This window comes from Bradyrhizobium sp. SZCCHNR1015, assembly GCF_032489875.1.
GTDB lineage: Bacteria > Pseudomonadota > Alphaproteobacteria > Rhizobiales > Xanthobacteraceae > Bradyrhizobium.
Map to the genome: position 1 here is coordinate 398725 of NZ_JAUEYW010000002.1, position 114516 is coordinate 513240.

Consider the following 114516-nt stretch of genomic DNA (forward strand, 5'->3'; position numbering starts at 1 on the left):
CGATCGGCCCCGTCGACATCATTGTCGAGAGCGGCCGCATCGTCAGCATCAAGAAGGTCGTCGGCTACGGCTATGCCGGCAACGCCGGCGAGCCGGCCGATCACGAGATCGACTGCCGCGGCAAATGGGTGACGCCGGGCTTCGTCGACTGCCACGCCCATGCCGGCGTCGCCTATCATTCCGCCAACGGCTGGGTGCCGCCGGTCGACTACGTCTACAAGCTCTGGCTGGCGCACGGTGTCACCACGGTGCGCGAGATGGGCTCGATGAACGGCCTGTCCTGGATGCTCGACCAGAAGCAGCGCGCGGAGAACAACGGCATCGCCTCGCCGCGGCTGCTGGCCTATGCGTACTTTCCGGCCGTCAACGACATGGTCAAGACGATCTATACGCCGGAGCAGGGGCGGAGCTGGCTGCGTGCCGTCAAGGAGCGCGGCGCCGACGGCATCAAGTTCTTCGGCGCGCCGCCTGCGATCATGGAAGCTGCGCTCGACGAGTGCAAAAAGATCGGCCTTCGCACCGGCTGCCACCACGCCCAGATGGCGGTGTCGCGCATGAACGCGCTGACCACGGCCAAATGGGGCCTCACCAGCGCCGAGCACTACTACGGCCTGCCGGAGGCGCTGTTCGAGGATCGCGTCATCCAGAACTTCCCGCTCGACTACAACTACACCGACGAATATTTCCGCTTCTCTGTCTCGGGCCAGATGTTCCGGCAGGGCGCCGAGCCCGGCTCGGCCAAGTGGAACGAGGTGCTGGAGCAGTTCCTGGAGATCGGCTTCACCTTCGTGCCGACGTTCACGATCTACGACGCCAACCGCGACCTGATGCGGGCGCGCCAGGCGTATTGGCACAAGGAGTATACCTGGAAGTCGATGTGGGACTACTTCACTCCGCAGCGCGGCGGCCACGGCTCGTACTGGTATCGCTGGTCGACCCAGAACGAGATCGAGTGGAAGGAGAACTACCGGCTCTGGATGGCGTTCATCAACGAGTACAAGAACCGCGGCGGCCGCGTCTGCACCGGCTCGGACTCCGGCTTCATCTACCAGATCTTCGGATTCGGCTATGTCCGCGAGCTCGAGCTGCTGCAGGAGGCCGGCTTCCATCCGCTGGAGGTGATCCGTTCGGCGACCTCGCAGGGCGCCGCGCTGTGCGGCCTCAAGGACGAGATCGGCACCATCGACATCGGCATGCGCGCCGACATGCTGGTGCACGACCACAATCCGCTGACCGACTTCAAGCTGCTCTACGGCACCGGTGCGATGCGCTTCAACGATGCGACCAACGCGGTCGAGTGGCATCGCGGCCTCAAATTCACGATCAAGGACGGCATTATCTACGACACCGAAGAGTTGCTCGCCGACGTCCGCGATCTGGTGAAGGCGAGCTGGGAAAGCGACGTGCCGGAGAAGTACGCCACCAAGGACGCCGCGGCGCCATGAGCGCCTCTAGCATCGACTTCTTCGTCCTGACCGGCTTCCTCGGCTCCGGCAAGACGTCGCTGCTGCGCGACGTGCTCACCGCGGAGACGGCGTCGGATACGGCCGTGATCGTCAACGAGGCCGGCGAGGTCGGGCTCGACGGCGTGCTGCTGCGCGAGAGCGGCGACGACGTGCCGATGGCGATGCTGTCGAACGGCTGCGTGTGCTGTCAGGTCGGCAGCGATCTCGCCTTCACCATCGATCGCCTGATCATGGCGCCGCGCCCGGACAGCCTGCCGCCGCTGCGCCGGATCATCCTGGAGACCTCGGGCCTGTCAATGCCCGGCCCGGTGCTGCGCCAGCTCGCGACGCTCGCCGAGCACCGTATGCGCGTCGCCGTCGTCGCGACCTACGATCTCACACGCGGGCTCGGCGTCGCGACATTCGAGGAAGCTGCCGCGCAATGGGCGGCGGCGCATCGCATCGTCGCGACCAAGGCCGATCTCGCGCTTGACGCGCTTGTCGGAGCGCAGGTTGCGATCGCGCAGCTCAATCCCGTGGCCGAGGCGATTGCCAGCGCAAATCGCGTGGCCATCGTGACGGCCGCATTCGCGCCGCTGGCAACATCGCTGCCGCTGCGCGAGGTCGCGCCCGATCTGTCCGCCGCGCATCCGCGTCTCGCGCTCTGCCTCGTCCGCCCGCCGGCTGAGATTGCCTATGCCGACCTCGCCGGCTGGCTCGACAATGTCGCGGGCCGGCTCGGCGAGCGGCTGCTGCGCATCAAGGGCCTCGTGAAGGTTCACGAGGCGCCGCGGCCGCTGCTGGTGGAAAGCGTCGGGACGGTGTTCTCGCCGCCGCGGCAATTGACGGCCGAGAAACCGCCGGCGCCGTTCATCGTCGTGATCGCGCGCGACATCGTCCGAGTTGAGCTCGAACAGGTCGAGCCAATAGGCATGTTCAGCTTCTCTTGGCGCGAGCCGGAGAGCAATGCCGCGCCGCGCGGCATCCGCGCGGAGTGGGTGACATAACGGTTCGAACACGCGCGGCGAGATATTGACTCTCATGGTGAGGAGCGCCGCGCGCGGCGCTTCTCCAACCATGAGGCCTCGACCGTCGCGTGCTCAGCTTCCCCCGATCGTGCTCAAACTGCGCGACGGATAGCGCAAGGCGACATCGAACGGGTTGAGCTTGCCGGCCAGCGCCTTCGCCTCGCCTTGCAGGATCTTCACGACATGCGGCAGCCGGTCGGCGTTCAGCCGCTCCGCCAGCGTGCCAACACTGAGCGCCGCGACGGCGCGGCCCTGCGCGTCGAGCACGGGCACCCCGACGCCGGCCATGCCGGGAATGAGACCGGTGCTGGTGTTGACCCATCCTTGGGCGCGGGCCTGTGCCAGCGCGCTGCGCAGCGAGGCCTCGTCCAGGAAACCGCGATCGAGCAGGCGCGGGATGTTGAAGCGGATCACCGCCTCCTGCTCGTCCTCGGGCAGGTTGGCGAGAATCGCGAGGCTGCCCTGGCCCAGCCCGAGCGGCACCCTGCCGCCGATGTCGCCGGTGAAGGAGCGGATCGGAAACGGTCCTTCGACGCGGTCGAGGCAGACCGCGTCAAAGCCGTTGCGCACCAGCAGGAAGATCGTGTCGCTCAAGGTTGCCGACAGCCGCAGCAGCGCCGGCCGCGCCGCCTCGCGTAGGCCGCTGGCCTGGCCCGCGCGTGCGGCGAGCACGTAGAAGTCGAGCGCCAGGCGATAGCGCTTGCCGGCCGCCTGTTCGGCGAAACCTTCGGCGGCGAGATCCTGCAGCATGCGATGCGCGGTCGGCTGGCTGCAGCCCGCGGCCTCCGCGATGTCCTTCAGCCGCAACCCGTCGGGGTCGCCCTCGGCGAGGATGCGCAGCAGCTTGAGGGCCCGGCGAAGGCTGGAGGACGAATCGCTGTCGGCTGTCGTCATCTGCAGAGCTGAATGTTGGAGGAAAATCTGTCGTATAGATTTCATATATTAGAATTCCAGAAAGATAAATTCAGGATATCGGAATTCACGATTGACCGTCTGCATGGCCCGCCGGCATGAAAGATTCCCAGGGCGGCAATCCCTGCTGATGGCGAAGGGAGCTTCCCGCGCGAGGACGCATGGGTTTCCTGACGCTGGATGGTCTCACCAGGCGCTACGGCGATGTCGCTGCGGTCAGCGATGTCAGCCTCAGCGTCGCCAAGGGCGAGTTCATCGCGCTGCTCGGCCCCTCCGGCTGCGGCAAGACGACGACGCTCCAGATGATCGCCGGCCTGGTCGAGCCGACCTCGGGCCGCATCACGCTCGACGGTCGCGACATCACCCATGAGAAGCCCGACCGCCGCGGCCTCGGCATCGTGTTCCAGAGCTACGCGCTGTTTCCGCACATGACGGTGGCGCAGAACGTCTCTTTCGGATTGGAGATGCGCAAGGTCGCCAGGGCCGAGCGCGACGTGCGCGTGAGCCAGGTGCTGGCGCTGGTGCAGCTCGCATCGCTCGCCGACCGCTATCCGCGCCAGCTCTCCGGCGGCCAGCGTCAGCGCGTCGCGGTGGCGCGCGCGCTCGTCATCGATCCGCCGGTGCTGCTGCTCGACGAGCCCTTGTCGAACCTCGACGCCAAGCTGCGCGAGGAGATGCAGTTCGAGCTGCGCGGCATCCAGCAGCGCGTCGGCACCACCACCATCATGGTGACCCATGACCAGGGCGAGGCGCTGTCGATGAGCGATCGCGTCGTGGTCATGGAGCAGGGCCGCATCATGCAGGTCGATGCGCCCTATCGATTGTACGAACATCCTGCGACACCCTTCATCTCCTCGTTCGTCGGCAAGATGAACCGGCTGTCCGGCATCTGGCGCAATGGCGGCGTCGAGATCGGCGGGCGCGTGCTGCCGTGCGAGGCCGCAGGCCTCGCGGACGGCGCAGCCGCCGTGCTGGCGATCCGGCCGGAGAAGATCAATCTCACCGCGCCTGGCGCCGGCGTGCTCGATGGCCGCATCCAGGCGCGCTTCTTCCTTGGCAGCGCCTGGTTCTTCACCGTGGAGACGCTCGCCGGAGTGATCGGCGTCTCCCTGCCCAATGCGGGCGAGGAGCCGGCGCGCGAGGGCGATCAGGTCGGCCTCGCCTGGAGCCGCGCCGGTGCGCGCGCGGCGAAGCCGGACGGAGCGCCACCGGCATGAGCACGCGCGCCCATGTGACACCATGGCTGCTGACGGCGCCGGGCGCGCTGCTGTTCACCGCATTGGTGGTCGTGCCGCTGGCGCTCACACTGGCGCTATCGTTCCACGTCTATGACGCCGCGACCGGCGTCAAGGACGAGACCACGTTGGCGCACTACCTCGCCATCCTCTCCGACAGCTACTTCATCACCATCTTCTGGCGCACCCTGCGGCTCGCCGCACTCACGACCTTGATCTGCGCATTGATCGGCGCGCCCGAGGCCTACATCCTGGCGCGCATGCGCGAGCCCTGGCGCTCGGTGTTTCTGCTTGCGATCATCGGCCCGCTGCTGGTCTCGGTCGTGGTGCGCGCCTTCGGCTGGAGCATGCTGCTCGGTCCCACCGGCCTGGTGAACGAGGCGTTCCGCGCGCTCGGGCTCGGCACCGTGAGGATCCTCTACACCGAGACCGCGATCGTCATCGCGCTGGTGCATGTGATGCTGCCGTTCATGGTCATCCCGGTCTGGACCTCGCTGCAGAAGCTCGATCCGATGGTCGAGGCCGCGGCCTGGACGCTCGGTGCCTCGCGCTTTACGGCGCTGCGCCGCGTGGTGCTGCCGCAGGTGACGATGGGGTTGCTATCCGGCAGCCTGGTCGTGTTCGGCCTCTCCGCGTCCGCCTTCGCGATCCCCGCGCTGCTCGGCGGCCGCCGGCTGAAGATGGCGGCGACGCTGGTCTATGACGAATACATGCACGAGCTGAACTGGCCGCTGGGCGCGGCCATCGCCATCCTGGTGCTGGCCATCAACCTCGTCATCATGCTGGCCTATCAGCAGGTCGTCGAGGCGCGCGCCCGGCGGGCGTTGGGGTGAGCGGCATGCGCCACAATGGTCCGATCGCGCTGATCTTCCACGCCTGCGTCGTCGGCTTCGTGCTGGCGCCGCTGATCGTGATTGGCCTCGTCGCGTTCACGCCGGCCAACACCTTGACCCTGCCGACGACGCAGGTCTCGCTGCGCTGGTTCGCGGCCGTGTTCGCGCATCCGGATTTCGTCGCCTCCTTCCTCAACAGCCTGTGGGTGGCGGCGACAGCCGCGACGATCGCGGTCGTGCTCGCGGTCGCCGCCGGCCTCGCGCTCGACCGCTACGACTTCCGCGGCCGCGCAGCGCTGAACGCGCTGTTCCTGTCGCCGCTGATGATCCCGCATCTCGTCCTCGGCGTCGCGCTGCTCCGGCTGTTCGCGCTGCTCGGCGCCACCGGCAGCCTCGTCTGGCTGACGGCGGGCCACATCGTCGTCGTCACGCCCTATGTGCTGCGCCTCGTGCTGGCGGCGCTGTCCGGCCTCGACCGCAGCGCAGAGCAGGCGGCGGTCACGCTCGGCGCCTCCGGCTGGATCGTGTTCCGCCGCATCACCGTGCCGATGATCCTGCCTGGCATCACCGGCGGCTGGCTGCTTGCCTTCATCAACTCCTTCGACGAGCTCACGATGTCGATCTTCATCACCTCGCCCGCCACCGTCACCCTGCCGGTGCGCATGTACATGTACGCGACCGAATCGATCGATCCGATGATGGCCGCGGTGTCGGCGCTGATGATCGCGGTGACGGCGGCGGCGATGCTGCTGCTCGACCGCATCTTCGGTCTCGACAAGATCCTCGTCGGACAGGGCTGACACCATGCCGCTGCTGCATCGCCTCGTCCGCAACGACAGCGCCGTCATCTCCTTCACGATCGATGGCGTGCCCTGCGACGGCCGCGCCGGCGACACCGTGCTGACGGCGGTACTCTGTCATGTCGAACGGCTGCGCCACAGCGAGTTTTCCGCCGCGCCGCGGGCCGGCTTCTGCCAGATGGGCGCCTGCCAGGATTGCTGGGTGCAGCTCGCGAGCGGCGAGCGGCTGCGCGCCTGCACGACGGAACTCGCCGCGGGCATGCACATCGTCACGCAGCGGGGACGCAGCCATGGCTGAGCGCGCGCCGCCCCTGATCGTCGGCGCCGGCCCGGCCGGCATCCGCGCCGCGACGACATTGGTCGCCGCCGGCCTGCGGCCGGTCGTGATCGACGAAGGCCACGCCTGCGGCGGCCAGATCTATCGCCAGCCGCTCTGTCCTGATGGTCGGGATGCCACCGCGCGCTACGGCTCGGAGGCGGCGAAGGCCGTGCGACTGCATCGCGATTTCGCGGCGCTCGGCCCTGCGATCGACTACCGGCCGAATGCGCTGCTATGGAATCTGCGCGACGGCGCGGCCGACATTCTCCGCGACGGCATCAGCCATCGCATCAGTTATGATGGACTGATCCTCGCGACCGGCGCCGCCGATCGCGTGCTGCCGATCCCCGGCTGGACCTTGCCCGGCGTGTTCACGCTCGGCGGCGCGCAGATCGCGCTGAAGGCGCAGGGCTGCGCGATCGGCCGGCGCGTGGTGTTCGCCGGCTCCGGCCCGCTGCTCTATCTGGTGGCGTGGCAGTACATGAAGGCCGGTGTCGACGTCGCCGCCGTGCTCGACGTGGCGCCGTTGTCGGCGAAGCTCAATCTGCTGCGCGCGCTGCCGCTGGCCCCCGGCATCGTGCTGCGTGGGGTGCGCATGGCCGCGGAATTGACGCTGCGCGGCACGCGCGTGCGGTTCGGCGTGTCCCGGGTGCGGATCGAGGGCGAGGGCAGGGTGGCCCGCATCGCCTATCACGCCGGCGGGCGGGAGCACGCGATCGCCTGCGACGGCGTCGGCTACGGCCTCAATCTGCGCTCGGAAACCCAGGCGGCCGATCTCGCCGGCTGCGCCTTCCGCTTCGATGCGCGCGACCGCGCGCATCTGCCGGTGCGCGACGCCAGTGGCCGCAGCAGCGTCGCGGGCGTGTACCTTGCCGGCGACGGCGCCCGCATCGCCGGCGCTGATGCCGCCGAGGCCGCCGGCGAGCGCGCTGCGCTCGCATTGCTGGAGGATCGCGGCCTGCCGCATGATGCCGCGCGGGCTGCCGCGCTCGAGCGCAGGCTTGCGACGATCGATCGCCTGCGCGACGGGCTGGAGGCCGCGTTTCCTTATCCGTCGCATTGGGTGGGCGATATCGCCGATGACACGCTGCTGTGCCGCTGCGAGGAGATCGATGCCGGCGAGGCGCGGCGCGCGATCAGCGATTTCTCGCTGACCGAGATCAATCGCCTGAAGGCGGTGACGCGCATCGGCATGGGCCGCTGCCAGGGCCGCATGTGCGGCGCGGCCGCCGCGGAGCTGTTGGCTGCGCAGACGCGCCGCGACATCGGCGCTGTCGGCCGGCTGCGCGCGCAGGCGCCGATCAAGCCGATCCCGCTGGCTGCCGGCCTGTCCGCCGACGAGAGGCAGCATGACGCGGCGCATTGACAGCGATGTCGCGATCATCGGCGGCGGGCTGGTCGGCAGCGCTGCCGCGCTCGCCTTGCGCGGCATGGGCCTCTCCGTCACGCTGCTCGACAAGGGTTTTTGTGGCGCGCAGGCGAGCGGCGTGAACTACGGCGGCGTGCGCCGGCAGGGACGCCCGTCCGAGCAACTGCCGCTGTCGCAGCGATCCCACGCGATCTGGCCGCGGCTCGAGGCGCTGATCGGCATCGACGGCGAGTTCGTGCGCTCCGGCCATCTCAAGCTCGCGCGGAGCGCTGAGGACTTGGCGAGCCTGGAACGCTACGCCGCCGATGTCGCCCCGTTCGGACTCGGTCTCGAGCTGGTTGGTCACAACCAGTTGCGCGAGCGCTTCGGCATCAGCGGCGACGTCGTCGGCGGCTCGTTCTGTCCCGGCGACGGCCACGCCAATCCGCGGCTGGTCGCCACCGCCTTCGCCGCAGCGGCGCGTCGCGCCGGTGCCGAGGTGCTGGAGACCACGGAGGTCACGGGCGCCACCCGGACGTTCGAGGGGTTTGCGCTGGAAGCCGGCGACGTCGCCATCAAGGCGCGCACCGTCGTCAACAGCGCCGGCGCATGGGCCGACGGCTTTGCCGCCGCATTCGGCGAGCCGGTGCCGCTGGAGCGCACCTATCCCTCGATGATCGTGACCGAGCCGCTCGATCCGTTTCTCGGCGTCAACATCGGCATCGAGGGCGGCGGCATCTACGCGCGGCAGGTTGCCCGCGGCAACGTCGTCGTCGGCGGCGAGCGCGCTGCGCCGCTCGCCGACCCCGATTTTTCGCGTCCCCGCAGCGACGGCGTGCTCGCCATCATGCAACGGGCGAGCGGGCTGTTCGGTCCACTGCGCCACGCCCAGGCGATCCGGTTCTGGAGCGGCACCGAGGCAACGATGCCCGACCGCAATCCGGTGATCGGGCCGAGCGCGACGACGCCGGGCCTGATCCACGCCTTCGGCTTCTCCGGCGCCGGTTTCCAGATCGCGCCGGGTGTCGGCGAGGTCCTGGCCGAGCTGGTGCGCGACGGCGAGACCTCGACGCCGATCGGCGCCTTCGCGATCACACGTTTCCCACCCGCATCGCAGCCGGGCGATGCATCTCAAGCAGCAATGACGACAGGATCGAAGGAGACCTCGCCATGATTGATGCTCGCGCCGCGCTCGGCCCAGCCCTCGCGCTGATGCTCGCCACATCAGCCGCGCATGCTGAAACCAAGACGCTCTATGTCGGTATGAACGGCGGCAATTTCGAGCGCACCTATACGCAGGCCGTGTTTCCGGACTTCGAGAAGGCGAATGACGTCAAGATCGTCGTCGTGCCCGGCACCTCCTCGGAGATTCTCGCCAAGGCGATTGCGGCCAAGGACAAGCCGCAGATGCACGTGATGTTTCTCGACGACGGCGTGATGATCCGCGCCGCCGGTCTCGGCCTGTGCGAGAAGCTGAAGCCGAGCGATGGCCTGGCGCAGCTCGAGCCGTTCGCACGGCTCAAGGACGACATCGCCGCCGGCATCGACATCGGCATGACGGGCTTAGCCTACAACAAGAAGCTGTTCGACGAGAAGGGCTGGGCGGCGCCGAGCTCGTGGCTCGATCTCGCCGATCCGAAATTCAAGGACAAGGTCGTGTTCCAGTCGGCCTCGGTCTCGACCTTCGGCCTGCACGCCTTCCTGATGTTCAACCGCATCAACGGCGGCAGCGAGGCCAATGTCGAGCCGGGTTTCAAGGCGTTTGCGGAGTCGATCGGCAAGAACGTGCTCGAATACATCCCGAACTCGGCCAAGATCTCCGAGATGGTGCAGACCGGCGAGGCCGCGATCTTCCCGCTGACGCCGACGGCGGTATCGACCTTGAAGGAGAAGGGCATCGCGGTCGAGTATGCGCAGCCGAAGGAGGGCTCGGTCGTGCTGATGGTCGCCGAATGCGTCATCGCCAACAACTCCGAAGCCGAGCTGGCACAGAAGCTGGCGGCTTATTTGTTGTCACCGGAGGCACAGTCCAAGGCGCTGGCGGCCGGCAACATCGTTCCATCCAACACGACCGCGAAGGCGACCACCCCGGCAGCCGAGCAGAAGCTCGCGACGTTTCATACCTACATGAAGAGCGCGATCACGCTCGACTGGGACGTCATCAACGCCAAGCGCCCCGAATGGAACACGCGCTGGAACAGGATGATCGAGCGGTAAGGCGCGTTGAAGCGTAGTAGTAACGCTTGGCACGCGGTGCTCGTGAATGTGCCCTCTCCCCTTGTGGGAGAGGGCATTTTGGACGGTGCTCCAATCACGGTTGGGTGAGGGGTATTTGTCCACGAGCATCGTTCGTTGAGAGAACCCCTCACCCAAACGCGTATGCGGATAGGCCGCCGATGCCCTCTCCCACAAGGGGAGAGGGCACTTCATTGGGCAGCGTAGCCCTGACTGATCTGATCGGGCCGTAGGGTGGGCACGGCGCGATCGCTAGCCAGCAACAAACGCGGCGCTGGGACGCGCCTTTGCCCACCCTACACTTCCGTTATCTTAACTACCCGCCGGATAGCTCGCTGCATACGCCTCCGTCAGCGCCTCATCCAGCCGCCGCCCAGAGCTGAAACCTGACAGCGTTGCGGGACGGGTGACGCCCTCTAGCAATCGGCCATCGGGCTCCGGCGAGCCGATCAGGGTGTGGACCGGAATGCGCTCGGCATAGATCGGCAGCGCATAATCCTCCTCGTCATCGATGACACCCGCGGCGCGGATCTTCGCCGATGCCTTCTCGATCTCCATGGTGACGACCGCTGTCGCCTTGAGCTCCTGCTCGGTGGTCTGGCGCAGGCTCGCCGTACGGCCGGGAAACAGGCGGTCGACCATCATCACCAGCGCGCGCTCCTTCTCCGCCTGATCCTCGATCAGCCGGGCATGGCCGAACGCCATCACCGAGCGGTAGTCGGCGGAATGGTGGAAGGCGCTGCGCGCCAGCACCAGCGCGTCGAGATGGGTGACGGTGAGACAGGCCGGCTGTCCCTCGGATTGGTTGCGCAGCATCCGGCTCGCGCTCGAGCCATGCCAATACAGCGTCGTTCCCTCGCGCCAGAACAGCGTCGGCGTGCAATAGGGCTGGCCGTCGATGACATAGGATACGTGGCACAGCGTTGCGGAATCGAGCACGGCATGGACCGTCGCATGATCGTAGTGGGCGCGCTGATGCCGCCGCTTGACCCGGTTGGTGTCGTCGACGGGATAGCTCGGCATCTGTTGCTCGGACATCGTCAGTCTCCTGTTTCCGCCGCAGTCATGCCATGGCAAAGTGGTTGCCGGGAGTTCCACTTCGATGCGAAAGCGACCAACCACTTCGCGACGCCGCGACGACGTGCTGGCGCTGCCGATCCGGCTCGACCGCAGCATCCGCAGCCAGTCGCAGCAGGTGCATGGCGCGTTGCGGACCGGCATCGTCGACGGGCTGCTCGCGCCCGGCCTGCGTCTGCCGTCGACGCGCGGGCTCGCCGAGCAGCTCGGCGTCCGCCGCAACGCGATCGTCGCGGCCTATGAGGCGCTGCTGTCGGATGGCCTGGTCGAGGCGCGCCACGGCGCCGGCACCTATGTGGCGGCACGGCTGCCCGCGCCGCAGGTCGCCGCACCGGTCGCCGAGCTGGACATCCGCATTCCGCCGCGCCGGCCGTTCGCGCTCGGCTGCACGCTGGTCGATCCCGTCCTGTTGCGGCGGCTCGCCGCGGCCAGCCGGCGCCGCATCGCCAACGCCGCGCCCGATGAGCTCGGCTATGGCGATCCGCGCGGCAGCCTGCATCTGCGCACCGAGGTCGCGCACTATCTTGCGGCCAATCGCGGCGTCCGCTGCGACCCAAGCTGCATCCTGATCGTGAGCGGCACCCAGCACGGCCTGCGGCTGTGCATCGACGCGCTGCTTGCGCCCGGCGATCCCGTCTGGTTCGAGGACCCCGGCTACGTCGCTTCTCGCTATACGTTGAGCACGACCGGCGCGAAGCTGGTCCCGGTGCCGGTCGATGATGAAGGCATTATCGTGAGCTCGGGGGAGGCGGCGTACATGGCGGCCAAGGCTGCCTACGTGACGCCATCGCATCAGTTTCCGACCGGCGTTGCGATGAGCATGGCGCGGCGCATCGCGCTGCTCGACTGGGCGCGCAGGGCGGACGCCTACATCTTCGAGGACGACTACGACAGCGAGTACCGCTTTGCAGGTCCGCCGCTGACGGCGTTGGCCGGCATCGGCGGCGAGCGCGTGATCTATCTCGGCACCTTCGGCAAGACGCTGTTCGCGGGACTGCGGCTCGGCTATCTCGTGGTGCCGCCGGCGCTGGTCGCGCGGGTGGTCGCGGCGCGCGCGGCGCAGGACCGGTTTCCCCCGGCCTTCATGCAGGACGCGCTGGCCGACCTGATGGCCGACGGCGTGCTCGCGGCCCACATGCGGCGGATGCGCCCGCGCTACCGCCAGGCGCGCGATGTCGTCGCCGAAGCGCTGGCCAGACACGGCAAAGGCAGTCTGCAACTGGCCGCGCCCTCGCAAGGATTGCATCTGCTGGCGACCTTGCCGCCCGCAGCACCGAAGGGCACGGCAAGACTGATCCGCGACCGCGCCGGCATCGAGTGCCGGCTGTTGTCGGATGCGCGGATCGTCCAGCGCGGGCCTGACGGTTTCATCCTGGGCTATTCGGGCTTTGCGGCGAAGGATCTCGCCGACGCCGCCAGGCGGCTCGGGCGCGCTGCACAGGATCTCCTGGGCGCGGTTGCGCGCCCGCGCTGAGCGTCGCTTGTCGATGTTACGGGTGTGGCCGAGCCGGCACGTCGGGCAAATCAGCCCCGCTCTGAACGTCTGCGCGCCTGTGCAGAGGCCGCCGCCAGCGGTTGCGCGCAACAAGCCGTCGTAATTTTGTTCAATCCGTTCAACGGCCTCTCGATGCCTGATCGCGCGTTCGCATTTTCCGCTTTCGTTTTTTCGAAAATCATGCTTTGGTTGCGCATCCCGCCTCACCGCAGAGGGGCGTTGCGCGCGATCGTCACGACACGCGAGGCGGGGATGCGATGGCCGCGATCAAGCCGCAACGTGTCTTTGGATGCGTGGACGAACGGCGAGGCTGCGGACGTGAAGTCGCAGGGTCCTGACACCCCGACGCTGGTGTCAACCTGGCGTAATGCTAAGCGCATTGCGCCAGGGATGGTGGCCAACAAGCCCGGCGCACCAGGGAGACTGCGTATAAGCGTGAAGACCGTCGCGCAGGGAATGCCGGAGTGTACGGCTTTGCCTGTGGTACCTGCCGCCTGCATTTTTTTCGCAGGCGGGCCATGGGTGGGGCCTTCACCCGGCATTCCCTGCGCCCTTTGCACTTCGAAGGGGCGAGATGGATCGTAAGCCTCGGGCATCATCTGCCGCGAGAACGCGCCCTCATGTTAACGCGCCCTCATGTTCATGGCTGTTCGAGATGCGGATTGGAGCAGATGCGCGTCAGGCGACGCGGATGCGCGCGGTCGCCGCAATCGCGACGCGCTCATTCATACGGATTGTGCTCGGCGTTCGTCATCGTCTGGCGCACCCGGCGCAAGGTGATGGGCGTGCCGTCGGAGACGAACACCAGCTCATAGGCGCGGCCGCTGTCGTCCTTGGCGGAGCAGGTCACGCTGGTGACCTTGAGCATCGCGAAATTGCCGACCTGACGGCACACGCCGGCCGAGCTCTTCGTGGCCGGCACCGGAATGCCATCGACCTTCGGACGATGCTTGGAGTTCAGCAGCATGCGGTCGATCGGCAATTCGTAGACGTTCTGAATAGACCTGCGGCCATTGACGCCGGAGAACGCGATGATGTGATTCTCGTCAGCGGGATCGTCGAGCGCGACGGTGAAATGAGCGCGTCCCTTCTCGCTGTGAAAGAACGCCACCGTCTTGCACGAATATTCGCGGCCATCGACCTTCGCGGTGCGGCAGGTGCCGGACATCAGCGCATAGAGATCGATGTCGGGCCGGTCCTCCGGCGCGCCCGCCACCGGCATCGGCTGCTGAGCCAGACATGGCGTCCCCAGGGAGAGCGCGAGCGCAAGGACGGCGAGGCGAGGAAAATGCAGGGGCATCCGCGGGGAGAGCCTGGAGGAATCGGGACGGCGCGAGAGGTCAAGCGATGTGTCAGCTTTGCGGCAAAAAGAGGTCGGAAGCAGCGCTGTGCACCTCCGATCGCACCCGTGCAGAGCCCGACGCTGAACCGCGCCGGTGGTCGTTCGATACCGCAAAGTTCCGGGCGCAGGCCCCATGGGATCGATACGGCCGGACGAACGGCCCAACACAACAACGACAGGGAGAAACCGATGACATTGTCACGTCGTGGCCCAACGCGTCACAGGATTCCGGGGCACCGCTGCGGTGAAATGATCTTCAACCTCCAGGACTACTTCGCCGACTGCACCTTCTGCTTCCAAAGCGCCCAGGCACGATCCATGATCACCATGTTGACGCCATCGGCCTTGGCAGCCTCCTCGGCGCTGAGATACGTCACCTCGGAGCCGAGCCCGAGTGCCTGCGCCTGCAGCTTCGCATTCACGTCGGTGTAATAGGCGCGGAACACGGCGGCCTTGACCGCAGGACCGACGGTGACGTCACCATGGCCGCGCATCAGCACCACGGACTTGTCGCCGAGCGCGGATGCGAGCGATTTGCCGATCGCATTGTTGCGCACCAGCATGTCGGTGGCGCCGAACTCCTTGCCGATGTCCCACACCGGCGCGCCGTCGCCGAGGAAGGCGGCGTTGTGATACAGCGGCTTCAAGGGTGTATGGCTGACGCTGAACGGCACGACGCCCGGCGAATGGGTGTGCACGACGGCGTTGACGTCCGGACGGGCCTTGTAGATCTCGGCATGGATGAAGCGTTCGAGGAACACCGCACGGTTCTTCGCATCGACCGGCTCGCCATTCTCGTCGAACTCCATGATGTCGTTGGCCGTCACCTGCGCCGGCGCGATCGAGCGTGCCATCAGGAAGTGGTGCGGATTGGCGGGACTGCGCGCGCTGACATGGCCGAAGGCATCGACGACGCCGAGATCGGCGAGGATGCGGCTGCCGGTCGCGATGTCCTCGAGCAGCTCGCGCGGCACGCCGGGGATGGAGTCGTCGGCGCGGGAGGGGGTGGCGGAGAGAAGAAGGGCGGTGACCGCAAGGACGGCAAAGCGGCTGAAGCTCGACATCTGATTTTCCCTCCCGGCCTGCGTGATCCAGGCTCGTCGCTTCAACATACGCGTCATTGCGAGCGAAGCGAAGCAATCCAGAATAGTAGGCGGGACTCTGGATTGCTTCGCTCTGCTCGCAATGACGGGGACAGGTCTGAGCGAAATCATCGCCATATCAGGATGAGCGATGTTGCTCCCTCAGGTCACCGGAGCCGGATTGAACAGCGTCAGATCGTTGTGGATGCCCCAGCGGTCCGACCATGGCTTGGTGCGGCCGGAGGCGACGTCGAGGATCAGCTTGAACAGCTCCCAGCCGGTCTCCTCGATGGTCATCTCGCCGGTGGCGATGCGGCCGGCATCGAAGTCGATGAGGTCTTTCCAGCGCCGCGCGAGCTCGCTGCGGGTCGCGACCTTGATGACTGGGGCGGCGGCAAGGCCGTAAGGCGTGCCGCGGCCGGTGGTGAAGACCTGGAGGGTCATGCCGGAGGCGAGCTGCAAGGTGCCGCAGATGAAGTCGCTCGCCGGCGTCGCGGCGAACAGCATGCCCTTCTGCTTGGCCTTCTCGCCCGGCGCCAGCACGCCATGGATCGGACCGGAGCCCGACTTCACGATCGAGCCCAGCGACTTCTCGACGATGTTGGCGAGGCCGCCCTTCTTGTTGCCGGGCGTGGTGTTGGCGCTGCGATCGGCGCCACCGCGGGCGAGATAGGAGTCGTACCAGTCCATCTCGCGGATCAGCGCGCGGCCGACCTCCTCGTTGATGGCGCGGCGGGTGAGCAGCTGGATGGCATCGCGGACTTCCGTGACTTCCGAGAACATCACGGTCGCGCCGGCGCGCACCAGCAGGTCGGCGGCGAAGCCGACGGCGGGATTGGCGGTTACGCCGGAGAACGCGTCGCTGCCGCCGCATTGCAGGCCGATCACGAGATCGGACGCCGGGCAGGTCTCGCGCTTGCGCTTGTTGAGCTCGGCGAGGCGACGGTCGGCCTGGGTCATGATGGCGTCCACGATGGCGCCGAAGCCGTCGAAGGCTTCGTCCTGCATGCGCACGATGGAGTCTTCCGTGCCCTCCGGCAGCAGCCGCTCCGGCGCGAGCTTCTCGCAGCCGAGGCCGACGACCAGGATCTCGCCGCCAAAATTCGGGTTCAGTGCGAGGTTCTGCAGGGTTCGGATCGGCACCACGGCATCTGGCGCCGTGATCGCGACGCCGCAGCCATAGGCGTGGGTGAGCGCGACGACGTCATCGACATTTGGGTACTTCGGCAGCAGCTCGCTCTTGATGCGCTTGATCGCGAATTCGAGCGTACCCTTGACGCATTGGACCGAGGTCGAGATGCCGAGCACGTTGCGGGTGCCGACCGAGCCGTCGGCGTTGCGATAGCCTTCGAAGGTGTAGCCGTCGAGCGGCGGCAGCGGCGCCGGGACGGCGGTCGAAATCTCCAGCTTGTCGAGGGCAGGAGCCTCCGGCATATCGATGCGCGCTTCGTCGACCCATTCTCCGGCTCCGATCGGCGATTTCGCAGTGCCGATGATCTCGCCGTAGCGGACGATCGGCGCGCCTTGCGCGATGTCGACCAGCGCGGTCTTGTGGCCCTGCGGGACGAAGGTCTTCAGCGTCAGGCCGTCGGGCAGCTTGGTGCCGGCAGGCAGGCCGAAATCGTTCACCACGATCGCGACGTTGTCGCGCGCGTTGAGCTTGATGGTGCGGGGCTCCTGGGTCACGACCTGCTGGTTCATGCTGGCTCCGTTGTGCTCCGTAAGGTGGGCAAAGCGAAGCGTGCCCACCGTCTTTCGTCTTGGTCGACTGTCGGTGGGCACGGCGCTGTCGCGCCTTTGCCTACCCTACAGCTCTCTCTTCACCTCTCCCGCAGGGAGAGGTCGGATTGCATCGGAGAAGCAATCCGGGTGAGGGGGGCTCGCCGCGGAGACTGTCCGTGCGGCTGCCCCTCACCCCAGCCCTCTCCCCGTAAGAACGGGGAGAGGGAGCAGACGGCCTCTGCCGCGATCTCATTCGCTCGCAATGATGAGGGCTCACACCGGGAAGGTGTAGGCCGTCTTCACCGTCGTGTAGAACTCGCGCGCGTAGGAGCCCTGCTCGCGGGCGCCGTAGCTCGAGCCCTTGCGGCCGCCGAACGGGACGTGGTAGTCGACGCCGGCGGTCGGCAGGTTGACCATCACCATGCCGGCCTCGCTGTTGCGCTTGAAATGCGAGGCGTATTTCAGGCTGGTGGTGCAGACGCCCGCCGCGAGGCCGAACTCGGTGTCGTTGGCGATCGCCAGCGCCTCGTCGTAGTTCTTGGCGCGGATGACGCAGGCGACCGGTCCGAAGATCTCCTCGCGGGCAATGCGCATGGTGTTGGTGGCCTCGGTGAACAGCGCCGGCTGCATGTAGAAGCCGGGGGTCTCGCGGTTCAGAAGCTCGCCGCCCCAGGTCAGCTTGGCGCCTTCGTCCTGGCCGATCTTGAGATAGCGCTGGTCCTGCTCGAGCTGATTGCCGTCGACCACCGGGCCGATATGGGTGCCCTGCTTGACGGCGTCGTCGACGACGAGGCCCTTCAGCCGCTCGGTCAGCGCGGCAACGAACTTGTCGTGGATGCCCTCGGTGACGATCAGGCGCGAGGAGGCCGTGCAGCGCTGGCCGGTGGAGAAATAGGCGCCGTTGGCGGCGGCTTCGACCGCGACCTTGACGTCGGCGTCGTCGAGCACGACGAGCGGATTCTTGCCGCCCATTTCGAGCTGGAACTTCTTCATCGGGTTCGACAGCACGCAGGCCTGCGCGATCTTGCGCCCCGTCCCGACCGAGCCGGTGAAGGAGATGGCGGCGACGTCCGGGTGTTCGAGCAAGGTCTGGCCGACCACCGAGCCGGAGCCGACGACGAGATTGAAGACGCCGGCGGGAAGGCCGGAGCGGGCGATGATCTCGGACAGCGCATGCGCGGAGCCGGGCACCAGCTCGGCCGGCTTGAACACCACCGTGTTGCCGTAGCAGAGCGCGGGCGCGATCTTCCAGGCCGGGATCGCGATCGGGAAATTCCAGGGCGTGATCATGCCGACGACGCCGACCGCCTCGCGGGTGATCTCGACGTCGAGGCCGGGACGGACCGAGGCGCCCTTCTCGCCGGTGAGGCGCAGCGCCTCGCCGGCAAAGAATGCAAAGATCTGGCCGGCGCGGGCGACCTCGCCGATGCCCTCCGGCAGGGTCTTGCCTTCCTCGCGCGCCAGCAGGCGGCCGAGCTCTTCCTTGCGCGACAGGATCTCCGCCGAGATCTTGTTCAGCGCGTCGTAGCGTTCCTGCGGCGTCGAGCGCGACCAGGCGGGGAAGGCGGCCTTGGCGGCGGCGACCGCCTTTTCGGTCTGCGCCTTGTCGGCCTTGGCGTATTCGCCGACGACGTCGTTGGTGTTCGAGGGGTTGATGTTGCGGGTCACCCCGCTGCCGTCGACCCATTCGCCGGCGATGAAATTCTTGAGGATCGCGTTCATGTTGTTCTCCAGACTTTGCGCGATTGCTCGGACAATCTAACCGATCGCCCCCGTCATCGCACGAGACAGGGACGCTTGTCGTCGAAGGTCCAGCCGGGGATCAGATACTGCATTGCGACGGCGTCGTCGCGTGCGCCGAGCCCGTGGCTCTTGTACAGCGCATGAGCCTTTTCGATGGCGTCGCGGTCAACGTCGATGCCGAGCCCGGGTTGCTCCGGCACCGCGATCTTGCCGGCCTTGATCTGCAGCGGCTGCCTGGTCAGCGCCTGGCCGTCCTGCCAGATCCAGTGGGTGTCGATCGCCGTGACCTTGCCTGGAGCTGCGGCGGCGACATGGGTGAACATCGCCAGCGAAATGTCGAAATGGTTGTTGGAGTGTGAACCCCAGGTCAGGCCATTGTCGCGGCAGGTCTGGGCGACGCGCACCGAGCCCTGCATGGTCCAGAAATGGGGATCGGCCAGGGGAATGTCGACCGCGCCGAGGCGCAGCGCATGACTGAGCTGCCGCCAGTCCGTGGCGATCATGTTGGTGGCGGTCGGCAGGCCGGTGGCGCGGCGGAATTCGGCCATGATCTCGCGGCCGGAAAAGCCGGCCTCGGCGCCGCAGGGATCCTCGGCATAGGCCAGGATGCCGTGCATGTCCCTGCACAGCCGGATCGCCTCATCCAGCGACCATGCGCCGTTGGGATCGAGCGTGACGCGGGCCTGCGGGAAGCGCTTGGCGATGGCGGTCACCGCGTCGATCTCGGCTTCACCGGCGAGCACGCCGCCCTTCAGTTTGAAATCGACGAAGCCGTAGGCCTCGTGCGTCGCCTCGGCGAGCCGCACCACCGCTTCGGGCGTCATCGCCTCCTGGTGGCGGAGCTTGAACCAGCCGTCCTTCTCGCCCTCGCCGGTGGTATAGGGCAGGTCGGTCTTCCTGCGGTCGCCGATGAAGAAGAGATAGCCGAGCGCCTCGACGGAAGCGCGCTGCTGGCCCTCGCCGAGCAGCGCCGCGACCGGGAGGCCGAGATGCTGGCCGAGCAGGTCGAGCAGTGCGGACTCGACTGCCGTGACCGCGTGGATCATCACGCGCAGATCGAACGTCTGCTTGCCGCGACCGCCGGCGTCGCGGTCCGCGAAAGTCGTGCGCATCGTCGCGAGGATCGTGTTGCAGGCGCCGATGCTCTGGCCCACGATCAGGCTCTTCGCATCCTCCAGCGTCTGCCGGATCTTCTCGCCGCCGGGCACCTCGCCGACGCCGGTGCGGCCGGAATTGTCGGCGAGGATGACGATGTTGCGGGTGAAGAACGGCCCGTGCGCGCCGCTGAGATTGAGCAGCATGCTGTCACGGCCTGCGACCGGAATGACCTCCATGCCGGTGACGACCGGCGCGCCGGAGATCCCGGTGCGGGTGGCGTCGTGACTCATGTGCTCCTCCTTTGTCGTCTCTCGTTCTTGGCGCCGCTTTCCCTCATGGTGAGGAGGCGCAGAGCGCCGTCTCCAACCATGAGGCCCCAGCCGTGGCCTCATCCTTCGAGACGCCTGCTGCGCAGGCTCCTCAAGATGAGGAGAAGCGTCGCAGCTTCGTCTTTACTCCGCCGCCTGGCTCACCGCCGTCGTCGGCAGCGCCTTCACCAGCGCGGTCAGCTCGGCCATCTCGGCTTCGGTCAGGTCGGTCAGCGGCAGGCGGACCGGGCCGGAATCGCGACCGATGATCTTCATGCCGGCCTTGATGATCGAGACCGCGTAGCCCTTCTTGCGGTTGCGTATCGCGATCAGCGGCAAAATGAAATCCTTCAATCCGGCATGGATGGTGGCGTGGTCGCGCTTGCGCACTGCGGCATAGAAGTTCGTCGCGAACTCCGGCACGAAGTTGAACACGGCCGAGGAGTAGGTTGTCACGCCCATGTCGAGATAGGGCAGGGCGAAGGTCTCGGCGGTCGGCAGGCCGCCGATATAGGTCAGGCGGTCGCCCATCTTGCTGTAGACCCGGGTCATCAGCTCGATGTCGCCGATGCCGTCCTTGTAGCCGACCAGGTTCGGACAGCGCTCGCACAGCCGTGCCAGGGTGTCCGGCTGCAGGATCGCGTTGTCGCGATTGTAGACGATGACGCCGATCTCGACCGACTTGCAGATCGCCTCGACATGGGCGGCGAGGCCCTCCTGCTCGGCATGCATCAGGTAGGGCGGCAGCAGCAACAGGCCGTCGGCGCCGGCCTTCTCGGCCCCAATGGCGATCTCGCGCGCGATCGCCGTGCCATAGCCGGTGCCGGCCAGCACGGGCACGCGGCCACGGGTCTCGTCGACCGCGACCTTGACCACCTGGGGCACCTCGGCAGATGTCAGCGAGAAGAACTCGCCGGTGCCGCCGGCGGCGAACAGGCCTGCGACCTCATAGCCGCACAGCCAGTCCATGTTGGCGCGATAGGTGGCCTCGTCGAACGAATAGTCGGCCTTGAACGGCGTCACGGGGAACGAGAGCAGGCCGCTGCCGATCTTCGCAGCCATTTCCGTCGGGGTCATCTTGCTCATCGCGCGGGTCCTTCACGAATGTCCTTGGGAACGGGGCGCGGCAGGCGCCGGCGCGCATTCCCCCGGGCGATGTCGTAGGACCAAGTTCGATGCCGGTCCAAGCCAATGACGGTATTGATTGATGTGGATCGGGTATCAATCCTCGACCGGCTTGACGGCGAGATTGCCGGCTAGATCGACCAGTGCCGGCAGCAGCGGATTGTCGTGCTCGCGCCGCCAGACCAGGAACAGCTCGGCCGGCGTCGGGTTGCGCAGCTTCAGCGGCCGCAGCCGGACATCGGCGATCTTCAGGCTGGATGCAGCTTCGGGCACGATCGCAAGCCCGAGGCCGGCGCGCACCATGGCCAGGATGGAGTGGATCTGGCTGAGATGCTGCACGTAGCGCGGCAGCACCTCGGCGCGCATGAACTGCGACACCAGGAGATCGTGGAAATAGCGCGCCTCGGTCTGCGAATACATGATGAAGTTCTGGCCGTCGAAATCACGGATCGACACGCTCTCGGCGGAGGCGAGACGATGGCGGCGCGGCAGCGCGGCGCAGAGCGGCTCGGCGACGACGCGGCGGGTGGCGAATTCCGGGCGCGCGATCGGCGGTCGCAGCAGGCCGGCATCGATCTGGCCGGAGGCCAGCGCCTCGATCTGGTCGCCGGAGACCATTTCCTTCAGCGACAGATCGGCTTCTGGAAGCTCGCTGCGGCAGGCGGCGACGAGGTCGGGCAGGAAGCTGTAGGCGGCGGCGGCGGTGAAGCCGATCTTGAGCGAGCCGCTCTTGCCGCTGGCGATGCGCTGCGCCACTTGTGCCGCGCTCTCTGCCATCTTCAGGATGCGCCGTGCCTCCGGCAAAAAGCTGCGTCCGGCCGGCGTCAGCTTCACCGAGCGGCTGGTGCGCTCGAGCAGGACCGCATCGATGATGTGCTCCAGCACCTGGATCTGCCGCGACAGCGGCGGCTGCGTCATGTTGAGCCGGATCGCGGCGCGGCCGAAATGCAGCTCCTCGGCCACGGTGACGAAGCAGCGCAGCTGGTTGAGGTCGAACATCGATGCGTCCTCGGCATGGATCGGGCGGGCGATCCGGGCTTGGTAGCATCGATTTGGGGCAGTGGGAATGTCCGCGGGATCAGCGGCCGCGGCGACCGCCTCACCGATACGAGATCGGCCAGACCGCGCCGGCGACCGCACCAGGACCTCGCTCGAACGCCTGGAACGAGGTCACCCTCTCCTATGCACCAGCCACTGTGCCGCGCCTTTTGCCTTTTGGGTGCGACGCTGCAGCCGGCTGTGCATGGCGGGCGTCAGCGGTCCCGCTCACTTGGCGGATGCAGCCGCGCGGGCATCCGCAATGGCCTGCTTGAAAGCCTGGGCATTGGGGACGCCGGGAATGCGGAAATGGCCGATGATGAAGGCCGGCGTGCCGCGGAAGCCGAGGCCCGTGGCCTGCTCGTGATTGCGCGCGAGCACGGCGTCGATGTCGGCGTGCTTGGCCGCGAGGTCGGCCTTGGCGCGGGCAAGATCGATCCCGGCGCCGCTGAGCGCAGCATCGACCTTGGCTTCCGACAGCTTGTCGTGCAGCGAAATCAGCGCCTCGTGCGCCTCGGCGAACTTGTCCTGATATCTCGCTGCCAGGGTGAGGCGGGCCGCGTAGATCGAGGCGCCGCCGAAGATCGGCCAATCCTTGAAGACGAGGCGGACGTGACCGTCGTCGCGAACCACCTTGGCGAGCTCCGGGCTGATCTTGCGGCAATACGGACACTGATAGTCGAAATACTCGACGATCGTGATGTCGCCCTCGGCGTTGCCGACAGCGGGGATGGCGGGATCGTTCAGGATGCGCGCCTCGCTCAGAATGTCGGTGTCGTCGTCCTCGGCGCGGGCCTGGATCGGCAGGATGGCCGCAGTCAACAGCAGAAGCATGGCGATCGATGCGGCAAAGGTCTTCGTGGTCATGTCTTGTCTTTCTCCTGATGAGGGATGGTCGATGCGTTGTCGATGGCGTCCAGTACGATCCGCGACGTCAGCAGCTCGGGGAGCAGGATGCCGGTGGGAGCCCCCGGGCCGAACACGATGTTGAACGGCAGGCCGTACCGGCCAAAGGATCGCAGATAGGTCGCGATCGCGTCGCTGGAGGAGGTCCAGTCGCCCCTGACGGCAACGACATCCGACGCAAGGCGAGCGCGTACGGCCGCGCTGTCGAGCACGAGCTTCTCGTTCACCTTGCAGGTGACGCACCAGGTGGCGCCGACATCGACGAAGACCGTGCGACCGGCGCGCACCTGCGCCGCGATCTCGGCGGGTACCAGCGGCTGCCAGGCGATTCCGGCCGGTCGGCTTCCGCCATCCGGCTGCTTGATGGAGGTGGCGGCGATCAGCGTCAGTCCGATCATGCCGGCGAGGCCGGCTCCAGCGATCGTTCGCCGCAACGGGAAACGGAGCGCCGCCATGATCAGCGTGGGGACCAGCAGCGCAGCGGCGAGGACGGCCGCAGTCGCCGGGCCACTGATGTCGGCGAGCACGGTCAGCAGCCATAGCGCGGTCGCCGCCATCGCGGCCGCTGCGACGGCGCGCAGCTTCAGCATCCAGCGGCCGGGCCGCGGGAAGAGAGCGGCGAGGCCGGGCGCTGCGGCCAGACACAGATAGGGCGCTGCCATGCCGAGCCCGAGCGTGGTGAACACCAGCAGGATCTGCGGCGCGGCCTGCGACAGCGCAAAGGCGACGGCGGTGCCGACGAACGGCGCCGAGCACGGCGTGGCCAGCAGCGTCATGACGAAGCCGTTGATGGCATGACCTGCCATCGTCCTGTGGCTCGCGGCGTTGCCAAGGCGGCCGGCGATCCACCACGGCAGGCCGATCTCGAACAGGCCGAGCAGGTTGGCACCGAATGCGGTGAGCACGATGATCATCGCGATGAGGAAAGCTGGCTGCTGAAACTGCAGGCCCCAGCCGACTTCGGCGCCTGCGGCCTTGAGCGCGGAGAGGACGGTGGCAAGGGTCACGAATGAGGCGACGATGCCGGCCGCCGTCGCCAGGAATGCCCGGCGCGGCGAGGGCGCGCGTGCGGGATCGTGATCGACCAGCGAAACGAGCTTCAACGATAACACCGGAAACACGCATGGCATGAAGTTGAGGATGAAGCCGCCGAGCAGGGCCACGCCGAGCATGGCCCAGATCGATGCCGCCGAAGGACGCGGTGCCGCTGTGGCTGCTTTGGCCGCAGAAGCGCGAGCAGCTTGATCGGCATCCACCGGAAGCATGGCTTCGATCGATCGATCGCCATCGACCAGGGTGACCCGCAGACGTTGCACCGGACCGGCCTGATCGAGGCCTTGCACCGGTACGGTGATCCGGACGCCGCCGTCCGACATCGGGCTCACCTGGGGACGGCCGCCGGACACGGCGTCGTTCCCATCAAGGAAGACGTCGGGCGCGTGCAGTGGCGGCGTCGCATGCGCCTCGAGCAGCAGGCGCGGCTTTGGTTGCCGATCGATGCGCAACGCCGTGATGGAAAGCCCGGGCGAGCTCGCGCGCGGGACGCTCTGCCGCCATTCGTCGATCAGCGCCTGATCGTTCGGCCGGCGCGACACGGCGGGGATGTCGGCCTCGAGATGGGCTTCCTGCTGGGTACAGATGACCGAGCAGACGAACAGCACGGTTTTCAGCGTGAGATGCGCGGGCGCCGCGCCATCCTCGAGCCGCACGCGCAACGGAAACAGCACGTGCTCGGCATAGCCGAACGTGTCGATATCCTGCTCGCTGAAGCGGCTCGGCGCCGGCCATTCGACGGTGACATCGGCGACGTTGCGCGAGCCGGTCCAGTCGAATTCGGGCGGCGCGCCGGCGTCGCCGGGCGAGCGCCAATAGGTGTGCCAGCCTGCATCCAGCCTGACATCCAGTCCGGCCCATGCCGCGGCCGGGCCGCCGTCTGCTCGCGTGACGTCGCCGACCAGCAGGCGCGTGTCGACGTTCGCCTGCGGTCGCAATTCGCCCGCGACAGCGGTCGTCGCCGCAAGATGGAGCAGGCCGAGCAGCCATGCGAGCCGGCCAAGATGACGGATGGACATGATGATCTCCCGCGCGCTGATCGTGCGTTGCGGTGGCAGTTGCGCTGCGCGACCCGGCGCAAGGCGCGCCTGGCAATGGGCACCTTAAGCCGACCTGCACGACGCACGATCGATGGTGGATATTCGTCCGCTCAAGTCACGACGTTACGCGGCCCGCGAGCCGATGACGACGGAAGGATCAGGCGTGGCGACAGGGGGGACGGTAGGGCGAGGACGCGTCGCATTGCGTCGTCAGCGCCTCGTCATAGGGGCGCCAGGACAGCGTCCGGGACGCGGCAACCGGCTGTGCCGCCGCATTGTCGCTCGCCGGGACGGCGGTCAGACCTGCCGCGGCAAACGGACACGTGTTGACCATGCCCGGGATGACGGCCTTCCTGCAGGGCTTGGGCGCGCTGGTGGTCGTTCGGGACCATTGGAGCGCACCGGCGCCGGCATCGGCCGTTGCAGCCTCGAAGGTTCCGAGCAGAGGCGCCAGACTCAAGACGAGCGCGATCAGCGCCGCTATCAGGCGGCGTGTCATCGCGGGCATCTCAAGTTCAGCACGCCTCATCGTGGACCATCGTCTCCAGTCTGGACTGGTCGCGCAGACCGGCCGCTCTTGGCAACTGACATCTTCGTGACGCCGCGAACCTGCGGCCAAACCGGCATCGCGTGAGCAAGGCGAGTGGTTCTCAAAGTACGTTGATCGGCACTTTCAGGAAAGTCTTTCCCGTCGTATCCGCCGGCGGCAGATGTCCGGCGCGGATATTGACCTGCAGCGATGGAATGATCAGGCGCGGCATGCCAAGCGTCTTGTCGCGGGCCTCGCGGAGCGCGACGAACTCGCTCTCGGTCATTCCGTCTCTGGCGTGGATGTTGTGGAGCCGCTCCTCGCCGACGGTCGTTTCCCAGCGCACCGCACGGTCGTTGGGGGCATAGTCGTGACACATGAACAGCCGGGTCTCGCGCGGCAGCGTCTCAAGGATCTTCCGGATCGAGCGGTACAGCGTGCGCGCATTGCCGCCTGGAAAGTCGGCCCGCGCCGTTCCCCCGTCCGGCATGAACAAGGTGTCGCCGACGAAAGCGGCATCGCCCATCACATGTGTGGCACAGGCCGGCGTATGGCCGGGCGTGTGCATCACGAAGGCCGTCATCTGTCCCACCTGATAGGTGTCGCCATCCTTGAACAGCCGGTCGAACTGGCTGCCGTCGCGGCGAAACTCCGTGCCCTCGTTGAAGACCTTGCCGAAGGTCTCCTGCACGGTCAGGATATGTTCGCCGATGCCGATCTTGCCGCCGAGCTTGTCCTGGATGTAGGGCGCAGCGGAGAGATGGTCGGCATGCGCATGCGTTTCGATCAGCCACTCCGGCCTGAGGCCGTTGATCTTCACGTAGTCGATCAGCATGTCGGCGGAGCGTGTGCTGATTCGGCCGGCCGCGTAGTCGATGTCGAGGACGGGATCGACGATCGCGCAGGACGGCGATGACGGGTCCTTCACCACGTAGCTGATCGTGCTGGTGTCAGGATCGAAAAATCCGGCCACCTTCGGCTGCATGCGGAGATCGATTGGATAGGAATCGATTCGATAGGACATGGCTGCTGCTCCACGATTTGGCTCCGGGGCGGCATCGCCGCCCACGGCGCGTTTGTCGTCCTGCGCGGTCTAAGACATCGAATTGGATTTCGTTCCGCATGTATTGATGCCGAGCATCGCGTAGGGCGGGCACCAGCCGATCAGTGCGGTGCCGAGCGGGATCAGGCCCAGAAGGCCCCACAGGGTGTGCGGTCCTACGACCGTCAGACTGAGGATCGCCAGTCCGACGATGATCCTGAGCAGCCGGTCGATCTTGCCAATGTTCTGTGTCATGTCGCGCTCCCCTTTGGCTTGCGATGATGCAGACGATAGAGCGGGACACAGCGCGGGTATGTAACTAAGTCACCAAGAGACGCCGGTTCCTAGCCATGCTGGGCCAGGTGGACAAGCGCCGGTCTGTCGGTGATCTCGACGATTCCGCGAGCCATTCGCAACCAGCCGCGCCGCGCGAATTCATTGAGCTGGCGGCTGATGACCTCGCGTGCGCTGCCGAGCTCGTTGGCGAGCTCCTGATGCGTTGCAGCGATCTGCTGCCTTGCCCCGGCGAGGTCCAGAAGCTTCTGCGCGAGCCGCACATCGATCCGCTCGAACGCGACTTCCTCGATGATGCGGAAGAGATTGGTGACGCGGCGGCTGAACGCTGTGAAGACGAACTGTCGGAATTCACGCGAGCTGGCGATCAGCCGGTCGAACAGCGCGCGCGGGATCGCCACGGCACGGATCCGGGTCTCCGCGATCCCCTCGGCCTGGTATTCCTCGTAACCCATCAGGCAGGCCGTGGTCAGCGCGCAGCTTTCGCCTGCCTGGACGCGGTAGAGCACGATCTCGCGGCCGGACTCGGACGTCTGCTGCACGCGGATGGTCCCGTCCAGCAGCAGCAGAAAGGAATCCGGCGCCTGACCGGGGCCGAAAATCCGGCTGCCTTCCGGAAGCTCGACGATAAGGCTGGCCTCGCGCAACTGCGCGAAGATCTCCTCCGGCAGTTGTCGCAACGGCGGGAAAGCGAGCGTCCAGTCCTGCTTCGACGACATTACCACATCCGGCTGCGCCCCATCGGCATCGCCCAAATTTGCCACAGGACCGCGAGCGGGTCGAGCGATGGGACACGCCGGATCGGCGCTAGCGCATCCAGCGGCCGTCACAGCGCTCAGATGGCGCCTGCAACGCGCATCAGCATGCCCGCGATGCACGAGGCGGCGAGGACGACGAGCATTCCCATGTTGAAGCGGAAGATGGCGGTCGCCGCCGCGATCGACAGGACGACGGCCGGCAGATCGATGCTCGCCGGCAGCGGCGCGTCGAATGACAGGCCGAATCCATGGATCGGAAAGGTTTCGCGAAACAGGGTGTGCAGCGCGAACCAGATCGAGAGATTGAGGATCACGCCGACGACGGCGGCCGTGATCGCCGAGAGCGCGCCGGCGAGCGCCTTGTTTCCCCGCAGCGCCTCGATGTAGGGGGCGCCGACGAAGATCCAGAGAAAACAGGGCGCGAACGTCACCCACGTCGCCAGCAGTCCGCCCAGTGTGCCGGCGAGCATGGGAGACAGCCCGCTCGCCCCGCGGAACGCGGCCATGAAGCCCACGAACTGGACGACCATGATCAGGGGACCGGGAGTCGTCTCCGCCATGCCGAGGCCGTCGAGCATCTCGCGCGGAGCAACCCAGTGATAGTACTCCGCGGCCTGTTGCGCGACGTAGGCGAGCACGGCGTAGGCGCCGCCGAACGTCACCATCGCCATCTTGCTGAAGAAGATCGCGATCTGACCGAAGACGTCGTTCGGCCCGAGCAGGGTCAGCAGGGCGAAGACGGGGACGAGCCAGATCGCGAGCCAGACGGCCGCCACCCGCAGCGCGCGCGACGCGTTCGGACGGACGTGATCCGGCACGGCTTCGCCGAGCATGCTGTCGATCGCGCCGGCGTTCTTGCCGCCGTGCTCGAGGGCTGCGAACTCCGGCCGGCCGAGGCGGGCAGCGACGAAGCCGATGACTCCGGCGGCAATGATGATGGTCGGAAACGGCGCCCCGAAGAAGAAGATCGCGACGAACGCCGCCGCCGCCAGTCCGATCATGATCCGATTGCGTAGCGCGCGCTTGCCGACGCGGACCACGGCCTGGATCACGATCGCCAGCACCGCCGCCTTGAGGCCGAAGAACAAGGCGTCGACGACGCCGACATGGCCATAGGCTGCATAGATGTAGCTGAGGCCCATGATGGCGAAAATGCCCGGCAGGATGAAGAGCGTGCCCGCAACGATGCCGCCGGTGGTCCGATGCAGAAGCCAGCCAATATAGGTCGCAAGCTGCTGCGCCTCGGGTCCCGGCAGCAGCATGCAGTAGTTCAGCGCATGCAGGAAGCGGCTCTCCGAAATCCAGTTCTTCTCCTCGACGAGGATGCGATGCATGACCGCGATCTGGCCGGCGGGGCCGCCGAAACTCAGACAGGCCACCCGGATCCACACCAGAAGCGCGTCATTGAAGGAGATGCCATGGGTGTGCTCGGCCGCAACCGGTTTTCGCGATGCTGCGATGTCCGTCATGACTTCACCTTGCTGTTCGGCCAGTTGTGCGCCTCCTTGGTGGCGTCGCGGCACCAGCGGTAGAAGGCGTCGTAGAGCAGAAGCCCTGCGCTCAACTGCTCCAGATCGTCGTCGTACATTCGCGACAGCCCGAGTGAAGCCGCGAGCAGTCCGGGAGCCTCGGGAGACAGATCGAGCCGCGCCGTATCCGCGGCGCGCACGATCGTGGCGAGTCGCTCCAATGCCGGCGTCCGCAGGCCAAACTCTTCGACCATGATGTCGAAGGTGCAAAGTTCGCCGCGATGGCTCCAGAAGACGTTCTCGACGTCGAAGGCCGTGGCCTGGAAGCGCTCGGCGACCGCTTCCACCTCGGCCGGTGTCACGAACAGGAAGACCGCGGCGGGGTCGACGAAGCGGCGGATCAGCCATGGACAGGCGATGCGGTCGATCTTCGGACGTGATCGCGTGACCCAGACCGTGCGGCCGCGGCTGTCCCTCGCGGGAATCCTGTTCGCGGGCACAGTCGGGAGCTGCGCCTCCCTCCAGCTGACGTGCCCGCCGTCGAGGACCTCGGCCGCGATGTTGCTGCACCGGAGCCAGGCTGCGGTGCCTTCGCTGAGCTTCTTGCCTTTCTGACAGACCACGATGACGGATTGGCCGGTGAAGCTCGGCGCCCATTGCTGGACATCGAGATGCGAACGCCTGACGGCGCCGGGGATGAGGCGCGGGTCGGCGGCGAAATCCTCGTCGATACGCACGTCGACGAGCGCCGGCGCGGCCGCCGTGCCGATCAGTCGAGACAATTTTTCGGGTGAGATGGACGTATATGATGATGACATGCTGCGCCCTTGGTGACCAGGACGCGATTCTTGGGCATGTCGCCTCGCGGGGAGATCGCACATCCCCGTGCGGCAGAATAAAGCGCTCGGTTGTTCGGCTGTCAACCCGTCGCGTTGCTGGAACGATCGGGGACCGTCGCGATCGCTATCGGGGCCGACCCGCCTCAGATCAGCAAGGGAAGCTGGGCGTCCACGCCGGTGTCGTGCTGCTGCAAGGATGACAGCGAAACGCCGAGGAGGCGCACCGGCTTGGCCAGGGGCATCTCGCTCTGCAGGAGAGCAATGGACAAGCGTGCCAGGTCCTCCCGGCTCGCGACCAGGTTGGCGACGGACCTGCTGCGCGTCATGATGTCGAAGTCCGCGAACTTGACCTTCAAGGTGACCGTCCGGCCTCGGTTGCCGCTGGCTTCGCAATGCTGCCAGACCTTGTCGATCAGCGGCTGCAGCTCCGCCAGCATCGGCTCGAAGTCGGTCAGGTCGGTCGAGAAGGTATTTTCGGCGCCGACTGATTTGCGGATGCGATTGGCGCGGACCGGGCGATTGTCGATGCCGCGCGAGATCCAATAGTAGTGGTGGCCGGCCTTGCCGAAGTGCTGCTGGAGGAAGGGCAGGGTCTGATTGCGGATGTCGAGCCCGGTATGAATTCCGAGCGCGTTGAATTTCGCGGCGGTCGCCGGGCCGATGCCGTGAAACCTGCCGACCGGCAGCCCCTCCACGAAGGCCGGACCCATCTCCGGCGAGATGACGTATTGGCCATTGGGTTTGCGATGGTCCGAGGCAAGCTTGGCGAGGAACTTGTTGTAGGAGATTCCCGCGGAGGCATTGAGTCCGGTCTCGGCCTTGATCTTGGCCCGGATCTGCAAGGCGATGTCGCGTGCCAGCGGAATGCCTTGCAGATTTTCGGTGACGTCCAGATAGGCCTCGTCCAGCGACAAAGGCTCGATGACCGGCGTATACTGGGCGAAGATGGCGCGGATCTGCTGGCTGATGGCCTTGTAGACCTCGAAGCGAGGCTTGACGAATATCAGGTCCGGACACTGGCGTTTTGCCGTCACCGACGGCATCGCCGAGCGCACGCCGTACGCCCGAGCCTCGTAGCTTGCGGCTGCCACGACGCCGCGCTCGCGGGAGCCTCCGACGGCCACGGGCTTGCCGCGCAGCTCGGGATTGTCCCGCTGCTCGACCGACGCGTAGAATGCATCCATGTCGATGTGGATGATCTTGCGGGTTGCCGGCGGTGCGGCATCCTGTTCCGGACCGGAGCTTGGCATGGTCAAGCTCTATCAGAGCGAGGCGATGAAGTCTGCACAGCCGAGTGCTGGCTACCAGCAACGTCCCTTACAAGGACGTTGCGATGTCCCTCTCCCTCACATGTCCCTCTCCCTCACAGCCTTTCATCGGCGACGAGGGAAACACGCTCATGAGAAAAGGGATCGCCGACCGTGATTGAGACGAAGCAGCGCAGCCGGGACCTGTCGTCAAAGCCGCTCACGACGCTGCGACCATGGGCCTGAAGCGGCTGTGATGTTCGAGCTCACTTTCCTGGGGACCTCGGCGAGCGTTCCGTCGGCGGACCGCAACCATCCAGCCCTTCTCGTTCGAGCAGGCCGGCATCGTATTCTCGTCGATTGCGGCGAGGGGACCCAGCGTCAGCTGCTCCGCAGTGGGGCAGGCTTTCGCCGGCTCGATCGGATCCTGCTCACCCACGGCCATTTCGACCATGTCCTCGGCATTCCCGGACTGTTTTCCACCCTGCGGCTGCGCAGGAGCGCTGACACTATGCGCATACACGGCGGCCCCGACACGCTCGATGTCGTGGTCCGAATGCTCGCGGGGCTGTGGGGCGAGGGCCGCGCGCCGATCCCGCTCGAGCTCGTTCCGCTCGGGCGCGGGACGGTTCTCGATGCCGGCGAGTTTACGATCAACTGCTTTCCCGTCCGGCACCGCGACACCGACAGCTTCGGCTTCGAATTTGCAGGTCAAGTTCGCCGCCATCTGCTGCCAGACCGTCTGGCGGCGCTCGCGGTCCCTGATGGGCCCGTGCGGAAGGCATTGGCGGAGGGCCGGCCGGTCACGCTGGAGGACGGACGAACCATCGATCCGGAGGATGTTCTGGGGCCTCCGCAGGGACCGAAAAAGCTCGTCATCGTCGGCGATGCTGGAACGACCGAGGGTCTGCACGAGCATGTTCGCGACGCGGACATGCTCGTGATCGAGGCCACTTTTCTCCGGCGGGATTCGGCCATGGCTCGTGACTACGGCCACCTGACGGCCGCGGAGGCTGCCGGGCTCGCGGCGTCGAGCAACGTCGGGCTGCTTGTCCTGAACCACATCTCCGGCCGTTATCCCGACGAGGAGATCCTCGGCGAGGCGCGGGAGATTTTTACCAACAGCCGTGTTGCGATCGATTTCGATCGGCTGATGGTCTAGCTGTTCGCTCGGGCGCGTCTGCTATGTCGCGCCTGAGCCGCTCTGCAAACGGCTCCGGGCGAACGCGATGTACCAGTCGAGACAACCGGGATTGGCCATGGCGTCGCGGTTGATGACCTTGTCGAGCGGCTGCCCGAGCAGGAGCTTCTTGATCGGCAGCTCCTGCTTCTTGCCGGACAAGGTGCGCGGGATCTCGGCCACCGCAAAGATCTCGTCGGGCACAAAGCGCCGCGACAGGCCGGCTTCGACCGCCATGTTGATCTTCCGCTTCATCACCGCATCGAGCGCGACACCGTCGCGCAGCACCACGAACAGCGGCATGTAGCTGTCTCGGCCGAGATATTCGAGATCGACGACCAGCGAATCCAGGATCTCCGGCAGCGCCTCGATGGCCGAGTACAATTCGCTCGTTCCCATGCGCAGCCCGTGGCGATTGATGGTCGCGTCGCTGCGGCCATAGATGATGCAGGAGCCATCCGGATTGACCTTGAGCCAGTCGCCATGTCGCCAGACCGGCCCGCCCGCGCGCGCCTCGAAGGCGTCGAAGTAGCTCGCGAGATAGCGCGCATTCCCCGAATCGTTCCAGAACCGCAGCGGCATCGACGGCATCGGCGCGGTGCAGACGAGCTCTCCGACTTCGCCGATGACAGGCTCGCCCTGGTCATTGAAGGCCTCGACGGCCGCGCCGAGTGCGCGGCATTGCATCGTTCCGGGCACCTGCGGCAATTCGCGATTGCCGCAGATGAAGGCGCCGGCGAAGTCGGTGCCGCCGGAGATGTTGGACCACCACATTTGCGCCTGCGCCCGGCTGCCATTGACCCGCGACAGCTCCGCGAACCGCTGATCGAACCAGGCCTGCGTGTCGGCACTGAGCGGCGAGCCGGTGGACCCGAGACAACGCAGTCGGGACAGATCGCCCGCGTCGGCCAGGTTGATGTCCGCCTTGACGCAGCTCGCGAAGAACGCCGCGCCGGCGCCGAAGAAGGTCGACTTCGAGTTCGCCACGAACCGCCACAGTGTGGTCCAGTCCGGATGATCCTTGGGCCCGGCCGGGCTGCCGTTGAAGATGCAGCACGTGGTGCCGTTGAGAAGCGCGCCGACCTGGTTGTTCCACATGATCCAGCCGGTCGAGCTGTACCAGTGATAGCGCTCGCCGAACGAATTCGGCTGATAGGAGCAGCCGATGTCGTTGTGCAGCCCAAGCAGCGCGAGCGTGACGATGATGATGCCGCCGTGACCATGCACGATCGGTTTCGGCAATCCGGTGGTGCCGCTCGAATACACGATCCAGAGCGGATGATCGAACGGAAGCCACTCCGGTTCGAAGGCATCGACGCCAGGGCCTGTTCGTGACAGGACATCCGAGAGATGGACGCCCCCGGCGACCGGCGCGCCGGCATCGTCGCTGTGCAGGACGACGTGACCGACCGTTGGCAACGACCGGCGCAGCTCCTCGACGACATCGCGGCGATCGTGCCGGCGGCCGGCATAGGTGACCGCATCGCAGGCGATCAGCACCTTGGGCTCGATCTGCTTGAACCGGTCGATCACGGCGGGCGCGGCCATGTCGGGCGCGCAAACGCTCCAGATTGCGCCGATGCTCGCGGCAGCGAGAAACGCGATCATGGCTTCGGGGATATTGGGCAGATAGGCGGCGACCCTGTCGCCGGGCGCCACGCCTTGCTCGCGCAGATGCAGCGCCAGGGCGGCAGCCTTTCGCCGAAGCTCCGGCCAGGTCGTCTCAGTGAACCGGCCGTCCTCGTGACTGCTCACGATCGCGGGCAGGCCCGCCGCATCGGCGGCTTCGACGTGACGAAATACCTGCCGGGCGTAGTTGACCGAAGCGCCCGGAAACCAGACCGCTCCCGGCATCGTGCGCTTGCCCAGGACGGTCGAAAACGCGGTCGGCGACTGCAGGTCATAATAGTCCCAGATGCTGCGCCAGAATCCGTCGAGGTCGAGGATGGACCATTGCCGCATCTTCTCGAAGCTTTCGAAGTGGAGGCCGCGATGATCCTTCAGCCACTGGCGATAGAGGGCCATTTGCGGAATATAGGGAGCTGTCATCATTGGTTCCGGCTGGTTGTTTGCGTGCATCGACCGATGGGAGACGCCGAGGCGCTCATTTCGACTTCTGCTTCCGCCGCTTGTAGAGCGCGTTGAAGCCTCCGGCCATGAAGGTCACGAACCGCTCGCGGACGGCCACGAAATCGTCGGACTTGCATAGACCGCCGGACAGGCGGTCGATGCGGCCGGTCCGTGACAGGATCAGCGAGTACGCGCCGGAGGTGAACTGGAAGCTCCAGAACAGATCCTCGGGCCTGGCGTCGGGCAGCGCCTTCTGCAGCAGACCGATGAGACGCAGCACCAGCGGATCGAGATAGGTGTCCATCATCTCCACGCCATAGCCCGGCGCGTTCGCGACCTGCGCGAAGATGCGGCCGAAGTGCCGCCAGTTGTCCTCTTCGTTGACGTAGACGTCGAACGCGCCGTCATAATAGGCACGCAGCGCGCCTTCCACGGTCGGGCGATCTCCGACCTTGGCCTCGTAGGCATCCAGCCCGGCCGTGCGCACCGTGACAGCGTATTCCATGCGGCGTTCGAACACGGCGTCGAACAGCGCTTTCTTGCCCTCGAAGTAGTAATGGATCAGCGCAGGATGGATGCCCATCCTGTCGGCCACATCCTTGATCGTCACGCCGAAATAGCCGAGCTGCGCGAACAGCTCCTCGCTGGTGTCGAGGATGAGCTTCACCGTCGTCGCGCGCTGTTCCGCGCGCGTGCGGCGCCCCTCGGGCTTCGGCTCTGCTGGCATGCTCTCCGTGGTCCCTGATCGGCGCGCACAGGAACGGCGCCGTTGTCATTTTGACGATGAGGGGGTGGGCGCGCCCGGTCAAGCGGGACTTCGGGCTTCCAACATTTTCATTTAGTGCTAAATGAATGAACTTGACCGGCGGCCGGCCGGACGGTAGGTCTCGGAGACCTGATGGATAGCGGTCGACGGTCGGGCGGCGGGCAGCGCGCTGCCAGTCTGGTCGCGCGCTGACATCATCAAGGACAATCGGCTGGCCATGGATCAGCCGCTCACGGGAGGACACATGATACGGATCGAGTCGACGGCGGCTGCCGTGCTGATGCTCGGCGTGGCCCTTTCAGCCCCGGCGTTCGCGCAGAAGACATACGACGTCGGCGCCACCGACACCGAGATCAAGATCGGCCAGACCAACCCGCTCAGCGGGCCGGCTTCTGCTTTCGGGTCCATCGGCAAGGCGGAAGCGGCCTATATCCGCATGATCAACGAGCAGGGCGGCGTCAACGGGCGCAAGATCAACCTCATCCAGTATGACGACGCCTACAGTCCGCCGAAGACGGTGGAGCAGGTGCGCAAGCTGGTCGAAAGCGACGAGGTGCTGACCACGTTCCAGATCATCGGCACGCCGCCGAACGCCGCGGTCCAGAAATATCTGAACGGCAAGGGCGTCCCGCAGCTTCTGGCGGGAAGTGGAGCGTCCCGTTTCACCGATCCGAAGAACTATCCGTGGACGATCTCCGCCAATCCGAACTACCAGTCGGAAGCGCACATCTACGCAAGATATATTCTGGAGAACCATCCGAACGCGAAGATCGGCATCCTGTATCAGAACGACGACCTCGGCAAAGATTACGTCAAGGGGCTGAAGGACGGGCTCGGCGCCAAGGCCGGCATGATCGTGAAGGAGCTGTCCTACGAGCTGTCCGACCCGACGATCGATTCCCAGCTGGTGACGCTCAAGGCGTCGGGTGCCGATCTGTTCTACAACATGTCGACGCCGAAATTCGCGGCGCAATCGATCAGGAAGGCCGCCGAGCTTGGCTGGAAGCCCGTCCACATCCTGGAGGTCAACGCGACGGCGGTCGGTCAGGTGCTCGTGCCCGCGGGGCTCGAGAATGCCAAGGACATCATCTCGGTCGCCTACGGCAAGGATCCGCTCGATCCGCAATGGGCCGATGACGAGGGCATGAAGCGCTACAAGGCGTTCATGGCGAAATACGCGCCCGGCGAGGACGCCAACAGCGGCTTCGCCACCTATGGCTACTCGACGGCCGCTCTCCTCGTCCACATCCTCAGGCAATGCGGTGACGAGCTGACGCGCGCCAACATCATGAAGCAGGCGACCAACATTAAGGGCTTCGTTCCCGATCTCGGGCTGCCTGGAATGTCGGTGACGACAACGCCCGACGATTACCGCATCAGCAAGCAATTCCAGATGATGAAATTCGACGGTCAGCGCTGGATCATCTCGGGTCCGATCCTGACCGACGACTTCAAGGCGGACTGATCCTCTCGTCGGCCATGGCCTGTCCGGGCGTCGCTTGCGCGCCAGGATGCCCAGCTGTCTCTCCGTCATCCGCGCCGGCCGGCGCCGAAAGCTGAACCCTGTCCGTCGGAGCGCCGCTCATGATCAGTGAAGCCGTCCGCCGCCGCCGGGGCTTCGATCCTGCGGCGCTTGCAGCGATCGGCCCGGCGCTCGCCGAATTCGTCGATCGCGGCGAGCTCGCAGGCATCGTGTCTCTCACCTCGCGCGGCGGCGAGATCGTTCATGCCGAGACGATCGGCTGGCGGGACGTCGAAACGAACAGCCCGATGCGCCCGGATACGTTGTTCCGGATCGCGTCGATGACCAAGCCGATCACCTCGGTGGCGGCGATGATGCTGGTCGAGGAAGGCAGGATCGCCTTGGCGGACCCCGTCTCCCAGTGGATTCCAGAGCTGGCCGATTTACGGGTCATGCGCGACGCCGTCGGCCCGCTCGACGAGACCGTGCCCGCCCAGCGCGCGATCACCATCGAGGATCTGCTCACGCACCGCTCGGGCATCGCCTACGCGTTCTTCTCGGAAGGCCCGCTCAAGGTCGCCTATGAGCGCGCGCTCGGCGATCCCGCGATGAACCGTTCGACGCCGGACGAATGGCTCGCGGCGCTCGGCGCGCTACCGCTGGCCTATCAGCCCGGTGACCGATTCCACTACGGCCACTCGACCGACGTGCTCGGCTTCCTGATCGGCCGGGTCGAAGGCAAGCCGTTCCGGCAGGTACTGCAGGAGCGCATCTTCGCGCCGCTCGGCATGGACGACAGCGATTTCTGGTTGCCGCTCGCCAAGCGAAATCGCCTGGCGAGCCTGTACGGATATGACGAGACGACGGGGCGGCTCGCGAAGGTCGAGCCGGTCATGTATGACGAGCCGCCGGCCTATACGCCGGGTGGCGGCGGGCTGATCTCGTCCGCGCCGGACTACCATCGGTTCGCGCGCATGCTGCTCGGAGGAGGCGAGCTGGGCGGCGTCAGGTTGCTGCGGCCTGCAACTGTGGATCTGATGCGAACCAATCGGCTGACCGATGGGCAGCGCCAGATACCCTTCGCCGGCATGCCGCTGTGGCAGACCTCCGGATTTGGGCTCGGACTGGCGATCGCCGAGGAGGCCGTCGGCAATCCCTATGCCTGTGGCGCACCGGGCTCGATGACCTGGCCCGGCATCTTCGGCACCTGGTGGCAGGCCGATCCGGTCAATGACCTGATCATGATCTATCTGATTCAGCATCACGTGCCGGTCTCGGCGGGGACGGGGGCCACGATTGCCACTGGGCGGGGCGCTGCCGGCCGCCGTGCTCTTCCCGTCTATCAGCGGGGAACCTACGCCGCGCTGTCCCACATTGTGGAACAAGCGACATGACCGGCAAGTGCCGTCATCTCCGAGAGATGGGAGAATATGTCCACGATGTGGACGCCACATTCCGCTCGATGAAACGTCCGATCGGCGGTGAGCTGCTCGCCGGCCCATTGCCGGAGCGGCAAACACGGCTTCATCTCATGCCGAGCTTGTCATCCGGCCGTTATTCTGCTCAGTGCTTCTTCAAATTGCGCGATCATGCGCATCGATCGATCGACTGAAGTCGACAGCCAGCGAGGAAACAAAACTATGCGCAAGTTAACTTTAGCCATTGCCCTGATCGTCCCGATGCTCGGTCATGCCGCGCAGGCCGAAGACACCGTCAAGATCGGCTATATCGATCCGCTGTCCGGCGGCGGCGCCAGCGTTGGCGAGGGCGGCCTGAAGACGTTCCAGTACCTGGCCGACGAGCTCAACGCCAAGGGCGGCATTCTCGGCCATAAGGTCGAGATCGTGCCGTTCGACAATAAGACCAATCCGCAAGAGAGCCTGGTCCAGGCCCAGAAGGCGATCGACGCCGGCGTCCGCTACATCACGCAAGGCAACGGATCGTCCGTCGGGCTCGCGCTGGAGGATTTCGTCAACAAGCACAACACGCGCAACCCCGGCAAGGAAGTGCTGTACTTCAACTATGCCGCCGTCGATCCGAGCATGACCAATGAGAAATGCAGCTACTGGCATTTCCGCTGGGACGCCAGCTCGGACATCAAGATGGAGGCGCTCACCAACTACATGAAGGACATCCCGTCCATCAAGAAGGTGTATCTGATCAATCAGGACTATTCGTTCGGCCAGTCGGTCCGCAGCGACGCGCGCAAGATGCTGGCGGCGAAGCGACCCGATGTCCAGATCGTCGGCGACGAGCTGCATCCGCTGCTGAAGATCACGGACTTCTCGCCCTACATTGCCAAGATCAAGGCGTCCGGCGCCGACAGCGTCATCACCGGCAACTGGGGCCAGGACATCGCGCTGCTGCTCAAGGCCGCCGCGGATGCCGGCCTGAAGGTCAACTGGTACACTTATTACGCGGGCGGCGCCGGCGGCCCGACCGCCATCAAGCAGACGGGCCTGGATCATCAGGTCTTTCAGCTGACCGAAGGCTTCGCCAATTCGGGCCATCAGGCTGCGATGGATTACGAGAAGGCGTTCCGCGCCAAGGTCAACATGTCGCTGTGGTATCCGCGGGCGGTCAACGAGATGCGCATGTTCAAGGCGGCGGCCGAGAAGGCCAACTCCATCGACCCGGTGAAGGTCGCGGCCGCGCTCGAGGACCTCAAGCTCGAGGTGCTGGATGGCGGCACCGGCTTCATGCGCAAGGATGATCACCAGTTCTTCCAGCCGATCTACGTCTCGTCCTTCGGCAAGCTCGCGGCGAACGAGCCGTTCGACGAGGAGAACACCGGCTGGGGATGGCACCTGGTCTCCAGGGTCGATACGCCCCAGGCCATGGTGTCGACGACGTGCAAGATGGCGCGGCCGTAATCGATCGGCGCTGGCTTCCCGCACGGCCTCACCGTGCGGGAAGCGGCGTCGGCCCTGCGTCGATCTGTTAGGGAATGAACGGCGGGGCATCGAGGCCCCGGACATTCGCGGGTGCACCGTGCTTGAACTCATCGTCATCTCCACCCTCAACGGCGTGCTGTTCGGCATGCTGCTGTTCCTGCTGTCGAGCGGGCTGACCGTCATCTTCAGCATGATGGGGGTGCTCAATTTTGCTCACGCCAGCTTCTACATGCTCGGCGCCTTCTTCGGCTTCCAGCTCACGAAATGGGTCGGCTTCTGGCCGGCCCTCCTGCTCGCGCCGCTCCTCGTCGGGGCCATCGGCATGGCGGTCGAGCGTTACGGTCTGCGCAACACGCACAAGCATGGTCACGTCGCCGAGCTGCTGCTGACCTTCGGCCTCGCATTCGCGATCGAGGAAATCGTCTCGATGATCTGGGGCAAGACGCCGCTCGACTACCGCGTCCCGGCGCTGCTGGACTTTCCCGCGTTCACGATCTTCTCGACCAACTATCCGGCCTACAAGCTGTTCATGCTGGCGGTGTCGGTGACGATCTTCGTGGCGCTGCTGATCGTGCTCAAGCGCACCCGGGTCGGCCTGATCGTTCAGGCGGCATTGACCCATCCCCATATGGTCGGCCATCTCGGCCACAATGTCGGACGCGTGTTCATGGTGGTGTTCGGGGTCGGCAGCGCGCTGGCCGGTCTCGCCGGCGTCATCGCCGGTCCCGCCCTGGTGACGCAATCCGACATGGCCGCGGCGCTCGGGCCGATCCTGTTCGTGGTGATCGTGTTCGGCGGCCTGGGCTCGCTGCCGGGCGCCTTCATCGCTTCGCTGGTGATCGGCCTGGTGCAGACCTTCGCCGTGGCGCTGAACGGCTCGCTGGCGAGCGCCTTCGGCCCGCTCGATCCATCCGCCGGGCCATCGGTGCTCACCGACATCTGGAACGTGACGATCGCGCAGGTCGCGCCGATCGTTCCCTACCTGCTGCTGGTGCTCGTCCTGATCGTGCGCCCCGTGGGCCTGATGGGGACTCGCGAATCATGACCGCAGCAGTGACCTCCGCGTCTCGTCTCGCGGCAGAGCCCGCCGGATCCCGTCTCCGCTTCTATGCCGTCTGGGTGATCGGCGTGGCCGCGCTGATCGTGCTGCCGCTGCTCTTCAATTCGGGCGGGTCGCTGACCTCGTTCAGCCTCATCGGGATCGCGATCGTCTTCGCGCTCTCCTACAACATCCTCCTCGGTCAGACCGGATTGCTGTCGTTCGGTCACGCGGTTCACTACGGCCTGGGCGGCTTCGCGGCCTGTCACATGATGAATGTGGTGGTGGCGCATGGCTGGCCGATTCCGCTGCCCTTCATCCCGCTGTTCGGCGGGCTGGGCGGCCTCGCCTTCGCGATCATCCTCGGCTGGGTGATGACCAAGCGCGCCGGCACGGTGTTTGCGATGATCTCGCTCGGCATCGGCGAGCTGGTGGCGTCGTCATCGCTGATCCTGCGCTCGGTGTTCGGCGGCGAAGCCGGCATCACCACGGACCGCACCGCTCTGCCGCGCATGTTCGGCTGGACCTTCGGGCCGCAGCTGCAGGTCTATTACCTGATCGCGTTCTGGCTGGTGCTGTCGGCAATCGCGATGTATGCGCTGACCCGGACGCCCCTGGGACGGATCAGCAATGCGGTGCGCGACAATCCCGAACGGGTCCAGTTCATCGGCTACGACCCGCACGTCGTCCGCTATCTCGCCTATTGTTTTGCCGGATTCTTCGCCGGCGTCGCGGGCGGCCTCGCGGCGATCAGCTTCGAGATCGCGAACTCCGCCTACCTCGGTGCAATCCAGTCGGGCCTGGTGCTGTTCGCGACCTTCATCGGTGGGACGGCCTACTTCTTCGGTCCGATCCTCGGCGCGATCCTGGTGACCTATCTCCAGCTTGGGCTGACGAGCCTCACCAGCGTCTGGCAGCTCTATTTCGGCATCATCTTCATCGGCATCGTCATGTTCTCACCCGGTGGCATCGCCGGTCTGCTGATGATGCACCGGCCGCTGGTCCGTGCCGGAACGCTCGGAATGGTGATCCCGTCCTATCTCGTTGCCATCGTGCCGACCGCGGCGTTCGCTTGCGGCGTCATCCTGACCATCGAGACGGTCGCGCGTTATTCGGGTGGCGACGCCATCAACCTGTTCGGCGTGGCCTTCAATCCGCAATCCCCCGTGACATGGGGCGTCGCCGCGATTCTGGTGGTCGTCGGCTTCTTCGTCGCGCGGTCGACGTGGCAGCGGATTGCCGGAGCCTGGGACGGGGCCGCCACCGTGGCGCGTGATCGGGGGTATCTGGCATGACCGCGGCCATCGAAGTCCGTGCCGTCGAAAAGCGCTTCGGCAATGTCGGCGTCATCCGCGACCTCAACCTGAGCGTCGCCCAGGGCGAGCGTCACGCCATCATCGGCCCGAACGGCGCTGGCAAGTCCACCACGTTCAACCTCATCAGCGGGCATATCAGGCCGACCTCGGGCGAGGTGCGATTGAACGGCGCGGTCATCTCGGGCCTGCGGCCGTTCGAGATCAACCGGCGCGGCCTGTCGCGCTCGTTCCAGGTCACCAACGTGTTCGCCCGCATGACCGTGTGGGAGAACGTCCGCTGCGCCGTGCTGTGGGCGACAGGACATCGCTACGCGTTCTGGAAGAACGTCGACAGCCTGCCGGAGGTGCGCGAGCGGACCGCCCAGATCCTCGACGACATCCACCTCACGCATCGGCGTGACATCCCCGCGGGGTTGTTGACTTATGCCGAGCAGCGCGAGCTGGAGATCGGGGTCACCATTGCGAGCGGTGCGACGGTCGTCATGCTCGACGAGCCGACGGCCGGAATGAGCCATGCGGAAACCGAGCGCGCCGTCTCGTTGATCCGGCGGCTCACCGAGGGGCGGACGCTGGTGATCGTCGAGCACGACATGAGCGTGGTATTCGGTCTCGCCGATCGCATCTCGGTGCTGGTCTACGGCCACATCATCGCGTCGGGCACGCCGGAGGAGATCCGTCGGGACCCGAAGGTGAGGGAAGCCTATCTCGGCGAGGAGGCCCACTGATGCTCGAAGTCAGGAACCTCCACGCCTATTACGGCAAGAGTCACATCCTCCAGGGCGTCGACCTCGACGTCGCTGCCGGCGAAGTGGTGAGCCTGCTCGGCCGCAACGGCGTCGGCCGCTCGACCACCGTGAAGGCAATCATGGGCGAGGTCAGTCCGCAGGGGACGATCCGCTTCAAGGGCCGGGACATTGCCGGCCTGCCGAGCTACAAGATCGCGCGCCTTGGGCTTGGCTATGTGCCCGAGCATCGCGACATCTTTCCGAGCCTCACCGTGCGGCAAAATCTCGTGCTCGGCATCAAGGACACCCGGCGGCCGGGGAAGTGGCGCCTCCAGGATATGCTCGACATGTTTCCCAATCTCGCCGCGCGCGCCGATACGCCGGCTGGCGTGCTGTCGGGCGGCGAGAAGCAGATGCTGACCACCTGCCGGACCTTGATGGGCGACCCCGACCTGATCATGATCGACGAACCCACCGAAGGTCTGGCGCCGCTGATCGTACAGCAGGTCGGCGACCTGATCGCCCGGATTGCGGCGGCTGGCGTCGCGATCCTGCTCGTCGAGCAGAAGCTCTCGATCGCGATGCGGATCTCGAAGCGCGTCTATGTCATGGGCCACGGCCGCGTCGTGTTCGAAGGAACGCCGGATCAGCTCAAGGCCAACACCGCGGTTCGGCAGGAGTGGCTCGAAGTGTGAGGTGCAGCGGCATCCGTCGCAGATCACCGGCCGGCTTGCGGGACCAGTCGCTGTTCGATCACAGCTTCTGGCGGCCGTAGATCAGGAGCATCAGGATGATCACCGCGCCGTAGATCAGCTGGCGGCCGGCCTCGCTGATCTGCATCACCGACAGAATGGACTGCAGCAGGGTGATCAGCACGACGCCGGCGACGGTGCCGAGATAGCTGCCGCGGCCGCCGAGAATGTGCGTGCCGCCGAGCACGACGGCGGCGATCGAGGGCAGCAGATAGGCGTCGCCCATCGACTGCGCCGCCTTCGAGGCATAGCCCGCGAGCAGCACGCCGCCGAAGGCGGACAGCGCGCCGGACAGCGCGAACGCCAGCATGGTGATGCGGCGTGTATTGATCCCTGAGAGATAGGCCGCGCGCTCGCGATTGCCGATGGCATAGATGGCGCGGCCGAACGTGGTCCGTGACAACAGCCAGATCGCTGCGCCGCCGATGATCGCCCAGACCAGCACCGCATTGGGAAGGCCGGGCACGATCGTGCCGGTGGCGAGATAGCGCATCGCCTTGGAGGCGGAATCCTGCGGCGCGAAGCCGCCGGTGTAGGCCACCATCAGGCCTTGCGCGACCGCATTGGTCGCCAGCGTGATGATCATCGAGGGAATGCGCAGATAGGCGACGCCGATGCCGTTCAGGACACCGATGGCGGCGCCGCAGAGAATGCCGCAGGGAATCGCGATGATGGCGCCGGTCGTGCCATGCGCGGCCGCCGCGCAGGCCATCATCGCGCCCGTCGTCACCACCCAAGGCACCGACAGGTCGATCTGCCCAAGCAGGATCACCAGCATCATCCCGGTGGCGATCACGCCCAGGAAGCTCGCGACCTTCAACTGCTGCAGCAGATAATCCGGCGACAGGAAGCTGCGCGAATACAGGCTGCCGACCAGTAGCAGCAGCACGATGCAGCCGAACGAGGCCGCCACCGCCGGATCGATCCGACGCAGCATGGCGATCCCGCGATGGGCCGGTTGTGGTGCCGTTGCGTCGCTCATCCGAACCACTCCAGCCGATTGCGCACCCGCACCAGGCCGAACGCGCCGATCGAGACCGCGAGCATCAGCACCAGCCCCTGGAACAGCGGCTGCCACAGCGGATCGAAATCGAACACGAACAGCAGATCGCCGATGGTGCGGAACGCGAGTGCGCCGAAGATCGCCCCGATCGCGCTGCCGCGTCCGCCCATCAGCGATACGCCGCCGAGCACCACGGCCGCGATCGAGAACAGGGTGTAGGCATTGCCGCTCGCATAGGCGGCCTCGCCCGTGTAGGAGAAGAACGTCAGGAACAGGCCGCCGATCGCCGACAGCAGGCCAGCCAAGGTGTATGCGACGAACTTGGCCGCGCGGATCGGCGCGCCGGACATGTAGGCTGCGACCTCGGAGGAGCCGGTCGCGAACGCGGCGCGGCCGACGACCGAGCGGCTATAGGGCACCCAGATCAGCAGTGCCGCCGCAGCCAGTGCCACGAGGCTCGTGGGCAGCACGCCGAATAATCTTCCCGTCAAGGCATCCGCCAGCGTCTCGTTGACGGATCCGCCGGGATTGGGCCGCAGGAACAGCGCGATGCCGTAGTACATCGCCCCGGTGGCGATCGTGGTCACGATCGGCTGCAGGCGCCCGAAGATCACGATCGCGCCGTTGATCATGCCGCAGACGATGCCGGTGCCGAGCACGCCGGCGACGCCGAGCGCGGTCTCGGTGGCGGTGCCGACCACGATCCAGGACGCGAGGCAGTTGGTCAATGTCAGGATCATGCCGACGGACAGATCGATGCCGGCGGTGATCACCACGATCGCCTGCGCCATGGCGACGAAGGCCAGCAGCGTCGCCTTGTTGGCCGCGGTCTGCACCATGTTGGCGCTGAAGCCGGCCGGATGATTGGTCGCATAGAGCACGAACATCGCGACGAAGATGCCGATCGCGAGCAGTGTGCCGCGCTGTTCGGCGAGCCAGTACCGCCACTCGGTCATGCCAGACTCGCTTCCGCTCGCTCGCCCTCGTCGACATTGAGCGCACTGCTGACCAGCGCGCGCTCGGTGATCTCGGCGCCCGCAAGCTGGCGCCTGATCGCGCCATCATACATCACCAGCACGCGGTCGCAGCAGCCGATCAGCTCGTCATAGTCGGTCGAATAGAGCAGGATCGCGGCGCCCTCGTCGGCAAGCCGGCGCAGCAGCCGGTAGATCTCCTGCTTGGTGCCGACGTCGATGCCGCGCGTCGGATCGTTGAGCAGGATGATGCGCGGCTTGTTCATCAGCCATTTCGCGATCACGACCTTCTGCTGATTGCCGCCGGAGAGCGCGCTGACGGCGAGATCGGGGGAGGCGGTCTTGATCTCGATCAGGCGGATCATCTCCTCGATCAGCGCCGATTGCCGCTGCCGGTCGATGATGCCGAATGTCGCGAACCGGTCGAAGGCGGCGGCCGAGAGATTGTCGCGCACCGACATCGGCAGCATCAGTCCTTCGGTCTTGCGATCCTCCGGAATCAGCGCAAGGCCGATGCGCTCCGACTTGGCGGTGACGGGGCTGTCGATCGTCACCTTGTTGCCGTCGATCAGAATGTCGCCGCGGCAGTCGCGCAGCACGCCGAACAGCGCCAGCAGCAGCTCGCGCTGGCCCTGGCCGTCGAGCCCGCCGAGTCCGATGATCTCTCCGGCCTGCAGCGAGAACGAGATGTCCTTCAGCCGGTCGCCCCAACTGATGCTCGTGCATTGCAGCGCGGGCGGCCGCCCATCGGTCCTGCGCGGCGGCTTGTCCGGGAAAGCGTGCTTGTACTCGCGGCCGATCATCAGCTCGATCACTTCGGCATCCGTCCTGGTGCCGGCCGGGAAGGTCGAGATGCGGCGCCCGTTGCGGAATACGCTGCATTCATCGGCGAGCTCGGCGATCTCGTGCATGCGGTGGGAGATGTAGAGCAGCGCCAGCCCCTCGCTGCGCAGGCGCTTCAGTACCGTAAATACCTTGGTCACGTCGGAGGCGGTCAGCGCCGAGGTCGCCTCGTCGAGGATCAGGATCTTCGGCCGCCGCGACAGCGCTTTCGCGATCTCGACCATCTGCCGGCGCGACAGCGGCAGGTCCTTCACCAGCGCGCGCGGATGAATGTCGCCGGCGCCGGCGCGGTGCAGCGCCTCCTCGGCAAGCCGGCGCTGGGCGCGCCGGTCGATCATGCCGAACCGCGTCGGCGGATGCGAGATCATGATGTTGTCCGCGACCGACAGGTCGGGAATCAGCGACAGCTCCTGGAAGATGCAGACGACGCCGGCATCATTCGCGGCGGAGGGACCGCTGAAGGCGACCTCGCGCCCTTCGAGCGTCATCCGGCCTTCGTCCGGTGCGACCACGCCGACCATCAGCTTGATCAGCGTCGACTTGCCGGCGCCGTTCTCGCCGAGAATGGCGTGGATGCCGCCGGGGTGGACCTCCAGGTCCGCACCGTCGAGAGCGATCACGCCGCCGTAGCGTTTGGACAGTCCTACGGCGCGAAACAGCGGCTCAGCCGCGATCATGCTTGCTTCCCCAGTCGTTTGGGCAATAGGGACGGGCTGGCCGCGAGAGAACCCGCGGACCAGCGATCCATCGGCCTATTGGTTTTCCTTCGACTGGCCCATGATCTCCTGCGCCGTGAAGTTGATGCCGCAGGTCGGGAAGGAGTTGCCGACGAAGAAGTTGTCGGACTGGGCCGGGAAGTAGTCCTGATCCTTCTTGAAGTTCGGATCTTCCACGACCGCGAGCGGCAGCTTGACCGATTGCGGCACGACCTTGCCTTCGAGGGCGGCGAGCGCGACCTTGATCGCGACCGCGACCTGCGCAGGTCCGGTGCCAGCGGACGAGCATTTCAGGCCTTCCGAGGCCTTGGCGGCGCAGAACTTGCGGAAGCCGTTCTCGGTCTCGCCGCCGAACGGCACCATCTTGTGCTTGGCGTCGAGCATGGCCTGCACGATGCCGGTGTCGCCACCCTGGCCGGAGATCGCATCGAACGGGCCGTTGGTCGCGATCGCATCGGCCGTGGCCTTCTGGGCGACGCCGTCGTCCCATTTGCCGACGACCTCGGTGACCTGCCACTTCTTGCCGGAGCCGTCGAGAACGGAGTGGAAGCCGTTGTGACGGTCGGTGTCGACCGAGGTTCCGGCGACGCCGCGCACCTCGAGCACCTTGCCGCCGCCGGGCACGTTCTTGACCAGCCACTTCGCCCAGAGCTCGCCGAGGCCCTTCTGGTCGACATTGACGTTGATCGCGTCTTCCGTCGCGAGAATGTTGTCGAAGGCGACGAGGATCACGCCGGCCTGCTTGGCGCGCTTGATCACCGGCCCGAAGGCGGTCGGGTTCTGCGCGTTGACGACGATGGCGTCATAGCCGGAGTCGATGAAGTTGTTGATCGCCGAGATCTGCGCCGGTACGTCCTCGCCGGTCGAGACGACCTTGAACTCCTTGAGCTTGGCCTTCACCTCGGGCTGCGCCGCATAGGCCTTCGCGGTCTGGATCATCTGGATGCGCCAGGTGTTGGCGATGTAGCCGTTCGCCAGTGCGATGCGGTAGGGGCCCTTCTTGGCCGGAAACTTGAAGAACTTGGTGTCCTTGGTCCACGGCACCATGCATTCAGGCTCGCTCGCCGGTCCCTTGACCATCTCCGGCTCCGCCAGCGCCTTGCTGGCAAACGCGGTGACCAGCACCAGCGATGCACACATGGCAAGGCATCGCGCCCTCATCGACTTGGACGACATTCGTGACCTCCCCTGTTGTTGTGGCGCCAGATCAATGACGCATGTGCGAGACGCCTCTTTGTTTCCGGAGGTTGTGCGAGCAATGCTCGTCGTCTCGACCCGCCCAGCGTTACTGATCAATGACAGCGCTGTCAATTACCGTCGCGCCGCTTTTGCCAAGCGGCCGGTCGCATGTCATGAATGTGGTTCGGACAAATCCGCGTGAATCATTGCTGCAAGGATCATGTCTCAGAAGCGTCGCACCACGCTGGAGGACGTCGCGCGCATCGCCAATGTCAGCGCTGTCACCGTGTCGCGGGCGCTGCGTCGGCCCGATATGGTGTCGCCGGAATTGCGCAAGCGGATCGATGCGGCGGTCGACAGGCTGGCCTATGTGCCCAACTTCGCGGCGAGCCGGCTCGCCTCGACCCGCACGCATTCCATCGGCATCGTCGTGTCGTCGCTCTCCAACGGCATCTTCGCGGACTACCTGCAGGCGATCTACGACGCCCTGCTGCCGCTCGGCTTTCGCCCCGTCGTCGTCAGCAGCCGCTACTCGGCGGAGGAGGAAGAGGGGGCGATCAGGACCTTGCTGGGCCAGAACATCGAGGCGCTGATCCTGGTCGGGGTGAACCAGACGCGGGCGGCACGGCGCATTCTCGAACGCTCGCGGATTCCGGTGGTGCAGACGTTCGAGCTGACCGACGATCCGATCGATCTGAATGTCGGACTTTCGCAGCGCCAGGGCGGCCATGCCGCGACCCGCTTCCTGATCGAGCTGGGACATCGGCGGATCGCCTATCTCTCGGGACAGCGCGACGACCGGGCCCGCGCCCGGCTCGAGGGGTATCACGCAGCGCTGGCGGAAGCCGGGCTGGACGGCGCGTCGCTGGTGGCCTGGCTCCCGGCCCAGGCGACGATCTCGCTGGGGCGGAAGCTGACCGAGGAGATGCTCGCGAGCGAAGCCCCCGACGCGATCTTCTGCTGCGACGACAACATCGCGCTCGGGGCGTTGTTCGCCTGCCAGCAGGCGGGGCTGGAGGTCCCGCGCCGGATTTCGCTGATCGGCTTCAATGACCTGGAATTCGCGGCGGCCTCCAATCCGCCGCTGTCGACCGTGCTGACGCCGCGCGCCGACATGGGGCGCGTGGCGTCCGAACTGGTGCTTCAGGTGATCGCCACCGGCAGGCGGCCGAGAGCGCGGCAGATCGACCTCGGTTTCGAGATCGTCGCGCGCGGCAGCACCGGGCCGCATCTGGTTGCATCGTGAGAGCGGCGCGGTCTCAGGCCCAGCCGCCGTCGACGATGTAGTTCTGGTTGGTGCAGGCGCCGCTGTCGTCGGCGGCGAAGAACAGCACTACGCGGGCGATGTCGTCCGGCACGAGCTTGCGCTTGAGGCATTGGCGCCGCATCAGCTCGGCCTCGCCCTCGGGCGTCAGCCACATTCGCTGCTGGCGCTCGGTCATGATCCAGCCCGGAAGGATGGAATTGACCCGGATGTTGCTGGGGCCGAGATCGCGGGCGAGAGCGCGCGTCAGTCCCTGGATCGCCGACTTCGCCGTGGTGTAGCAGGGCATGTTGCCCTGGCCGAGCACCCAGCTCACCGAGCCGAGATTGACGATCGCGCCGCCTCCCGCCTGGATCATGTCCGGCGCAACCGCCTGGGCCGCGAAGAACTGATGCTTGAGGTTCACGGCGATGCGCTCGTCCCAATAGTCCGGCGTGACGTCCTCGATCGCGTGGCGGTCGTCGCGCGCCGCATTGTTCACGAGGATGGTGATCGGCCCGAGCGCCTCGCGGGCGCCGGCGACCGCAGCCCTCAGCGCGGCGATGTCGCGCAGATCGGCATGCGCAAAGTGCACCTTGGCCTCCGCAGGCAGGCTCGCCAGCACTTGCTGCGAGGCCTCCAGATCGATGTCGATGAACCCGACACGCGCGCCTTGGCCGACGAAATTGCGGACGATCGCTTCCCCGATGCCGGAGCCGCCGCCGGTCACGAGAACGGCCCGATCCTTGAGGCTTGGGTAGATGGTGCCCTGCATTGGTTCCTCTCAGTTGCGCCTGGAGAGCGGCTGCGCGCGATGGCACCGGCCGCATTGCGGACGTCGTCCGTGCTGTGCACGGCCGGTGCGTCCGGCTGGACCCCTCGATGTGCGCCTGCGAGCACCCTCACGCCCGATGTCGATGCTGACGGATCCGGGCGTTCCCCCTGCGACGTCGTTGTTTGCTATCCGGCATTCTGCGCCAGGACCGGCCGGGACGCCAGCACCTGTTGCGCCGCTCGGGTGCGACCATCGGGCGCCTTCTTCGGAGCTGGACCGGCCGCCGTCGGTCGAGCGCAAAACCCTTCAGAGGATTTCGGAGATCGACTGGCCCTGCAACTCGATGCTCAGTCCCTGCATGCCGAGATCGGTGATCTCGCCGCCCATCGCCTTCAGGCTCTCCTCGCGGATCAACGACATCAGCCCGCGCCGCAGCGCCAGGAATTCCGACGACATCATCATCGCTTGCTGGCGTGGGCGCTCGAGCGGGATCTGGATTTCGGCCTTGATCGAGCCGGGGCGCGCGGTCATGCAGTAGACGCGGTCGGACAGGAAGATCGCCTCGTCGATGTCGTGGGTGACGAACAGCACCGAGATCTTCAGCCGCTGCCACATGTTGGTGAGGATCTGCTGCATGATGATGCGGGTCTGCGCGTCCAGCGCGCCGAACGGCTCGTCGAGCAGCAGCACCTTGGGGCCGGTGGCGAGCGCGCGCACGATGCCGACGCGCTGCTTCATGCCGCCGGAGAGACGCTCGGGATAATGGTTCTCGAACGCCTCGAGACCGGCGAGGCCGAGCAGAGTCCGCGCCGCGCGTGCGCGCTCGAACTTCGCCATGCCGCGCATCTTCAGCCCGAACTCGACGTTCTCGCGCACCGTCTTCCAGGGAAACAGCGAATATTGCTGAAACACCATGCCGCGTTCGGCGCTGGGTCCGGTCACGGCCTGGCCGTCGACCGTGACGATGCCGCTGGTCGGTTTGAGGAAGCCCGCGACAGCGTTGAGCAGTGTCGACTTGCCGCAACCCGACGGTCCGACGATCGAGACGAACTCGCCGGGCTCGACATGGATCTGGGTGTCGGTGACGGCCTCGACGGCGCCGTCGATGGTCTCGTAGCTCAGGGCGAAGTTGCGGACCTCGATATGGCCCTGTCTCGTATCCGCTGCGGCTTGGCTCATCGCGACCTCCAGGGCATCACCAATTGTCCAGCTGCGCGGATCACGAGGCTCGAGCCGAGCCCGAGCACGCCGATCGCGATCATCCCGAGCGCGATGTCGGCATACTGGACCAGTGAATAGGCTTCCCAGGTGAAGTAGCCGATGCCGAACTGTCCCGAGATCATCTCGGCCGCGATCAGCGACACCCATGCGACGCCCATGCCGACGGTGAGGCCAGTGAAGATGTGCGGCAGCGACGCCGGGAAATAGACCTCGCGGAAGATCGACGCCTCCCGGGCGCCAAGGCATTTGGCGGCGCGCACCAGCACGGGATCGACCAGCGTCATGCCGTGCAGGGTGTTGACCAGGATCGGAAAGAACGAGCCGAGAAAGGTGATGAAGACAATGCTCTGCTCGTTGGTCGGCCACAGCATGATCGCCATCGGGACCCAGGCGATGGCCGGAATCGGACGCAGCACCTCGGCGACCGGAAACACGATCTCGTGCACCAGCTTGAAGCGGCCCATGATCAGGCCGAGCGGCACGCCGACCAGCGCGGCGAGCGAGAAACCGATGAAGATCCGGCGGCAACTGAGCAGGATGTGCATCAGGAATTTCGGATCGTGGATCGCCTTGGTGAAGCTCGCATAGACCGCCAGCGGCGCCGGCACGTTGGTGAACTTCACGAAGAAGACGACGCGGTAGGTCGTCAGCAGGTGCCAGGCGATCAGGAACAGGATCAGCGACGCGGTGCCGATCAGCAGCGACTGCAGCCGGTCCTGGTTCAACCGGAACCAGCGTGCCGCGCGGGCGGAGACGTCCGGTCGGCTCGGCGGGGGCGCGGTGCCAGGCGCGGCGGTCGCCGCAGCCTGGTCGGGCGATGTCATCAGGGCGGGGCTGCTCAAGTCTTGCCTCCCGCCACCGCCAGCTTCACGGCGTCATCGAGACCCACCACCTTGCCGCCGACCTTGGCGGCATAGGCCTCGGCATCCTTCTTCAGCAGGAACGGCGCGATCTCGCCATTGGCGGCGGCGAAGAACGCCTGGTCGGCGAACAGCTTGATGCCGCGCGCGGTGTCGAAGACGTAGGCGACGTTGATCTTCTTGCCCTTGGCCTTGTAGTCGGCATAGGCGCCGAGCGTGCAGGCCGCGCTGCTGAAGGCTGTGATGCCCTCGCCGTCGATCCAGACCTCGCCGGCCTTGCGCGGCTCGGTGATCGGCCTGTTGCAGAACTTGTCCTTGCCGGAGATTTCGTAGTTCGCGGTGCTGGCGAGATCCTTGTCATAGTCCAGCTTCAGCTCGGCATAGGCCTTGCGGATGTAGCTGTCGTCCACCCACTTCTTCGGATCGAACTCCTTCATGCGGCCGAGGCTCTGCAGCACCTTGACGTCAGTCGCGGCGGCATCCACCAGCGCCGGCTTGATCGTCGGATCCGTGGTCATGTTGCCGCCGGGACCGAGGAAGATGTAGACGACCTCCTTGTTGATCCCGGTCCATTCCTGGATCTTTTCGGCCGCCGCTTTCGGATCCTGGCGCAGCCACTGGTTGGCGGCGATGACTGCCTTGACATAGGCGATGACGACCTCGGGATACTTCTCCGCAAAGTCGGTGCGGACGACGACGCCGTGGAAGGTCGGCAGGTTGGTCTGGACGCCGTCGAAGATCTTGCGCGCATAGCCGCGGAACGGCAGCAACTCGGCGAACGGAACGAAATCGGCGTGCGCGTCGATCTTCTTTTCCTGCAGGTTCGTCGAGCCGACCTCCGGCGTCTGGCTCACGAGCTGGAAGAAGTCCGCCGGATAGCCGGCGTCCTGAAGCGCCTTCAGCACCATGCCATGTGCGGCCGAGCCGAACGGCACGCTGACCAGCTTGCCCTTGAGGTCGGAGAGTTCATAGTAGGGCGAGTCCTTGTGAACGACGATGCCGTTGCCGGAGCCGGCGAGGCTGTAGGCGGCGACCGCGATCAGCCGGCTCTTGCTCTCGGGATTGTTCTCGAAGGTGAAGCCGTTCACGATCAGCGGGTAGTCGCCCATCATGCCGAACTGCAGCTTGTTCGCCATCATCCCGTTGGTGACGGGCGGGCCGGACGTGAAGTTCTGCCACTCGATTTCGAACTTGATGTTGGCGTATTTGCCGTCCTTGGGCAGATACTTCTCCAGCAGGTGAAGCTGCCGCACGATGGTGCCGGCAGTCACCGTGTTGGTCGTGGTGTCCTGGGTGCCTATGCCGATCGTGACCGTCTCTGCTGCGACGGGCTGCGCCGCAATCAGGGACAGACAGGTGACGGATAGTAATAGCGCGTGACGGCAGCGGACCATTCTCATCCCCGTTCGGTTGGATGGCTGATGGCGCCATGATGAAGGCCGCGTCCACGAGCGCAAATCCGGAGTTCGGCAGCGGGTGGATTAGTTGCCGTCAAAATCCGGTTGCGTACTCCTTGGGCAATTTCGCTCATGACAGCCGCTTGCATGAGCAGGCCGGCTAATCCGCGGCCTGGCCGCGCATCTCGTCCAGGACGTCGGGCCGGCAGACCACGATCTGCGACCGCCTGGTACGGACGATATTCTTTTCCTGCATCCGCTTGAGGCTGATCGTCACCCACTGCCGCGTCGCGCCGACCATGTGGGCGATGTCGGCATGGGTGAAGGCCGCGGCAATGACCTTGCCGTCGGGATCGTCGACGCCATAGAGGTCGACGAGATGCAGCAGCAGATGGGCGAGCCGCTCGGTGATCGAACGGGTCCCCAGCATCTGGGCCAGGGCGGAGTAGCATTTTCCCTTGAAGCTCAACCCTTCGATCAGTCCGATCGCCAGATTGGGGATCTCCGCCACCAGCGTTCGCAGCTCCTTGCCCGGAAGCTGGATCACGCTGGCATTGCTGGCCGCGATGCCGGACCATTGATGCACGCCGGTGTCGAACACTTCGGGACCGCCGACGAAATTGCCGACATGCCAATAGGCCAGCGTGATCTCGCGCCCCTGCGGGGACGTGTAGAACACGCGGATGCGGCCGCTCTCGACCAGGAAAATGCCGTCGTGCCGGGCGCCCTGACTGAACAGCGTCTGGCCGCGGTTCAGGACCTTGCGGCGGCCCTGCTTCAGCACCAGCTCACGCTCGCGCAGGCTGAGCCTTTCGATCAGCGACGGCGGGCCGCCGATGGATTGCTGACTTTCGGTGAGCAGGAGCGACGAACTGGTCACCGCGCGTGCTGAGGTCATGGGAGAGGGCACGGCTTCCGCAGCTGATTTGGCCGCCTGCAGCAACATGTCTTGCCTCCGCATTGATCATACTGATCAGAAGCGGAGCAATGTTCGTGCCATCCGTCGCCGCGTGAGGGCCTCAAACGGCAGCGAGTTCCCAGAGGTATGATTTCGGATAGATGCCACGATTATGGCCGTCGGAAAACGCGATGTTCAGGCCGTAGCCGAGGTCACCGACCCCCACGATGCCGATCCCGGGAAATTGCGACGGGAAGCGGCCGTCGAAGCGGGCCCGCCTGCAATGCGCGCACATGCAGGACAGGCGCAGCCGTTCGGCGGACAGCACCGCGGGTGCGCCGCTCGCGTTCCGTAGCCGCAATGATGCCAGGTCGGGACTGACCTCGCCGTCAGCGATGTCGGCTGCAATCATGGCTCCTCCTGGTTGTGCCGAGGCCGGTGTCATCACGCTAGGGGAGACGGTTCGGAGCACCCAGCAACTAATTGCCTCGTTCGACGGATTGTCGAGCGCTGCTGCTTCGTTGGGCGCGCTCGGCTTTTCCTGGAACAATCTTCGCAACTAATCGACCGTCGCAGCACGTTCGAAATTGCCGGACGGCGCCGTTTCCGCGAGATCGTGCTCAGCAACCGCCACACGGCGCGTCCCGCGCCTTTAGGAGACGACGATGAGCGCTTTTCAGACCGAGACGGTGTTGTCGGTCCGGCACTGGACCGATTCGCTGTTCAGCTTCACCGCCACGCGTGATCCGGGCTTCCGCTTCCAGAACGGGCAGTTCGCGATGATCGGACTGGAGGTCGACGGCCGGCCGCTGCTGCGCGCCTACAGCATGGCGAGCGCCAATCACGAGGAGGAGCTGGAGTTCTTCAGCATCAAGGTCGCGGACGGGCCGCTGACCTCACGGCTGCAGAAGATCAAGGAGGGTGATCGCATTCTCGTCGGGCGCAAGGCGACGGGAACGCTGATCGCGGGCAACCTCATTCCCGGCAGGCGTCTGCTGCTGCTGTCGACCGGCACCGGGCTGGCGCCGTTCGCCAGCCTGGTCAAGGATCCCGACATCTACGAGACCTATGAGACCATCATTCTGGCCCATGGCTGCCGCCAGGTCTCGGAGCTCGCCTATGGCGAGCAGCTCGTCGACAGCCTGCGCGGCCATGAATTCTTCGGCCCCCTGGTCCGAGACCGGCTGCTTCATTACCCCACGGTGACCCGCGAGCCGTTCCGTAACCGTGGACGCATCACCGATCTGATCGCATCGGGGCAGATGTTCGCCGACATCGGCGGCCCCGACCTCGATGTCGAGACCGACCGCGTCATGCTCTGCGGCAGCCCGGCGATGCTGGCCGAGCTCCAGGCCATGCTGGAGGACCGCGGCTTCGTCGAGGGCAACCACAGCACGCCCGGCCATTTCGTGGTCGAGAAGGCGTTCGTCGAGCGCTGAGCGCCGGCGGAAGAATTGCGTCCCGGCGACAACTAATTGCTATCGCCGGGCGCGCCGCTGAACAACTCTGACACGGACCGGTGGTTTCCCGGCCAAGCAGGAGCTTAGAATGGCAATGGATGAGATCGTCGACGGCCTCTCGGAGGTGTCCTGCGACGTGCTGGTGATCGGCGGCGGTACCGCCGGCCCGATGGCCGCCCTGAAGGCAAAGATGAAGAATCCGAAGGCCAACGTCGTTCTGCTCGAGAAGGCGAACGTCAAGCGCTCCGGCGCGATCTCGATGGGCATGGACGGCCTGAACAACGCCGTCATCCCCGGCTACGCGACGCCGGAGCAGTACACCAAGGAAATCACGATCGCCAATGACGGCATCGTGGATCAGAAGGCGGTCTATAAATACGCCCAGAGCTGCTACGGGATCATCGAGGAGCTCGACGGCTTCGGCATCCGCTTTCTCAAGAACGAGAACGGCGACTACGCCGTCAAGAAGGTTCACCACATCGGTACCTATGTGCTGCCGATGCCGAACGGCGAGACCGTCAAGAAGGCGTTGTACCGTCAGTTGCGCCGCGCGCGCATCCTGATCTCCAACCGCTACATGGCGACGCGGCTCCTGAAGTCGAGCGATGGCCGCATTGCCGGCGCCGTCAGCGTCAACACCCGCACCGCCGAGATGCTGGTGATCAAGGCCAAGGCTGTCATCCTGTGCATGGGCGCGGCGGGACGGCTCGGCCTGCCGACCTCGGGCTACATGTTTGGTACCTATGAGAACGCCGCCAATTCCGGCGACGGCTACGCGATGGCCTATCACGCGGGTGCCGCGCTCGCCAATCTCGAATGCTTCCAGATCAACCCGCTGATCAAGGATTACAACGGCCCGGCCTGCGCTTACGTCGCCGGGCCCTTCGGCGCCTACACCGCCAACAACGAGGACCGCCGCTTCATCGAGTGCGACTATTGGTCGGGCCAGATGATGCTGGAGTTCTACAACGAGCTGCTGTCGGGCAAGGGGCCCGTGTTCCTGCAGCTCAAGCACCTGCACGACAAGACGATCGAGGAGATCGAGCACACCCTGCACAAGGTCGAGCGTCCCACACGCGGACTGTTCCAGGAGGGACGCGGCGTCGACTACCGCAAGGAATCGATCGAGATGCACATCTCCGAGATCGGCTTCTGCTCAGGCCACAGCGCGTCGGGCGTGTTCGTCGACGACAATGCCCGCACGACCGTGCCCGGGCTCTATGCGGCCGGTGACATGGCCAGCGTTCCGCACAACTACATGCTGGGCGCATTCACCAACGGGTCGTTCGCCGGGCTCGACGCGATGGAGTTCGCCGACAACCATGATTTCGGCGAGATCGATGCCGCCGAGGTCGCGCTGGAGCGCGAGCGCGTGCTGGCGCCGACCAAGCGCGAGGACGGCATTCCGCCGAACCAGATCGAGTATAAGACGCGGAGGCTCGTCAACGACTATCTGCAGCCGCCGAAGGTGACGCGGAAGTACGAGCTCGGCATGCGCCGGCTCGCCGAGGTCCGCGAGGACATGCAGGAGCGCATGATCGCGCGCAACGCGCACGAGCTGCTGCGTGCGCTGGAGGTGCAGTCGATCATGGATTGCGCTGATATGGCGGCCCATGCCTCGCTGTTCCGCGAGGAGAGCCGCTGGGGGCTCTATCACTGGCGCACCGATTTTCCGGACAAGGACAACGAGAACTGGTTCTGCCACACGCTGCTGAGCAAGCAGGACGGCCGCATGACCAGCGAGAAGCGGGCGGTGCAACCCTATGTCGTGCCGATCGCGGACGACGAGAAGGACCTCTACGACAAGCAGCGCATCCGCGCCAGCGCCTGACGATCAGACGGAGAACGAGACATGCCTCTTGCCACCTATCAGACGTCGGTTCCGGTCGTCGTCGACGACGCCAAATGCATCGCCGACAAGGGCTGCACGGTCTGCGTCGACGTCTGCCCGCTCGACGTGCTCAGGATCAGCGACATGACCGGCAAGGCCTTCATGGCCTATGACGAATGCTGGTACTGCATGCCCTGCGAGGCGGATTGCCCGACCGGCGCCGTCACCGTCAACATTCCCTATCTGTTGAGGTGATCATGTCGAGCCCGTTCGAATCCTACGACGATCTCGACGACGCCGACGAGCGGCTCGGTGCTGCCGATCCGGCGGAGCGGCGGGTCGCGATCATCGCGTTGGGACATTCCGGCGATCCCGCCGCGGTCACGCATCTGGCGAAGATGGTCGCCGATCCCGACGCCGGCGTGCGCCAGCAGGTCGCCATGGCGCTCGGCGAGTTCGACGGGCCGGAGGCGGCGGAGGCGCTGGTCCAATTGCTCGTTGATCCCGAGCGGATCGTCGCATCGGCAGCCGCCGACAGTCTCGCCGAGTTCAAGGATCCCGCTTCGGCCGACGCCATCCTGCCGCTGGTGAAGCATGCCCACGCCTTCGTCCGGATGGGCGCGCTGCGCGCGCTGAAGGAGCTGCGGCGCAAGGATACGCTCAAGCCGGCGCTGGAGGCGCTGCAGGACCCGGATGCCGCCGTCCGCGTGCAGGCGATCGGCGTCATCGGCTTCCTCAAGCTCGAGGAGTCGATTCCGGCGCTGACGGCGTTGATCGGTGATCCCGATGCGCATGTCCGGCGTGCGGCGGTCAGCGCGCTCGCCTTCTCGCACATGAAGATCGCCGCGGAGACCATCACCCGCGCGCTCAAGGATTCCGACTGGATGGTGCGGGAGATGGCGGCCGAGACCCTCGGGCTCAATGTCAATGGTGCAGTCGCCGCCGATCCGTTGATCGCCTGCCTGGCGGATGAGTTCTGGCAGGTGCGCCTGAAGGCGATCCGCAGCCTCGGACGCATGAAGGTGCTGCATGCGGTGCGGCCGATCGGCCAATGCATCACCCACGAGCAGGCCAATCTGCGCAAGGAGGCGGCGGCTGCGCTGGGCGAGATCGCCGCGCCCGACGGCGAGCCGTACCTCGCGCTGGTCGCCGACGATCTCGATCCCGACGTTCGCAAGAACGCGAGATGGGCGCTGCACCAGATCGCGGCGAGCAAGGCGAGAACCGGCGCGTAATCGCGCGCCGGCCGCGAGCGTTCCCGACCGCCTGCCGGACCAGGCGGCAAACCAGATGACGAGTCTTGCGACGATGATGTCGCGGCCGATCGCGCGCGAGCCCCGCAGGGCCGCGCGCCGCACGTTCGCGTGCACCCCACGTCCGGTTCTGGACGGCTCCCGGATTGTCTGACAGAAACGTCGGACGCATCCATCGGGCATCATCACCGCTGCAGCGCAAACGAGGAGCGGCCGGCCAATCCGGCCATGGTCACACGCCTTCTTTGCCTCGGTGTCGCGCAGCTCGAGGGGATGCGCCGTGCAAAGGTCTGAGATGACCCGCGGACGAGCTGCAAAGGAAGTCGGAGAGCTGCCATGAACGCCAATGTCAAACTGCCTGCCGCCAAGGGCGTCTTCATCGACAACAAGTGGCAGCCCGCGCAGTCGGGCCGCACCATCGCGATGCTGGCGCCGGCGACCGGCCAGGTGATCGCCTCGATTGCCGCCGGTGACGCAGCGGACATCGATCTTGCCGTAGCGGCGGCGCGCCGTGCGCTCGAAGGGCCGTGGGGCCGGCTCGCCGCAGTGGAGCGCGGGCGCCTGCTGTCGAAGCTTGGCCGCCTCGTCGAGGATCATGCCGAGGAGCTCGCGAAGCTCGAAGCGGCCGATACCGGCAAGCCGATGAAGCAGGCCAGGGCTGACGTCGTCGCCGTCGCGCGCTATTTCGAATATTACGGCGGCGCCGCCGACAAGGTGCATGGCGACACCATTCCTTTCCTGGACGGCTTCTTCGTCACGACCGTCTACGAGCCGCTCGGCGTCACCGGCCATATCATTCCATGGAATTATCCGGGGCAGATGTTCGGCCGCACCGTCGCGCCGGCATTGGCGATGGGCAACGCGACCGTGATCAAACCGGCCGAGGAGGCCTGCCTGGTGCCGCTGCGTCTTGCCGAGCTCGCGGCGGAAGCCGGCTTCCCCGCCGGTGCGATCAACGTCGTGCCGGGTCTCGGTGAGGAGGCGGGTGCGGCGCTGTCGGCGCATGACGGCATCGACTTCATCTCCTTTACCGGCAGCCCCGAGGTCGGCACGCTGGTGCAGACGGCGGCCGCGAGGAACCACATCGGCTGCACGCTCGAGCTCGGCGGCAAGTCGCCGCAGATCGTGTTCGCCGACGCCGATCTCGATGCGGCATTGACTTCGGTGGCCGCGGCGATCGTGCAGAACGCCGGCCAGACCTGCTCGGCCGGCTCGCGCGTGCTGGTGGAGCGCTCGATCTGGGACCGCTTCCTCGCCGACCTCACCTTGCGCTTCGAGAAGATCACGGCCGGTACGCCGGAGATGGACCTCGATCTCGGCCCGGTCATCAGCGCGGTCCAGAAGACGCGGATCGAGAACATGCTGGCGCGCGCCGAAAGCGGCGGGGCCAGGCGCGTGGCGACAGGCAGGATCGCCGAAGGCGTGCCCGGCGAGGGCTTCTACGTCGCACCGGCACTGTATCAGCACGTCGCGCGCGACTCCGAGCTGGCGCGCGAGGAGGTGTTCGGTCCGGTGCTGGCGGCGATGCCGTTCGACGACGAGGCCGACGCCGTCAGGCTCGCCAACGCCACCGATTTCGGCCTGGTCGCCGGAGTCTGGTCGGGCGACGGCTCGCGGGCGATGCGCGTCGCGCGCAAGGTCAAGGTCGGCCAGATGTTCGTCAACGGCTACGGCGCCGGCGGCGGCATCGAGCTGCCGTTCGGCGGCATGAAGAAGTCGGGCCACGGCCGCGAGAAGGGCTTCGAGGCGCTGTACGAGCTCGCCGCGATGAAGACCCTGATCGTCAAGCACGGCTAGATCAGTGGAGCCGGGGCTCCGGTCAATTCCGCCGCACGGACGCGACGACGCACGCCGTGCGGCGTTGTTGTCAGTCCGCGCGGCGAAGCGCTAATGACGTCAGGTGTTACAAGGGAGACGAGCGGATGAGCGACGAAAAGGAATTGTTCGAGAAGGGCCTGAAGGTGCGCCGCGAGGTGCTCGGCGCGGCCTATGTCGATGGCAGCCTCGCCAAGGCCGACGACTTCATGATGGCGTTCCAGCACATCACCACCGAAATGTGCTGGGGCTATGCCTGGACCCGGCCCGGGCTCGATCGCCGCACCCGCAGCATCATCAATCTCGCGATGCTGACCGCGCTCAGCAAGCCGAGCGAATTGAAGCTGCACGTCAAGGGCGCGCTCACCAACGGCGTCACGGTCGACGAGATCAAGGAGATCCTGCTGCACGCGACCGTCTATTGCGGCATTCCCGCGGGCCTCGAGGCGTTCAAGGCGGCCCATGAGGTGCTCCTCGCCGAAGGCGCCATCGCCAAGAAGGACGGCGCATGAGCGCGCCGCAAAAGGTCCTGTTCGTCGGCATCGGCAACATGGGCTGGCCGATGGCCGCGCGCCTGCTCGGCGCCGGCTTCGCGGTTGTCGTCAATGACGCCGTGCCCGGTCGCGCCGAAGATTTCGTGCGCCAGGTCGGCGGCACCTTGGCGGCGGATCTCGGCGCGGCGGCAGCGCAGGCCGGGGTCATCATCACGATGCTGCCGACCAGCAAACATGTCGCGGACGCGGTCGCGGCTTTGCGCGCGGGCCTGAAGCAGGATCACATCCTGATCGACATGAGCTCCGGCGCGCCGGCGGCCACGCAGGCGATTGCGGCCGATCTCGCTCCACTCGGCGTGACCATGCTGGATGCGCCCGTCAGCGGCGGCGTGCCGCGCGCGGTGACCGGCGAGCTCGCGATCATGGCTGGCGGCGATGCCGCCGCGCTCGATCGCGTCGAGCCGCTGCTGCGCGCCATGGGCACGACGATCCACCGTATCGGCGGCCTCGGCTCGGGCCAGGCGATGAAGGCGCTCAACAACCTCGTCTCCGCCGGCGGCTTCTTGATCGGCATCGAGGCGCTGCTGATCGGCCAGCAATTCGGCATCGATCCCGGCCTGATGACCGACGTGCTCAACGCCTCGACCGGCATGAACAACTCGACGCAGAAGAAGTTCAGGCAGTTCGTGCTGTCGCGCCAGTTCAACAGCGGCTTCGGGCTCGACCTGATGGTGAAGGACCTGTCGATCGCGCTGGAGGTCGCGCGCGCCGCCGGCGTCGCCGCGCCGTTCTCCAATCTCTGCCGCGAGCTGAGCGCCAGCGCGCAGGGGATGCTCGGACCGGGCCAGGACCACACGGCGCTGGCGAAGCTGAGCGAGGCGCTGGCCGGCGTCGAGCTGAAGGGCTGACTACCCCTGGCGCCGCAGGAAGCCGGTGATCGTCACCTTCTCCCAGATCCCGGCCGCGGCGAACGGGTCGGCGCGATTGAAGGCTTCGACCTCGGCGCGGCCGGCAGCCTCGACCAGGAACAGGCTTCCGATCATTTTCGATCCGTCGTCGGAAACCAGCGGACCGGACATCACGATGGTGACCGGAAGGCGGGCACTGTCGCCGAGATAGGCCTTGTGCGCGTCGTAGTTGGCAAGCCGGACCGGCAGCGCGTCGCGCTTGTCGAGGGCATGAATCGCAAACAGCATGAGTTCTCTCCGCAAGTCGAAGCAGGACGGCGGCGTGCCGTCCTGCTTCCGGACTGATGGCTGATCCTATTTCGCGCCGAGCTTGCCGGCATCCTCGAAGCTCGGGCAGGTCCGCTGTTCCAGCGCCACGTCGAACGGCTGGTAATTGTCCTTGGTGATGACCGTCGGCTTCAGCACGATCTCGTTGATCACCGGCTGGCCGCGCAATGCGCGGACGGCCATCATGGTGCCGAGGCAGCCCTGGGCGAAGCCGTTGTAGTCGCCGCTGGCGAGCAGCTTGCCGGACTTGATCGCGTCGATCGCCTCCTTGGTGCCGTTGATGCCGATCACCTGCGCCTTGCGGTTGGCGCCGTCCAGCGCCTCGATCGCGCCGACCGCCATCGCGTCGTTGGCGGCGAGCACGCCGTCGATCTGCGGGTTGGATTGCATCAGGTTCTCCATCACCTGCAGCGCCTGCAGGCGCTGATAGTTGCCGGGCTGCGACGCCAGCAGCTTGGCGCCGGGGTTCTCCTTGAGCGCGTCGTTGAAGCCGCGCACGCGGTCGACATTGGTCAGCGAGCCCTTGACGCCCTCGATGATGACGATGTTGCCCTTGCCGCCGAGCGTCTTGAGCAGGAACCGGCCGGTCTCGAGGCCGAGGCTGTAGTCGTCGGCGCCGACGAAGGCTATGAACTTGCCGCCGGCGGAGCGGTCGGTGATATTGACGACGGGGATCTTGGCGTCGTTGATCTTCTCGACGCCGGGCACCATCGCCTTGTAGTCGACCGGCGTGAACACGATCGCGCTCGGCTTCTTCACCACGACGTCCTCGATCTGGCTGAGCTGCTCGGGGATCGAGTCCGGCTTGGTCGGGATGTAGTGCAGGACCTTGGCGTTGAGCACCTTCGCCATGTTGTCGGCGCCGACCCGCACCGTCTGGAAGAACGGATTGGTCTGGTTCTTGGTGAAGACGGCGATGGTCTCGCCGTCGGCGCGGGCCTGCGTCGCGCCTGCGGCGATCAGCAGTGACAGAGCGAGACAGCGCGTGATCCGATGTTGCATGTCGTTTCCTTCCCTCGTTTTTTGGTTGTCTTAGAGATTCATTGCGTCGGGCGCCTTGTCTTCATGTCGAGCCAGACGGCTATGATCACGATGATTCCGGTGACGAGCGGCTGCCAGTTGGCGCTGATCGCGAGCAGGTTCATGCCGTTCAGCACCAGCGTCAGGATCAAGGCGCCGATGAAGGTGCCGAACACGGTGCCGACGCCGCCGAACAGCGACGTGCCGCCGATCAGCACCGCGGCGATCGCCGGCAAGGTCAGGCTCTCGCCGATGTCGGCCTCGGCCGAGTTGAGCCGCGACAGGAAGATGATGGAGGCGAGCCCGGCCATGGTGCCGGACACCGTGTAGACCAGCAGCAGCCGGCGCGCGACCGGAATGCCGGACAGCCGCGCCGCGACCGGATTGGCGCCGATGGCGTAGATCTCCTGGCCCCAGATTGTGCGTTGCGCGAAGAACGATCCGATCGCGAGGAACACCAGCAGCAGATAGACCGGGATCGGCAGCCCGAGCAGATAGCCGCTGCCGATCTGGCGGAAGCCCGCGGGAAAGCCGTGGATGGTCTCGCCCGCCATGTACCAGTAGGTGACGCCGTTCAGCACCCAGAGCATGCCGTAGGTGGCGATGAAGGAGGGGATGCGCAGCGCCGTGACCATGAAGCCATTGAGGAAGCCGACGCTGCCGCCCGCGAGCAGCCCGGTCAGGATTCCGAGCACGGGCGAGCCGGTCTGATGGATCACGGTGCCGGCGAGACACGCCGACAGCGCGACGTTGGCGCCGACCGACAGATCGAGGCCGGCGGTCAGCACCACCAGGGTGAGGCCGGAGGCGATGAAGAAGGTCAGGCTCGCCTGCCTCAGCACGTTGAGGATGTTGCCGAGGCTGAGGAAGGAGTCGCTCAGCACGGTCAGCGCCGCGCAGATCAACAGCGCGGCGAGCATGCGATAGAACACCTGCGCTGCGTTCTGCGACAGGAGCGAGCGCGGCGGCGGCAGCGTGTCCTTGGCGATGTCGGTCATGATCGGCTCCGCAGGCCGTCGAGGAACATCGCGACGATGACCAGCGCGCCGACGCTGGCGACCTGCACCGAGGAGGGCAGGGACACCAGGTTGAGCCCGTTGCGCAGCACGCCGACGGCAATGACGCCGAGCACGGTGCCGAGCAGCCAGCCATTGCCGCGCTCGAACGAGGTGCCGCCGACCGCGACCGCCGCGATGGCGTCGAACTCCATCCCGAGCCCCGCGGTCGGATGTCCCGAATTCATCCGCGCGGTCATCAGCAGTCCGGCGATGCCCGCCATCGTGCCGCCGATCGCATAGACCGCGATCAGGAGCCGTGTCGGCGACAGGCCGGCATAGCGCAGCGCCTCGCGGTTGCCGCCGAGCGCGAAGATGTAGGTGCCGAACCTGGTATGATACAGCAGGCCGTGAAACACGGCGTAGGTGGCAAGCCCCATCACGATCGGCACGGGGATGCCGAGCAGCGTCGCCGCATAGATGTCGCGGACGCCGTGGGGAATGCCGACCACGCTCTGGCCGTCGCTCACGATCAGCGACAGGCCCTGTGCCATGCCGAGCGTGGCGAGCGTCGCCACGAACGGCGGAATCCCGACGACCGCGACCAGCCAGCCATTGACGGTGCCGAACGCGGCGCCGGCCAGCACCGCGGCGCCGAGGCCGAGCAGCACCGACTTGGTCGCGAGCGAGACGATGGCGACGCAGAGCGAGGTCAGCGTCAGCACCGCGCCCATCGACAGGTCGAGCCCTTCGGTCATGATGATCAGGGTCATCGGCAGCGCGAGCATGGTCAGGATCGTCGACTGCACCAGCACGTTGGAGAGGTTTGCGGCCGACAGGAAGCCGGGCGCGATCGCGCCGAACAGCGCGATCAGCAGCACCAGCACGATCGCCACGCCCGGAATGCGCTGCAAGGTTCGGATCGGCGAGACGATGGCGGTGTCAGTCATCATGCATCCCCAGTCGCACGATATTCTCCTCGGTCAGCTCGCCCCGTGACAAATGCCCGGCGATGCGGCCTTCGCGCATCACATAGGCCCGGTCGCAGACGTGGCAGATCTCGATCTGCTCGGACGAGATCATCAGCGCGGCCGCGCCGTCGGCGACCAGACGGTCGATCAGCGCGAAGATCTCCGACTTGGCGCCGACGTCGATGCCGCGGGTCGGCTCGTCGAAGATGAACAGCCTGGCGCCGGCCGCCAGCCACTTGCCGATCACGACCTTCTGCTGGTTGCCGCCTGAGAGCAGGCCGACCGTCTGCCGCGCCGTGGGCGTTGCGATCCGCAACTGCCGGATCAGCCCGTCGGCCGTGCGCTGAGCGCCGCGGGGATCGTACAGCCCGCTCGGAAACAGCTTCTTCAGCGCCGACACCACGAGGTTGTCGCCGACGGAGCGCAGCAGCGCCAGGCCCTCGCTCTTGCGGCTCTCGGGGATCAGCGCGATGCCGCGGCGCGCGGCGATGTCGGGCTCGCCCGCGATCGGCTTGCCGTCGAAGATGATCTCGCCTTCGCTGACCGGATCGGCGCCGAAGATCGCGCGCGCCACCTCGGTGCGGCCGGAGCCAACGAGACCGCACAGGCCGACGATCTCGCCCCGCCGCACCTCGATGTTGATGTTGGCAATCCCGCTCGGCGCGCTCAGTCCCTTGACCTCCAGCACGAGCTCGCCGGGCGTTTCCGCGAAATGGCGCGGATAGCTCATGTCGATATTGCGCCCGACCATCATGCGCACGAGCTGGTCGGGGGTGACGTCGGCGGGCCTGAGATCGTCGATGCGGCGGCCGTCACGCAGCACGGTGATGCGGTCGCCGAGCGCGAACACCTCGGCCATGCGGTGCGAGATGTAGACGATGGCGACGCCGTCGGCCTTCAGCCGCCTGATCAGCGCGAACAGCAGCTCCGCCTCGCGGTCGGACAGCGCCGCGGTCGGCTCGTCCATCACCAGGATCCGCGCATTCTGGCTGATCGCCTTGGCAATCTCCACCATCTGCTGCTGCGCGACGCCGAGCGTGTCGACGATGACGGAGGGATCGATGTCGAAGCCGATGCCCTCGAGCACGCGCTTGGCATCGGCCAGGATTTTGCGGCGGTCGATGGTGCCGGGGATGCGGCCCTTCGGCTCGCGGCCGAGAAAGATGTTCTGCGCGATGTCGAGGAACGGCACCAGCGAGAATTCCTGGAAGATGACGGCGATGCCGAGCTTCTGCGCGTCGGCCGTCGATGATATCTCGACCTTCGCGCCCTTGGAGATGATCTCGCCGGCATCGGCGCTGTAGGCGCCGCACAGCACCTTCATCAGGCTGGATTTGCCGGCGCCGTTCTCGCCGAGCAGCATGTGGACTTCGCCCGGGTAGATCGCGAACGACACGTCGTCCAGCGCCTTGACGCCCGGAAACGACTTGCTGATGCCGCGCAGCTCCAGCAGCGGCGCGGGCGATGGAGCTGCGATGGCGGCCGCCGCGCTCATGACGGTGCTCCGCCGGCGAAGATCTTGCCCGGATTCATCAGGCCGGCGGGATCGAGCGCGGCCTTGATGGCGCGCATCACGGCGACGGCCCCGCCGAGCTCGTCCTCGAGATAGTCGATCTTGCCGAGGCCGATGCCGTGCTCGCCGGTGCAGGTGCCGTCCATCGCGATCGCGCGCGCCACCATGCGCGCCTGCAGCGCCTTGGCGCCGGCGAGCTCGCTGTCATCGCTGGGATCGACCAGGATCAGCATGTGGAAATTGCCGTCGCCGACATGGCCGACGATCGGCGCGAGGAAGCCGCTGGCATCGGCGTCCCGGCGCGTTTCGGTCAGGCATTCGGCGAGGTGCGAGATCGGCACGCAGACATCGGTGATGACGGCGCGCGCACCGGGCCGCAGGCCCAGGCCGGCGTACAGCGTGTTGTCGCGCGCGTGCCACAGCCGGCTGCGGTCCTCGGCCGCCTTGGCCCAGGCGAAGCCGCGGCCGCCATGCTCGGTCGCGATCGCCTCCGCCGTCTGCGCCTGCTCGGCGACGGCCGCCTCGGAGCCGTGGAACTCGAGGAACAAGGTTGGCGCTTCCCGATAGCCGAGCTTGGAATAGGCGTTGATGCCGCGCATCATGACGTCGTCGACGAGCTCGATGCGGGCGGCGGGGACCGCCGACTGGATCAGGGCGATCGCGGTATCGACCGCGTCGTGCAGGGTCGGGAAGCTGCAGGTCGCGGCCGAGATCGCCTGCGGCACGGGATGCAGCTTCAGCGTGATCTCGGTGATCACGCCGAGCGTCCCCTCCGATCCGACGAACAGCCGGGTCAGGTCGTAGCCGGCGGCGGATTTGCGCGCGCGCTTCGCGGTGCGGATCACCCGGCCGTCGGCCAGCACCACCTCCAATGCGAGGACGTTGTCCTTCATGGTGCCGTAGCGCACCGCCATGGTGCCGGAGGCGCGGGTCGAGCTCATGCCGCCGATCGAGGCGTCGGCGCCGGGATCGATCGGAAAGAACAGGCCGGTCGTGCGCAGCTCCGCATTGAGCTGCTTGCGGGTGATGCCGGGCTGCACCACGACGTCCATGTCGGCCTCATGCACGGCCAGCACCTTGTTCATGCGGGCGAAGTCGAAACAGACGCCACCCGCGGCCGCCGCGGCATTGCCTTCGAGCGAGGTGCCGGCGCCGAACGGCACGATCGGCATGCCGGCCTCGGCGCACAGCCCGACGATGGCGCTGACCTCCTGCGTCGTCTCCGGGAATACGACGATGTCGGGCGGCATCGCGGGATAATACGACTCGCTGCGGCCGTGCTGATCCAGCACGCCGCGCGCGACGCTCGCGCGTGGTCCGATCAGGCACGAAAGCCGCTCGGCCAATGCGCCGGTGCCGACCCGCAACTCCATCGTTCCTCCCGTCCGCTTCCTCGACGACGACAGGACTCTTGACGGTCCTTGTCGTCCGCTCAGCTCAAGCCCGATTGGCGCGCTCCGCAAGCCGTTTCAGGCCGAAGTCGTAGTTGAGATGGAAATATCCCTCCGCCACCATGCGGCCATCTGGCGCACGGCCCGGCGGGCAGCGCGTGAAGTCGCGGATCAGGCTGTCCTTGACGCCGAACACGACGTCGGAATCGAGATACTGGTCGCCGGCGACGAACACATGGGTCACCAGCCGCTCGAAGCCCGGCGCCGAGATCATGAAATGCACATGCGCCGGCCGCCACGGATGCCGTCCCTGCGCCGCCAGCATGTCGCCGACCGGCCCGTCATCGGGGATCGGATAGGCGGCGGGCTTGATCGACCAGAAATGGAAGCGGCCGCCGGCATCGGTGCGAAAGCGCGCGCGCATGGCGAGATCGCCGATCTGCTCGAGCCGCTGCACGTCGTAATAGCCGTCATCGTCGGAGTGCCAGACGTCGACCACGGCGCCAGCGAGCGGCCGGCCGTCGGTGCGCGACACCGAGCCGGTGACGAGCAGCGGATCGCCCTTCATCGGCCCCGCGATGTCGTCGCCATTGGCGCGCTCCGGCGCGGCCTGGACGAAGAACGGGCCGAGCACGGTGGTCTCGGTGGCGCCTTCAGGCACGGGATGATTGATGGCGTCGACCAGCATGGAGACGCCGAGCGTGTCAGACAGCAGGATGAATTCCTGGCGCTTGTCGTCGCACATCTGCCCGGTGCGGGTGAGGAAGTCGATGCCGAACTCCCATTCCTGCTGGGTCGGACGGACCTCGCGCACGAAGGCATGGAGATGGCGCACCAGCGCCTCGCTGACCTGCTTGATGCGCGCATCGCTCGCGCCCGCCAGGCGGTCGAGCACGGCATCCGTGATCGTGGTCTCGTTGAAGTTGCGCACGAGGCGGCTCCTTTCAGACGGGCTCGCCGAGCCCGGACAGCCGTTCGACATGACGGACGGTGGCGAGGAAATCGGTCGTGGCCTCGCCCTGCGCGATCAGCGCGGCATAGGTCTCGCGGACCTGCGCCGCGAGCTGCAGCGGCACGCCGACGGCGTGACCGGCGCCGAGAATGAGATCGAGATCCTTGGCCATCTGCGCGCAGGAGAACGTCGCGGCAAAGTCGCGCGCCAGCAGCGGCGCGGTCTTGTACTTCACCATCGGCGAGGCGACCGCGCTGTCGTGCAGCACCTGCAGGATGTCCGGCCAGGCGATGCCGCCCTTGCGCGCCAGCGCCAGGCTCTCGGCCATCATCGCCGCCGTCGTCGCGATCATCAGGTTGACGGCGAGCTTGGCATAGCGCGCCTCTTCGGCGGCGCCGAGATAAGTCTGCGCACGCGTGAAAGCCTGCAGCAGCGGCGTGATCCGCGCGAAGGCCTCCTGCGGTCCCGACACGAAGCAGGTCAGCTCGCCGGTGTGGGCGATGCTGGCATTGCCGGAGATCGGCGTGCGCAGATAAGCGACATCGCGCGCGCCGGCGGCCGCGGCGACTGCGCTCGAGGCGTCGACGCCCACGGTACTGGTCTCGATCAGGATCGCGCCCGGTGCCAAGGCCGCGATCACTCCGCCGTCGCCGAGCATCGCCGCGCGCAGCGCGGTGTCGTCGGGCAGGGACGCGATGACCACCGCATGGTCACGCGCCGCCTCCGTCGCGGATGTTGCAGCGACGATGCCGAGCGCGCGCGCCTCGCAGAGCCGCTCGGCGTTGGGATCGAACGCCGTGACGTCATAGCCGGCCTTGGCGAGCCGCGCCGCGATCGGCAGGCCGATCTTGCCGATGCCGATGAAGGCGAGGCGTTGGTCAGGAAGGGGCATCGATGCCGTCCGTCATTGGCTTGATCTGCCATGTGGTCTGGAGCCGGGCAGGGGGCGGCCGGGCAGGCCGTCGAAGATGAACGCCCCGGTCACGCGCCGGTCGCCGCGGCGATGGGATAGTCGACCTGGAAGCGGCCGATCCTGATGTCGCCGAGCTCCTCGCGCACGCGCAGGTGCTCGGGGTGCGAGGCATAGGCGTGCAGCGCGGCACTGCTGGCGAATTCGGAGAACAGGACGACGTCGCAGGCGTAGTCGACGTCGCTGACATCGAGACCAACCTCGATGTGGGTGAGGCCGTCGATCCGGCCCTTGAGGCCCTCGAACAGGGTCTTGACCTTGAGCCGGGCTGCGGCGCGGTCGGCGGCCGTCTCGGCGCGTAGCCGCCACATCACGATGTGCCTGATCGGCCCCGTCATTCGTGCGTCCTCACCTGTGCCTTGTTCTTGTCGGGCGATTTTGCCTTGCAGGAAATGGAAATAAAGCCCAAAAATTGTAACTCTGTTTTCCGCTCAGCGTAACAATTCGGCGCAACAATGGACCGTCTGCTCCAGCTCGAAGTGTTTTCCAGGACGGCGGAGCTGGGCAGCCTGTCCAAGGCCGCCGAGTCCTTGCGGATGTCCAACGCAGCGGCGAGCCGGCATCTCAGCGCGCTGGAGGAGCGGCTCGCGGTGCGCCTGATCGAGCGCAACACCCGCCGTCTCTGGCTGACCGAAGCCGGGCAGGAGCTGCTGCAGCGCTGTGGCACGCTGCTCAACGAGCTGGCCGAGGCCGAGGACGCCGTCAGCGACCGCGCGCTGTCGCCGCAGGGCATGCTGCGCGTCACCAGCTCGCTGTCGTTCGCGACGATCTATCTCGCGCCGATGCTGCCGGCGTTCCGCGCGATGTATCCGAAGCTGAACCTGCAGATCATCGCCGCCAACCGCTATCCGGATTTCATCGAGGCGGGCATCGACGTCGCGATCCGCACCCGCGAGCATGAGCCGGACTCGGGCATCGTCGTCCGCCGCATCGGGCAGATGCGGCGTGTGCTGGCGGCGGCGCCGTCCTATCTCGCCAGCCGCGGCCGCCCCGTCGTTCCCGCCGATCTCGTGCGCCACGACATGCTGATCTACAACCTTGCCAACGATCCCTATTCCCTGTCCCTGCGCAACGGAACGACGGCCCAGAGCATCCGGATCGCGCCGACGCTCGACAGCAATGACGGCCAGGTGATCAGGGGCGCGGCGCTGGCCGGGCTCGGCATCCTGATTCAGCCGCTCTACATCGTGCAGGGCGACATTCTGGCCGGCCGGCTGGTGCCGGTCCTGCTCGACTGGGAGCTGCCGCTCCTGACGATGAACATTGCCTACCAGAACCGCGTCAGGCTGCCGGCCAAGATCAGGGTGTTCGCCGATTTCCTCGTCGACCACATCCGGACCCATTCCGACCCTGGGATCTGGATCGAGCCGCCGAAGCCGGATTGAGCCGATGCCCCGCGTGCCGGGGGGGGGGGGAGGGTGTGTTCCGAAAAAAATAAATAGCTTGCTATTTTTCTGAAATCATGTTCTCTTGCGTGCAACCCGCCTCGAGCAGAGGGACGTACGCGTCGTCACGATACGTTGAGGTGGGCTGCGATGGACGTGACGGCTGCGCCAGACGAGCGCGGTTGGCACGGACGGCGAAGTCGTGTGGTCCTGGCCTCTCGACGCTGAGGTCAAGTCTGCGGTGGTTGCCTGACGGCACGCGCGGGCGATGGGGGCAAGAAAGCCGATCCCCAGGGAGAGCACGAAGGACACCGTAAAGCCATCGCGCGGGGAAGGCCGGGTCTGTCCGGCTGTACCTGTGGTACCTGCCGCCTGCATTCTTTTGAGCAGGCGGGCCACGGGCCTCAGCCGAGGTCCGGCCTTCCTCGCGCCCTCTCGTTTCAGGGCGATATGATCGATGCATCACCTCGGGCACGGTGTGCCGTGGGGCGCGATGACGCGTGTCATGAGGCGGCGGAGCGGCCAACCAACCTTTCCGCTGTCGTCCCGGACAAGCGCGCAAAGCGCGCGCAGATCCGGGATCCATAACCCCAGGGAGGAGTTCGAGGCACGATGATGGACCGGCCGCCAGGCCACAACCGCTGCGGAGTGGGTCCCGGGTCGGCGGCCGTCACCGCTTCCCGTCGCCGACCTTGCCTGGAACGACACCGATGATTTGGCGGCCCCTTGTGGCAACTTCCACGTCGGGCGCAGCGGCCGCATGGGGTCGATGAGGTTGCGCGCGGCATCGCCGGGTCCTCCAATCTCGTTGAGCAGTGCTCGCAAACGGCGAGGGGCGGAGGCCCGCATGAAACCCCGCCCGCGCTCCGTAAAAACTCGGGTCAAATTCTAAATATCAAGAATTATCAACGGCTTGTGACTGTCATCCGACTGTCATCGAACCTTTATAAAAGCCACACTGAGGCCCCGTAAAGCGGCCGGGGAAGCGCAATCGGGCGCAGATGGCGCTTCGCTTCCCGAGCATGGAGACCAGCTATGAATTTCGTCAAAGCTATCGTCGCTGCCGGCTTGGTCGCCGCATCGACGTCGGCGTTCGCCGCCGACATCACCGGTGCGGGCGCGACGTTCCCGTTCCCGATCTATTCCAAGTGGGCCGACGCCTACAAGAAGGAGACCGGCAACGGTCTGAACTACCAGTCGATCGGCTCCGGCGGCGGCATCAAGCAGATCCAGGCCAAGACCGTGACCTTTGGCGCCACCGACGCTCCGCTCAAGGCCGAGCAGCTCGAGAAGGACGGCCTGGTGCAGTGGCCGATGGTGATGGGCGGCATCGTGCCGGTCGTCAACCTCGAGGGCGTGAAGCCGGGCGAGATGGTGCTGGACGGCGAGACGCTCGCCAACATCTATCTCGGCAAGATCACCAAGTGGGATGACGCCGCGATCAAGAAGCTCAACCCCAGCGTCAAGCTGCCGTCCGACGCGATCGCTGTCGTCCGCCGCTCCGACGGTTCGGGCACGACCTTCAACTTCACCTATTATCTCTCCGAGGCGAGCGCCGACTGGAAGAGCAAGATCGGCTTCAACACCGCGGTCGAGTGGCCGGTCGGCGTCGGCGCCAAGGGCAACGAAGGCGTGTCCGGCAACATCGGCCAGACCAAGAACTCGATCGGCTATGTCGAGTACGCCTATGCCAAGCAGAACAAGCTGACCTACACGGCCATGGTGAACAAGGCCGGCAAGACCGTGCAGCCGACCGTCGAGGCCTTCCAGGCCGCCGCCGCGAATGCCGATTGGACCAAGGCCCCCGGCTACTACGTGATCCTCGCCAACCAGCCCGGCGACAAGTCCTGGCCGATGACGGCCGCGACCTTCATCCTGATGCACAAGGAGCCGACCGACAAGGCCGCGTCCGCCGAGGCGATCAAGTTCTTCAAGTGGTCGTTCGAGAAGGGTGGCAAGATGGCCGAGGAGCTCGACTACATCCCGATGCCCGACAGCGTCGTGAAGCTGATCGAGAAGACCTGGTCTGCCGACATCAAGAGCTGAGCTGGACGTATCGAAAATTCCCCTCTCCCGGCCGCCGGGGGAGGGGTGCTACCGGGGTTGAGGCGTGTCCAAGGAACAGGGGGCGGAATTGGCAGAGATGGCGGTTCAGACCGAAGTCGGCGACATCGCGGCTGCTGCCGGGCCCTACGACCGGGCGCGCGCGCTCAGTGCCTTCAAGCTTGGCGACGTCACCTTTTACTGGATCACCCGGCTCGCCGCGATCTCGGTCCTGTTGATCCTCGGCGGCATCATCATCTCTCTCATCATCGGCGCCTGGCCGGCGATGAAGGCCTACGGCTTCGAATTCCTGTGGACGCGGCGCTGGGCGCCGTCGGCCGATCCGCCGGTGCTCGGGGCGCTCGGCCCGATCTACGGCACCCTGGTCACGTCCTTCATCGCGATGCTGATCGCGATTCCGGTGGGTCTCGGCATTGCGATCTTCCTCACCGAGCTGTGCCCGCAATGGCTGCGCCGTCCGATCGGCATTGCGATCGAGCTGCTCGCCGGCATTCCCTCGATCATCTACGGCATGTGGGGCTTCTTCGTTCTGGGCCCGTTCCTGGCCTACACGTTCCAGCCGTTCATGATCAATCTCTGCTCCGGCATCCCGGTGCTGCAGGACATCTTCGCCGGTCCGCCGTCCTATCTCAGTCTGTTCAACGCCTCGCTGATCCTGGCGATCATGGTGCTGCCCTTCATCACCTCGATCTCGGTCGACGTGTTCAAGACCGTCCCGCCGGTGCTGAAGGAAGCGGCCTACGGGGTCGGCTGCACCACCTGGGAGGTCGTGCGCAGCGTCGTCATTCCCTACACCCGTGTCGGCGTCATCGGCGGCGTCATGCTGGCGCTGGGTCGTGCGCTCGGCGAAACGATGGCGGTGACCTTCATCATCGGCAACTCGTTCCGGATCTCATCGTCGATCTTCGCGCCGGGCACCACGATCTCGGCCGCCATTGCCTCTGAGTTCCAGGAGAGCGACGGCCTGCACCAGTCGAGCCTGATCCTACTCGGCCTGCTGCTCTTCGTGCTCACCTTCTTCGTGCTGGCGAGCGCGCGCCTGATGCTCATGCGGCTCCAAGCAAAGGCGGGAAAATAAGCCATGTCCAGCGCAGATTCGCTCACCGCCGATACGCCGGTCAATCCGATCTATGCGCGCCGACGCCGCAGGGACATCGTGATCCGCGGCCTCTGCGTCGCCGCCGCGCTGTTCGGCGTCACCTGGCTGGCGCTGATCCTGTTCACGCTGTTCTATAACGGCCTCGCCGGCCTCAGCCTGCAAGTGTTTTCCGCCGACACCCCGCCGCCGGGCTCGAGCGAAGGCGGACTGCGCAATGCCATCGTCGGCTCTCTGATCATGACGGTCATCGGCGTCGGCATCGGCGCGCCGCTCGGCCTGTTCGCCGGCACCTATCTGGCCGAGTACGGCCGCAACGACCGCCTGACCTCGGTGATCCGCTTCATCAACGACATCCTGCTGTCGGCGCCCTCGATCATCATCGGCCTGTTCATCTATGGCGCTGTCGTGGTGCCGATGGGCGGCTTCTCGGCGCTCGCAGGCTCGCTGGCGCTGGCGGTCATTGTCATCCCCGTGGTGCTGCGCACCACCGAGGACATGCTGCTGCTGGTGCCCAACCCGCTGCGTGAGGCGGCCTCGGCGCTCGGCCTGCCGCGATCGCTGGTGATCCGGCGCATCGCCTATCGCGCGGCGCGCTCGGGCCTGATCACCGGCGTGCTGCTGGCCACCGCCCGCGTCGCCGGCGAGACCGCGCCCTTGCTGTTCACTGCGCTGTCGAACCAGTTCTGGAGCCTCAACCTCTCCAAGACGATGGCCAACCTGCCCGTCACCATCAACAACTTCGTCCAGAGCCCCTATGCCTATTGGAAGCAGCTGGCCTGGAGCGGAGCCCTTCTGATCACTCTGGCCGTGCTCGCCCTGAATGTCAGTGCACGCATTCTCGGCGCCGAGAGGAACGCAAAATGACCGACCTGTCCGTATCCGTCAGCCAGCCCAATCCCGCCGCGCTGAACGGCAAGGTTTTGCCGGAAGCCCCCGCCAAGGTGACCGCGCGCAACCTGAACTTCTATTACGGCGATCACCACGCGCTGAAGAACATCAACCTGTCGCTGGGGACCAACCGCGTCACCGCGTTCATCGGTCCATCCGGCTGCGGCAAGTCGACGCTGCTGCGCATCTTCAACCGGATGTACGATCTCTACCCGGGCCAGCGCGCCGTGGGCCAGCTCATGCTGGACAACACCAACATCCTCGATCCCAAGCTCGACCTCAACCTGCTGCGTGCCCGTGTCGGCATGGTGTTCCAGAAGCCGACGCCGTTCCCGATGACGATCTACGAGAACATCGCCTTCGGCATCCGGCTTTATGAGAAGATCTCCAAGTCGGAGATGGACGACCGGGTCGAGAAGGCACTGCGCGGCGGCGCGTTGTGGAACGAGGTCAAGGACAAGCTCAACGCTTCGGGCCTGTCGCTGTCAGGCGGCCAGCAGCAGCGGCTGTGCATTGCGCGCACCGTGGCGGTCCGGCCGGAGGTGATCCTGTTCGACGAGCCGTGCTCGGCGCTCGATCCGATCTCGACCGCCAAGGTCGAGGAGCTGATCCAGGAGCTCGCCGAAAACTATACGATCGCCATCGTGACGCATAACATGCAGCAGGCGGCGCGCGTCTCCGACAAGACCGCCTTCATGTATCTCGGCGAGCTGATCGAGTTCGACGACACCAGCAAGATCTTCACCTCGCCGAGCGATCGGCGGACCCAGGATTACATCACCGGCCGGTTCGGCTGACGCCGACGACATTGACTTCAGGAGATCATCATGGCCAGTGAACATACCGCCAAGGCGTTCGACAGCGATCTGCAGGATCTCACCCGGCTGGTGTCGGAAATGGGCGGCCTCGCCGAGCGTCTGATCGTCGATTCCGTCGATGCGCTGGTGCGGCGCGACATCGCACTCGGCCAGAAGGTGGTCGCCACCGACGCCGAGGTCGACAAGCTGCAGCGCATCATCGAGGAGCGCGCCGTTCTTACCATCGCCCGGCGACAGCCGATGGCGGTCGACCTGCGCGAGATCGTCGGTGCGATGCGGGTCGCCACCGATCTGGAGCGCATCGGCGATCTCGCCAAGAACATCGGCAAGCGCGTCGCGGCGCTGGAGAGCGACTTCCATCCGCTCAAGCTGATCCGCGGGCTCGAGCACATGACCGACCTGGTGCAGTCGCAGGTCAAGACGGTGCTGGACGCCTATGCCGCGCACGACCTGCCGGCGGCGATGACGGTGTGGAAGGGCGACGAGGAGGTCGACGCCATCTGCACCTCGCTGTTCCGCGAACTCCTGACCTACATGATGGAGGATCCGCGCAACATCTCGTTCTGCATCCATCTGATGTTCTGCGCCAAGAACATCGAGCGCATCGGCGATCACGCGACCAACATCGCGGAGACCGTCTTCTATATGATCGAAGGCCAGCAGATCATGGACAAGCGCCCGAAGGGCGACATGACGAGCTTCGCATCGACGATCCCCGGCAACTGAGAGAGACGGTTCTGACATGGGCGCCCGAATTCTGGTGGTGGAGGACGAGGAGGCGCTGACGACGCTCCTGCGCTACAACCTCGAGGCCGAAGGCTACGAGGTCGAGACGGTGGCGCGCGGAGACGAGGCCGACACACGGCTGAAGGAGCGCGTTCCCGATCTCGTCGTGCTCGACTGGATGCTGCCGGGCCTGTCCGGCATCGAGCTGTGCCGCCGCCTGCGGGCGCGGTCCGAGACCCGGCAATTGCCGATCATCATGCTCACCGCGCGCGGCGAGGAGAGCGAGCGCGTGCGCGGCCTCGCGACCGGCGCCGACGACTACATCGTCAAGCCGTTCTCGGTGCCGGAGCTGCTGGCGCGCGTGAAGGGCCTGCTGCGGCGGGCGAGCCCGGAGCGGCTGGCGACCGTGCTGTCCTATGGCGACATCGAGCTCGACCGCGAGAAGCGCCGCGTGGCGCGCTCGGGACGGCCGATCGATCTCGGCCCGACCGAATACCGCCTGCTCGAGTTTTTCCTGGAGCATCCCGGCCGCGTGTTCAGCCGCGAGCAGCTGCTCGACAGCGTCTGGGGCCGCGACATCTATATCGACGAGCGCACGGTCGACGTCCATATCGGCCGCCTGCGCAAGCTGCTCAATCCGGGCCGCGAGCAGGACCCGATCCGCACCGTGCGCGGCGCCGGCTATGCGCTCGATGATCGCTTCGCCAAGAGCGAGCAGGTGTAAGGGGCGATCGGGCGTGAGGATGAAGCAGGTGTGAGGCGCGAGGGGGCCCGATTGAGGAGATCGCGGTCCGCTTTCCGCCACGCCGCCGCCGTCTTGATCGTGTCTGCTTCGTGGCCCGTCACGATGTTTCGGTCCCAGCGGACGCCCTTGATCAAGACCATCATCATATCTCTAGCCGTGCTGCTCGGCAGCGCGGCGGGCGCCGCGGCCGCCGAGCTCGAAGACGCGGTCGCCGCGGCGGGAAACGGACAGCACGCCGCGGCGATGCGCCGCCTGCTGCCGCTGGCCGCCAAGGGCGATGCGCGGGCGCAGTTCGACGTCGGCTTCATGGAGGCCTTCGGCTGGGGCCAACCGCGCAACCCCGCCGAGGCGCTGGCGTGGTATCGCAAGGCCGCCGATCAGGGCCTCGCCGTCGCCCAGCATTATCTCGGCATCGCCTATGTCAACGGCGAAGGTGTCGCGAGCAATTATGGCGAAGCCGGCCGCTGGTTCAGCCGCGCGGCAGCGCAGGGCTTCGCCCAGTCGCAATACATGCTGGGCCTGATGCTGCTCGACGGTCGCGGCGTGAAGCAGGACGTCGTGCAGGGCTACGCCTGGCTGGTGATGGCGGGTCGCAGCGGCGTGCGATCGGCCGGCCGCGACGTGCAGAGGGTCAAGCTGACCGAGCCGCAGCGCGTCCAGGCCCAGAGCGCCATTGCGGCCTGGCGGCCGAAGCCGGAATCGGCGGAGGCGGGCGTCGCCGCTCCGCGTCCGGAGCAACTGCTCGGGCTCGACCGCCACATCGGCGAGGTCGTCGATCCCACCTCGTGGCCGGCGTCGTCGATCGGCGTCGTCACCGTCGCGCAATACTCGACCGGCGGCTGGTGCACCGGCACGCTGGTCGCGCCGCGCGTCGTGCTCACCGCCGCGCATTGCGTGTTCAACGGCGTCGCGCAGGTCAGCCCCGGCAATGTCCGCTTCCTGGCCGGCATGAACAGGGGCACGCCGGCGGCATCGTCGGTCGCCGACAAGCTGATCGTGGCGCCGGACTTCGTCCCGACCCGGCACGACAGATGGTCGCTCGACCGCTCGCCCGCCGATTGGGCGCTGATCGTGCTGAAGGATGCGCTGCCCTCGAAGCCGGTCGCGGTCAAGGCGCTGACGCGGGAGGAACTGCAGGCTGCGACCAAGGCTGGCGCCATTTCCGAGATCGGCTACGGCCAGGAGCGGCGCTATTCGCCGACCGGCCAGCGCAATTGCAGCGCCGGCATGACCAGCGATGCCCGGCTGCTGACGGTGCATTGCCTCGCCAATTTCGGCTATTCGGGCTCGCCGATCCTGGCCGAGGTCGGCGGGCAGCCGACCGTTGTCGGCATCTTCTCGGCGTTCCACGAGGAGACCCGGCTGATGTTCGCCGCGCCCGCCAGCCAGTTCGAGGCGGTCGTGCGGCGCGAGATTGCGGCGCAGAGTGCCTCTGCGCGGTGAAGGGGGAGGGGACGAGAGAGGTCCCGCCGCTGGTCACGATCTGTGCGCGACTGGATAGCGGGTTGCCAAGCGAGCGGGCGATCCGGCAAGTGCAGCCGATTTTTCCTGCAGCTTTCGCCTGCCGCGGCCCTTACCGAACTGGCCTGCCTCTTGCTATGGTCCGAGTATGACGATTGTTCCAATTGATCATCCTCGTGCCCCGCGGCTGTTGTGGTGGCGGTCGCAGCCCGGCAGGACCGTTGCGCTCGTCGCCGGGCTGGTCGCCGCCAACGCGCTCGCCTGGGCCTGGGCCTTCGCGCTCTACGCCGACCGGCCCGCCATCGTCGGCACCGCGCTGCTGGCCTGGCTGCTCGGTCTGCGCCATGCCGTCGATGCGGACCACATCGCGGCGATCGACAACGTCGTGCGGAAGCTGGTGCAGGACGGTCGCGCCCCGCGCGCCGCCGGCCTCTATTTTGCGCTCGGCCATTCCAGCGTCGTCGTCATCGCCACCATCGTGGTGAGCCTGGCGGCCGGCGCAGATCTGTTGAGTGAGGACAGCGCCATCCGTGCGATCGGCGGCACCATCGGCACCTCGGTCTCCGCAGGCTTCCTGCTGCTGATCGCCTTCGCGAATCTGGTGCTGTTCGTGAACCTCTGGCGCCGCCCATCCCACCCCCATTCCGACATGGATGCCGCCGGTAGCGCCGGGCGGGGCCTGCTCATTCGTCTGCTGCGGCCGGTGCTCCGCGTCGTGTCCCGCGCCTGGCACATGTACCCGCTCGGCTTCCTGTTCGGCCTCGGCTTCGACACCGCCAGCGAAATCGGGCTGCTCAGCCTGTCGGCGACCGAGGCGGCGCGTGGGGCGAGCCTGGCGCATGTGCTGGTATTCCCGGCGCTGTTCGCCGCGGCGATGGCCACCGTCGACACCGCCGACAGCATGCTGATGGCCGGCGCCTATCGCTGGGCGCTCACGGATCCCGCGCGCAAGCGGCGCTACAATCTGGTCATCACCGGCGCCTCGGTCGCGATCGCGCTGGTGATCGGCGGCGTCGAGGCGGTCGCGCTGCTGACGCCCCGGCTTGGCTTCACCGGCGGATGGGCCGAGGTCGTCACTGCGCTGGGCGATGATCTCGCCAACCTCGGGATCGTCGCCATCGGACTGTTCGGCCTGATCTGGGCGGGTGCCATGCTGCTTGGCCGCCGTCCGGGCGGTTCCGAGGATGCGCCGGGTGAGGAGCTTGCCAGCGTTCGCGCCGGGGCGCTAAACCCGAGGGCGAAATAGGATCGAGCGCGCGGGTGCGGATGATGGCCGGCTCGGACGAAATGACCAGAATGCTGTGGCTGCAGGGCGCGAGCTGCGGCGGCTGCACGATGTCGATCCTGGAGAGCGGCGCGTCCGGCTGGTTCGACGAGCTGCGCCAGTCCGGCATCGACCTGATCTGGCACCCCTCTGTCAGCGAAGAGACCGGGGACGAAGTCGTCGGACTGTTGGAAGCGATCCGCGACGGCCGCGAGCGGCTCGATCTGCTGGTGCTCGAGGGCTCGGTGGCGCGCGGACCTGGTCAGACCGGCCGCTTCAACATGCTCGCCGGCACCAACCGCTCGATCTATCACTGGCTGCTCGATCTGGCGCCGCTGGCCGACTACGTCGTCGCCGTCGGCAGCTGCGCGGCCTATGGCGGCATTCCTGCTGCCGGCATCAACCCGACCGACGCGGTCGGATTGCAGTTTGAGGGCAGTGACATCGGCGGCGCGCTCGGCGCGGGATTCCGCTCGAAACGCGGGCTGCCGGTGATCAACGTCGCAGGCTGCGCGCCGCATCCGGGCTGGATGATGGAAAGCCTGCTGGCGCTCACCTCGGGCGATCTGACGGCAGACGGCCTCGACGCAGTGGGACGTCCGACCTTCATCGCCAATCACCTGGCTCATCACGGCTGCTCGCGCAACGAGTTCTACGAGTTCAAGGCGAGCGCTGAGACGATGTCGGAGCGCGGCTGCCTGATGGAGCATCTCGGCTGCCGGGCGACGCAGGCGGTCGGCGATTGCAATCAGCGCTCCTGGAATGGCGGCGGCTCCTGCACCAAGGGCGGGTACGCCTGCATCGCCTGCACCTCGCCGGGCTTCGAGAGCACGCAGAACTATCTGGAGACGGCGAAGCTCGCGGGCATTCCCGTAGGCCTTCCGACCGACATGCCGAAAGCCTGGTTCGTGGCGCTCGCCGCGCTGTCGAAATCGGCCACGCCGCGCCGCGTACGGGTCAATGCGACGGCGGATCACGTCGTGGTGCCGCCGGGCCGGGCCAGTGACAAGCGCCGTCCATGACGCGGATCACGGTCGGGCCGTTCAATCGTGTCGAAGGCGACCTCGAGGTCAGGCTCGATATCGAGAGCGGCCGCGTCACCAGGGCGGAAGTGACGGCGCCGCTCTATCGCGGCTTCGAGCAGATCCTGGAGGGGCGGCCGCCGCTGGACGCGCTGGTGATCGCACCGCGAATCTGCGGCATCTGCTCGGTGTCGCAATCGATCGCCGCCGCCGCCGCGTTGCGCCAGGCCATGGGCATTGCGGCAGCGCCAAACGGCATCCTCGCGGCCAACATTGCCCATGCGGCCGAGAACGCGGCGGACCATCTGACGCATTTCTACATCTTCTTCATGCCGGACTTCGCCCGCGACGCCTACGTCGCGCACGCTTGGCATTCGGCTGCGGCCGAGCGTTTCGCGGCGACGAAGGGCAGCGCGGCTCGCGAAGCGTTGCCGGCGCGCGCGCGGCTGCTCGAGATCATGGGCCTGATCGCCGGCAAATGGCCGCACAGTCTCGCCTTCCAGCCGGGCGGGACCACGCGCGCGATCGAGCTTGGCGAGCGCGTGCGCCTCAACGCGATCGCGGCGTCGTTTCGCGGTTTTCTTGAACGCGCCGTGTTTGCCGACAGGCTGGAGAATGTGCTCGCCTTGTCGACGTCGGACGAGCTCGACCGTTGGCGCGAGGGCCGCGCCGGCGACTTCGCGCATTTCCTGCGCATCGCCGACGCGCTCGATCTGGCGCATCTTGGCCCGGGCTCCGGCCTGCTGATGAGTTTCGGCGCTTATCACGAGTCTGACAGTGCGCACTTCCGCGCCGGGCTTCGCACCCGCGATGGAACGACCGAAGCGCTGCCGTCGAATCGGATCACGGAGGACGTGTCGCACGCCTGGATGCGTGCGACCTCGCTCGATCCGGCCGAGAGCCGGACCGAGCCCGACGCCGACAAGCCCGACGCCTATAGTTGGTGCAAGGCGCCGCGGCTTGCGGGAGAACCGGTCGAGGTCGGCGCTCTCGCAAGGCAGGCCATCGACGGTCAGCCGTTGATCTCCGCGCTGCTCGCGGGCGGTCGCAGCAATGTCCGCAATCGTGTCATCGCCCGGCTGATCGAGACCGCGCGCCTCGCGCTGGCGATCGAGCATTGGATCAAGGCACTGCGTCTCAACGAGCCGTTCTGCGACAACAGCGCCAGTACGGCCGACGGCAATTTCGTCGGGCTCGTGGAAGCTGCGCGCGGCAGCCTGGGCCACTGGCTCGCGGTGCGCTCCGGCCGCATCGAGCGCTATCAGATCATCGCGCCGACCAGCTGGAATTTCTCTCCGCGCGACGCGGATGGGATAGCCGGTCCGCTCGAACAGGCGCTGGTCGGCACCGAGGTCGGCGATGCCGGCGCTCGTGCGGTCGGCATCCAGCACGTCGTGCGGTCGTTCGATCCGTGCATGGTCTGCACGGCGCATTGAGCGCGCTGCACACAGGTAGGCAGCAAGCGGAAACAAGCTTGTCGGTGCAAAGCGCGTGATTTCCGATTATCGCGCGCGATCCGCTGTCGAAGCCTTAGCCGCTGCGGCCTCACTGCTTCAAGCATCTGGAATCATTATGATTCAAATCCAGGGATGATGCTGGCCCGCATCTTGCTGTCCTTCTCGCCAGAACGCGATCACACGATCGCCAACGCGATATCAGGGGGAGGACTCATGGGCGCGGCAACGGAAACTTTTTACAGCGTCATCCGGCGTCAGGGCATCACGCGGCGCAGCTTTCACAAATTCTGCAGCCTGACGGCGACGAGCCTCGGGCTCGGGCCGGTCGCGGCGAGCCGCATCGCCAATGCGCTGGAGACCAAGCCGCGCACGCCGGTCATCTGGATGCACGGGCTCGAATGCACCTGCTGCTCGGAGAGCTTCATCCGCTCGGCGCATCCGCTGGTGAAGGATGCCGTGCTGTCGATGATCTCGCTCGACTATGACGACACCATCATGGCGGCGGCCGGCCACCAGGCCGAGGCCATCCTCGAAGAGACGCGCGCGAAGTACAAGGGACAGTACATTCTCGCGGTCGAGGGCAATCCGCCGCTGAACGAAGGTGGCATGTTCTGCATCGACGGCGGCAAGCCGTTCGTCGAGAAGCTGAAGATGATGGCCGAGGACGCGATGGCGATCATCGCCTGGGGCGCTTGCGCCTCCTGGGGCTGCGTGCAGGCGGCGAAGCCGAATCCGACGCAGGCGACGCCGATCGACAAGGTCATCACCAACAAGCCGATCATCAAGGTGCCGGGCTGCCCGCCGATCGCCGAGGTCATGACCGGCGTCGTCACCTTCATCACCACCTTCGGCAAGCTGCCAGAGCTCGACCGCCAGGGCCGGCCGAAGATGTTCTACTCACAGCGCATCCACGACAAGTGCTATCGCCGGCCGCATTTCGACGCCGGCCAGTTCGTCGAGGAGTGGGACGACGAGGCGGCGCGCAAGGGCTACTGCCTCTACAAGATGGGCTGCAAGGGCCCCACCACCTACAACGCCTGCTCGACGGTGCGATGGAATGGCGGCGTATCGTTCCCGATCCAGTCGGGTCATGGCTGCATCGGCTGCTCGGAGGACGGCTTCTGGGACAAGGGCTCGTTCTACGACCGCCTCACCAACATCAAGCAGTTCGGCATCGAGCACAACGCCGACCAGGTCGGCATGGTGGCCGCGGGCACGGTAGGTGCGGCGGTCGCAGCGCATGCGGCGGTCACGGCGGTCAAGCGTCTCGCGACCAAACGCGACGACGCCAAGGAAAACGCCAAGCAAGATCATTGATCGAATTCAGGACAGGCAACGATGGGCATCCAGACTCCCAACGGCTTCAATCTCGACAATTCCGGCAAGCGCATCGTCGTCGATCCGGTCACCCGCATCGAGGGACACATGCGGGTCGAGGTCAACGTCGATTCCGACAACGTGATCCGCAATGCGGTCTCCACCGGCACGATGTGGCGCGGTATCGAGGTGATCCTCAAGAACCGCGATCCGCGCGACGCCTGGGCCTTCACCGAGCGGATCTGCGGCGTCTGCACCGGAACGCACGCGCTCACATCGGTGCGCGCGGTCGAGAACGCGCTCGGCATCACCATTCCGGAGAATGCCAACTCCATTCGTAACCTCATGCAGCTTGCGCTGCAGGTGCACGACCACGTCGTGCACTTCTATCATCTGCACGCATTGGACTGGGTCGACGTGGTCTCGGCGCTCTCGGCCGATCCAAAGGCGACGTCAACCTTGGCGCAGTCGATCTCGAGCTGGCCGCTGTCGTCGCCCGGCTATTTCAGGGACCTGCAGACCCGTCTCAAGAAGTTCGTCGAGTCCGGCCAGCTCGGTCCGTTCAAGAACGGCTATTGGGGCAGCAAGGCCTACAAGCTGCCGCCTGAGGCCAATCTGATGGCCGTGGCACACTATCTGGAGGCACTCGATTTCCAGAAGGAGATCGTCAAGATCCACACCATCTTCGGCGGCAAGAATCCACATCCGAACTGGCTGGTGGGCGGCGTGCCGTGTCCGATCAACATCGACGGCACCGGCGCGGTCGGCGCCATCAACATCGAGCGGCTGAATCTCGTCTCGTCGATCATCGATCGCCTGATCGAGTTCAACGAGCTGGTCTATCTTCCCGACGTGGCCGCGATCGGCTCGTTCTACAAGGACTGGCTCTACGGCGGCGGCCTGTCCGGCAAGAGCGTGCTCGCCTATGGCGACGTGCCCGAGCATGCCAACGACTACTCGGCCAAGAGCCTGAAGCTGCCGCGCGGTGCGATCATCAACGGCAATCTGTCGGAGGTGTTTCCGGTCGATCATGCCAATCCGGACGAGATCCAGGAGTTCGTGGTTCACTCCTGGTACAAATATCCCGACGAGACCAAGGGGCTGCATCCCTGGGACGGCATCACCGAGCCGAACTACGTGCTTGGCCCCAACGCGAAGGGCACCAAGACCGACATCAAGGAGCTCGACGAGGGCGGCAAATATTCCTGGATCAAGGCGCCGCGTTGGCGCGGCCACGCCATGGAGGTCGGGCCGCTCGCACGCTGGGTCGTCGGCTATGCGCAGAACAAGGCGGAGTTCAAGGACCCGGTCGACAAGTTCCTGAAGGATCTCGACCTGCCTCTGACCGCGCTGTTCTCGACGCTCGGCCGCACTGCGGCGCGTGCGCTGGAATCGGTCTGGGCCGGACGGCAGATGCGCTACTTCCAGGACAAGCTGATCGCCAACATCAAGGCCGGCGACAGTTCGACGGCGAATGTCGACAAATGGAAGCCGGAGAGCTGGCCGAAGGAGGCCAAGGGCGTCGGCTTCACCGAGGCGCCGCGCGGCGCGCTCGCGCACTGGATCAAGATCAAGGACACCAAGATCGACAACTACCAGTGCGTCGTGCCGACGACCTGGAACGGCTCGCCGAGGGATCCCAAGGGCAACATCGGCGCCTTCGAGGCGTCGCTGATGAACACCCCGATGGCCAATCCCGAGCAGCCGCTGGAGATCCTGCGCACGATCCATTCCTTCGATCCGTGCCTGGCCTGCTCGACGCACGTCATGAGTCCGGATGGCCAGGAGCTGGCCAAGGTCAAGGTCAGGTAGCACGGGGAGCAGGGTCATGATGGATGCAGTTGCACGCCCGCCCGAGTCGGGGACGGACATCGCCGCGATCGCAGCCGACGCCGCCGGCGAGCATGCGGTCGGCCGGCCCACGGTCTATGTCTACGAAGCGCCGGTGCGCATCTGCCACTGGGTCAACGCGTTCGCGATCATCGTTCTGATGATCACCGGCTATCTGATCGGATCACCGCTGCCGACGGTGTCGGGGGAGGCGTCGGCGAATTTCGTGATGGGCTACATCCGCTTTGCCCATTTCGCGGCCGGACAGGTGCTGGCGGTGTTCTTCCTCGCCCGCATCTTCTGGGCTTTCGTCGGCAACCACCACTCCCGGCAGATCTTCTACATTCCGGTGCATCGCAAGCAATTCTGGAAGGAGGTGCTGCACGAGATCCGCTGGTACGCCTTCTTGGAACGTGAGCCGAAGATGTATGTCGGCCACAATCCGCTGGCGCAGACGGCGATGTTCACCGGCTTCACGCTGTTCGTGACCTTCATGATCGTCACCGGCTTTGCGCTCTATTCGGAAGGCACCGGGATCGACAGCTGGCAGCACAAGCTGTTCGGCTGGGTATTCGCCATCTGGCCGAACAGCCAGGACGTCCATACCTGGCATCATCTCGGGATGTGGGCGCTGGTCACCTTCGTGATGGTGCACGTCTATGCCGCCATTCGCGAAGACATCATGTCGCGCCAGAGCATCATCTCCTCGATGATCTCGGGCGAGCGGCAGTTCCGCGACTGACAGAGGGGGGCCGGCATGGTCGATGAGCGCGGGCGCGACCGCATTCTGGTGCTCGGGATCGGCAACATTCTCTGGGCTGACGAAGGCTTCGGTGTGCGGGTGGTGGAGGAATTCCACCGCCGCTTCACCGTGCCCGACAACGTCACGATCCTCGATGGCGGCACGCAAGGACTCTACCTCGTCAACTATGTCGAGGAAGCCGACAGTCTGATCGTGTTCGACGCCATCGACTACGGCCTCGTGCCGGGCGAGCTCAAGCTGGTCCGGGACGACGAGGTGCCGCGCTTCACCGGCGCCAAGAAGATGAGCCTGCACCAGACGGGCTTCCAGGAAGTGCTGAGCGCGGCCGACCTGCTCGGCCGTTATCCGCAACGGCTTGCGCTGATCGGCTGCCAGCCGCTCGACCTCGAGGATTGGGGTGGGCCGCTGACCGCGCCTGTCCTCGCGCAGATCGGGCCGTCGATCGAGCTGGCCTGCGCCCTGCTGGCGGAATGGGGCGCACCCGCCGTGCCGCGGCGTGAACCGCTCGCCGGCGACGAACGCCTGCTCGCGAACGACATCGACCATCACAGCTACGAGCTGCGGGCGCGCCCGGCCGAGTGACCGCGCCGCGAGGGGATCCGCCATGTGTCTTGGCCTGCCGATGACAATCCTCGAGACCGATGGCGTCTCGGCACTGTGCAGCTTCGACGGCGAGGAGCGCCGCGTCTCGGTGCTGTTGCTGTCGAACCCGCCGGTGGGGGCCAAGGTGCTCGTCTATATCGACAACGCCGTTCGCCTGCTCGATGACGAAGAGGCGCGGCTGATCGGTGAGGCGCTGCGCGGCCTGCAGGCGGCCGTGAACGGCGAGAATTGCGATGACTTCTTCGCGGATCTGATCGGGCGCGAGCCGGAGCTTCCGGAGCATTTGCGGTAGAGGCGTGATGCCCTCGGGCAGCGCCGGATTGCTGATAACAGAATTTCCATAGATGAAGTAAGTTTGCAGGCTTTGTCTGGAAAGCACCTTTCCGATTTCTTGCGCAATCCTTAGTTGCAATAAAAACCGAATATTTTTCAATGTCTTGGATGCTATCGGCCCCGCGTGGGTGTCTGGCACGCCGATTGCTGATCATGGGGAATATGGCAACGATAACTGGTCAGGGAGAAACACCGATGGAAATGCAGCAGCGTGACCCCGCGCGCGCGCGAGGCGGGTTGCCGGAGGTCGATACCGGCACCGTCGATGCCTTTCTCGCCGAGGCTGATTGCGCCGGGCTTGTCGCCGTGCTGCTGTCGGCCGGGGATCCCGCGCGATTTCCGGAGGCGCTGGACGTGGCCATCGTGCTGCCGGAGCTGATCACGGCGTTTCAGGGCCGGCTGCGTGGCGCCATCATCGCGCGCGACGCGGAGGCCGAGCTCGGGGCGCGATTTGGCGTGCGCGTGCAGCCGAGCCTGATCCTGTGCCGCGGCGCGGAGACGCTTGGCCTGATCGCCAAGATCCAGGACTGGTCTGTCTATGTCGACCGCATCTCGCGGCTGATCGACCGGCCGCAGGGCGCGACGGCGGCGGTCGTCGCCAGCATCGTCCCAGTCCATCAGCCTGCGGGAGTCGAGCGATGAAGCCGGGATTCTGGATCGCGCCTGAAGGAGCCGAGGAGCCGGTCAACATCTTTCCGATCGGCGAAGAGGCGCTCGATACCTCCCACAAGGGGCTGACCGCCTCCGGAGCGCTGGCCAAGCTGGCCTCGCTCGACTCGGAGGCGCTGGCGCGGAGCTGCCCGCGCGCGGTCGAATTGCTGTCGACGATTGCATCCGCCATCGCGGCGCAGACTGCCGGCGCACCGACGCAATTATTCCGTCTCGAAGGCCTCAACGATCTCGAGCGGCGGCTGATCGACGACGTGCTGGGCGAGGGCGAGGTCGCGGGCGTCGTGGCTCTTCCCGACGGGACGCTGGCTCAAATCCAGGAATCGGTGCTCGCCGGCATCTGGCGGGTGCGGCTGGAAGCGGATGAGCGCCACGACTACATCGAGGTCGGCGCCGTGCCGGAGATCGTGTCGCGCGCGGCCGCCGATCTGACCGCGGGTGACATCGTGATCGGCCCTGTGCCCGAGGGCACGATGAACGCGCTGCCGGTGCTCGCCGAGATCCGCGAGCGCGCGCTGTCCTGGCGACCGGGCCAGCGCTCGCAGACCATCAACTTCACGCTGCTGCCGATGAGCCCGGCCGACATGAGTTTCCTGCAGCAGACGCTCGGCAACGGCCCGATCCAGTTGATGTCGCGCGGCTACGGCACCTGCCGCGTGCTCGCGACCGGCATCCGCCATGTCTGGTCGGTGCAGTTCTTCAACGCCATGGATACGATCATTCTCGACACCCTCGAAGTCGGCGGCGTGCCGGTGGTCGCGCTCGCCGCGGCTGAGGATTTCGAGGATTCGGCCGAGCGCCTGACCCAGATCATCGAGGCCTATTTCACATGAGCGGCGGCTTCGAGAATTTCGGTGTCCGCAGCGATCTCGCTGATGACGTGTTGCTGGAGTGCGGCATCTGCTGGACGCGCTACGATCCGGCCGAAGGTGACGGCGTCGCGCAGATTCCGCCGGGGACGCCGTTCGCGGCGCTGCCGGACGACTGGCATTGCCCGAACTGCGATGCGCCGAAAGCCAAGTTCATGGTGGTCGAGCCATGAGCGCTGAGGCGGCCGGGCAGGGCACGTCTGACGTCACGCCGGTCGCGTGGGGCGAGCGTCTCGCCGGCTTCTATCGCGAGATCGGCGCGCGTGCGATGCGCGATCTGCCGATCTATCACGACGCGCTCGACGTCGAGGCGATTGGATTTTCGGTTGTCGAGGGCCGCATCCTCGGCATCGTCGTCACGCCGTGGTTCATGAACGTGGTCACTCCGGCCGCCCAGGGCTCCGCGGGATCCGTCGTCAAGATCGTGCTTCCGGCCGGCTCGTTCGAGTTCACGATCGGTGATATCGCCGGGATCGGGCGGATCGCGAGCTGCTCGCTGTTCTCGCCGATGTTCCAGTTCGACGACATGGTCGCGGCGCGTGCGGCGGCTGAGGCCGCTCTGGCCGCGCTGATGACGGCGCCGGAGGATGACCTGTCGTCCGAACGCGCTGCGAAGGCGTCGAGCACGATCGATCGCCGGGCGTTCCTGCGTGGGACCCTTTCCGAGGGCCGCGCATGACCCTCACGTTCCGCAACCGCATCGACGTCACGCTGTCGGTCGCTGATCAGCTGATCGTCGGCGTCGACATTCAGCCGCGCACGCGGCCGCCGCTGGAACGGCTGTTCGCCGGCAAGCCGGCCGAGATGCTGCTTGCGGCCCTGCCGCGGCTGTTCTCGCTGTGCGCCGGTGCACACCAGGTCGCGCTGCTCTCGGCGCTGGAGGCGGCCCGCGGCGAGCAGGCTGCGCCGTCGACGCGCCATCGTCGGATCCAGGCCGTGCTGGCGGAACGCTTCGCCGAACTCATGCGCGGTCTGCTGATTGCTTCAATGGCGGACAATCGCAGTGTCGCGCAGCCGGTGCAACGGCTGTTGCAGGCGATCGCCTCGCTGCAGACGCCTTCCGACGCTGATGCCCCGCAGCAATCTCGCGCTGCAACCTTGTCTCAAATCAAGATGGGCATGGTGGCTCTGGGCATAGGCTGGCCAGCGGAGCCGGTTCTGCCGGGAACTCCGCTTGCATCGATGATGGACGCGGCCCGGAAGGCCGCCGATGATGGAGGATGGAGCCACATGCCGGCCGAGCACGACATCCTGTCGGCCGCCGATGATGGCGCCATCGTCACGCGATTGATCGACGTGGGATCTGCCTTTGCTGAGGCTCCCGAACTTGACGGCCGCGTTCCGGAGACCGGAGTCTGGGCCCGCTATGCGGAGCGCCATCAGTTGGCATCAGCCGGCCCCGTCGAACGCCTCTCAGCCAAGATCGCTGAGATTGCCGAGCTGCTCCGCTTGATCGAGGCGGGTGAGGCGGAGGCCGCCGCGGCCGACCCGCATGCCGTCGCAAGCTACGGGCTTGGCCCGCGGCGCGGCGCCGCCGCGGTCGAATGCGCGCGCGGCCGGCTGCATCACGCGATCGAGCTGGATGCGCACGGCACGGTCTCGCGTTTCGAGTATCTGGCGCCGACGGAATGGAACTTTCACCCGCGTGGTCCTGTCGTGAGGAGCCTCACGGGAGTTGCGCTGCGCGGCACCGTCGATCGCCACGCCGTCCATACGATGGTCGGATCGTTCGATCCCTGCGTCGGCTATCACCTGGCGTTCCGGGGGATGGCCGATGCATGAAATGGCGCTGTGCGAAGGCATCGTCGAGATCGTCGAGCAGGAGGCACGCAAGGGCGCCTTCTCCACGGTGAAGACCGTATGGTTGGAGATCGGTGCGCTCAGCCATGTCGCGCCGGAGGCGCTGCGATTCTGTTTCGAGGCGGTGACCGCGAAGACCCTGTTGCAGGGGGCAGCGCTCGAGATCATCGAACAGCCGGGCACGGCATGGTGCCTGGGCTGCTCGCGCAGCGTCGAGATCAGCCAACGCTATCAGCCTTGTCCGGTCTGCGGCAGTCATCAGCTGCAGGTCACGGGCGGTGAGGACATGCGGGTCAAGGAGCTGGAGGTCGAGTAATGTGCACGGTGTGTGGCTGCAGTGACGGCAAGTCCTCCATCGAGACCGGTGATCATGATCACGATCACGGCGAGCATCATCATGCTCATGGACATGATCACAGCCATGATCAGTTCGGACATCATCACCATCACGGCCATCATGATCACGAGCATGGTCACCATCACGATGATCACTATCATGATCACGGTCGCGCGCATGATCATCATCATGATCATGCTGCCGACCACGTCGACTGTTCGGCCAATCCGGCCGGACAGGAGGTTGCCGGTCTCTCCAGCGGGCGCATCATCCAGATCGAACGCGACATTCTCGGCAAGAACAACCGGCTCGCGGCAGAAAACCGCGCGCGATTCGCCGCGCATGACGTGCTGGCATTCAATTTCGTCTCCAGCCCAGGCGCCGGCAAGACCTCGCTGCTGGTGCGCGCCGTCTCCGATCTCAAGCAGAGCCGGCCCGTCGCGGTGATCGAGGGCGACCAGCAGACCTCCAACGATGCCGAGCGCATCCGCGCCACCGGCGTGCCGGCGATCCAGATCAACACCGGCAAGGGCTGTCATCTCGACGCGGCCATGGTCGGCGAAGCCTTTGGCCGGCTGCCGTCATTGCGCGGCGGGCTGCTGTTCATCGAGAATGTCGGCAACCTCGTCTGTCCGGCCGCCTTCGATCTCGGCGAAGCTTGCAAGATCGTCGTGTTCTCGACCACCGAGGGCGAAGACAAGCCGCTCAAATATCCCGACATGTTCGCGGCATCATCGCTGATGCTGATCAACAAGATCGATCTGGCGCCGGTGCTCGATTTCGATCTTGCGCAGACGATCGAATATGCCCGCCGCGTCAATCCGAAGATCGAGGTGCTGACGATCTCCGCGAAGACAGGCGAGGGCCTTTCTGCGTTCTACGCCTGGATCAGGAAGCAGTCTGAGCGGATGCGGGCGAGCGCAGCGAACGCGGTGCGGGGATGAGCACGCCCGGCCGGACATCGGCGGCGAACCATGCGCGCCTCAGGCTCCGCGTCCGCGGCGCCGTGCAGGGCGTCGGCTTTCGTCCCTATGTCCACGGCCTGGCCACGCGCCATCGGCTCGGCGGCTTCGTCGCCAATGACGCTGATGGCGTGCTGATCGAGGTCGAGGGCGACGAGGTCGCTGACTTCGTCGCGGCGCTGCCGCAGCAGGCGCCGCCGCTGGCCCGCATCGACGACATCGCCGTCGAGCCGATCGTGGCCGATTGCAGCACGGGCTTCCGGATCGCCCAGAGCACGGGCGGGCGCGTCACGACGCGGATCGTGCCCGACGCCGCCACCTGTGACGCGTGCCTGGCCGAGCTGTTCGATCGCAATAGCCGCTTCCATCTCTATCCCTTCGTCAACTGCACCCATTGCGGCCCGCGCTTCACCATCGCCGAGCGCCTGCCCTACGATCGCGCGTCCACTTCGATGAAGCGCTTTCCGATGTGCGAGGCGTGCCGGTCCGATTACGAAGATCCCGCCGGGCGCCGCTTTCATGCCGAGGCGATATCGTGCCCGCGTTGCGGGCCGCGGCTCAGCCATGGCATCGATGATATCGCAGCCGTGCTCGCGAATGGCAGGATCGTGGCCATCAAGGGTCTCGGTGGCTATCAGCTGCTGTGCGACGCCCGGGATGAGCAGGCCGTCCAGCGGCTGCGCGCGCGCAAGCAGCGCGATGGCAAGCCGTTCGCCGTGATGCTCGCTACGGTCGACGCTGCAACCGAGATTGCCGAGATTGATGCGCCTGCGCGCGCGCTGCTGGAGCAGGTGGCGCGACCGATCGTGCTGCTGCGCTCGCGCCAACGTGTCGCGTCCTCGGTCGCACCGGGCCTTTCGAAGATCGGCGTGATGCTGCCGCTCGCACCGCTGCATCATCTGATCTTCCATGCGCTGGAGGCGCGCCGGCCGGCCGCTGATGGACCATGGGCGGTGGTCTGCACCAGCGCCAATCCAAGTGGCGAGCCGCTGCTGACCGACAATGACGAGGCGCGCGCGGACCTCGCCGACATTGCGGATCTGATCGTCACCCACGATCGCGACATCGTCATCCGCGCCGACGATTCCGTGCTTGCTGTCGTGGCCGGCGTTCCCCGCTTCGTCAGGCGCGCGCGCGGCTATGTTCCGGAGCCGATCCGGCTCGCGCGCGCCGTGCCGCCGGTGCTCGCGGTCGGCGCTCAGCTGAAGGCGACGGTGACGGTGACGCGCGGCGACGAGGCATTCGTGTCGCAGCATCTCGGCGATCTCGACACCGGGGCTGCGATCCGCTTCTTCGAGGAGACGATCGCGCATCTCACCTCCATCCTGGACGTCGAGCCGGTCGCGATCGCGCATGACCTGCACCCGGACATGGCGTCGACGCGGTTCGCGCTGGCACACGGTCTGCCGACGCTGCCGGTGCAGCATCACCATGCGCATGCGGCCTCGGTCATGGCCGAGCATGGCGTGACCAGCCCCGCCCTCGCGCTGGTGCTGGATGGCTACGGCTATGGCAGCGATGGCGGCGCCTGGGGCGGTGAGCTGCTGTCGTGCGACGGAGCAGTCTTCCAGCGCCTCGGCCATCTCGCTCCATTGAAGATGCCGGGCGGCGACCGGGCCGCACGGGAGCCGTGGCGGATGGCGGCTTCCGTGCTGCACGATATTGGTCGCGGTGACGAAATCGGGTGGCGTTTTGCGACCCAGCCGCAGGCGCGAAACATGCCGATGCTGCTGGATCGTGCCGATGCCGCGGTCACCAGCAGTGCCGGCCGGTTGTTCGATGCCGTGGCCGGCCTGCTCGGTGTCAACACGGTGCAGAGCTACGAAGGCGAGGCGGCGATGAAGCTGGAGGCGCTGGTGCGGGAACCGGCGACGCTGGAGCGCGGCTGGACCATTGCCGATGGCGTGCTGTCGCTGCGGCCGCTGCTCGCGCATCTGATCGCGGGTGATCCCGGCGCCGTCGAAGCGGCGGGGCTGTTTCACGGCACGTTGGCCGAAGCCTGCGTCGACTGGATCACGAGCGCGTCGCGCGCGACCGGCATCGGCACGATCGTGCTGAGCGGCGGCTGCTTCCTCAATGCGCATCTGGCCGAACAGATCGTGCGCGGCTGCCGTTCCGCAGGCCTCGACCCGCTGCTGCCGCGCCGGCTGCCGCCCAATGATGGCGGCCTCAGCCTCGGGCAGGCCTGGGTGGCGGGTCTGCATCTCACGCAAAACAATATGGTGTCTGGAGGGACCGTCTGATGTGCCTGGCCATTCCTGCCGAGGTGATCAAGCTCTTGCCTGACGACATGGCGATCGTCTCGATCGACGGCGTCAGCAAGGAGGTCTCGATCGCGCTGATCGAGGAGATCGCCGTCGGCGACTACGTCATTCTTCATGTCGGCCATGCGCTGGCCAGGATCGATCCGGAGGAGGCGCGCGAGACGCTCGACCTGCTCCGGCAGATGGGCGAGGTTGTGGCGGAGGTCAGACCATGAAATATGCCGACGAGTTTCGCGACAAGGAACTGGCGACCGGGCTTGCGCGCGCCATCCGCGCCAAGGCCGATCCGGCGCGCGCCTATCGCTTCATGGAGTTCTGCGGCGGCCACACCCATGCGATCGCGCGCTATGGCCTCGAGGACATGCTGCCGGACAATGTGCGCATGATCCACGGTCCCGGCTGTCCGGTCTGCGTGCTGCCGGCCGGGCGCATCGACATGGCGATCGCGCTCGCCGAACGCCCCGAGGTCATCCTCTGCGTCTATGGCGACCTGATGCGCGTGCCGGGCTCGCGCGGGTCCTCGCTGCTCAAGGCGAAAGCGCGCGGCGCCGACATCCGCATGGTATACTCGACGCTGGATGCGATCGCGCTGGCCGAGCAGAATCCTGGTCGCGAGGTGGTGTTCTTCGCCATCGGCTTCGAGACGACGACGCCGCCGACCGCCGTGATGATCCGGGCCGCCGAGAAGAAGCAATTGTCGAACTTCACGGTGTTCTGCAACCACGTGCTGACCCCGCCGGCGATGCGCGCGATCCTCGACAGCGACACGCCGATCGAGATCGACGGCTTCGTCGGACCGGCGCATGTCTCTACCGTGATCGGTACCGAGCCCTATGCGCCGTTCGCGCGCGATGACGGCAAGCCGGTCGTGATCGCGGGCTTCGAGCCGCTCGACATGATGCAGGCGATCCTGATGCTGATCGAGCAGGTCAATGACGGCCGTCACGAGGTGGAGAACCAGTATCGTCGCGCCGTCACCGGCAGCGGCAACCAGCGCGCCATCCGCGAGGTCGCCGAGATCTTCGAGTTGCGCGATCAGTTCGAATGGCGCGGGCTCGGCAGCATTCCGGCGAGCGCATTGAAATTGCGGCCCGCCTTTGCGCATCTCGACGCCGAGCTGCGCTTCGCGATGTCCGAGCTGATCGTCGCCGACAATCCGGCCTGCGAGTGTCCGGCCATTCTGCGCGGCCTGAAGAAGCCGGTGGACTGCAAGTTGTTCGGTACCGCCTGCACGCCGGAGACGCCGATCGGCTCCTGCATGGTGTCGTCGGAAGGCGCCTGCGCGGCGCATTGGACCTATGGCCGCTTCCGCGACCATCAGCGGAGGCTCGCATCATGAGCATTCACCAGCGCCGGCTCGACATCAAGAGCGGTTGCGTCGACCTCTCGCACGGCGCCGGCGGCCGCGCGATGGCGCAACTGATTGCCGGCCTGTTCCACGAGGCGTTCGGCAACGAATGGCTGGCGCGCGGCAACGACCAGTCGGCGTTCGACGTCGCGGCCGGCCGCATGGTGATGACGACCGACGGCTATGTCGTCTCGCCGCTGTTCTTCCCCGGCGGCAATATCGGCTCGCTCGCGGTGCACGGCACGGTCAACGACATCGCCATGGCCGGCGCCAGGCCGCTGTATCTGTCGGCCAGCTTCATCATCGAGGAGGGGTTTCCGTTTTCCGACCTGAAGCGGATCGCCGATGCGATGGGCGAGGCGGCGCGCGAGGCCAGCATCGCGATCATCACCGGCGATACCAAGGTGGTCGAGCGCGGCAAGGCGGATGGCGTGTTCATTTCGACGGCCGGTGTCGGCGTGCTGCCGCAAGGCCTCGATCTCTCTGCCGACAAGGCCAGGCCCGGCGATCGTGTACTGCTGTCCGGCAGCCTCGGCGACCACGGCGTGGCGATCATGTCGCGGCGGCAGAACCTCACCTTCGACACCGAGATCGTCTCCGACTCGGCCTCGCTGCACGGTCTCGTCGCCGACATGGTCGCAGCCGGCGGCGCCGGCATCCGGCTGATGCGCGATCCCACGCGCGGCGGGGTTGCGGCCACGATGAACGAGATCGCCCAGCAGTCGAATCTGGGTTTCCGTCTGCAGGAGGAAGCGATTCCGGTGAAGCCGGCGGTCGCGGCCGCCTGCGAGCTGCTCGGGCTCGACCCCCTGCATGTCGCCAACGAGGGCAAGCTGGTCGCGGTCGTCGCGCCGGAGCTGGCCGGCGCCGTTCTCGCCGCCATGAGGGCGCATCCGCTCGGCCGCGATGCGGCTGAGATCGGCGAAGCTGTGGCCGATGATCATCGCTTCGTCCAGATGGCGACGAGCTTCGGCGGCGGCCGCATCGTCGACTGGCTGTCGGGCGAGCAGCTGCCGCGGATCTGCTGAGACGCGCGATGGGCATCCAGGGAACGATACTGGTCGTGGACGACGAGGTCCGGTCACAGGAGGCGCTGCGGCGCGTCCTCAACCAGGATTTCGAGGTCTTGTGTGCGGGCAACACCAACGATGCCGAGAAGCTGCTCGAAGGCGAGATCGTGCATGCGGTGATCTGCGACCAGCGCATGCCGCAGGAATCCGGCGTCAGCTTCCTGAAGCGCGTGCGCGAGATGTGGCCCGACCCTGTCAGGATGATCATCTCGGGCTATTCGGATTCCGAGGACATCATCGCCGGCCTCAACGAGGCCGGCATCTATCAGTACATCACGAAGCCCTGGCAGCCGGACCGCCTGATCGAGATCGTCCGCGAGGCCGTGCAGCTCTACCGGCTGCAGAAGGAGACGGAGACCGCCGGCGTCGACGTGAAGGCCACGCCGGCCCATATCAAGAAGGTCGTGTCGGTCAAGCGCGGCGCCGCCAAACAGCTCTATGATTTCGACCGCATCGTGCATTCGGCCGCGAGCCCGATGCGCAACGTGATCGAGCTCGGCCGGCGCGCTGCCGACTACGACATCTCGGTCTTGATCACCGGCGAATCCGGCACCGGCAAGGAGCTGCTCGCACGTGCGATTCATTATGGCTCTGCGCGCGCCACCAAGGCCTTCGTGGTCGAGAATTGCGGCGCGCTGCCGGATGAGCTGCTCGAAAGCGAGCTGTTCGGCTGCAAGAAGGGCGCGTTCACCGGCGCCTATCAGGACCGCATCGGCCTGTTCGAGGTCGCCGACGGCGGCACCATCTTTCTCGACGAGATCGGCGAGACATCCCCCGCCTTTCAGGTCAAGCTGCTGCGCGTGCTGCAGGAGAGCGAGATCCGGCCGCTCGGCGCGCAGCGCGTGCGCCAGGTCGATGTGCGCGTGGTCGCCGCGACCAACCGGGATCTCGAGGCCGAAGTCGAGGCGGGCCGCTTCCGGCGCGATCTGTACTACCGGCTCGCCGCGTTTCCGGTGCACATGCCGTCCTTGCGCGAACGGCCGATGGACATTCCGCTGATCGCCGAGGGCGTGCTATCGGCGGTGAAGACATCGTTCAACCGGCCGCATCTGCGGTTCGCACCGGCGGCGCTTGAGGAATTCTCCCGCTATCACTGGCCCGGCAACGTTCGCGAGTTGCAGAACGAGATCCAGCGCATGGCCGTGCTGGCCGATGCCGACGAACTGCGCTGTCCGCCGTTTGCCGGCCGGCGCGGCGGCCGCCGCGCCGCGCCCGCGATCGCCAATGGCAAGCTCAATGGTTCCGGGAGCCTGAAGGACAAGGTCGAGGATCTCGAAAAGACCATCATCGTTCACTGTCTGGAGAAATATGATGGTAACATCAGTCGCGTCGCGAGCGAGCTCGGCCTGTCCCGGGTGGGGCTCCGGAACAAATTGTCGAGATACGATCTGAAGAAGCATGGCAAAGGCCACTCACTCTCCTGAGTCCGGGGCTGACACGCTGCTCAAGCTGATCGCGAGCAGCAGCACGCTCGAACTCGACAGCGAGCGCGAAGGCGTGTGGATCGAAGTGATCCGCAAGATGGACGAGGTCTATTCCGACCTGCTGCGCTACGAGGTCGATCTCGAGCACAAGAACGCCGAGCTCGAGGAAGCCCAGGCGTTCGTCACCAACGTCATCGAGTCCGTCTCCGACATCCTGGTCGTCTGTGACGCCAGGGGCACGGTACAGCAGGCCAACTCCGCCTTTCTGCAGACATCGGGACGGGCTTTGGCCGACATCGCAGGTCGCAACATCGCCGAGATGATCGATCCCGATCATCGGCCCAAGCTCGCTGCGCTGCTGACGCCGCGCAGCAGCGCCGATGTGGTCGACGGTGAATTGCGCTTTGCCGCGGCCGCCGGCGTCAGCTCCGACCTGTTCGCGATCAACAGCTCGCCGCGGCATGACCATCGCGGCCGCTTCATCGGCGTGGTGCTGACGGGGCGCCCGATCGGCGAGCTGCGCCGCGCCTATGAGGCCCTGCACAAGGCGCATCAGGAGCTGCAGCGGGCGCAGCGGCAATTGGTCGAGCAGGAGAAGATGGCGAGCCTCGGCCGCCTCGTCGCCGGCGTGGCCCACGAGCTGAACAATCCGATCAGCTTCGTCTACGGCAACATCCACACCCTGATGCGCTACCGCACCTCGCTGGTCGGCTATCTCGATGCCATCCACGAGCAGCCGGTCGCGGATGATGTCGCTGCGCTTCGCAAAGATCTCAGGATCGATGCCATCCTGGAGGATTTTGGCCCGCTGATCGATGGCACGCTGGAAGGCGCGGTGCGCATCAGCGAGATCGTCAAGAACCTGCGCCGCCTGTCGTTCTCGAAGCTCGGCGAGGTCGAGCGCGTCAACATCGAGCGACTGATCAATACCGCCGTGCTGTGGGCGGGGCGCACCAAGCAGCATCGTGTCGACATCCAGATCGAGGTCGAGCCGGATCTGTGGATCTCCGGCAACGAAGGCCAGCTGCATCAGGTGATCGTCAACCTCGTGGAGAACGCGATCGACGCGATGCGATCGACCGACCTGCCGCGCCTTCTGGTCGCGGTGATGCGCCAGGGCAGCGAGATCGCCTTTCGCATCACCGACAACGGCCCCGGCATCGACAAGGATCATCTGACCCACATCTTCGAGCCGTTCTTCACGACCAAGCGCGTCGGGGAGGGGACGGGGCTCGGGCTGTGGATCAGCTACGGCATCGTTCGCGAGCACGGCGGCGAACTGCTGGCCAGCAACGAGCCGCAGGGCGGCGCCACGTTCTCTTTCACCTTGCCGGCGGCTTGACGATGCGCGCAGGGGCTGCCGCCGACGCCGACATGGGATGCTGAGCGTCCTCATCTTCCTTGAACGTCCGAGGCGATGCCGGGATTCCTGACGCGGGGTTGCCGGACGTCGCCGGCAAAGGCCAAGTCCGACGTGATCAGGACGCCGTCGCGACCGGCACGGGCTCGCGCTGCTTCGACAGCCGCGCCAGCAGCACCGTGGCGGTCCGCGTGATGTGCTGCCGGGCAAGATCCTCGGCTGTCTGCGCATCGCCTGCGATCACCGCCCGCAGGATGTCCTCGTGCTGGTCCCAGATCCGCCGCGGGGTCTCGTCGCGCATCAGCACCTCGCCCATCAGGCGCCTCAGATGCAGCCAATGCGGCAGCGTGGTGTCCTGGATGACGGAGTTGCCGGAGATCTCGTAGAGGAATTCATGAAACCTGACGTCGGCCTCGATCAGCTTCTCGACCGAATGCTCGCGCTCGGCGCGCCGGCCCTGCTCGATCAGCTTGGGGCCCTCCTCGGCCGCGCGCTCGGCGCCGCGCGTCGCCGCGAGCCGGCAGGCGAGGCCCTCGGCGACGGCGCGTATTTCATAGAGGTTGCGGATGAAGTCCGTGTCGATCGGCGCGACTTCCAGGCCGCGGCCCGGCGCGTCGCGGACGAACCCCTGATTGCGCAGCAGCAGCAGGGCCTGCTGCACCGGCTGGCGCGAGACGCCGAGGTCGCGGGCGAGATCGTCCTGGATGAGGCGGGCGGATTCCGGCAGCTCGCCGCCGACGATGTCGGAGAGAATGCGCTCGTAGACGCGTTCGGTCAGGCTCGGCTGTGTCTTCAGCGGTGGCACGTGGCCTCCACGGGATCAGGTGTGATGTCCGGTCGCGCGTGTGAGACTGCCGTCCCGGAGCCCGGCGCTCGCATGGCGGACGAGGTCGGTCTGAATGGGGTCATACCGAGAGTTTCCGCGCGGCGAGCGTCCGCCGCTGCTTGGAGTTGCTGTCCTGCTGGATTTTGAGGTGATGGATGAACACACTGGCCGCGCGCGAAATGTGCTCGCGGCTCAGCCGTTCGGCCTCGGCGCTGCGGCCCTCGATCACGGCTGCAAGAATGTCCTCGTGCTCGTCCCAGACCATCCGGGACATGCTCTGCTCCTTCTGCAGCACGTCGGACATCACCCGCTTCAGGCATGGCCAATGCGGCGCCATCGTCTCGCCGATCAGCGCGTTGCCGGAGAGGTCGCCGAGGAATTGATGGAAGGCGATGTCGGTCTCGATCTTGCGGTTGACGAGCCCGCTCTTCACCGCCTCGTGGCCGGCCGCGATGTAGGCCGGGCCTTCGCGCGCGGCACGCTCGCTCGCGCGCTCGGCGGCCAGCCGCGCCGCGAGGCCTTCGAGAACGGCGCGCATCTCATAGAGATCCCGGACGAAGGCGGGGTCCAGCGGCGCCACGATCAGGCCGCGGCCCGGCGCGCTCTGCACCAGCCCGCAGCCGCGCAACAGGATCAGCGCCTGCTGAACCGGCTGGCGCGACACCCCGTAAGCCTGAGCCAGATCATCTTGGATCAGCCGCGAGCCCGGCGTGAGAACGCCACTGACGATCTCGTCAGTGATCGCCTCGACGACCTGGTCGACCAGAGAGGGAGCGGCGGGCACGATTCGCATGGGCCATCACATTTTGCCGGACATTAGCATGTCAAGCCCGAAAATCGATTTGCGATGCATTCGAATTCAGAGTACGAATTCAGAAAAGGCGCCGCACTAAGGCAAGTTAAAAAGCGGCCAAACAGGGGAGGGACTCCGTTGTCGGAAGATCCGACCAGTCGGGAGTGCGGTCAGGTCTGGTCCGTGCGCCCGGAGGGCAGCGTGCGCGCCGGTGTGATGTCGGCGGTGTCGCGCGCATTGCTGGTGGCGTCGGTCACGTGGTTCGGCGCGATGACGCCTGCGCTCGCCGCGGCCGGAGAAGGGTTGACCTTGTCCGATGCCTGGGTGCCGGCGGCGCCCGAGGTGGGGCGCGACATCCCGCTGCTGATCACGATCAAGAACGACACGACCGCGCCGGAAGCCTTGATGCGCGTGCGCTGTCCGGTCGCCAATTTCTCTGAGCGGCACACCGTCGATCGCGGCGAAGGCGCTCCGGCGATGCGCTCCATTCCCAACATTCCCATCGCTGCAGGCAGCACGCTGGTGCTGCTGCCGACCGCCTATCACGTCATGCTGCTGCAGACGCGGGAGCCGCTCGAGCCAGGCAGGCGCTTCACCTGCACGATCGTGTTCCAGAAAGCAGGATCCATCGAAACGGAGGTCGAGGTTCGCAAGTCCCCTTGAAGCGTGTTTGTCGCCTGCTGCTCTCCGCCTTCGGGCTCGGCGGAGCGGTATTCGCTCCAACTCATAATCAATAATGGGAGAAGGAAACGATGAGGATAAACGTCAGGTCAACCTTGCGGGCGGTGCTGCTGGCCAGCGCAGCCTTCGCCTGTTTCCAGCTTGCATCGCCGGCGCAGGCCGCCGACGAGATGACCCCCGAGCGGCTGCTCAACGCCGACAAGGAGGCCGGCAACTGGCTCCACCATCATAAGAACTACTCGGGCACGCGGTTCTCGGCGCTGAAGGATATCAACAAGGACAACGTCAAGAACCTGAAGGTCGCCTGGACCATGCATCTCGGCGGCGTCGAGGGCGGCGGCATCTGGAGCCACGGCGGTCTCGAAGGCACGCCGATCGTCGAGAACGGCATGATCTATGTCACCGACGGCTGGGGCTCGGTGTACAAGATCGATGCGCGCGGTGGCAAAGGCCAGATGGTCTGGAAGATGGATCCGAAGACGGATCACGACTGGGCCGGCGCGATCGCCTGCTGCGGCGTCGACAATCGCGGTGTCGCGCTGTGGGGCAACCTCGTCGTGTCGCACACGCTCGACGGCCGCCTGATCGCGACCAACAAGGAAACCGGGCAGGTTGCCTGGCAGCGTCAGGTCGCCGATCCCGACAAGGGCGAGGTGATCACCGGCGCGCCGCTGATCGTGAAGAACATGGCGATCTCGGGCGTCGCCGGCGCCGAATACGGCATCCGCGGATGGATCGCGGCGACCGACCTCACCACGCAGAAGGAGGTCTGGCGCACCCACACCATTCCGGCCAAGGGCGAGCCCGGCAGCGAGACCTGGAAGGACAGCAACGACGCAGCGGCGGCCGGCGGCGGTTCGACCTGGGTCACGGGCACCTATGATCCGGCGACCGACACCATCATCTGGGGCGTCGGCAATCCCGGCCCGGACTGGGACAACGCCTATCGTCCCGGCGACAACCTCTACACCGACAGCTCGCTGGCGCTCGACGCCAACACCGGCAAGATCAAGTGGCACTACCAGCACACGCCGAACGATCCCTTCGACTATGACAGCGTCGCCGAGAACGTCCTGGTCGATGTGCCCGCGCCGAACGGCTCCACCCTGAAGCTCGCGCTCGAGGCCGACCGCAACGGCTTTGCCTATGCGATCGACCGCACCAGCGGCAAGTTCATCTGGGGTCTGCCCTTCGTCAAGAAGGTCACCTGGACCAAGGGGCTCGATGCCGAGACCGGCAAGCCGATCGAGTATGATCCGAAGAACCCGGTGCAGCGCTACAATGCGTCGGTGTCGCCGCATCGTGAGAACAAGGTCGCGGACATCTGCCCGGGCAACATGGGCGGCAAGAACTGGCCGCCGACCTCGTACAATCCGGACCTGAAGCTCTGGTACATCCCTGTCATCGAGAGCTGCAACCGGATCACCGTGGAAGAAGCAACCAAGGACAAGCTGAAGCCGCGTGAGTTCTGGACCGGCGGCGGACCGAGCCAGCCGTTCAAGATCACGGGCAGCGTGACCGCGATCGACGTCACGACCGGCAAGATCGCCGGCAAGATGGAGACGCCGTTCCCGAATCTCGGCGGCATGCTGTCGACGCCTGATCTCGTCTTCACCGGCCAGCCCTCGGGCGAGGTGATGGCGCTCGATGCCAAGACCCTGCAGAAGCTGTGGGAGTTCAACACCGGCGGCGGCGTCAATGCGCCTCCCGTGACGTTCTCGGTCGACGGCAAGCAATACGTCGCGATCCTGGTTGGTCTCGGCGGCGCCTGGGACAAGTGGTTCATCGAATCCACGCCCGAGCTGAAGAAGATCCAGCCCGGCTCGATGCTCTACGTCTTCTCGCTGTGAAGTCGACAGCGGAGCGGAGGCATGTCCTCCGCTCCGCCCCTATCCCCTGTTCGACAAGAAGATCAGATGAAATTCAGTGCGATCACGTTCGCTGTGGCGTCGGCTCTCGTCCTCGGCTCCGCTTCGCTCGCGTCGGCGCAGTCCGCGGCGCCGACGGATCCGACCGAGGCCGGCAAGGCCGTGTTCAAGCGCGCGAACTGCGTCGGCTGCCACAAATGGCATGGCAATGGCGGTGGCGGCTATGGCGGCGACGCGCTGTCGCTGCGCAAGACGCAGCTCACCCGTGACCAGATCATCGAGACCGTGACCTGCGGCCGGCCCGGGACGGGCATGCCGTACTTTGCGCGCGACTCCTATGACACGGCGAAGTGCTACGATATGAGCCGCCAGGATGTCGGCGAGCGCATGCCGCCCGAGGGCGGCGTGTTCCTGCGGCCCAACGATATCCAGGCGGTCGCGGAATACGTGCTCGCGCACATCAAGGGCCGCGGCGAGCCGAACTACGACGAGTGTACCGCGTTCTTCGGGAACACGTCGCGGGTCTGCGACATCTACAAGACGAATGCCGCCAAGCCTGCAAGCGAGCCATCGAAATGAAGCGGTCAACCTGCGCTGCGATCTTCGCCACGTTCGTGCTGTCGTTCGTGATGCATGCGGCCTCGGCGCAGGCCGTACCGAACTACGATTTGCGCGACATCACCGTCGGCATGCCCGTCGGCGACCTGCCCAATGAGGGCTATGTCAATCTGACTTGCGCCAAGGATCCGAATCGCAAGCTCAATGCGTGGTCGGCGTGGCGCGACTGTCCAGCGGACGCGCAGGCGCGGCACGCGGTGCGCTTCGATTTCGATCCGGAGACCAGCCAGGACGGCACCAAGGTGGCCGGTCATCCCGTGCTGCTGACGGTCCTGGTCGACGACAAGGGCACCGTCACCGGCCTGACGATCGAGACCGATCCGAAGGCACGGCTCTATATTCGCAAGAAGGCCTTCCTGCTCGGCAACCAGGTGAAGTCGCGCTATGGCGCCGAGGGCTGGGAGTGCAAGGAGCAGCAGCCGACAGCAGGCGAGCAGCCGGTCGGGGGCGTGTTCCTGCGCGAGGTCTGCAAGAAGACGGTGCCCGGCCGGACGCTGACGGTCGAGCGCGAGCTGTTCCGCAAGCCGGACCAGGACATCAAGAGCTTCGTCGATCAGACGCTGGTGCGGATCACGAAGGATATCAACTAGTCCGTCGCCGATCTTCATCGCGCTCCGCTGGAGGCGCGCGCCAGTCGGCGTCGTGAACCCGGCCGCCGGGAGGAAACGACGATGAGGGATCTCTTGAATTTCGGGCAGATGCTGTCGGCCCATGCGCGCATGTCGCCGGAGCGCACCGGTGCCCGCGATCTCGAACGTGCGATGAGCTTTGCGCTGTGGAACGAGCGCGCGTGCCGGCTCGCCAACGCGCTGCTCGGGCTCGGCCTTGCCAAGGGCGATCGCGTTGCGATCCTTGCCTACAATTGTGTCGAATGGTGCGAGATCTATGCGGCCACGGCCAAAGCCGGGCTGGTGGCGCTGCCGATCAATTTCCGCCTCACCGCGCCCGAGATGCAGTTCATCGTGCAGAATGCCGAAGCGGCCGCCGTCATCGTGCAGGACGAACTCGTGGGCCTGGTCGAGGAGGCGCGCAAGGATCTCGGCATCGCCGACGACCGCTTCATCCACTTTGGCACCAAGCCGCGTCCGGCAGGCTATCGCGGCTACGAGGACATCATCGCCGCGGCTGCGGACCGCGAGCCGGATCAGCAGGTCGCGCTGTCCGATCCCTGGACCCTGATGTACACCTCGGGCACCACCGGCAAGCCGAAGGGCGTGCTGCGCAGCCATCGCAGCGCCGTCCTCCTGTCGATGGTCACCGAGATCGAGCTGAAGCTGAGCCGCAACGACGGCGCGCTGCTGGTGATGCCGATGTGCCATGCCAATTCGCTGAACTTCTTCGGCGCGTTCGGCTATATCGGCGGCGTCAATTCGATCTATTCGCGCAAGAGCTTCGATCCTGAGCACGCGGTGACGACGCTCGCCGATGGCGGCTCCACCTTCACCTCGCTGGTCCCCACGCACTACATCATGATGCTCGATCTGCCGCGAGGGTTGCGCGCGGAGCACGATTTCAGCGCGGTCACCAAGCTGATGATCTCCTCGGCGCCGGCGCGCCCGGAGACCAAGCGCGAAGTGATGGAGATGTTTCCGAAGTCCGGCCTCTACGAGCTCTACGGCGCGACCGAGACCGGCTGGGTCACCATGCTGCATCCGCACGAGCAGTTCACCAAGCTGGGCTCGGTCGGGCGCGAATGCGTCGGCGCCGCGCCGATCCGCATCCTCGACGAGGCAGGCCACGAGGTGCCGGACGGCGAGGCGGGTGAGCTCTATTCGAGCAACGCGCACACGTTCGACTGCTACTGGCGCCTGCCGGAGAAGACCGCGGAGGCGTTCCGCGGCGACTATTGCTCAGTCGGCGACATGGCCCGCCGCGATGCCGACGGCTATATCCATCTCGCCGACCGCAAGAGCAACATGATCATCTCCGGCGGCGAGAACATCTATCCCTCCGAGGTCGAAGCGCAGGTCGGGGCCCATCCGGCCGTCAAGGACATCGCCGTGATCGGCCTGCCCGACGACAAATGGGGCGAGCGCGTCCACGCCGTGATCGTGCCGCGCGACGGCGTGACGGTGAAGGAGCACGAGCTGGTCGATTGGGCCAAGGAGCGTCTGGCCGGTTTCAAGCGGCCGCGGTCCTATGCCTTCATCACCGACGCCGAGATGCCGCGCAACGCCACCGGCAAGATCCTGCATCGCGAGCTGAAGAAGAGATTTTCGTGAGTTGGTCGCTGCAATGCGCGGCGCGTCTGATATGTAGCTGCGATGCAGGCTGTCCTCAATTCCGCTCTTCCCATCTTCGCGTTGATCCTCACGGGGTTCCTGTGCGGCTGGTTCAATGTGTTCGACCGCACCGCGACCGACAATCTGAATCGTTTCGCCGTGTACCTGGCGCTGCCTGCGCTGATCTTCACCGCGATGTCCAAGATCGGCGTCGAGCAGGTCAGCCAGTTCGGCTTCATCGGCGCGTTCTGCGGTGGCATCGCCGCGACCTTCGCGACCGGCTTCGTGATCAGCCGTCTGCGCGGCCGCCGCGCCGCCAATGCCAGCATCGAGGGGCTCGATGCCGGCTACAGCAATGTCGGCTTCATGGGCATTCCGATGTGCCTGCTGGTGTTCGGCCCGGACAGCGCGCCGGCCTCGATCATCGCCACCCTGTTCACGGCCTGTGTGCTGTTCCTGTTCGCAATGGTCGTCGTCGAGATGGATCTGCAGAAGGGCGCCACCTTGGGCGCGACCGTCGCCAAGGTGGCGCGTTCGCTGCTGACAAGTCCGTTGTTCATCGCGCCCGTCGCCGGACTCGCGGTCGGCCTCAGCGGCTTCGCATTGCCGGCGCCGTTCATGAGCTTCACCAGCCTGCTCGGCGGCGCGGCCTCGCCGGCCGCTCTGGTCTGCATCGGCCTGTTCCTGGCGCAGGAGCGCGTCGTCACGCACGATGCGACATCAATCGCGATCCTGGTGTCGCTGAAGCTGCTGATGCAGCCCGCGGTGACCGCGCTGCTCGCCTTCCACGTCTTTTCGATGCCGCCTCTCTGGTCGCATTCGGCCGTCATCCTCAGCGCGTTGCCGATCGGCTCGGGGCCGTTCACGATCGCCAAACTGTATGGGCTCGAGGCGGGTGTCACGTCGGGCTCGATCCTCGTCTCGCACATCTTCGCCGTCCTCACCGTCTCGCTGCTCGTGGCCTGGCTCGCGCCGGGCTGATCGCAACTTCGTTCGCTGGAGTGGTCCGATGAAGATCTCCCCCGACAGTGCCGCCGACCTGATCGCCCGCCTGCTCAAGCGCCGCGGCGTTGCCCGCGTGTTCGCGCTGTGCGGCGGCCATATCATGCCGATCTGGATGCGGCTCGATGCGGAAGGCATCCGCATCATCGACGTGCGCGACGAGCGCGCGGCCGTGCATATGGCACAGGCGCATGCGGAGCTGACTGGTGAGCTCGGCGTCGCCCTGGTCACGGCCGGGCCCGGCATGACCAACGCGATCACGGGCATCGCCAACGCCCACGTCTCGCGCGCGCCGGTGCTGGTGATCTCGGGCGGCAACCCGCGTCCGCAGGAGAACCGCGGCGGCCTGCAGGACATGGACCACACCCAGCTCGTGCGTTCGATCACGCGCTACGCGCGCACCGTGCGCGAGCCGTCGCTGGTGCTGCAGGAGCTCGACGAGGCGATCGCGCGCGCGTTCGGCGACGGCGGCGAGCCAGGACCTGCGTTCATCGATTTCCCGGTCGACACCTTGCGCGGCATCGTGCCCAAGGCGCTGCAACTGGAGGAGCATCTCGCGCCGAAGCCGCGGGCGGCGCCGCGGCCGGATGCGGCCGAGGTCGAGAAGGCGGTCGAGCTGTTGTGGTCGGCGCGGCGCGTGCTCGTCATCTCCGGCCGCGGCGCGCGCGGCGCGGGCCCTGAGCTGATCGCGCTGCTCGACCGGCTCGGCGCGGTCTATCTCGACACCGGCGAGAGCAGGGGGCTCGTGCCCGACGATCACCCCTCGGTGGTCGGCGCGATGCGCGGCGCCGTCATGGGCGATGCCGACGTGGTGCTGACGGTCGGCCGCCGGCTCGACTTCCAGCTCGCCTACGGCTCGCCGGCCGTGTTCAAGGACGCCAAATTCGTCCGCATCAGCGACACCGCGAGCGAGCTGCGCGACAATCGCCGCGGCGCAGCCGAAATCCTCGCATCACCTGCGGAAACTCTCCGGGCAATGGTTGCGCTCGCGGGCAATCGCGAGTCGGCTGTCGACAAGCAATGGGCCGGCAAGCTCCGCTCCGCGCATCAGGAGCGCGCGGCCAAGCTGCGCCAGAGCATGGCGACAGCGCCGGCCGGCAGCGACGGGCGGCTGCATCCGAACCGCGTGCTGTCGGCCCTGCAGGAGGCGATCGGCAATGATGCCGTGGTCATCACCGACGGCGGCGACTTTCTCTCGTTCGCCCGCGTCGGCCTGAGCGCGCCGCTGATGCTCGATCCCGGCCCGTTCGGCTGCATCGGCATCGGCGTGCCCTATGGCATCGCCGCGAGCCTCGCCTTTCCCGACAAGCCCGTGGTGGTCGCGACCGGCGACGGCGCCTTCGGCTTCAACGCGATCGAGGTCGACACGGCCGTGCGCCACAACGCGCCGGTGCTGATCGTCGTCGCCAACAACGGCGCCTGGCAGATCGAGGTGCACGACCAGACCGTGACCCATGGCAAGATGGTCGGCACCAGGCTGCAATTCGCCGATCACGCCGCGATGGCGCGCGCCTTCGGCATGCATGCCGAGCGCGTCGAGACCGCGGAGCAGCTCGGCCCCGCCATCCAGCGCGCGCTCGCGAATCGACCGGCGCTGCTCGATGTGGTGGTGACGCCGGAAGCGGTGTCGTCGGATGCCAAGACCGGGCTCGCATGGGTGCCGGATCTGCAGCCGCTGGCAGCGTGGGACGAGGCGGAGCGCAAGTGGCGCGGCGTGTGAGGCCTCACACCTGCTGCAGCTGCCGCGGCGCGCTGAGCCACAGCGCGAGCAGGGTGCAGACGGCGCCGGACAGCAGATAGCCGCCGGCCGACAGCAGGCCGAGATTGGCGGCCAGCACCAATGCCGCCAGCGGCGCGAAGCCGGCGCCGAACAGCCAGGCGAGGTCCGCCGTGAGCGCCGATGCCGTATAGCGATAGGTGCGCGCGAAATTGGCGGCGATCGCGCCGGAGGACTGGCCGAACGACAGGCCGAGCAGGATGAAGCCGAGCACCATGTAGATGGTCTCGCCGATCGGGCCGGCATCGAGCAGTTGCGGCGCGAAGCCCGAGAACACCGCGATCGCGATCGCCGAGCCGATCAGGAGCGACTTGCGGCCGATGCGGTCGGCCAGCATGCCGGACCCGACAATGGCGACGACGCCGAACACCGCGCCGACCGCCTCGATGACCAGGAAGCGCGCCGGCGTCTCCTTGGTGAACAGGAACACCCAGGACAGCGGAAACACCGTCACCATGTGGAACAGCGCGAAGCTCGCCAGCGGCGCGAACGCGCCGATCACGATGTTGCGGCCCTCGTGCCGGATCGTGGTCATGACGCGCGCCGGCTGCAATTCGCGCGACTGGAACAGCTCGTCATATTCAGGCGTCACCACCATGCGCAGCCGCGCGAACAGCGCCACGACGTTGATGGCGAACGCCACGAAGAACGGGTAGCGCCAGCCCCAGTCGAAGAAGTCGGCCGCGGAGAGATAGCCGACGAAGAAAGCGAACAGCACGCTGGCGACGATCAGCCCGAGCGGCGCGCCGAGCTGCGGGATCATCGCATACCAGCCGCGCTGGTGCTCCGGCGCATTCATGGCAAGCAGCGACGCCAGCCCGTCCCAGGCACCGCCCCAGGCGAGGCCCTGGCCGATCCGCGCCAGCGCCAGCAGCCAGATCGCGGCCGCACCGACGGTGTGATAGCTCGGCAGGAAGGCGATCGCGACCGTCGAGGTGCCCAGCAGGAACAATGCGGTGATCAGCTTGGCGCTCTTGCCGTAGCGGCGGTCGATCGCCATGAAGATCACGCTGCCGAACGGGCGGGCGATGAAGGCGAGCGCGAACAGCGCGAACGAATACAGCGTCTGCGTCAGCTCGTCGGCGAACGGAAACACGAGGCGCGGAAACACGATCACCGAGGCGATGGCGTAGACGAAGAAGTCGAAGAACTCCGACGTGCGCCCGACGATCACGCCGATCGCGATCTCGCCCGGATGCGCCTCATGCGTGCGGGAGAGATGGGTTTCGCCGTCGGCGGTCGCCGCTGCCTGTGTCATCGCGCTGCCTGCAGTCCTCTCGTACTCTATTTTCGCCACGTAATTGTCGTCCTCGGCGCCGCTCCGGTATTGGACAAATTGTCCAATACCGGCCGTGTCGTCCGATCGCTAGGTGAGGCCTCGTTCAGAGATCCGCCGTGCGACGAGGTTGAGCGTGCGTTACTGGAAATTCTTAGGCATGCTGCCGCTGGGGCTCGCGCTCGGAGGCTGCAATCTGGTCGTGCTCGCGCCCTCCGGCGACGTCGCCGCCCAGCAGCGCGATCTCGTGATCATCGCCACCGTACTGATGCTGCTGATCGTGATCCCGGTGATGGCGGCCACGGCCATGATCGCATGGCGCTACCGCCAGTCCAATAAGGCGGCGACCTACACGCCGGACTGGGACCACTCCACCCAGCTCGAGCTTCTGATCTGGGCGGCGCCGCTGCTGATCATCATCTGCCTGGGCGCGGTGACGTGGATGGGCACGCATCTGCTCGATCCCTATCGAACGCTCGGACGCATCTCCGCCGAGCGCGCGGTGACGCCGCAGGACAAGCCGCTCGAGGTCGACGTCGTCGCGCTCGATTGGAAGTGGCTGTTCATCTATCCCGAATACGGCATCGCCAGCCTCAACGAGCTCGCAGCTCCCGTGAACCGGCCGCTCGATTTCAGGATCACCTCGTCCTCGGTAATGAACTCGTTCTATATTCCGGCACTCGCCGGCCAGATCTATGCGATGCCGGGCATGCAGAGCCGGCTGCACGCCGTCATCAACAAGCCCGGCGTCTATCGCGGTTTCTCGGCCAACTACAGCGGCTCCGGCTTCTCCGGCATGCGCTTCGCTTTCCGTGGCCTGTCGGATGCGGACTTCGCCGGATGGGTCGACAAGGCCAAGGCGAGTGGGCAGGAGCTCAACAAGCAGGATTATCTTGCGCTCGAGCGTCCGAGCGCCAATGAACCGGTTCGCCACTATGCCTCGGTTGACAGCGACCTGTTCCGCGCCATCCTCAACATGTGCGTCGAGCCCGGCAAGATGTGCATGAGCGAGATGATGGCGATCGACGCGCAGGGCGGCATGGGCATGGCCGGCGTGCGCAACACGCTGCCGCTCGCCTATGACAAGTTCGCCGGCCGCGGCGCCGTGTTCGGCACCGAGCCGAGCTTCGTTGCCGGCGGCGTCTGCCTGCCGGGCGATCAGGTCACGCGGATGGCCGAGGACTCTTCGCCGACCGTGCTGGCGCCGCTGGACTGGACGCCATTGCAGGGGCGCGGGCTGGCGCGGCCCGGCCTGCTGCGGCCGTCCAAGGCATCCTTCATCACGGGGCCAACCTCAAAGTCGGATTCGTGAGGGTCCATCATGTTCGATACAGCAGAGCTCACAAAGATCATCTTCGGCCGGCTGACGCTGGAGTCGCTGCCGCTGCACGAGCCGATCATCGTCGGCACCTTCGCCATGGTCGCGCTCGGCGGTCTCGCGCTGTTTGGCGCGATCACCTATTTCCGGCTGTGGGGCTATCTCTGGAAAGAGTGGTTCACCACCGTCGACCACAAGCGCATCGGCATCATGTACATGGTGCTCGGCATCGTCATGCTGCTGCGCGGCTTCGCCGATGCGCTGATGATGCGCCTGCAGCAGGCGATCGCCTTCAATGGCTCCGAAGGCTACCTGAACTCGCACCACTATGATCAGGTGTTCACGGCCCATGGCGTGATCATGATCTTCTTCGTGGCGATGCCGCTGGTCACCGGCCTGATGAACTATGTCGTGCCGCTGCAGATCGGCGCCCGCGACGTCTCGTTCCCGTTCCTCAACAATTTCAGCTTCTGGATGACCACGTCCGGCGCCGTGCTGGTGATGTGCTCGCTGTTCGTCGGCGAGTTCGCGCGCACCGGCTGGCTGGCCTATCCGCCGCTGTCGAACCTGTCCTACAGTCCGGATGTCGGCGTCGACTATTACATCTGGGCGCTGCAGGTTGCCGGCGTGGGAACGTTGTTATCCGGCGTCAACCTGATCTGCACCATCGTCAAGATGCGCGCCCCCGGCATGACCATGATGAAGATGCCGGTCTTCACCTGGACGTCACTGTGCACCAACGTCCTGATCGTCGCCTCCTTCCCGGTGCTGACAGCGGTGCTGGCGCTGCTGTCGCTCGACCGCTACGTCGGCACCAACTTCTTCACCAATGATTTCGGCGGCGATCCGATGATGTATGTCAACCTCATCTGGATCTGGGGCCATCCCGAGGTCTACATCCTCATCCTGCCGGCGTTCGGCATCTTCTCCGAGGTGACCTCGACCTTCTCGGGCAAGCGGCTGTTCGGCTACACCTCGATGGTCTACGCCACCGTAGTCATCACCATCCTGTCCTATCTGGTCTGGCTGCACCACTTCTTCACCATGGGGTCGGGGGCCAGCGTCAACTCCTTCTTTGGCATCACCACGATGATCATCTCGATCCCGACGGGCGCGAAGATGTTCAACTGGCTGTTCACGATGTATCGCGGCCGCATCCGCTTCGAGCTGCCGATGATGTGGACGGTCGCCTTCATGCTGACCTTCGTGATCGGCGGCATGACCGGCGTGCTGCTCGCGGTGCCGCCGGCCGACTTCGTGCTGCACAACAGCCTGTTCCTGGTCGCGCATTTCCACAACGTGATCATCGGCGGCGTGCTGTTCGGCCTGTTCGCCGGCATCGCCTACTGGTTCCCGAAGGCGTTCGGCTTCAGGCTCGATCCGTTCTGGGGCAAGCTGTCGTTCTGGTTCTGGACGGTGGGCTTCTACTTTGCCTTCATGCCGCTCTATGTGCTCGGCCTGATGGGCGTGACGCGTCGCCTGCGCACCTTCGACGATCCGAGCCTGCAGATCTGGTTCGTGATCGCCGGCATCGGCGCGTTCCTGATCCTGCTGGGCATCGCGAGCTTCCTGATCCAGATCGCGGTCAGCATCCTGCGCCGCGAGCAGCTCGCCGACGTCACCGGCGATCCCTGGAATGCGCGCACCCTGGAGTGGGCGACGTCGTCGCCGCCGCCGGCCTA

107 protein-coding genes (2 of these 107 cut by a window edge) are annotated in these 114516 nt (G+C 66.2%); 65 read left to right on the forward strand and 42 right to left on the reverse strand.

Annotated features, from left to right (window positions below):
- Both QX128_RS05535 and QX128_RS05540 read left to right on the forward strand, forming a co-directional pair.
- A protein-coding gene (locus QX128_RS05535; protein WP_316236874.1) for an amidohydrolase family protein crosses the window boundary here: on the forward strand, positions 1–1445 show its 3' portion. Its footprint begins 163 nt before the window's first position; 1445 of the gene's 1608 nt are visible here — the last part of the coding sequence; its start codon lies off the left edge, out of view; its stop codon occupies positions 1443–1445.
- Positions 1442–2452 carry a CobW family GTP-binding protein gene (locus QX128_RS05540; RefSeq protein WP_316236875.1) on the forward strand — a complete coding sequence of 337 codons (1011 nt, stop codon included), beginning with the start codon at positions 1442–1444 and terminating at the stop codon, positions 2450–2452. Before QX128_RS05535 ends, QX128_RS05540 begins: the two co-directional genes overlap by 4 nt.
- A 93-nt stretch (positions 2453–2545) precedes the next feature.
- On the opposite strand, the gene QX128_RS05545 is transcribed toward QX128_RS05540, so the two are convergent.
- Positions 2546–3367, reverse strand: a complete 822-nt coding sequence (locus QX128_RS05545; protein ID WP_316236876.1) for an IclR family transcriptional regulator — start codon at positions 3365–3367, stop codon at positions 2546–2548.
- A 179-nt stretch (positions 3368–3546) separates the two neighbouring features.
- Here QX128_RS05545 and QX128_RS05550 point away from each other — a divergent pair, with 179 nt between their 5' ends.
- The 7 genes from QX128_RS05550 to QX128_RS05580 are packed head-to-tail and all read left to right on the forward strand — an operon-like array spanning position 3547 to position 10137.
- A complete protein-coding gene (locus tag QX128_RS05550; RefSeq protein ID WP_316236877.1) occupies positions 3547–4602 on the forward strand; it encodes an ABC transporter ATP-binding protein in 1056 nt (351 codons plus the stop codon).
- On the forward strand, positions 4599–5453 hold the full coding sequence (locus QX128_RS05555; RefSeq protein WP_316236878.1) for an ABC transporter permease: 855 nt from the start codon (positions 4599–4601) through the stop codon (positions 5451–5453). Before QX128_RS05550 ends, QX128_RS05555 begins: the two co-directional genes overlap by 4 nt.
- 5 nt (positions 5454–5458) lie before the next feature.
- Positions 5459–6253, forward strand: coding sequence for an ABC transporter permease (locus QX128_RS05560; protein ID WP_316236879.1), 795 nt, complete (start codon positions 5459–5461; stop codon positions 6251–6253).
- Between the two features lie 4 nt (positions 6254–6257).
- On the forward strand, positions 6258–6551 hold the full coding sequence (locus tag QX128_RS05565; protein WP_316236880.1) for a (2Fe-2S)-binding protein: 294 nt from the start codon (positions 6258–6260) through the stop codon (positions 6549–6551).
- The gene (locus QX128_RS05570) at positions 6544–7938 is read left to right on the forward strand and encodes an FAD/NAD(P)-binding oxidoreductase (RefSeq protein ID WP_316236881.1); all 1395 of its coding nucleotides are present in this window, start codon (positions 6544–6546) and stop codon (positions 7936–7938) included. Before QX128_RS05565 ends, QX128_RS05570 begins: the two co-directional genes overlap by 8 nt.
- Positions 7922–9094 (forward strand): FAD-dependent oxidoreductase, encoded by a 1173-nt coding sequence (locus tag QX128_RS05575; protein WP_315801999.1) that lies wholly within the window; start codon positions 7922–7924, stop codon positions 9092–9094. Before QX128_RS05570 ends, QX128_RS05575 begins: the two co-directional genes overlap by 17 nt.
- Positions 9091–10137, forward strand: a complete 1047-nt coding sequence (locus QX128_RS05580) for an ABC transporter substrate-binding protein (RefSeq protein WP_316236882.1) — start codon at positions 9091–9093, stop codon at positions 10135–10137. The genes QX128_RS05575 and QX128_RS05580 overlap by 4 nt, the downstream gene beginning before the upstream one ends.
- Before the next feature lie 330 nt (positions 10138–10467).
- On the opposite strand, the gene QX128_RS05585 is transcribed toward QX128_RS05580, so the two are convergent.
- On the reverse strand, positions 10468–11193 hold the full coding sequence (locus QX128_RS05585; protein WP_316236883.1) for a pyridoxamine 5'-phosphate oxidase family protein: 726 nt from the start codon (positions 11191–11193) through the stop codon (positions 10468–10470).
- A 64-nt stretch (positions 11194–11257) separates the two neighbouring features.
- Here QX128_RS05585 and QX128_RS05590 point away from each other — a divergent pair, with 64 nt between their 5' ends.
- A complete protein-coding gene (locus QX128_RS05590) occupies positions 11258–12706 on the forward strand; it encodes a PLP-dependent aminotransferase family protein (RefSeq protein ID WP_316236884.1) in 1449 nt (482 codons plus the stop codon).
- 742 nt (positions 12707–13448) lie between these two features.
- Here the strand turns inward: QX128_RS05590 and QX128_RS05595 are convergent.
- The 16 genes from QX128_RS05595 to dinB all read right to left on the reverse strand — a co-directional run bounded on the left by QX128_RS05595 (position 13449) and on the right by dinB (position 31365).
- Complete coding sequence (locus tag QX128_RS05595) at positions 13449–14027, reverse strand: hypothetical protein (protein ID WP_315802003.1); 579 nt, start codon at positions 14025–14027, stop codon at positions 13449–13451.
- 311 nt (positions 14028–14338) lie between these two features.
- Positions 14339–15133 carry a class II aldolase/adducin family protein gene (locus QX128_RS05600; protein ID WP_316183165.1) on the reverse strand — a complete coding sequence of 265 codons (795 nt, stop codon included), beginning with the start codon at positions 15131–15133 and terminating at the stop codon, positions 14339–14341.
- Positions 15134–15313: 180 nt separating this feature from the next.
- On the reverse strand, positions 15314–16852 hold the full coding sequence (garD, locus tag QX128_RS05605; protein ID WP_315802005.1) for a galactarate dehydratase: 1539 nt from the start codon (positions 16850–16852) through the stop codon (positions 15314–15316).
- Between the two features lie 294 nt (positions 16853–17146).
- A complete protein-coding gene (locus QX128_RS05610) occupies positions 17147–18595 on the reverse strand; it encodes an aldehyde dehydrogenase family protein (RefSeq protein WP_316236885.1) in 1449 nt (482 codons plus the stop codon).
- A 53-nt stretch (positions 18596–18648) separates the two neighbouring features.
- Positions 18649–20004 (reverse strand): glucarate dehydratase, encoded by a 1356-nt coding sequence (gudD, locus tag QX128_RS05615; protein WP_316236886.1) that lies wholly within the window; start codon positions 20002–20004, stop codon positions 18649–18651.
- Positions 20005–20166: 162 nt separating this feature from the next.
- The gene (kdgD, locus tag QX128_RS05620; RefSeq protein WP_316236887.1) at positions 20167–21108 is read right to left on the reverse strand and encodes a 5-dehydro-4-deoxyglucarate dehydratase; all 942 of its coding nucleotides are present in this window, start codon (positions 21106–21108) and stop codon (positions 20167–20169) included.
- Positions 21109–21243: 135 nt separating this feature from the next.
- Complete coding sequence (locus QX128_RS05625; RefSeq protein WP_316236888.1) at positions 21244–22146, reverse strand: LysR substrate-binding domain-containing protein; 903 nt, start codon at positions 22144–22146, stop codon at positions 21244–21246.
- A 267-nt stretch (positions 22147–22413) separates the two neighbouring features.
- Complete coding sequence (locus QX128_RS05630; RefSeq protein WP_316236889.1) at positions 22414–23052, reverse strand: DsbA family protein; 639 nt, start codon at positions 23050–23052, stop codon at positions 22414–22416.
- Complete coding sequence (locus tag QX128_RS05635) at positions 23049–25163, reverse strand: protein-disulfide reductase DsbD family protein (RefSeq protein WP_316236890.1); 2115 nt, start codon at positions 25161–25163, stop codon at positions 23049–23051. Before QX128_RS05635 ends, QX128_RS05630 begins: the two co-directional genes overlap by 4 nt.
- Positions 25164–25341: 178 nt before the next feature.
- The gene (locus tag QX128_RS05640; protein WP_316236891.1) at positions 25342–25683 is read right to left on the reverse strand and encodes a hypothetical protein; all 342 of its coding nucleotides are present in this window, start codon (positions 25681–25683) and stop codon (positions 25342–25344) included.
- Positions 25684–25834: 151 nt separating this feature from the next.
- Positions 25835–26737 (reverse strand): MBL fold metallo-hydrolase, encoded by a 903-nt coding sequence (locus QX128_RS05645; RefSeq protein WP_316236892.1) that lies wholly within the window; start codon positions 26735–26737, stop codon positions 25835–25837.
- Positions 26738–26806: 69 nt separating this feature from the next.
- On the reverse strand, positions 26807–27010 hold the full coding sequence (locus tag QX128_RS05650) for a DUF2892 domain-containing protein (protein ID WP_315802014.1): 204 nt from the start codon (positions 27008–27010) through the stop codon (positions 26807–26809).
- 89 nt (positions 27011–27099) lie between these two features.
- Positions 27100–27768, reverse strand: coding sequence for a Crp/Fnr family transcriptional regulator (locus QX128_RS05655; RefSeq protein WP_316236975.1), 669 nt, complete (start codon positions 27766–27768; stop codon positions 27100–27102).
- A 116-nt stretch (positions 27769–27884) separates the two neighbouring features.
- Entirely contained in the window at positions 27885–29276 is a 1392-nt protein-coding gene (chrA, locus tag QX128_RS05660; protein ID WP_315802015.1) for a chromate efflux transporter, read from the reverse strand.
- The gene (locus QX128_RS05665) at positions 29273–30094 is read right to left on the reverse strand and encodes a sulfurtransferase/chromate resistance protein (protein WP_316217793.1); all 822 of its coding nucleotides are present in this window, start codon (positions 30092–30094) and stop codon (positions 29273–29275) included. The genes chrA and QX128_RS05665 overlap by 4 nt, the downstream gene beginning before the upstream one ends.
- Positions 30095–30258: 164 nt before the next feature.
- Positions 30259–31365: a DNA polymerase IV gene (gene dinB, locus QX128_RS05670; RefSeq protein ID WP_316236893.1), complete on the reverse strand. Its 1107-nt coding sequence runs from the start codon at positions 31363–31365 to the stop codon at positions 30259–30261.
- A 253-nt stretch (positions 31366–31618) separates the two neighbouring features.
- Between dinB and QX128_RS05675 the strand changes: the two genes are divergently transcribed.
- Positions 31619–32524, forward strand: a complete 906-nt coding sequence (locus QX128_RS05675; protein ID WP_316236894.1) for a ribonuclease Z — start codon at positions 31619–31621, stop codon at positions 32522–32524.
- 21 nt (positions 32525–32545) lie between these two features.
- Here QX128_RS05675 and QX128_RS05680 read toward each other — a convergent pair whose 3' ends face one another.
- Entirely contained in the window at positions 32546–34591 is a 2046-nt protein-coding gene (locus QX128_RS05680) for an acetoacetate--CoA ligase (RefSeq protein ID WP_316236895.1), read from the reverse strand.
- Positions 34592–34646: 55 nt separating this feature from the next.
- Entirely contained in the window at positions 34647–35339 is a 693-nt protein-coding gene (locus QX128_RS05685; protein WP_315802019.1) for a TetR/AcrR family transcriptional regulator, read from the reverse strand.
- A 283-nt stretch (positions 35340–35622) separates the two neighbouring features.
- Here QX128_RS05685 and QX128_RS05690 point away from each other — a divergent pair, with 283 nt between their 5' ends.
- The 8 genes from QX128_RS05690 to QX128_RS05725 all read left to right on the forward strand — a co-directional run bounded on the left by QX128_RS05690 (position 35623) and on the right by QX128_RS05725 (position 43509).
- On the forward strand, positions 35623–36843 hold the full coding sequence (locus QX128_RS05690; RefSeq protein WP_316217790.1) for an ABC transporter substrate-binding protein: 1221 nt from the start codon (positions 35623–35625) through the stop codon (positions 36841–36843).
- A 119-nt stretch (positions 36844–36962) separates the two neighbouring features.
- Complete coding sequence (locus QX128_RS05695) at positions 36963–38234, forward strand: serine hydrolase domain-containing protein (RefSeq protein ID WP_315802021.1); 1272 nt, start codon at positions 36963–36965, stop codon at positions 38232–38234.
- Positions 38231–38452 (forward strand): hypothetical protein, encoded by a 222-nt coding sequence (locus QX128_RS05700; RefSeq protein ID WP_315802022.1) that lies wholly within the window; start codon positions 38231–38233, stop codon positions 38450–38452. The genes QX128_RS05695 and QX128_RS05700 overlap by 4 nt, the downstream gene beginning before the upstream one ends.
- Positions 38453–38480: 28 nt before the next feature.
- Positions 38481–39713, forward strand: a complete 1233-nt coding sequence (locus QX128_RS05705; protein WP_315802023.1) for a branched-chain amino acid ABC transporter substrate-binding protein — start codon at positions 38481–38483, stop codon at positions 39711–39713.
- A gap of 118 nt (positions 39714–39831) precedes the next feature.
- Complete coding sequence (locus tag QX128_RS05710; protein WP_315802024.1) at positions 39832–40779, forward strand: branched-chain amino acid ABC transporter permease; 948 nt, start codon at positions 39832–39834, stop codon at positions 40777–40779.
- A complete protein-coding gene (locus tag QX128_RS05715) occupies positions 40776–42068 on the forward strand; it encodes a branched-chain amino acid ABC transporter permease (protein ID WP_316236896.1) in 1293 nt (430 codons plus the stop codon). The genes QX128_RS05710 and QX128_RS05715 overlap by 4 nt, the downstream gene beginning before the upstream one ends.
- Complete coding sequence (locus QX128_RS05720; RefSeq protein WP_315802026.1) at positions 42065–42814, forward strand: ABC transporter ATP-binding protein; 750 nt, start codon at positions 42065–42067, stop codon at positions 42812–42814. Before QX128_RS05715 ends, QX128_RS05720 begins: the two co-directional genes overlap by 4 nt.
- On the forward strand, positions 42814–43509 hold the full coding sequence (locus QX128_RS05725) for an ABC transporter ATP-binding protein (protein WP_315713534.1): 696 nt from the start codon (positions 42814–42816) through the stop codon (positions 43507–43509). The genes QX128_RS05720 and QX128_RS05725 overlap by 1 nt, the downstream gene beginning before the upstream one ends.
- 58 nt (positions 43510–43567) lie before the next feature.
- Here the strand turns inward: QX128_RS05725 and QX128_RS05730 are convergent, their stop codons facing one another.
- The 4 genes from QX128_RS05730 to QX128_RS05745 form a co-directional block, all read right to left on the reverse strand.
- Positions 43568–44548, reverse strand: a complete 981-nt coding sequence (locus QX128_RS05730) for an ABC transporter permease (protein WP_316217788.1) — start codon at positions 44546–44548, stop codon at positions 43568–43570.
- Positions 44545–45525, reverse strand: coding sequence for an ABC transporter permease (locus tag QX128_RS05735; RefSeq protein WP_316236897.1), 981 nt, complete (start codon positions 45523–45525; stop codon positions 44545–44547). The genes QX128_RS05730 and QX128_RS05735 overlap by 4 nt, the downstream gene beginning before the upstream one ends.
- Positions 45522–47063: a sugar ABC transporter ATP-binding protein gene (locus QX128_RS05740; protein ID WP_316236898.1), complete on the reverse strand. Its 1542-nt coding sequence runs from the start codon at positions 47061–47063 to the stop codon at positions 45522–45524. Before QX128_RS05740 ends, QX128_RS05735 begins: the two co-directional genes overlap by 4 nt.
- Positions 47064–47138: 75 nt before the next feature.
- Positions 47139–48278, reverse strand: a complete 1140-nt coding sequence (locus QX128_RS05745; RefSeq protein ID WP_410053131.1) for a sugar ABC transporter substrate-binding protein — start codon at positions 48276–48278, stop codon at positions 47139–47141.
- Between the two features lie 223 nt (positions 48279–48501).
- Between QX128_RS05745 and QX128_RS05750 the strand changes: the two genes are divergently transcribed.
- Positions 48502–49527 carry a LacI family DNA-binding transcriptional regulator gene (locus tag QX128_RS05750; RefSeq protein ID WP_315802031.1) on the forward strand — a complete coding sequence of 342 codons (1026 nt, stop codon included), beginning with the start codon at positions 48502–48504 and terminating at the stop codon, positions 49525–49527.
- A 13-nt stretch (positions 49528–49540) separates the two neighbouring features.
- On the opposite strand, the gene QX128_RS05755 is transcribed toward QX128_RS05750, so the two are convergent.
- The 6 genes from QX128_RS05755 to QX128_RS05780 all read right to left on the reverse strand — a co-directional run bounded on the left by QX128_RS05755 (position 49541) and on the right by QX128_RS05780 (position 55087).
- Positions 49541–50299 carry an SDR family oxidoreductase gene (locus QX128_RS05755; protein WP_316181604.1) on the reverse strand — a complete coding sequence of 253 codons (759 nt, stop codon included), beginning with the start codon at positions 50297–50299 and terminating at the stop codon, positions 49541–49543.
- Positions 50300–50605: 306 nt separating this feature from the next.
- Entirely contained in the window at positions 50606–51478 is an 873-nt protein-coding gene (locus QX128_RS05760; RefSeq protein ID WP_315802033.1) for an ABC transporter ATP-binding protein, read from the reverse strand.
- On the reverse strand, positions 51475–52362 hold the full coding sequence (locus QX128_RS05765) for an ABC transporter permease (protein WP_316236900.1): 888 nt from the start codon (positions 52360–52362) through the stop codon (positions 51475–51477). Before QX128_RS05765 ends, QX128_RS05760 begins: the two co-directional genes overlap by 4 nt.
- Positions 52359–53774: an ABC transporter substrate-binding protein gene (locus tag QX128_RS05770; RefSeq protein WP_316236901.1), complete on the reverse strand. Its 1416-nt coding sequence runs from the start codon at positions 53772–53774 to the stop codon at positions 52359–52361. The genes QX128_RS05765 and QX128_RS05770 overlap by 4 nt, the downstream gene beginning before the upstream one ends.
- A gap of 163 nt (positions 53775–53937) precedes the next feature.
- A complete protein-coding gene (locus QX128_RS05775; RefSeq protein ID WP_316181607.1) occupies positions 53938–54723 on the reverse strand; it encodes a Crp/Fnr family transcriptional regulator in 786 nt (261 codons plus the stop codon).
- A gap of 73 nt (positions 54724–54796) precedes the next feature.
- Positions 54797–55087, reverse strand: a complete 291-nt coding sequence (locus QX128_RS05780) for a gamma-butyrobetaine hydroxylase-like domain-containing protein (RefSeq protein ID WP_316181609.1) — start codon at positions 55085–55087, stop codon at positions 54797–54799.
- A 253-nt stretch (positions 55088–55340) separates the two neighbouring features.
- Here QX128_RS05780 and QX128_RS05785 point away from each other — a divergent pair, with 253 nt between their 5' ends.
- The 7 genes from QX128_RS05785 (at position 55341) to QX128_RS05815 (ending at position 62436) form a co-directional block, all read left to right on the forward strand.
- Complete coding sequence (locus tag QX128_RS05785; protein WP_316181611.1) at positions 55341–56114, forward strand: ferredoxin--NADP reductase; 774 nt, start codon at positions 55341–55343, stop codon at positions 56112–56114.
- A gap of 109 nt (positions 56115–56223) precedes the next feature.
- Complete coding sequence (locus QX128_RS05790) at positions 56224–57966, forward strand: fumarate reductase/succinate dehydrogenase flavoprotein subunit (protein WP_316236902.1); 1743 nt, start codon at positions 56224–56226, stop codon at positions 57964–57966.
- 21 nt (positions 57967–57987) lie between these two features.
- Positions 57988–58221 (forward strand): ferredoxin family protein, encoded by a 234-nt coding sequence (locus QX128_RS05795; RefSeq protein WP_006609939.1) that lies wholly within the window; start codon positions 57988–57990, stop codon positions 58219–58221.
- 2 nt (positions 58222–58223) lie between these two features.
- Positions 58224–59201, forward strand: a complete 978-nt coding sequence (locus QX128_RS05800) for a HEAT repeat domain-containing protein (RefSeq protein WP_316236903.1) — start codon at positions 58224–58226, stop codon at positions 59199–59201.
- Positions 59202–59555: 354 nt separating this feature from the next.
- Complete coding sequence (locus QX128_RS05805) at positions 59556–61016, forward strand: aldehyde dehydrogenase family protein (protein ID WP_316236904.1); 1461 nt, start codon at positions 59556–59558, stop codon at positions 61014–61016.
- A 125-nt stretch (positions 61017–61141) separates the two neighbouring features.
- A complete protein-coding gene (locus QX128_RS05810; protein WP_316236905.1) occupies positions 61142–61546 on the forward strand; it encodes a carboxymuconolactone decarboxylase family protein in 405 nt (134 codons plus the stop codon).
- On the forward strand, positions 61543–62436 hold the full coding sequence (locus tag QX128_RS05815) for an NAD(P)-dependent oxidoreductase (protein ID WP_316236906.1): 894 nt from the start codon (positions 61543–61545) through the stop codon (positions 62434–62436). The genes QX128_RS05810 and QX128_RS05815 overlap by 4 nt, the downstream gene beginning before the upstream one ends.
- Here the strand turns inward: QX128_RS05815 and QX128_RS05820 are convergent, their stop codons facing one another.
- From QX128_RS05820 to QX128_RS05860, 9 genes are all read right to left on the reverse strand, one after another.
- The gene (locus QX128_RS05820) at positions 62437–62724 is read right to left on the reverse strand and encodes a YciI family protein (RefSeq protein ID WP_316236907.1); all 288 of its coding nucleotides are present in this window, start codon (positions 62722–62724) and stop codon (positions 62437–62439) included.
- A 66-nt stretch (positions 62725–62790) separates the two neighbouring features.
- Positions 62791–63765: a sugar ABC transporter substrate-binding protein gene (locus QX128_RS05825; RefSeq protein ID WP_316236908.1), complete on the reverse strand. Its 975-nt coding sequence runs from the start codon at positions 63763–63765 to the stop codon at positions 62791–62793.
- A 38-nt stretch (positions 63766–63803) separates the two neighbouring features.
- A complete protein-coding gene (locus tag QX128_RS05830; RefSeq protein WP_316236909.1) occupies positions 63804–64781 on the reverse strand; it encodes an ABC transporter permease in 978 nt (325 codons plus the stop codon).
- Positions 64778–65728, reverse strand: coding sequence for an ABC transporter permease (locus QX128_RS05835; protein WP_316236910.1), 951 nt, complete (start codon positions 65726–65728; stop codon positions 64778–64780). Before QX128_RS05835 ends, QX128_RS05830 begins: the two co-directional genes overlap by 4 nt.
- A complete protein-coding gene (locus QX128_RS05840; protein WP_316236911.1) occupies positions 65721–67244 on the reverse strand; it encodes a sugar ABC transporter ATP-binding protein in 1524 nt (507 codons plus the stop codon). Before QX128_RS05840 ends, QX128_RS05835 begins: the two co-directional genes overlap by 8 nt.
- A complete protein-coding gene (locus QX128_RS05845; RefSeq protein WP_316236912.1) occupies positions 67241–68635 on the reverse strand; it encodes an FAD-linked oxidase C-terminal domain-containing protein in 1395 nt (464 codons plus the stop codon). The genes QX128_RS05840 and QX128_RS05845 overlap by 4 nt, the downstream gene beginning before the upstream one ends.
- Before the next feature lie 64 nt (positions 68636–68699).
- Positions 68700–69584: an intradiol ring-cleavage dioxygenase gene (locus QX128_RS05850; RefSeq protein ID WP_316236913.1), complete on the reverse strand. Its 885-nt coding sequence runs from the start codon at positions 69582–69584 to the stop codon at positions 68700–68702.
- Positions 69585–69597: 13 nt separating this feature from the next.
- Positions 69598–70497 (reverse strand): NAD(P)-dependent oxidoreductase, encoded by a 900-nt coding sequence (locus tag QX128_RS05855; RefSeq protein ID WP_316236914.1) that lies wholly within the window; start codon positions 70495–70497, stop codon positions 69598–69600.
- 89 nt (positions 70498–70586) lie between these two features.
- Complete coding sequence (locus QX128_RS05860; protein WP_316181634.1) at positions 70587–70913, reverse strand: Dabb family protein; 327 nt, start codon at positions 70911–70913, stop codon at positions 70587–70589.
- A 117-nt stretch (positions 70914–71030) separates the two neighbouring features.
- On the opposite strand from QX128_RS05860, the gene QX128_RS05865 reads away from it, so the two are divergent.
- The 29 genes from QX128_RS05865 (at position 71031) to QX128_RS06005 (ending at position 100435) form a co-directional block, all read left to right on the forward strand.
- Entirely contained in the window at positions 71031–71960 is a 930-nt protein-coding gene (locus QX128_RS05865) for a LysR family transcriptional regulator (RefSeq protein ID WP_316217771.1), read from the forward strand.
- A gap of 1035 nt (positions 71961–72995) precedes the next feature.
- Positions 72996–74006 (forward strand): phosphate ABC transporter substrate-binding protein PstS, encoded by a 1011-nt coding sequence (pstS, locus tag QX128_RS05870; protein ID WP_315802052.1) that lies wholly within the window; start codon positions 72996–72998, stop codon positions 74004–74006.
- A 97-nt stretch (positions 74007–74103) separates the two neighbouring features.
- Complete coding sequence (pstC, locus tag QX128_RS05875) at positions 74104–75102, forward strand: phosphate ABC transporter permease subunit PstC (protein ID WP_315802053.1); 999 nt, start codon at positions 74104–74106, stop codon at positions 75100–75102.
- Between the two features lie 3 nt (positions 75103–75105).
- Entirely contained in the window at positions 75106–75987 is an 882-nt protein-coding gene (gene pstA, locus QX128_RS05880; protein ID WP_315802054.1) for a phosphate ABC transporter permease PstA, read from the forward strand.
- On the forward strand, positions 75984–76808 hold the full coding sequence (gene pstB, locus QX128_RS05885) for a phosphate ABC transporter ATP-binding protein PstB (protein ID WP_315802055.1): 825 nt from the start codon (positions 75984–75986) through the stop codon (positions 76806–76808). The genes pstA and pstB overlap by 4 nt, the downstream gene beginning before the upstream one ends.
- A 30-nt stretch (positions 76809–76838) precedes the next feature.
- Positions 76839–77555, forward strand: coding sequence for a phosphate signaling complex protein PhoU (gene phoU / locus QX128_RS05890; RefSeq protein WP_315713504.1), 717 nt, complete (start codon positions 76839–76841; stop codon positions 77553–77555).
- Between the two features lie 16 nt (positions 77556–77571).
- Entirely contained in the window at positions 77572–78279 is a 708-nt protein-coding gene (gene phoB, locus QX128_RS05895) for a phosphate regulon transcriptional regulator PhoB (protein ID WP_315754964.1), read from the forward strand.
- A gap of 147 nt (positions 78280–78426) precedes the next feature.
- Entirely contained in the window at positions 78427–79743 is a 1317-nt protein-coding gene (locus QX128_RS05900; RefSeq protein ID WP_315802056.1) for a trypsin-like serine protease, read from the forward strand.
- 166 nt (positions 79744–79909) lie between these two features.
- Positions 79910–81007, forward strand: a complete 1098-nt coding sequence (locus QX128_RS05905; RefSeq protein ID WP_316236915.1) for a HoxN/HupN/NixA family nickel/cobalt transporter — start codon at positions 79910–79912, stop codon at positions 81005–81007.
- Between the two features lie 23 nt (positions 81008–81030).
- Positions 81031–82047 (forward strand): HupU protein, encoded by a 1017-nt coding sequence (locus QX128_RS05910; protein ID WP_316236916.1) that lies wholly within the window; start codon positions 81031–81033, stop codon positions 82045–82047.
- A complete protein-coding gene (locus QX128_RS05915; protein ID WP_315802059.1) occupies positions 82044–83483 on the forward strand; it encodes a nickel-dependent hydrogenase large subunit in 1440 nt (479 codons plus the stop codon). The genes QX128_RS05910 and QX128_RS05915 overlap by 4 nt, the downstream gene beginning before the upstream one ends.
- A 234-nt stretch (positions 83484–83717) precedes the next feature.
- Positions 83718–84821 (forward strand): hydrogenase small subunit, encoded by a 1104-nt coding sequence (locus QX128_RS05920; RefSeq protein ID WP_315802060.1) that lies wholly within the window; start codon positions 83718–83720, stop codon positions 84819–84821.
- A gap of 21 nt (positions 84822–84842) precedes the next feature.
- Positions 84843–86633 carry a nickel-dependent hydrogenase large subunit gene (locus tag QX128_RS05925; protein ID WP_316236917.1) on the forward strand — a complete coding sequence of 597 codons (1791 nt, stop codon included), beginning with the start codon at positions 84843–84845 and terminating at the stop codon, positions 86631–86633.
- Positions 86634–86649: 16 nt separating this feature from the next.
- Positions 86650–87393, forward strand: coding sequence for a Ni/Fe-hydrogenase, b-type cytochrome subunit (gene cybH / locus QX128_RS05930; protein WP_315802062.1), 744 nt, complete (start codon positions 86650–86652; stop codon positions 87391–87393).
- A 15-nt stretch (positions 87394–87408) separates the two neighbouring features.
- Positions 87409–87996: a HyaD/HybD family hydrogenase maturation endopeptidase gene (locus QX128_RS05935; protein ID WP_315802063.1), complete on the forward strand. Its 588-nt coding sequence runs from the start codon at positions 87409–87411 to the stop codon at positions 87994–87996.
- Positions 87997–88018: 22 nt separating this feature from the next.
- Positions 88019–88309, forward strand: coding sequence for a HypC/HybG/HupF family hydrogenase formation chaperone (locus QX128_RS05940; protein ID WP_315736711.1), 291 nt, complete (start codon positions 88019–88021; stop codon positions 88307–88309).
- A gap of 236 nt (positions 88310–88545) precedes the next feature.
- Positions 88546–88992, forward strand: coding sequence for a hydrogenase accessory protein (locus tag QX128_RS05945; RefSeq protein ID WP_316181767.1), 447 nt, complete (start codon positions 88546–88548; stop codon positions 88990–88992).
- Complete coding sequence (locus QX128_RS05950) at positions 88989–89852, forward strand: hydrogenase expression/formation protein (RefSeq protein ID WP_315802065.1); 864 nt, start codon at positions 88989–88991, stop codon at positions 89850–89852. Before QX128_RS05945 ends, QX128_RS05950 begins: the two co-directional genes overlap by 4 nt.
- Positions 89849–90061 carry a rubredoxin gene (locus QX128_RS05955; RefSeq protein ID WP_315736715.1) on the forward strand — a complete coding sequence of 71 codons (213 nt, stop codon included), beginning with the start codon at positions 89849–89851 and terminating at the stop codon, positions 90059–90061. Before QX128_RS05950 ends, QX128_RS05955 begins: the two co-directional genes overlap by 4 nt.
- A complete protein-coding gene (gene hybE / locus QX128_RS05960; protein WP_316236918.1) occupies positions 90058–90567 on the forward strand; it encodes a [NiFe]-hydrogenase assembly chaperone HybE in 510 nt (169 codons plus the stop codon). The genes QX128_RS05955 and hybE overlap by 4 nt, the downstream gene beginning before the upstream one ends.
- Complete coding sequence (locus QX128_RS05965) at positions 90564–91670, forward strand: nickel-dependent hydrogenase large subunit (protein WP_315802067.1); 1107 nt, start codon at positions 90564–90566, stop codon at positions 91668–91670. The genes hybE and QX128_RS05965 overlap by 4 nt, the downstream gene beginning before the upstream one ends.
- A complete protein-coding gene (gene hypA, locus QX128_RS05970) occupies positions 91663–92004 on the forward strand; it encodes a hydrogenase maturation nickel metallochaperone HypA (RefSeq protein WP_315802068.1) in 342 nt (113 codons plus the stop codon). Before QX128_RS05965 ends, hypA begins: the two co-directional genes overlap by 8 nt.
- Positions 92004–92969, forward strand: coding sequence for a hydrogenase nickel incorporation protein HypB (gene hypB, locus QX128_RS05975; RefSeq protein WP_316236919.1), 966 nt, complete (start codon positions 92004–92006; stop codon positions 92967–92969). The genes hypA and hypB overlap by 1 nt, the downstream gene beginning before the upstream one ends.
- Positions 92966–95230 carry a carbamoyltransferase HypF gene (hypF, locus tag QX128_RS05980; RefSeq protein WP_316236920.1) on the forward strand — a complete coding sequence of 755 codons (2265 nt, stop codon included), beginning with the start codon at positions 92966–92968 and terminating at the stop codon, positions 95228–95230. Before hypB ends, hypF begins: the two co-directional genes overlap by 4 nt.
- The gene (locus QX128_RS05985; protein WP_315802071.1) at positions 95230–95466 is read left to right on the forward strand and encodes a HypC/HybG/HupF family hydrogenase formation chaperone; all 237 of its coding nucleotides are present in this window, start codon (positions 95230–95232) and stop codon (positions 95464–95466) included. Before hypF ends, QX128_RS05985 begins: the two co-directional genes overlap by 1 nt.
- Entirely contained in the window at positions 95463–96590 is a 1128-nt protein-coding gene (gene hypD / locus QX128_RS05990; protein ID WP_316236921.1) for a hydrogenase formation protein HypD, read from the forward strand. Before QX128_RS05985 ends, hypD begins: the two co-directional genes overlap by 4 nt.
- A complete protein-coding gene (gene hypE, locus QX128_RS05995; RefSeq protein ID WP_316236922.1) occupies positions 96587–97627 on the forward strand; it encodes a hydrogenase expression/formation protein HypE in 1041 nt (346 codons plus the stop codon). The genes hypD and hypE overlap by 4 nt, the downstream gene beginning before the upstream one ends.
- Positions 97628–97635: 8 nt before the next feature.
- Positions 97636–99093 carry a sigma-54 dependent transcriptional regulator gene (locus tag QX128_RS06000; protein WP_316181654.1) on the forward strand — a complete coding sequence of 486 codons (1458 nt, stop codon included), beginning with the start codon at positions 97636–97638 and terminating at the stop codon, positions 99091–99093.
- Positions 99068–100435 carry a sensor histidine kinase gene (locus QX128_RS06005; protein ID WP_316181655.1) on the forward strand — a complete coding sequence of 456 codons (1368 nt, stop codon included), beginning with the start codon at positions 99068–99070 and terminating at the stop codon, positions 100433–100435. Before QX128_RS06000 ends, QX128_RS06005 begins: the two co-directional genes overlap by 26 nt.
- Positions 100436–100571: 136 nt before the next feature.
- Here the strand turns inward: QX128_RS06005 and QX128_RS06010 are convergent, their stop codons facing one another.
- Entirely contained in the window at positions 100572–101258 is a 687-nt protein-coding gene (locus tag QX128_RS06010) for a GntR family transcriptional regulator (RefSeq protein WP_315802076.1), read from the reverse strand.
- A gap of 100 nt (positions 101259–101358) precedes the next feature.
- Entirely contained in the window at positions 101359–102072 is a 714-nt protein-coding gene (locus QX128_RS06015) for a GntR family transcriptional regulator (protein ID WP_316181657.1), read from the reverse strand.
- A 54-nt stretch (positions 102073–102126) separates the two neighbouring features.
- Between QX128_RS06015 and QX128_RS06020 the strand changes: the two genes are divergently transcribed.
- The 7 genes from QX128_RS06020 to QX128_RS06050 all read left to right on the forward strand — a co-directional run bounded on the left by QX128_RS06020 (position 102127) and on the right by QX128_RS06050 (position 110183).
- Positions 102127–102735 carry a copper chaperone PCu(A)C gene (locus tag QX128_RS06020; protein WP_316236923.1) on the forward strand — a complete coding sequence of 203 codons (609 nt, stop codon included), beginning with the start codon at positions 102127–102129 and terminating at the stop codon, positions 102733–102735.
- A gap of 89 nt (positions 102736–102824) precedes the next feature.
- Positions 102825–104603: a PQQ-dependent dehydrogenase, methanol/ethanol family gene (locus tag QX128_RS06025; RefSeq protein WP_316236924.1), complete on the forward strand. Its 1779-nt coding sequence runs from the start codon at positions 102825–102827 to the stop codon at positions 104601–104603.
- Positions 104604–104669: 66 nt separating this feature from the next.
- Complete coding sequence (locus tag QX128_RS06030; RefSeq protein WP_316236925.1) at positions 104670–105200, forward strand: c-type cytochrome; 531 nt, start codon at positions 104670–104672, stop codon at positions 105198–105200.
- Positions 105197–105829: a hypothetical protein gene (locus tag QX128_RS06035; protein ID WP_316236926.1), complete on the forward strand. Its 633-nt coding sequence runs from the start codon at positions 105197–105199 to the stop codon at positions 105827–105829. The genes QX128_RS06030 and QX128_RS06035 overlap by 4 nt, the downstream gene beginning before the upstream one ends.
- An 81-nt stretch (positions 105830–105910) precedes the next feature.
- The gene (locus QX128_RS06040; RefSeq protein WP_316217755.1) at positions 105911–107461 is read left to right on the forward strand and encodes an AMP-binding protein; all 1551 of its coding nucleotides are present in this window, start codon (positions 105911–105913) and stop codon (positions 107459–107461) included.
- A 42-nt stretch (positions 107462–107503) separates the two neighbouring features.
- Positions 107504–108442 carry an AEC family transporter gene (locus QX128_RS06045; protein WP_316236927.1) on the forward strand — a complete coding sequence of 313 codons (939 nt, stop codon included), beginning with the start codon at positions 107504–107506 and terminating at the stop codon, positions 108440–108442.
- A gap of 28 nt (positions 108443–108470) precedes the next feature.
- Positions 108471–110183: a thiamine pyrophosphate-binding protein gene (locus tag QX128_RS06050; RefSeq protein ID WP_316236928.1), complete on the forward strand. Its 1713-nt coding sequence runs from the start codon at positions 108471–108473 to the stop codon at positions 110181–110183.
- Between the two features lie 4 nt (positions 110184–110187).
- Here the strand turns inward: QX128_RS06050 and QX128_RS06055 are convergent, their stop codons facing one another.
- A complete protein-coding gene (locus QX128_RS06055) occupies positions 110188–111498 on the reverse strand; it encodes an MFS transporter (protein ID WP_316181669.1) in 1311 nt (436 codons plus the stop codon).
- A gap of 154 nt (positions 111499–111652) precedes the next feature.
- On the opposite strand from QX128_RS06055, the gene cyoA reads away from it, so the two are divergent.
- The gene (cyoA, locus tag QX128_RS06060) at positions 111653–112828 is read left to right on the forward strand and encodes a ubiquinol oxidase subunit II (protein ID WP_316236929.1); all 1176 of its coding nucleotides are present in this window, start codon (positions 111653–111655) and stop codon (positions 112826–112828) included.
- Positions 112829–112837: 9 nt separating this feature from the next.
- Positions 112838–114516: the 5' portion of a cytochrome o ubiquinol oxidase subunit I gene (gene cyoB / locus QX128_RS06065; RefSeq protein WP_315802087.1), read on the forward strand. Its footprint extends 331 nt past the window's final position; 1679 of the gene's 2010 nt are visible here — the first part of the coding sequence; its start codon is at positions 112838–112840; its stop codon lies beyond the right edge, outside the window.

Coding starts and splice junctions, on each gene's coding strand:
- pstA (WP_315802054.1), top strand. CDS start 75,106: ATGTCCAGCGCAGATTCGCTCACCGCCGATACGCCGGTCAATCCGATC.
- QX128_RS05775 (WP_316181607.1), bottom strand. CDS start 54,723: ATGTTGCTGCAGGCGGCCAAATCAGCTGCGGAAGCCGTGCCCTCTCCC.
- QX128_RS05935 (WP_315802063.1), top strand. CDS start 87,409: ATGGTCGATGAGCGCGGGCGCGACCGCATTCTGGTGCTCGGGATCGGC.
- hypE (WP_316236922.1), top strand. CDS start 96,587: ATGAGCATTCACCAGCGCCGGCTCGACATCAAGAGCGGTTGCGTCGAC.
- QX128_RS05685 (WP_315802019.1), bottom strand. CDS start 35,339: ATGCCAGCAGAGCCGAAGCCCGAGGGGCGCCGCACGCGCGCGGAACAG.
- QX128_RS05770 (WP_316236901.1), bottom strand. CDS start 53,774: ATGGTCCGCTGCCGTCACGCGCTATTACTATCCGTCACCTGTCTGTCC.
- garD (WP_315802005.1), bottom strand. CDS start 16,852: ATGAACCAGCAGGTCGTGACCCAGGAGCCCCGCACCATCAAGCTCAAC.
- QX128_RS05560 (WP_316236879.1), top strand. CDS start 5,459: ATGCGCCACAATGGTCCGATCGCGCTGATCTTCCACGCCTGCGTCGTC.
- dinB (WP_316236893.1), bottom strand. CDS start 31,365: ATGCCAAGCTCCGGTCCGGAACAGGATGCCGCACCGCCGGCAACCCGC.
- hypA (WP_315802068.1), top strand. CDS start 91,663: ATGCATGAAATGGCGCTGTGCGAAGGCATCGTCGAGATCGTCGAGCAG.
- QX128_RS05575 (WP_315801999.1), top strand. CDS start 7,922: ATGACGCGGCGCATTGACAGCGATGTCGCGATCATCGGCGGCGGGCTG.
- QX128_RS05830 (WP_316236909.1), bottom strand. CDS start 64,781: ATGACCGACATCGCCAAGGACACGCTGCCGCCGCCGCGCTCGCTCCTG.
- QX128_RS05550 (WP_316236877.1), top strand. CDS start 3,547: ATGGGTTTCCTGACGCTGGATGGTCTCACCAGGCGCTACGGCGATGTC.
- QX128_RS05795 (WP_006609939.1), top strand. CDS start 57,988: ATGCCTCTTGCCACCTATCAGACGTCGGTTCCGGTCGTCGTCGACGAC.
- QX128_RS06020 (WP_316236923.1), top strand. CDS start 102,127: ATGCATTCGAATTCAGAGTACGAATTCAGAAAAGGCGCCGCACTAAGG.
- QX128_RS05820 (WP_316236907.1), bottom strand. CDS start 62,724: ATGCTGTTTGCGATTCATGCCCTCGACAAGCGCGACGCGCTGCCGGTC.
- QX128_RS05705 (WP_315802023.1), top strand. CDS start 38,481: ATGCGCAAGTTAACTTTAGCCATTGCCCTGATCGTCCCGATGCTCGGT.
- hypF (WP_316236920.1), top strand. CDS start 92,966: ATGAGCACGCCCGGCCGGACATCGGCGGCGAACCATGCGCGCCTCAGG.
- QX128_RS05700 (WP_315802022.1), top strand. CDS start 38,231: ATGACCGGCAAGTGCCGTCATCTCCGAGAGATGGGAGAATATGTCCAC.
- QX128_RS05625 (WP_316236888.1), bottom strand. CDS start 22,146: ATGTTCGACCTCAACCAGCTGCGCTGCTTCGTCACCGTGGCCGAGGAG.
- QX128_RS06025 (WP_316236924.1), top strand. CDS start 102,825: ATGAGGATAAACGTCAGGTCAACCTTGCGGGCGGTGCTGCTGGCCAGC.
- QX128_RS05965 (WP_315802067.1), top strand. CDS start 90,564: ATGACCCTCACGTTCCGCAACCGCATCGACGTCACGCTGTCGGTCGCT.
- hypD (WP_316236921.1), top strand. CDS start 95,463: ATGAAATATGCCGACGAGTTTCGCGACAAGGAACTGGCGACCGGGCTT.
- QX128_RS05590 (WP_316236884.1), top strand. CDS start 11,258: ATGCGAAAGCGACCAACCACTTCGCGACGCCGCGACGACGTGCTGGCG.
- QX128_RS05860 (WP_316181634.1), bottom strand. CDS start 70,913: ATGACGGGGCCGATCAGGCACATCGTGATGTGGCGGCTACGCGCCGAG.
- chrA (WP_315802015.1), bottom strand. CDS start 29,276: ATGACGGACATCGCAGCATCGCGAAAACCGGTTGCGGCCGAGCACACC.
- QX128_RS05690 (WP_316217790.1), top strand. CDS start 35,623: ATGATACGGATCGAGTCGACGGCGGCTGCCGTGCTGATGCTCGGCGTG.
- QX128_RS05920 (WP_315802060.1), top strand. CDS start 83,718: ATGGGCGCGGCAACGGAAACTTTTTACAGCGTCATCCGGCGTCAGGGC.
- QX128_RS05715 (WP_316236896.1), top strand. CDS start 40,776: ATGACCGCAGCAGTGACCTCCGCGTCTCGTCTCGCGGCAGAGCCCGCC.
- QX128_RS05925 (WP_316236917.1), top strand. CDS start 84,843: ATGGGCATCCAGACTCCCAACGGCTTCAATCTCGACAATTCCGGCAAG.
- QX128_RS06000 (WP_316181654.1), top strand. CDS start 97,636: ATGGGCATCCAGGGAACGATACTGGTCGTGGACGACGAGGTCCGGTCA.
- QX128_RS05655 (WP_316236975.1), bottom strand. CDS start 27,768: ATGTCGTCGAAGCAGGACTGGACGCTCGCTTTCCCGCCGTTGCGACAA.
- QX128_RS05565 (WP_316236880.1), top strand. CDS start 6,258: ATGCCGCTGCTGCATCGCCTCGTCCGCAACGACAGCGCCGTCATCTCC.
- QX128_RS06005 (WP_316181655.1), top strand. CDS start 99,068: ATGGCAAAGGCCACTCACTCTCCTGAGTCCGGGGCTGACACGCTGCTC.
- QX128_RS06035 (WP_316236926.1), top strand. CDS start 105,197: ATGAAGCGGTCAACCTGCGCTGCGATCTTCGCCACGTTCGTGCTGTCG.
- QX128_RS05805 (WP_316236904.1), top strand. CDS start 59,556: ATGAACGCCAATGTCAAACTGCCTGCCGCCAAGGGCGTCTTCATCGAC.
- QX128_RS05940 (WP_315736711.1), top strand. CDS start 88,019: ATGTGTCTTGGCCTGCCGATGACAATCCTCGAGACCGATGGCGTCTCG.
- QX128_RS06050 (WP_316236928.1), top strand. CDS start 108,471: ATGAAGATCTCCCCCGACAGTGCCGCCGACCTGATCGCCCGCCTGCTC.
- QX128_RS05840 (WP_316236911.1), bottom strand. CDS start 67,244: ATGAGCGCGGCGGCCGCCATCGCAGCTCCATCGCCCGCGCCGCTGCTG.
- QX128_RS05800 (WP_316236903.1), top strand. CDS start 58,224: ATGTCGAGCCCGTTCGAATCCTACGACGATCTCGACGACGCCGACGAG.
- hypB (WP_316236919.1), top strand. CDS start 92,004: ATGTGCACGGTGTGTGGCTGCAGTGACGGCAAGTCCTCCATCGAGACC.
- QX128_RS05790 (WP_316236902.1), top strand. CDS start 56,224: ATGGCAATGGATGAGATCGTCGACGGCCTCTCGGAGGTGTCCTGCGAC.
- QX128_RS05730 (WP_316217788.1), bottom strand. CDS start 44,548: ATGAGCGACGCAACGGCACCACAACCGGCCCATCGCGGGATCGCCATG.
- QX128_RS05610 (WP_316236885.1), bottom strand. CDS start 18,595: ATGAACGCGATCCTCAAGAATTTCATCGCCGGCGAATGGGTCGACGGC.
- QX128_RS05810 (WP_316236905.1), top strand. CDS start 61,142: ATGAGCGACGAAAAGGAATTGTTCGAGAAGGGCCTGAAGGTGCGCCGC.
- QX128_RS05865 (WP_316217771.1), top strand. CDS start 71,031: ATGGACCGTCTGCTCCAGCTCGAAGTGTTTTCCAGGACGGCGGAGCTG.
- QX128_RS05950 (WP_315802065.1), top strand. CDS start 88,989: ATGAAGCCGGGATTCTGGATCGCGCCTGAAGGAGCCGAGGAGCCGGTC.
- QX128_RS05675 (WP_316236894.1), top strand. CDS start 31,619: ATGTTCGAGCTCACTTTCCTGGGGACCTCGGCGAGCGTTCCGTCGGCG.
- QX128_RS05955 (WP_315736715.1), top strand. CDS start 89,849: ATGAGCGGCGGCTTCGAGAATTTCGGTGTCCGCAGCGATCTCGCTGAT.
- pstS (WP_315802052.1), top strand. CDS start 72,996: ATGAATTTCGTCAAAGCTATCGTCGCTGCCGGCTTGGTCGCCGCATCG.
- QX128_RS05585 (WP_316236883.1), bottom strand. CDS start 11,193: ATGTCCGAGCAACAGATGCCGAGCTATCCCGTCGACGACACCAACCGG.
- QX128_RS05650 (WP_315802014.1), bottom strand. CDS start 27,010: ATGACACAGAACATTGGCAAGATCGACCGGCTGCTCAGGATCATCGTC.
- QX128_RS05595 (WP_315802003.1), bottom strand. CDS start 14,027: ATGCCCCTGCATTTTCCTCGCCTCGCCGTCCTTGCGCTCGCGCTCTCC.
- QX128_RS05845 (WP_316236912.1), bottom strand. CDS start 68,635: ATGGAGTTGCGGGTCGGCACCGGCGCATTGGCCGAGCGGCTTTCGTGC.
- QX128_RS06015 (WP_316181657.1), bottom strand. CDS start 102,072: ATGCGAATCGTGCCCGCCGCTCCCTCTCTGGTCGACCAGGTCGTCGAG.
- pstB (WP_315802055.1), top strand. CDS start 75,984: ATGACCGACCTGTCCGTATCCGTCAGCCAGCCCAATCCCGCCGCGCTG.
- QX128_RS05555 (WP_316236878.1), top strand. CDS start 4,599: ATGAGCACGCGCGCCCATGTGACACCATGGCTGCTGACGGCGCCGGGC.
- QX128_RS06045 (WP_316236927.1), top strand. CDS start 107,504: ATGCAGGCTGTCCTCAATTCCGCTCTTCCCATCTTCGCGTTGATCCTC.
- QX128_RS05630 (WP_316236889.1), bottom strand. CDS start 23,052: ATGACCACGAAGACCTTTGCCGCATCGATCGCCATGCTTCTGCTGTTG.
- QX128_RS05760 (WP_315802033.1), bottom strand. CDS start 51,478: ATGAGCCAAGCCGCAGCGGATACGAGACAGGGCCATATCGAGGTCCGC.
- gudD (WP_316236886.1), bottom strand. CDS start 20,004: ATGAGTCACGACGCCACCCGCACCGGGATCTCCGGCGCGCCGGTCGTC.
- QX128_RS05545 (WP_316236876.1), bottom strand. CDS start 3,367: ATGACGACAGCCGACAGCGATTCGTCCTCCAGCCTTCGCCGGGCCCTC.
- QX128_RS05985 (WP_315802071.1), top strand. CDS start 95,230: ATGTGCCTGGCCATTCCTGCCGAGGTGATCAAGCTCTTGCCTGACGAC.
- QX128_RS05645 (WP_316236892.1), bottom strand. CDS start 26,737: ATGTCCTATCGAATCGATTCCTATCCAATCGATCTCCGCATGCAGCCG.
- QX128_RS05825 (WP_316236908.1), bottom strand. CDS start 63,765: ATGCAACATCGGATCACGCGCTGTCTCGCTCTGTCACTGCTGATCGCC.
- kdgD (WP_316236887.1), bottom strand. CDS start 21,108: ATGAGCAAGATGACCCCGACGGAAATGGCTGCGAAGATCGGCAGCGGC.
- QX128_RS05785 (WP_316181611.1), top strand. CDS start 55,341: ATGAGCGCTTTTCAGACCGAGACGGTGTTGTCGGTCCGGCACTGGACC.
- QX128_RS05635 (WP_316236890.1), bottom strand. CDS start 25,163: ATGTCCATCCGTCATCTTGGCCGGCTCGCATGGCTGCTCGGCCTGCTC.
- QX128_RS05680 (WP_316236895.1), bottom strand. CDS start 34,591: ATGACAGCTCCCTATATTCCGCAAATGGCCCTCTATCGCCAGTGGCTG.
- QX128_RS05915 (WP_315802059.1), top strand. CDS start 82,044: ATGACGCGGATCACGGTCGGGCCGTTCAATCGTGTCGAAGGCGACCTC.
- QX128_RS05905 (WP_316236915.1), top strand. CDS start 79,910: ATGACGATTGTTCCAATTGATCATCCTCGTGCCCCGCGGCTGTTGTGG.
- QX128_RS05945 (WP_316181767.1), top strand. CDS start 88,546: ATGGAAATGCAGCAGCGTGACCCCGCGCGCGCGCGAGGCGGGTTGCCG.
- QX128_RS05540 (WP_316236875.1), top strand. CDS start 1,442: ATGAGCGCCTCTAGCATCGACTTCTTCGTCCTGACCGGCTTCCTCGGC.
- QX128_RS05735 (WP_316236897.1), bottom strand. CDS start 45,525: ATGACCGAGTGGCGGTACTGGCTCGCCGAACAGCGCGGCACACTGCTC.
- QX128_RS05720 (WP_315802026.1), top strand. CDS start 42,065: ATGACCGCGGCCATCGAAGTCCGTGCCGTCGAAAAGCGCTTCGGCAAT.
- pstC (WP_315802053.1), top strand. CDS start 74,104: ATGGCGGTTCAGACCGAAGTCGGCGACATCGCGGCTGCTGCCGGGCCC.
- QX128_RS05745 (WP_410053131.1), bottom strand. CDS start 48,278: ATGTCGTCCAAGTCGATGAGGGCGCGATGCCTTGCCATGTGTGCATCG.
- QX128_RS05600 (WP_316183165.1), bottom strand. CDS start 15,133: ATGTCGAGCTTCAGCCGCTTTGCCGTCCTTGCGGTCACCGCCCTTCTT.
- QX128_RS05835 (WP_316236910.1), bottom strand. CDS start 65,728: ATGACTGACACCGCCATCGTCTCGCCGATCCGAACCTTGCAGCGCATT.
- cybH (WP_315802062.1), top strand. CDS start 86,650: ATGATGGATGCAGTTGCACGCCCGCCCGAGTCGGGGACGGACATCGCC.
- QX128_RS05740 (WP_316236898.1), bottom strand. CDS start 47,063: ATGATCGCGGCTGAGCCGCTGTTTCGCGCCGTAGGACTGTCCAAACGC.
- QX128_RS06055 (WP_316181669.1), bottom strand. CDS start 111,498: ATGACACAGGCAGCGGCGACCGCCGACGGCGAAACCCATCTCTCCCGC.
- hybE (WP_316236918.1), top strand. CDS start 90,058: ATGAGCGCTGAGGCGGCCGGGCAGGGCACGTCTGACGTCACGCCGGTC.
- QX128_RS05570 (WP_316236881.1), top strand. CDS start 6,544: ATGGCTGAGCGCGCGCCGCCCCTGATCGTCGGCGCCGGCCCGGCCGGC.
- QX128_RS05910 (WP_316236916.1), top strand. CDS start 81,031: ATGGCCGGCTCGGACGAAATGACCAGAATGCTGTGGCTGCAGGGCGCG.
- QX128_RS05580 (WP_316236882.1), top strand. CDS start 9,091: ATGATTGATGCTCGCGCCGCGCTCGGCCCAGCCCTCGCGCTGATGCTC.
- QX128_RS05695 (WP_315802021.1), top strand. CDS start 36,963: ATGATCAGTGAAGCCGTCCGCCGCCGCCGGGGCTTCGATCCTGCGGCG.
- QX128_RS06030 (WP_316236925.1), top strand. CDS start 104,670: ATGAAATTCAGTGCGATCACGTTCGCTGTGGCGTCGGCTCTCGTCCTC.
- phoB (WP_315754964.1), top strand. CDS start 77,572: ATGGGCGCCCGAATTCTGGTGGTGGAGGACGAGGAGGCGCTGACGACG.
- QX128_RS06040 (WP_316217755.1), top strand. CDS start 105,911: ATGAGGGATCTCTTGAATTTCGGGCAGATGCTGTCGGCCCATGCGCGC.
- QX128_RS05815 (WP_316236906.1), top strand. CDS start 61,543: ATGAGCGCGCCGCAAAAGGTCCTGTTCGTCGGCATCGGCAACATGGGC.
- QX128_RS05855 (WP_316236914.1), bottom strand. CDS start 70,497: ATGCCCCTTCCTGACCAACGCCTCGCCTTCATCGGCATCGGCAAGATC.
- QX128_RS05640 (WP_316236891.1), bottom strand. CDS start 25,683: ATGACACGCCGCCTGATAGCGGCGCTGATCGCGCTCGTCTTGAGTCTG.
- QX128_RS05755 (WP_316181604.1), bottom strand. CDS start 50,299: ATGCAGGGCACCATCTACCCAAGCCTCAAGGATCGGGCCGTTCTCGTG.
- QX128_RS05665 (WP_316217793.1), bottom strand. CDS start 30,094: ATGTCATCATCATATACGTCCATCTCACCCGAAAAATTGTCTCGACTG.
- QX128_RS05750 (WP_315802031.1), top strand. CDS start 48,502: ATGTCTCAGAAGCGTCGCACCACGCTGGAGGACGTCGCGCGCATCGCC.
- QX128_RS05780 (WP_316181609.1), bottom strand. CDS start 55,087: ATGATTGCAGCCGACATCGCTGACGGCGAGGTCAGTCCCGACCTGGCA.
- phoU (WP_315713504.1), top strand. CDS start 76,839: ATGGCCAGTGAACATACCGCCAAGGCGTTCGACAGCGATCTGCAGGAT.
- QX128_RS05725 (WP_315713534.1), top strand. CDS start 42,814: ATGCTCGAAGTCAGGAACCTCCACGCCTATTACGGCAAGAGTCACATC.